Origin of the sequence: Pseudomonas sp. AA-38, from assembly GCF_029457475.1 — a bacterium.
Classification (GTDB): domain Bacteria; phylum Pseudomonadota; class Gammaproteobacteria; order Pseudomonadales; family Pseudomonadaceae; genus Aquipseudomonas.
The window spans coordinates 57,672-173,014 of the sequence record NZ_CP120359.1 but is presented as its reverse complement, the minus strand read 5'-3'; the positions used below and the strand labels follow the sequence as shown (position 1 = coordinate 173,014).

The 115,343-nt window shown below is 63.2% G+C and carries 99 protein-coding genes and 4 pseudogenes (2 of these 103 cut by a window edge); 60 read left to right on the top strand and 43 right to left on the bottom strand.

From position 1 onward, the window contains the following. The 6 genes from pstB to PVE35_RS00765 all read right to left on the bottom strand — a co-directional run. Window positions 1-744, bottom strand: the 5' portion of a protein-coding gene (pstB, locus tag PVE35_RS00790; RefSeq protein ID WP_268180389.1) for a phosphate ABC transporter ATP-binding protein PstB. 90 nt of this gene lie to the left of the window's left edge; only the first 744 of its 834 coding nucleotides appear in the window; it begins with the start codon at window positions 742-744; its stop codon lies off the left edge, out of view. Window positions 745-845: 101 nt separating this feature from the next. Further along, window positions 846-2,522 (bottom strand): phosphate ABC transporter permease PstA, encoded by a 1,677-nt coding sequence (pstA, locus tag PVE35_RS00785; RefSeq protein WP_268184434.1) that lies wholly within the window; start codon window positions 2,520-2,522, stop codon window positions 846-848. Between the two features lie 22 nt (window positions 2,523-2,544). After that, window positions 2,545-4,824 carry an ABC transporter permease subunit gene (locus tag PVE35_RS00780; protein ID WP_268180387.1) on the bottom strand — a complete coding sequence of 760 codons (2,280 nt, stop codon included), beginning with the start codon at window positions 4,822-4,824 and terminating at the stop codon, window positions 2,545-2,547. 175 nt (window positions 4,825-4,999) lie between these two features. Next, window positions 5,000-5,968 carry a phosphate ABC transporter substrate-binding protein PstS gene (locus PVE35_RS00775; RefSeq protein WP_268180385.1) on the bottom strand — a complete coding sequence of 323 codons (969 nt, stop codon included), beginning with the start codon at window positions 5,966-5,968 and terminating at the stop codon, window positions 5,000-5,002. 317 nt (window positions 5,969-6,285) lie between these two features. After that, entirely contained in the window at window positions 6,286-6,720 is a 435-nt protein-coding gene (locus tag PVE35_RS00770) for a PA2169 family four-helix-bundle protein (RefSeq protein ID WP_268180383.1), read from the bottom strand. 62 nt (window positions 6,721-6,782) lie between these two features. Continuing rightward, window positions 6,783-7,613, bottom strand: a complete 831-nt coding sequence (locus PVE35_RS00765) for a BON domain-containing protein (RefSeq protein ID WP_277373461.1) — start codon at window positions 7,611-7,613, stop codon at window positions 6,783-6,785. A 209-nt stretch (window positions 7,614-7,822) separates the two neighbouring features. Between PVE35_RS00765 and algB the strand changes: the two genes are divergently transcribed. After that, window positions 7,823-9,175: a sigma-54-dependent response regulator transcription factor AlgB gene (gene algB / locus PVE35_RS00760; protein ID WP_277373460.1), complete on the top strand. Its 1,353-nt coding sequence runs from the start codon at window positions 7,823-7,825 to the stop codon at window positions 9,173-9,175. A gap of 13 nt (window positions 9,176-9,188) precedes the next feature. Further along, window positions 9,189-10,988 carry an ATP-binding protein gene (locus tag PVE35_RS00755; protein WP_268180376.1) on the top strand — a complete coding sequence of 600 codons (1,800 nt, stop codon included), beginning with the start codon at window positions 9,189-9,191 and terminating at the stop codon, window positions 10,986-10,988. A gap of 59 nt (window positions 10,989-11,047) precedes the next feature. Here the strand turns inward: PVE35_RS00755 and PVE35_RS00750 are convergent, their stop codons facing one another. The 6 genes from PVE35_RS00750 to PVE35_RS00725 all read right to left on the bottom strand — a co-directional run bounded on the left by PVE35_RS00750 (window position 11,048) and on the right by PVE35_RS00725 (window position 17,828). After that, the gene (locus PVE35_RS00750; protein WP_277373459.1) at window positions 11,048-11,233 is read right to left on the bottom strand and encodes a PA3371 family protein; all 186 of its coding nucleotides are present in this window, start codon (window positions 11,231-11,233) and stop codon (window positions 11,048-11,050) included. Window positions 11,234-11,250: 17 nt separating this feature from the next. Then, window positions 11,251-11,553, bottom strand: a complete 303-nt coding sequence (locus tag PVE35_RS00745; protein ID WP_268180372.1) for a hypothetical protein — start codon at window positions 11,551-11,553, stop codon at window positions 11,251-11,253. 176 nt (window positions 11,554-11,729) lie between these two features. Further along, on the bottom strand, window positions 11,730-12,917 hold the full coding sequence (locus tag PVE35_RS00740) for a hybrid sensor histidine kinase/response regulator (RefSeq protein WP_268180371.1): 1,188 nt from the start codon (window positions 12,915-12,917) through the stop codon (window positions 11,730-11,732). Continuing rightward, window positions 12,911-13,522 (bottom strand): chemotaxis protein CheB, encoded by a 612-nt coding sequence (locus PVE35_RS00735; protein ID WP_268180369.1) that lies wholly within the window; start codon window positions 13,520-13,522, stop codon window positions 12,911-12,913. Before PVE35_RS00735 ends, PVE35_RS00740 begins: the two co-directional genes overlap by 7 nt. Beyond that, a complete protein-coding gene (locus PVE35_RS00730; RefSeq protein WP_268180367.1) occupies window positions 13,519-14,328 on the bottom strand; it encodes a CheR family methyltransferase in 810 nt (269 codons plus the stop codon). Before PVE35_RS00730 ends, PVE35_RS00735 begins: the two co-directional genes overlap by 4 nt. Beyond that, complete coding sequence (locus tag PVE35_RS00725; protein ID WP_277373458.1) at window positions 14,328-17,828, bottom strand: response regulator; 3,501 nt, start codon at window positions 17,826-17,828, stop codon at window positions 14,328-14,330. Before PVE35_RS00725 ends, PVE35_RS00730 begins: the two co-directional genes overlap by 1 nt. Before the next feature lie 130 nt (window positions 17,829-17,958). On the opposite strand from PVE35_RS00725, the gene PVE35_RS00720 reads away from it, so the two are divergent. Beyond that, a complete protein-coding gene (locus tag PVE35_RS00720) occupies window positions 17,959-18,354 on the top strand; it encodes a response regulator (protein ID WP_268180363.1) in 396 nt (131 codons plus the stop codon). On the opposite strand, the gene PVE35_RS00715 is transcribed toward PVE35_RS00720, so the two are convergent. From PVE35_RS00715 to betC, 5 genes are all read right to left on the bottom strand, one after another. After that, window positions 18,351-19,133: an N-acetylmuramoyl-L-alanine amidase gene (locus tag PVE35_RS00715; protein ID WP_277373457.1), complete on the bottom strand. Its 783-nt coding sequence runs from the start codon at window positions 19,131-19,133 to the stop codon at window positions 18,351-18,353. The genes PVE35_RS00720 and PVE35_RS00715 overlap by 4 nt on opposite strands. Beyond that, window positions 19,130-19,720 carry a MarC family protein gene (locus PVE35_RS00710; protein ID WP_268180360.1) on the bottom strand — a complete coding sequence of 197 codons (591 nt, stop codon included), beginning with the start codon at window positions 19,718-19,720 and terminating at the stop codon, window positions 19,130-19,132. The genes PVE35_RS00715 and PVE35_RS00710 overlap by 4 nt, the downstream gene beginning before the upstream one ends. 249 nt (window positions 19,721-19,969) lie before the next feature. Next, the gene (locus PVE35_RS00705) at window positions 19,970-21,541 is read right to left on the bottom strand and encodes a SulP family inorganic anion transporter (protein WP_268180359.1); all 1,572 of its coding nucleotides are present in this window, start codon (window positions 21,539-21,541) and stop codon (window positions 19,970-19,972) included. A 197-nt stretch (window positions 21,542-21,738) separates the two neighbouring features. Continuing rightward, window positions 21,739-22,659: a choline ABC transporter substrate-binding protein gene (locus tag PVE35_RS00700; protein WP_268180358.1), complete on the bottom strand. Its 921-nt coding sequence runs from the start codon at window positions 22,657-22,659 to the stop codon at window positions 21,739-21,741. Window positions 22,660-22,852: 193 nt separating this feature from the next. After that, entirely contained in the window at window positions 22,853-24,361 is a 1,509-nt protein-coding gene (gene betC / locus PVE35_RS00695) for a choline-sulfatase (protein ID WP_277373456.1), read from the bottom strand. A gap of 113 nt (window positions 24,362-24,474) precedes the next feature. Between betC and PVE35_RS00690 the strand changes: the two genes are divergently transcribed. Then, complete coding sequence (locus tag PVE35_RS00690; RefSeq protein WP_277373455.1) at window positions 24,475-25,395, top strand: LysR family transcriptional regulator; 921 nt, start codon at window positions 24,475-24,477, stop codon at window positions 25,393-25,395. A gap of 134 nt (window positions 25,396-25,529) precedes the next feature. Beyond that, window positions 25,530-26,411 carry a D-alanyl-D-alanine endopeptidase gene (gene pbpG / locus PVE35_RS00685; RefSeq protein ID WP_346772068.1) on the top strand — a complete coding sequence of 294 codons (882 nt, stop codon included), beginning with the start codon at window positions 25,530-25,532 and terminating at the stop codon, window positions 26,409-26,411. Between the two features lie 113 nt (window positions 26,412-26,524). Here pbpG and PVE35_RS00680 read toward each other — a convergent pair whose 3' ends face one another. Both PVE35_RS00680 and PVE35_RS00675 read right to left on the bottom strand, forming a co-directional pair. Then, window positions 26,525-27,448 carry a LysR substrate-binding domain-containing protein gene (locus PVE35_RS00680; RefSeq protein WP_277373453.1) on the bottom strand — a complete coding sequence of 308 codons (924 nt, stop codon included), beginning with the start codon at window positions 27,446-27,448 and terminating at the stop codon, window positions 26,525-26,527. Between the two features lie 84 nt (window positions 27,449-27,532). Then, window positions 27,533-28,276, bottom strand: coding sequence for an SDR family oxidoreductase (locus PVE35_RS00675; protein ID WP_277373452.1), 744 nt, complete (start codon window positions 28,274-28,276; stop codon window positions 27,533-27,535). 206 nt (window positions 28,277-28,482) lie between these two features. On the opposite strand from PVE35_RS00675, the gene PVE35_RS00670 reads away from it, so the two are divergent. Further along, complete coding sequence (locus PVE35_RS00670) at window positions 28,483-29,925, top strand: SulP family inorganic anion transporter (protein ID WP_277373451.1); 1,443 nt, start codon at window positions 28,483-28,485, stop codon at window positions 29,923-29,925. A 140-nt stretch (window positions 29,926-30,065) separates the two neighbouring features. Here PVE35_RS00670 and trpA read toward each other — a convergent pair whose 3' ends face one another. Beyond that, entirely contained in the window at window positions 30,066-30,875 is an 810-nt protein-coding gene (gene trpA, locus PVE35_RS00665) for a tryptophan synthase subunit alpha (protein ID WP_268180344.1), read from the bottom strand. Next, window positions 30,872-32,098 (bottom strand): tryptophan synthase subunit beta, encoded by a 1,227-nt coding sequence (trpB, locus tag PVE35_RS00660; protein ID WP_277373450.1) that lies wholly within the window; start codon window positions 32,096-32,098, stop codon window positions 30,872-30,874. The genes trpA and trpB overlap by 4 nt, the downstream gene beginning before the upstream one ends. 122 nt (window positions 32,099-32,220) lie before the next feature. Here trpB and PVE35_RS00655 point away from each other — a divergent pair, with 122 nt between their 5' ends. From PVE35_RS00655 to PVE35_RS00640, 4 genes are all read left to right on the top strand, one after another. After that, window positions 32,221-32,889: a DUF3592 domain-containing protein gene (locus PVE35_RS00655; RefSeq protein WP_277373449.1), complete on the top strand. Its 669-nt coding sequence runs from the start codon at window positions 32,221-32,223 to the stop codon at window positions 32,887-32,889. Between the two features lie 3 nt (window positions 32,890-32,892). Further along, entirely contained in the window at window positions 32,893-33,783 is an 891-nt protein-coding gene (locus PVE35_RS00650; RefSeq protein ID WP_277373448.1) for a LysR family transcriptional regulator, read from the top strand. A gap of 123 nt (window positions 33,784-33,906) precedes the next feature. Beyond that, window positions 33,907-34,818 carry a methylenetetrahydrofolate reductase gene (locus tag PVE35_RS00645; protein WP_277373447.1) on the top strand — a complete coding sequence of 304 codons (912 nt, stop codon included), beginning with the start codon at window positions 33,907-33,909 and terminating at the stop codon, window positions 34,816-34,818. A 43-nt stretch (window positions 34,819-34,861) separates the two neighbouring features. Further along, window positions 34,862-35,077 carry a dodecin gene (locus PVE35_RS00640; RefSeq protein ID WP_268180335.1) on the top strand — a complete coding sequence of 72 codons (216 nt, stop codon included), beginning with the start codon at window positions 34,862-34,864 and terminating at the stop codon, window positions 35,075-35,077. Between the two features lie 86 nt (window positions 35,078-35,163). Here the strand turns inward: PVE35_RS00640 and PVE35_RS00635 are convergent, their stop codons facing one another. The 3 genes from PVE35_RS00635 to PVE35_RS00625 form a co-directional block, all read right to left on the bottom strand. Continuing rightward, on the bottom strand, window positions 35,164-36,393 hold the full coding sequence (locus PVE35_RS00635; RefSeq protein WP_268180333.1) for a spore maturation protein: 1,230 nt from the start codon (window positions 36,391-36,393) through the stop codon (window positions 35,164-35,166). A gap of 124 nt (window positions 36,394-36,517) precedes the next feature. Continuing rightward, window positions 36,518-36,979: an inhibitor of vertebrate lysozyme family protein gene (locus tag PVE35_RS00630; protein ID WP_268180331.1), complete on the bottom strand. Its 462-nt coding sequence runs from the start codon at window positions 36,977-36,979 to the stop codon at window positions 36,518-36,520. Between the two features lie 10 nt (window positions 36,980-36,989). Then, on the bottom strand, window positions 36,990-37,154 hold the full coding sequence (locus tag PVE35_RS00625; protein WP_268180329.1) for a DUF1328 domain-containing protein: 165 nt from the start codon (window positions 37,152-37,154) through the stop codon (window positions 36,990-36,992). Window positions 37,155-37,513: 359 nt separating this feature from the next. Here PVE35_RS00625 and PVE35_RS00620 point away from each other — a divergent pair, with 359 nt between their 5' ends. Further along, window positions 37,514-37,918 carry an acyl-CoA thioesterase gene (locus PVE35_RS00620; RefSeq protein WP_268180327.1) on the top strand — a complete coding sequence of 135 codons (405 nt, stop codon included), beginning with the start codon at window positions 37,514-37,516 and terminating at the stop codon, window positions 37,916-37,918. Window positions 37,919-37,992: 74 nt separating this feature from the next. Here the strand turns inward: PVE35_RS00620 and PVE35_RS00615 are convergent, their stop codons facing one another. Next, complete coding sequence (locus tag PVE35_RS00615) at window positions 37,993-39,090, bottom strand: TRAP transporter substrate-binding protein (RefSeq protein ID WP_268180325.1); 1,098 nt, start codon at window positions 39,088-39,090, stop codon at window positions 37,993-37,995. Window positions 39,091-39,325: 235 nt separating this feature from the next. Here PVE35_RS00615 and PVE35_RS00610 point away from each other — a divergent pair, with 235 nt between their 5' ends. From PVE35_RS00610 to PVE35_RS00460, 31 genes and pseudogenes are all read left to right on the top strand, one after another. Continuing rightward, window positions 39,326-39,871 carry a TRAP transporter small permease subunit gene (locus PVE35_RS00610; RefSeq protein ID WP_277373446.1) on the top strand — a complete coding sequence of 182 codons (546 nt, stop codon included), beginning with the start codon at window positions 39,326-39,328 and terminating at the stop codon, window positions 39,869-39,871. Then, entirely contained in the window at window positions 39,864-41,240 is a 1,377-nt protein-coding gene (locus PVE35_RS00605) for a TRAP transporter large permease subunit (protein WP_268180322.1), read from the top strand. Before PVE35_RS00610 ends, PVE35_RS00605 begins: the two co-directional genes overlap by 8 nt. Window positions 41,241-41,330: 90 nt before the next feature. Next, a complete protein-coding gene (locus tag PVE35_RS00600) occupies window positions 41,331-42,233 on the top strand; it encodes a D-hexose-6-phosphate mutarotase (RefSeq protein ID WP_268180320.1) in 903 nt (300 codons plus the stop codon). Window positions 42,234-42,668: 435 nt separating this feature from the next. Beyond that, a complete protein-coding gene (gene tssA / locus PVE35_RS00595) occupies window positions 42,669-44,231 on the top strand; it encodes a type VI secretion system protein TssA (protein ID WP_268180319.1) in 1,563 nt (520 codons plus the stop codon). Window positions 44,232-44,287: 56 nt separating this feature from the next. Further along, the gene (tssB, locus tag PVE35_RS00590; RefSeq protein ID WP_159971587.1) at window positions 44,288-44,794 is read left to right on the top strand and encodes a type VI secretion system contractile sheath small subunit; all 507 of its coding nucleotides are present in this window, start codon (window positions 44,288-44,290) and stop codon (window positions 44,792-44,794) included. Between the two features lie 26 nt (window positions 44,795-44,820). Then, a complete protein-coding gene (gene tssC / locus PVE35_RS00585; RefSeq protein ID WP_268180316.1) occupies window positions 44,821-46,299 on the top strand; it encodes a type VI secretion system contractile sheath large subunit in 1,479 nt (492 codons plus the stop codon). A gap of 6 nt (window positions 46,300-46,305) precedes the next feature. Further along, window positions 46,306-46,734, top strand: a complete 429-nt coding sequence (gene tssE, locus PVE35_RS00580; RefSeq protein ID WP_037002139.1) for a type VI secretion system baseplate subunit TssE — start codon at window positions 46,306-46,308, stop codon at window positions 46,732-46,734. After that, entirely contained in the window at window positions 46,724-47,248 is a 525-nt protein-coding gene (locus PVE35_RS00575; protein ID WP_277373445.1) for a PAAR domain-containing protein, read from the top strand. The genes tssE and PVE35_RS00575 overlap by 11 nt, the downstream gene beginning before the upstream one ends. Before the next feature lie 8 nt (window positions 47,249-47,256). Further along, window positions 47,257-48,231, top strand: a complete 975-nt coding sequence (locus tag PVE35_RS00570) for a DUF6402 family protein (protein ID WP_277373444.1) — start codon at window positions 47,257-47,259, stop codon at window positions 48,229-48,231. Window positions 48,232-48,238: 7 nt separating this feature from the next. Further along, window positions 48,239-48,628, top strand: coding sequence for a hypothetical protein (locus PVE35_RS00565; RefSeq protein WP_277373443.1), 390 nt, complete (start codon window positions 48,239-48,241; stop codon window positions 48,626-48,628). 320 nt (window positions 48,629-48,948) lie between these two features. Then, complete coding sequence (locus PVE35_RS00560) at window positions 48,949-49,467, top strand: hypothetical protein (protein ID WP_277373442.1); 519 nt, start codon at window positions 48,949-48,951, stop codon at window positions 49,465-49,467. A gap of 14 nt (window positions 49,468-49,481) precedes the next feature. Beyond that, window positions 49,482-51,272, top strand: coding sequence for a type VI secretion system baseplate subunit TssF (tssF, locus tag PVE35_RS00555; protein WP_277373441.1), 1,791 nt, complete (start codon window positions 49,482-49,484; stop codon window positions 51,270-51,272). Beyond that, complete coding sequence (gene tssG, locus PVE35_RS00550) at window positions 51,236-52,243, top strand: type VI secretion system baseplate subunit TssG (RefSeq protein WP_277373440.1); 1,008 nt, start codon at window positions 51,236-51,238, stop codon at window positions 52,241-52,243. Before tssF ends, tssG begins: the two co-directional genes overlap by 37 nt. A gap of 10 nt (window positions 52,244-52,253) precedes the next feature. After that, a complete protein-coding gene (gene tssH / locus PVE35_RS00545; RefSeq protein WP_277373439.1) occupies window positions 52,254-54,854 on the top strand; it encodes a type VI secretion system ATPase TssH in 2,601 nt (866 codons plus the stop codon). 10 nt (window positions 54,855-54,864) lie between these two features. After that, window positions 54,865-56,376 (top strand): sigma 54-interacting transcriptional regulator, encoded by a 1,512-nt coding sequence (locus PVE35_RS00540; RefSeq protein ID WP_277373438.1) that lies wholly within the window; start codon window positions 54,865-54,867, stop codon window positions 56,374-56,376. A gap of 11 nt (window positions 56,377-56,387) precedes the next feature. Beyond that, entirely contained in the window at window positions 56,388-56,777 is a 390-nt protein-coding gene (locus PVE35_RS00535) for a DUF805 domain-containing protein (protein WP_277373437.1), read from the top strand. A 37-nt stretch (window positions 56,778-56,814) separates the two neighbouring features. Further along, complete coding sequence (locus tag PVE35_RS00530; RefSeq protein ID WP_268180296.1) at window positions 56,815-56,949, top strand: type VI secretion protein; 135 nt, start codon at window positions 56,815-56,817, stop codon at window positions 56,947-56,949. 20 nt (window positions 56,950-56,969) lie between these two features. Further along, entirely contained in the window at window positions 56,970-58,166 is a 1,197-nt protein-coding gene (gene tagH, locus PVE35_RS00525) for a type VI secretion system-associated FHA domain protein TagH (protein ID WP_277373436.1), read from the top strand. Between the two features lie 5 nt (window positions 58,167-58,171). Then, window positions 58,172-58,654 carry a type VI secretion system lipoprotein TssJ gene (tssJ, locus tag PVE35_RS00520; protein ID WP_277373435.1) on the top strand — a complete coding sequence of 161 codons (483 nt, stop codon included), beginning with the start codon at window positions 58,172-58,174 and terminating at the stop codon, window positions 58,652-58,654. Next, window positions 58,651-59,982 (top strand): type VI secretion system baseplate subunit TssK, encoded by a 1,332-nt coding sequence (gene tssK, locus PVE35_RS00515; RefSeq protein WP_268180291.1) that lies wholly within the window; start codon window positions 58,651-58,653, stop codon window positions 59,980-59,982. Before tssJ ends, tssK begins: the two co-directional genes overlap by 4 nt. 2 nt (window positions 59,983-59,984) lie before the next feature. Continuing rightward, on the top strand, window positions 59,985-60,866 hold the full coding sequence (icmH, locus tag PVE35_RS00510) for a type IVB secretion system protein IcmH/DotU (RefSeq protein ID WP_268180289.1): 882 nt from the start codon (window positions 59,985-59,987) through the stop codon (window positions 60,864-60,866). Further along, entirely contained in the window at window positions 60,863-64,402 is a 3,540-nt protein-coding gene (gene tssM / locus PVE35_RS00505) for a type VI secretion system membrane subunit TssM (RefSeq protein WP_277373434.1), read from the top strand. Before icmH ends, tssM begins: the two co-directional genes overlap by 4 nt. Then, window positions 64,402-65,133: a PP2C family serine/threonine-protein phosphatase gene (locus tag PVE35_RS00500; RefSeq protein WP_268180285.1), complete on the top strand. Its 732-nt coding sequence runs from the start codon at window positions 64,402-64,404 to the stop codon at window positions 65,131-65,133. The genes tssM and PVE35_RS00500 overlap by 1 nt, the downstream gene beginning before the upstream one ends. Then, on the top strand, window positions 65,130-66,104 hold the full coding sequence (locus PVE35_RS00495; RefSeq protein WP_277373433.1) for a serine/threonine-protein kinase: 975 nt from the start codon (window positions 65,130-65,132) through the stop codon (window positions 66,102-66,104). Before PVE35_RS00500 ends, PVE35_RS00495 begins: the two co-directional genes overlap by 4 nt. Window positions 66,105-66,143: 39 nt before the next feature. Further along, window positions 66,144-68,227, top strand: a pseudogene (gene tssI, locus PVE35_RS00490) (type VI secretion system tip protein TssI/VgrG). Window positions 68,228-68,277: 50 nt separating this feature from the next. Continuing rightward, complete coding sequence (locus PVE35_RS00485) at window positions 68,278-71,463, top strand: glycoside hydrolase family 19 protein (protein WP_277373432.1); 3,186 nt, start codon at window positions 68,278-68,280, stop codon at window positions 71,461-71,463. Further along, complete coding sequence (locus tag PVE35_RS00480; RefSeq protein WP_277373431.1) at window positions 71,460-72,239, top strand: hypothetical protein; 780 nt, start codon at window positions 71,460-71,462, stop codon at window positions 72,237-72,239. Before PVE35_RS00485 ends, PVE35_RS00480 begins: the two co-directional genes overlap by 4 nt. A gap of 151 nt (window positions 72,240-72,390) precedes the next feature. Beyond that, window positions 72,391-72,663: a contractile injection system protein, VgrG/Pvc8 family gene (locus PVE35_RS00475; protein WP_277373430.1), complete on the top strand. Its 273-nt coding sequence runs from the start codon at window positions 72,391-72,393 to the stop codon at window positions 72,661-72,663. Window positions 72,664-72,971: 308 nt separating this feature from the next. Further along, entirely contained in the window at window positions 72,972-74,360 is a 1,389-nt protein-coding gene (locus tag PVE35_RS00470) for an IS4 family transposase (RefSeq protein WP_277373429.1), read from the top strand. 39 nt (window positions 74,361-74,399) lie between these two features. After that, entirely contained in the window at window positions 74,400-75,263 is an 864-nt protein-coding gene (locus PVE35_RS00465; RefSeq protein ID WP_277373428.1) for a hypothetical protein, read from the top strand. Window positions 75,264-75,416: 153 nt separating this feature from the next. Then, the gene (locus PVE35_RS00460) at window positions 75,417-76,193 is read left to right on the top strand and encodes a hypothetical protein (RefSeq protein WP_277373427.1); all 777 of its coding nucleotides are present in this window, start codon (window positions 75,417-75,419) and stop codon (window positions 76,191-76,193) included. Window positions 76,194-76,328: 135 nt separating this feature from the next. Here the strand turns inward: PVE35_RS00460 and PVE35_RS00455 are convergent. After that, a pseudogene (locus tag PVE35_RS00455) lies at window positions 76,329-76,496 on the bottom strand (transposase); the annotation flags it as partial. Between the two features lie 202 nt (window positions 76,497-76,698). On the opposite strand from PVE35_RS00455, the pseudogene istA reads away from it, so the two are divergent. Both istA and istB read left to right on the top strand, forming a co-directional pair. Beyond that, window positions 76,699-78,212, top strand: a pseudogene (gene istA / locus PVE35_RS00450) (IS21-like element IS1491 family transposase). A gap of 17 nt (window positions 78,213-78,229) precedes the next feature. Beyond that, window positions 78,230-78,985: an IS21-like element ISPpu7 family helper ATPase IstB gene (gene istB, locus PVE35_RS00445; protein ID WP_230927319.1), complete on the top strand. Its 756-nt coding sequence runs from the start codon at window positions 78,230-78,232 to the stop codon at window positions 78,983-78,985. 128 nt (window positions 78,986-79,113) lie between these two features. Here the strand turns inward: istB and PVE35_RS00440 are convergent. Then, window positions 79,114-79,935, bottom strand: a pseudogene (locus PVE35_RS00440) (IS5 family transposase); the annotation flags it as partial. Window positions 79,936-80,012: 77 nt separating this feature from the next. Here PVE35_RS00440 and PVE35_RS00435 point away from each other — a divergent pair. Next, entirely contained in the window at window positions 80,013-80,438 is a 426-nt protein-coding gene (locus PVE35_RS00435) for a hypothetical protein (RefSeq protein ID WP_277373426.1), read from the top strand. A 41-nt stretch (window positions 80,439-80,479) separates the two neighbouring features. Further along, the gene (locus PVE35_RS00430; RefSeq protein ID WP_277373425.1) at window positions 80,480-80,719 is read left to right on the top strand and encodes a hypothetical protein; all 240 of its coding nucleotides are present in this window, start codon (window positions 80,480-80,482) and stop codon (window positions 80,717-80,719) included. Window positions 80,720-81,285: 566 nt separating this feature from the next. On the opposite strand, the gene PVE35_RS00425 is transcribed toward PVE35_RS00430, so the two are convergent. The 6 genes from PVE35_RS00425 to purE form a co-directional block, all read right to left on the bottom strand. Continuing rightward, entirely contained in the window at window positions 81,286-81,753 is a 468-nt protein-coding gene (locus PVE35_RS00425; RefSeq protein ID WP_277373424.1) for an FAD/FMN-containing dehydrogenase, read from the bottom strand. A gap of 171 nt (window positions 81,754-81,924) precedes the next feature. Continuing rightward, window positions 81,925-82,458, bottom strand: coding sequence for a DUF3299 domain-containing protein (locus tag PVE35_RS00420; protein WP_277373423.1), 534 nt, complete (start codon window positions 82,456-82,458; stop codon window positions 81,925-81,927). Window positions 82,459-82,525: 67 nt separating this feature from the next. Then, entirely contained in the window at window positions 82,526-82,771 is a 246-nt protein-coding gene (locus PVE35_RS00415; protein ID WP_277373422.1) for a GlsB/YeaQ/YmgE family stress response membrane protein, read from the bottom strand. A gap of 62 nt (window positions 82,772-82,833) precedes the next feature. Further along, the gene (locus PVE35_RS00410; RefSeq protein WP_277373421.1) at window positions 82,834-83,598 is read right to left on the bottom strand and encodes an ABC transporter substrate-binding protein; all 765 of its coding nucleotides are present in this window, start codon (window positions 83,596-83,598) and stop codon (window positions 82,834-82,836) included. Window positions 83,599-83,653: 55 nt separating this feature from the next. Next, window positions 83,654-84,739, bottom strand: coding sequence for a 5-(carboxyamino)imidazole ribonucleotide synthase (locus PVE35_RS00405; protein ID WP_277373420.1), 1,086 nt, complete (start codon window positions 84,737-84,739; stop codon window positions 83,654-83,656). 4 nt (window positions 84,740-84,743) lie between these two features. Continuing rightward, the gene (gene purE, locus PVE35_RS00400; protein ID WP_277373419.1) at window positions 84,744-85,235 is read right to left on the bottom strand and encodes a 5-(carboxyamino)imidazole ribonucleotide mutase; all 492 of its coding nucleotides are present in this window, start codon (window positions 85,233-85,235) and stop codon (window positions 84,744-84,746) included. Between the two features lie 302 nt (window positions 85,236-85,537). Here purE and adhP point away from each other — a divergent pair, with 302 nt between their 5' ends. The 3 genes from adhP (at window position 85,538) to PVE35_RS00385 (ending at window position 88,555) form a co-directional block, all read left to right on the top strand. Then, on the top strand, window positions 85,538-86,560 hold the full coding sequence (gene adhP / locus PVE35_RS00395) for an alcohol dehydrogenase AdhP (protein WP_268180265.1): 1,023 nt from the start codon (window positions 85,538-85,540) through the stop codon (window positions 86,558-86,560). A 126-nt stretch (window positions 86,561-86,686) separates the two neighbouring features. Further along, the gene (locus PVE35_RS00390) at window positions 86,687-87,481 is read left to right on the top strand and encodes a hypothetical protein (protein WP_268180263.1); all 795 of its coding nucleotides are present in this window, start codon (window positions 86,687-86,689) and stop codon (window positions 87,479-87,481) included. A gap of 81 nt (window positions 87,482-87,562) precedes the next feature. Beyond that, window positions 87,563-88,555 carry an AraC family transcriptional regulator gene (locus PVE35_RS00385; protein ID WP_268180262.1) on the top strand — a complete coding sequence of 331 codons (993 nt, stop codon included), beginning with the start codon at window positions 87,563-87,565 and terminating at the stop codon, window positions 88,553-88,555. Between the two features lie 75 nt (window positions 88,556-88,630). On the opposite strand, the gene PVE35_RS00380 is transcribed toward PVE35_RS00385, so the two are convergent. The 5 genes from PVE35_RS00380 to PVE35_RS00360 are packed head-to-tail and all read right to left on the bottom strand — an operon-like array spanning window position 88,631 to window position 93,164. Beyond that, complete coding sequence (locus PVE35_RS00380; protein WP_277373418.1) at window positions 88,631-90,667, bottom strand: LTA synthase family protein; 2,037 nt, start codon at window positions 90,665-90,667, stop codon at window positions 88,631-88,633. Continuing rightward, window positions 90,664-91,254, bottom strand: a complete 591-nt coding sequence (locus tag PVE35_RS00375; RefSeq protein WP_277373417.1) for a hypothetical protein — start codon at window positions 91,252-91,254, stop codon at window positions 90,664-90,666. Before PVE35_RS00375 ends, PVE35_RS00380 begins: the two co-directional genes overlap by 4 nt. Next, complete coding sequence (locus PVE35_RS00370; protein ID WP_277373416.1) at window positions 91,247-92,527, bottom strand: sialidase family protein; 1,281 nt, start codon at window positions 92,525-92,527, stop codon at window positions 91,247-91,249. Before PVE35_RS00370 ends, PVE35_RS00375 begins: the two co-directional genes overlap by 8 nt. A 10-nt stretch (window positions 92,528-92,537) precedes the next feature. After that, window positions 92,538-92,840: a PepSY domain-containing protein gene (locus PVE35_RS00365; RefSeq protein WP_268180254.1), complete on the bottom strand. Its 303-nt coding sequence runs from the start codon at window positions 92,838-92,840 to the stop codon at window positions 92,538-92,540. Window positions 92,841-92,894: 54 nt separating this feature from the next. Continuing rightward, entirely contained in the window at window positions 92,895-93,164 is a 270-nt protein-coding gene (locus PVE35_RS00360) for a PepSY domain-containing protein (RefSeq protein ID WP_268180252.1), read from the bottom strand. A gap of 211 nt (window positions 93,165-93,375) precedes the next feature. Here PVE35_RS00360 and PVE35_RS00355 point away from each other — a divergent pair, with 211 nt between their 5' ends. The 3 genes from PVE35_RS00355 (at window position 93,376) to PVE35_RS00345 (ending at window position 98,838) form a co-directional block, all read left to right on the top strand. Then, window positions 93,376-94,404 carry a histone deacetylase family protein gene (locus PVE35_RS00355; protein ID WP_277373415.1) on the top strand — a complete coding sequence of 343 codons (1,029 nt, stop codon included), beginning with the start codon at window positions 93,376-93,378 and terminating at the stop codon, window positions 94,402-94,404. A gap of 124 nt (window positions 94,405-94,528) precedes the next feature. Beyond that, entirely contained in the window at window positions 94,529-95,623 is a 1,095-nt protein-coding gene (locus PVE35_RS00350; protein WP_277373414.1) for a polyamine ABC transporter substrate-binding protein, read from the top strand. Between the two features lie 359 nt (window positions 95,624-95,982). Further along, entirely contained in the window at window positions 95,983-98,838 is a 2,856-nt protein-coding gene (locus PVE35_RS00345) for a M48 family metallopeptidase (protein WP_277373413.1), read from the top strand. 224 nt (window positions 98,839-99,062) lie between these two features. On the opposite strand, the gene PVE35_RS00340 is transcribed toward PVE35_RS00345, so the two are convergent. Together PVE35_RS00340 and PVE35_RS00330 are read right to left on the bottom strand one after the other, a co-directional pair. Beyond that, window positions 99,063-99,566 (bottom strand): DUF2127 domain-containing protein, encoded by a 504-nt coding sequence (locus PVE35_RS00340; protein ID WP_277373412.1) that lies wholly within the window; start codon window positions 99,564-99,566, stop codon window positions 99,063-99,065. A 314-nt stretch (window positions 99,567-99,880) separates the two neighbouring features. Next, window positions 99,881-100,786 carry a LysR substrate-binding domain-containing protein gene (locus PVE35_RS00330; RefSeq protein WP_277373411.1) on the bottom strand — a complete coding sequence of 302 codons (906 nt, stop codon included), beginning with the start codon at window positions 100,784-100,786 and terminating at the stop codon, window positions 99,881-99,883. A gap of 208 nt (window positions 100,787-100,994) precedes the next feature. On the opposite strand from PVE35_RS00330, the gene aspA reads away from it, so the two are divergent. Both aspA and PVE35_RS00320 read left to right on the top strand, forming a co-directional pair. Then, entirely contained in the window at window positions 100,995-102,419 is a 1,425-nt protein-coding gene (gene aspA, locus PVE35_RS00325; protein ID WP_268180239.1) for an aspartate ammonia-lyase, read from the top strand. Window positions 102,420-102,529: 110 nt separating this feature from the next. Further along, the gene (locus PVE35_RS00320) at window positions 102,530-103,780 is read left to right on the top strand and encodes a dicarboxylate/amino acid:cation symporter (protein ID WP_268180237.1); all 1,251 of its coding nucleotides are present in this window, start codon (window positions 102,530-102,532) and stop codon (window positions 103,778-103,780) included. A gap of 131 nt (window positions 103,781-103,911) precedes the next feature. On the opposite strand, the gene PVE35_RS00315 is transcribed toward PVE35_RS00320, so the two are convergent. Continuing rightward, window positions 103,912-105,378 (bottom strand): PLP-dependent aminotransferase family protein, encoded by a 1,467-nt coding sequence (locus PVE35_RS00315; RefSeq protein ID WP_277374941.1) that lies wholly within the window; start codon window positions 105,376-105,378, stop codon window positions 103,912-103,914. Between the two features lie 98 nt (window positions 105,379-105,476). Here PVE35_RS00315 and PVE35_RS00310 point away from each other — a divergent pair, with 98 nt between their 5' ends. Both PVE35_RS00310 and PVE35_RS00305 read left to right on the top strand, forming a co-directional pair. Continuing rightward, a complete protein-coding gene (locus PVE35_RS00310; RefSeq protein ID WP_277373410.1) occupies window positions 105,477-106,109 on the top strand; it encodes an FMN-binding negative transcriptional regulator in 633 nt (210 codons plus the stop codon). Between the two features lie 18 nt (window positions 106,110-106,127). Further along, on the top strand, window positions 106,128-106,568 hold the full coding sequence (locus PVE35_RS00305) for a GNAT family N-acetyltransferase (protein ID WP_277373409.1): 441 nt from the start codon (window positions 106,128-106,130) through the stop codon (window positions 106,566-106,568). 8 nt (window positions 106,569-106,576) lie between these two features. On the opposite strand, the gene PVE35_RS00300 is transcribed toward PVE35_RS00305, so the two are convergent. Then, on the bottom strand, window positions 106,577-107,389 hold the full coding sequence (locus PVE35_RS00300; protein WP_268180231.1) for a helix-turn-helix transcriptional regulator: 813 nt from the start codon (window positions 107,387-107,389) through the stop codon (window positions 106,577-106,579). A 161-nt stretch (window positions 107,390-107,550) separates the two neighbouring features. On the opposite strand from PVE35_RS00300, the gene PVE35_RS00295 reads away from it, so the two are divergent. The 3 genes from PVE35_RS00295 (at window position 107,551) to PVE35_RS00285 (ending at window position 113,398) form a co-directional block, all read left to right on the top strand. After that, window positions 107,551-108,990 carry an alanine/glycine:cation symporter family protein gene (locus PVE35_RS00295; protein WP_277373408.1) on the top strand — a complete coding sequence of 480 codons (1,440 nt, stop codon included), beginning with the start codon at window positions 107,551-107,553 and terminating at the stop codon, window positions 108,988-108,990. Between the two features lie 66 nt (window positions 108,991-109,056). Then, window positions 109,057-110,049: an asparaginase gene (locus tag PVE35_RS00290; RefSeq protein ID WP_268180228.1), complete on the top strand. Its 993-nt coding sequence runs from the start codon at window positions 109,057-109,059 to the stop codon at window positions 110,047-110,049. A 106-nt stretch (window positions 110,050-110,155) separates the two neighbouring features. After that, window positions 110,156-113,398 (top strand): autotransporter outer membrane beta-barrel domain-containing protein, encoded by a 3,243-nt coding sequence (locus tag PVE35_RS00285; protein WP_277373407.1) that lies wholly within the window; start codon window positions 110,156-110,158, stop codon window positions 113,396-113,398. Between the two features lie 13 nt (window positions 113,399-113,411). On the opposite strand, the gene glsB is transcribed toward PVE35_RS00285, so the two are convergent. Further along, window positions 113,412-114,320, bottom strand: a complete 909-nt coding sequence (gene glsB / locus PVE35_RS00280; protein ID WP_277373406.1) for a glutaminase B — start codon at window positions 114,318-114,320, stop codon at window positions 113,412-113,414. Between the two features lie 154 nt (window positions 114,321-114,474). Here glsB and PVE35_RS00275 point away from each other — a divergent pair, with 154 nt between their 5' ends. Next, window positions 114,475-115,343, top strand: partial view of an AEC family transporter gene (locus PVE35_RS00275; RefSeq protein ID WP_277373405.1) — the 5' portion only. 61 nt of this gene lie beyond the right edge of the window; 869 of the gene's 930 nt are visible here — the first part of the coding sequence; it begins with the start codon at window positions 114,475-114,477; its stop codon lies off the right edge, out of view.

The window sequence follows — 115,343 nt, the reverse complement described above, 5'->3', positions numbered from 1 at the left end:
GCCCATGTACATGAACGCGGTGTAGTCGGAGACGCGCGCCGCCTGCTGCATGTTGTGGGTGACGATGACGATGGTGTACTTGCTCTTGAGCTCGTAGATCAACTCCTCGACCTTGAGGGTGGAGATCGGGTCCAGCGCCGAGCAGGGTTCGTCGAGCAACAGCACTTCCGGCTGCACGGCCACGGTACGGGCGATCACCAGACGCTGTTGCTGACCACCGGACAGGCCCAGTGCCGAGTCATGCAGGCGATCCTTCACTTCATCCCACAGGGCGGCACTCTTCAGTGCCCATTCCACGGTCTCGTCGAGCACGCGCTTCTGGTTCACGCCCTGGATGCGCAGGCCGTAGACCACGTTCTCGTAGATGCTCTTGGGAAAGGGGTTGGGCTTCTGGAACACCATGCCGACGCGGCGACGCAGCTCGGCGACGTCCACGCCCTTCTGGTAGATGTTCTGCCCGTCGAGCAGAATCTCGCCCTCTACACGGCAACCGTCGACCAGGTCATTCATGCGGTTGAAGGTGCGCAGCAGTGTGGATTTGCCGCAACCGGACGGGCCGATGAAGGCGGTCACGCGCTGCTTGGGGATGTTCATCGACACATCGAACAGCGCCTGTTTGTCGCCATAGAACAGGTTGAGGCCCGGCACTTCCAGGGCGACGGTCTCGTCGGCCAGGCTCAGGCTCTGCTTCTCGCGGCCGAGGGCGGCCATGTCGATACCGTGGGTGTGTACTTCGTGTTGCATGAGTTCACTCCGTTCACAGCTACAAGCTGCAAGCTACAAGCGGCAAGTCAGCAGCCGCTCGCTTCCACATGAAGCTTGCGGCGTGAGGCTTGCGGCTGCGGTTAATGATCCAGCGCCTTGTACTTCTCGCGCAGGTGGTTCCGAATGAAGATCGCACTCATGTTGAGCAGTACGATCACCAGTACCAGCAACAAAGCGGTGGCGTAGACCAGCGGGCGGGCAGCCTCGACGTTGGGGCTCTGGAAGCCGACGTCGTAGATGTGGAAGCCCAGGTGCATGATCTTCTGATCCAGGTGCAGATAAGGGTAGTTGCCATCCACCGGCAGGCTCGGCGCCAGCTTGACCACCCCTACCAGCATCAGCGGCGCCACTTCGCCTGCGGCGCGGGCTACGGCGAGGATCATGCCGGTCATCATCGCCGGGCTGGCCATCGGCAGCACCACCTTCCACAGCGTCTCGGCCTTGGTCGCACCGAGCGCCAGCGAACCTTCACGCAGGGCACGCGGAATGCGCGCCAGGCCTTCCTCGGTGGCGACGATCACCACTGGCACGGCGAGAATCGCCAGGGTCAGCGAGGCCCAGAGCAGGCCGGGGGTGCCGAAGGTCGGCGCCGGTGCGGCCTCGGGGAAGAACAGGCGGTCGATCGAGCCACCCAGCACGTAGACGAAGAAGCCCAGGCCGAACACGCCATAGACGATCGCCGGCACGCCCGCCAGGTTGTTCACCGCGATACGGATGATGCGGGTCAGGGTGCCCTGCTTGGCGTACTCGCGCAGGTAGATGGCAGCCAGCACGCCGAACGGGGTGACGATCACGGCCATGATCAGGGTCATCATCACGGTGCCGAAGATGGCCGGGAAGATACCACCTTCGGTGTTGGCCTCACGCGGTTCGTCGCTGACGAATTCCCACATCTTGGCGAAATAGAAGGCGAGCTTGCTGCCGGTGCTCATGGCGTTGGGCTGGTAGGCCCGTACCACCTTGCTCAGGGCGATTTCCTGCTCACGACCATCGGCGGTCTTCACCGTCACGCTGTCACGCGCCAATTGCTGGTTGAGGTCGATCAGCTTGGCTTCGAGCGTCTTGTAGCGGGCATCGAGCTCGGCGCGCTGGGCAGCGAGATCGGCCTGGGCAGCGGCATCCAGCTTGCCATCCAGCTCCAGCCTGCGACTTTGCAGGCGCAGTTGCTCGAGGCCGTGGTTGATGCTGCCGATGTCGCGCTTCTGCAAGCGGCCCAGCTCGGCCTGCAATTCGTCGACACGGTCAATGCGCTGCTGCAGGTCGTGCCAGGCAGCGTCACCCTCGGCGACCACCTGACCGCTCTGCTTGACGTTCACCAGGTAGCCGTAGAAGTTGCCCCACTCGCGGCGCTCCATCACCATCAACGCGTCCGGGGTGTGCTGGCCACTCATCCACTCGGCCACGGTCCAGCTGAAGTCGGCACCGAACACGTCGCGGTTACCCACCTTGAACAGCTCACGGGTGAGGAACTCGCCACCCTCGACATCCACCGGCAGGCCGGCAGCGGCCAGGCGTGCACGCGGCACCTGCTCTTCCTGCACCAGTTCACCGGCTACCACGCGCGGCGCCTCGCCAGGAATCTGGTAGGTGGCCTGGATCACGTCAGCCGGCCAGAAGTGGGCCAGGCCGCGCATGGCGATCACGGCAAGCAGGCCGAGAGTCACGATCACGGCGATGGACACGCCGCTTGCCGTCATCCACACCCAGGGTGAGCCACCCTTGAACCAGGTGCCGAAGTTTTGCTCTTTTCTTTTCAAGGACATCTGTCTTCCCCAGTTCTCAGAGCGACGCGTATTTCTTGCGCAGGCGGTTACGTATCAACTCTGCCAAGGTGTTCATCACGAAGGTGAAGGACAACAGCACCAGCGCCGAGAGGAACAGCACGCGATAGTGGGTGCTGCCCACTTCGGATTCCGGCATCTCCACCGCAACGTTGGCGGCGAGGGTGCGCAGGCCCTGGAAGATGTTCATGTCCATGATCGGCGTGTTGCCGGTGGCCATCAGTACGATCATGGTTTCACCGACGGCACGGCCCAGGCCGATCATCAGTGCCGAGAAGATGCCCGGACTGGCGGTGAGGATCACCACGCGGGTCATGGTCTGCCAGGGCGTGGCACCGAGGGCCAGGGAGCCCTGGGTCAGGCTCTTGGGCACGCTGAACACGGCGTCTTCGGCGATCGAGTAGATGTTCGGGATCACCGCGAAGCCCATGGCCAGACCGACCACCAGGGCGTTGCGCTGGTCGAAGGTGATGCCCAGATCGTTGCTGATCCACATGCGCATGTCGCCACCGAAGAACCAGTTCTCCAGATGGCCGCTCATGCTCAGCGAAACGGTGCCGACCAGCAGGATCACCGGGATCAGCAGCGCCGCTTCCCAGCCATCCGGGATCAGCAGACGCACGCGCTCCGGCAGGCGACTCCAGGCGTAGGCGGCCAGCAGCACGCCGATCGGCGTCAGCAGCAACAGGCTGAAGATGCCGGGCAGATGCCCCTCGACATAGGGCGCCAGGAACAGACCGGCGAAGAAACCGAGGATCACCGTCGGCAGCGCTTCCATCAGTTCGATCACCGGCTTGACCTTGCGGCGCATCGCCGGGGCCATGAAGTAGGCGGTGTAGATGGCCGCACAGATAGCCAGCGGGGCGGCCAGCAGCATGGCGTAGAAGGCGGCCTTGAGGGTCCCGAAGGTCAGCGGCGCCAGGCTCAGCTTGGGCTCGAAGTCGGTGTTGGCAGAAGTGGACTGCCAGACCTGCTTGGGTTCGTCATAGCTCTCGTACCAGACCTTGCCCCACAGCGCGCTCCAGGAAATTTCCGGGTGCGGGTTGTCGATGTAGAAGCGCTGCAACTTGCCATCGGACTCCACCAGCAGGCGGTTGGCACGCGGCGACAGGGCGCCGATGGCGCTACCGTCGGCGATTTTCTCGACGAGCAGGGTGCGGTGTGCGGTGCTGTGGAAGATGCCCAGGTCGCCGGTGGCGTCCAGTGCCAGGAAGCCCTTGCGGCGCTCCTCGGGGATGATCTGAGTGATCGCCGATTGGCCCAGCTTGAAGTCACGGATGCGGGTCAGCTCGGACTTGCCATCGTGGTCACGCACCATGAACCACTGGGCGATGCCACCCTGGCTGTCGCCGATCATCAGCGAGATGCCACCGAGCAGAGACTGCACCGTGGTGACCTCGGCGTCGTCCTGCAGCAGGGTATAGCGGCCATTGAGGGCCTTGCTGCGCAGATCGAAGACATCGGCAGTGGCCTTGCCATGGATCACGAACAGCCAGTGCTGGCGCGGATCGATGACCATGGCCTTGACCGGCTCGGCGATCTGCGGCAGCTCGATACGGGTTTCGTCGAGGCTGACCTCGCCGGTCATCATGTTCTCTTCGCGGCTGATATTCAGCACATGCAGCTCGGCGCCGCTGGAGCCGCTGAGCATCAGGCTGCGGTCGTTCTCGCTCATCGCCACGTGCTCGAGTGCACGGCCCTGCGGATCCAGGGTGATCGGCGTGTCACCGAAGGGATAGACGATCTGCGGGCTGATGGTCTTGACGTTGTTCGGGTAGGTCACCTTGTAGGCCGTCTGGAACACCAGGGCCTGACCGTTGGACAGGCCCAGCACAGCACGATGGCTACCGGGCTGGTCCTCGGCATGGGAAACGATGCTGACACCCTCGGGCAGCGCGATCTGCTCTGTCTTGAGTGGCGCGGAATCCTTGAGGGTAAAGAACTGCACCAGACCGCTGCGCGACAGGCGCATGGCCACCTTGTTCTGCTCCTCGAGGCCAAGCATCAGCGGCTCGCCCTGCTCGGCCAGCCAAGCCGGCTGCTGCGCCTTGCGCGCCTCCAGCTCGGCGCCGGCGAACATCGGCGCGACCACATAGGCCAGATAGAAGAAGATCAGGGTGATACAGGCCAACACGGCCAGACCACCGATGGAAACGTACCAGCGCGCGGCGCGATCTTTCAGAGCACGAATACGGCGCTTGCGCAGCAGGACTGGGGTATCGAAATCGATTCGATGAGTATCGGAAGCGCTCATGCGGTTATTGGCCAGGTCATTCATGAGGAGGTCTCGGGCACGGCGGACACAGCCCGCATAATGTGAGGTGCTTCAATCTATAGGGCTTGTATGACAGAAAAATTACAGCATGGTGACGTGACGACGCCCACGAATCGCAAGATTCGCGGGCGTGTCGTGCGGAGCGCATGGTGCAGAGACCTGCGCTCCAACGGGGCTATTAGAGGCCCAGTTCCTTCTTGGTCTTCTCAGCCACTTTGGCCGGCAGCGGGATGTAGCCGTCCTTGACCACGACTTCCTGACCCTGCTTGGACAGCACCAGCTTCACGAACTCCGCTTCCAGCGGATCCAGCGGCTTGTTCGGCGCCTTGTTGACGTAGACGTACAGGAAGCGCGACAGCGGGTACTTGCCAGCCAGGGCGTTGGCTTCGCTGGCTTCCTCGACCTCACCCTTCTTGTTCACCAGAGGTACGGCGCGGACGCTGGCAGTACGGTAACCGATGCCCGAGTAGCCGATGGCGTTGACGGTGCTGGAGATCGACTGTACGACGGAAGCCGAACCCGGCTGCTCGTTGACGTTGGACTTGAAGTCACCTTTGCACAGGGCTTCTTCCTTGAAGTAACCGTAGGTGCCGGATACCGAGTTACGACCGAACAGCTGGATCGGCTTGCTCGTCCACTCGCCAGTCAGGCCAGCGTCACCCCAGGTCTTGATTTCCTTGGCTTCACCGCACAGACGGGTGCTGGAGAAGATGGCATCGACCTGCTGCATGGTCAGTTGCTTGATCGGGTTGTCCTTGTGCACGAACACGGCCAGGGCGTCGATGGCGACCGGGATGGCGGTCGGCTTGTAGCCGTATTTTTCCTCGAAGGCCTGCAGCTCGTTGTCCTTCATCATGCGGCTCATCGGGCCGAGGTTGGAGGTACCTTCGGTCAGAGCGGGTGGCGCGGTGGAGGAGCCAGCGGCCTGAATCTGGATGTTCACGTTGGGGTAGAGCTTCTTGTAATCCTCTGCCCACAGGGTCATCAGGTTGGCCAGGGTATCGGAACCGACGCTGGACAGGTTGCCCGATACACCGGAAGTCTTTTCATAGGTCGGCAGAGCCGGGTCGATGGCAGCCATTGCGGTTACGGCGCCTACGCCGGTAGCGGCGAACGTCAGGGCCGCCATCAAACGCTTCAGTTTCATGCCTTGCTCCTAGCAGGATTAGTGTTGGATGGAACGGGCCCAAGTATCAGCAGGCCGCGTGAACACTCTATGAAAGGAATGTGACAGTTAGATGAACGACGTCGGTTTCGTGCGCTGATACAGGGAAAGGTTCGTTCGTGGCGTCGTGGGGGCAGTATTGATAGCGGACAGCCTTGTGCGGATTTTCGGGGGGCTGTTCAGAATTGCCGCGTTTTTGCTGATGTTTTTGGTTTCGCCAATCAAGCATCCCCCTAAACGAAGCAAGCCCCCAACGCATTGCGCAGGGGGCTCGAAGGCAGGGCTGGCTCAGAAAGAAGTCAGGACATCTCGTCCTTCAGCGCCCGCATCCGGTCATGGCAGGCCCGTACCTTGGGCATTTCCACGGCCAGCAGCACGCGCACATCCTCCTCGGCGCTTTCCAGGGCGTCCTCGAAGGCATGCAGGATGCGATCCTCGGCTTCTTCCAGTTGGGCGACGTAGGCGGCGTCTTCATCCTTGGCCAGGGTCGCGCGGGTATCGGCGTAGACCTGGCGCAGCTTGCCCATCAGGGTGCCGCCGCTGGCCGGCTCGCTCTGGTTGGCGGCCACCTTGACCGCCAGCGCATCGATCACCTGGGTCTTGGCGCGCACCATGTCACGGAACAGGGCCTGCAGGCGAATATCCTTCACCTCGTCGTGGGCATGCTCGTAGAAGCGCTTGCCGTCACGGGTGATCTCGATCAGTTCGTTCAGTTGTGCGGTCTTGCTGCTCATGGAGGTTCTCCTTGGCGATGGGACTCATGTGAATGTAGGGCCGCGAAGACGGCCCACCGGGCTCAGCCACTCACCAGCAGGGCATCGGCATCCACACCGCGGACGCCACGAATGTTGCGGGCGATGTCCATTGCCATGCGCTTCTCGGCGTTGCTCAGCACCTTGCCGCGCAGGGTGACCAGGCCGTCCTGGGTGTTGACCTCGATGTTCAGGCCGTCGAGGTTGCGGCTATAGAGGAAGCTGGCCTTGACCTTGCTGGTGATCCAGGCGTCGCTGATGTCTTCGCGGGCCTCCTGCACCGCCGTCTGCACTTCGCTGCTGGTGCTGTCGGCGGTGCTGATGCTGAGGTGGTTGAACACCTCGCGCACGCCATCGGTATTGGCCGCCAGTTCACCGGCCAGCTCCTTGGCCGCTGCGGTCTGGGCCTGGCCGCTGAGGGTGATGGCGCCATTCTCGCTGCGCACCTGGATGTCCAGGCCACGCGTGTTGCTGTTCCACAGCAACTTGGACTTCACCGTCGCCGCCAGGGTGGCGTCTTCCAGGCGTTGCACCATGCCGGGTGGATTACCCTCGGCGACCTTGGGGTCGACCTCGATGCGATTGTCCACCGATTTGACACCTTCGACGCTCATTGCCACCTGCTCGGCCAGTTCCTTCTGCACCTCGCTCTCCACCCGCCCACTGAGCGTGACCCGACCATCGTCGACTTCGATGTCGAGCTTGAACGGATTGAGATGGCGGTTGAGGGCGAAAGCCGTCCAGATCGAGCCTTCCTGGCGGGCGGCGACCAATTGCTGCTCCAGCCCGGCTTCGGCAGCATGACCAGCCAATGGCAGGGTGCCGAGCACCAGGGCCAGGGTCACGGTTGGCAGCAGCGGTTTGAAGCGGGGCATGAACTGACTCCTGTGCGAAAAAGATATTTTCTCCGTCGCAACTGCCATGCCAGCCCTTTCAAACAATGAAAACCCTTATAAAACAGCAAGATAACGAAAAAAGTGGCGCTATGATGGCGTGCACCCTGCAGGATCTATTTATACCCGCCTTGCAACTTGCACGGTTTTTCCCTAACTAAGCTGCAACATACCCGCATATGGAGCATGACATGGCAGATTCAGGACAGATCGGTGGACGCATCCTGTTGGTGGATGACGAAGCCGCGATCCTGCGCACCTTCCGCTACTGCCTGGAGGATGAAGGCTACGAAGTGGCGGGGGCCAGCAGCACCGCGCAAGCCGAGGCCCTGCTGCAACGCCAGGTGTTCGACCTGTGCTTCCTCGACCTGCGCCTGGGCGAGGACAGCGGCCTGGAGCTGTTGGCGCAGATGCGTGTGCAGGCGCCCTGGATGCGCGTGGTGATCGTCACCGCGCATTCGGCAGTGGACACCGCCGTCGATGCCATCCAGGCCGGTGCCGCCGATTACCTGGTCAAACCCTGCTCGCCCGACCAACTGCGCCTGGCCGCCGCCAAGCAACTGGAAGCCCGCGCCCTGGCGGCGCGCCTGGAAGCGCTGGAAGGCGAGGTACGCCAGCCCAAGGACGGACTCGATTCGCACAGCCCGGCGATGATGGCGATTCTGGAAACCGCCCGGCAGGTCGCCAGCACCGATGCCAACATTCTCATCCTCGGCGAATCCGGCACCGGCAAGGGCGAACTGGCCCGCGCCATCCACGGCTGGAGCCGCCGCGCCAAACGCACCTGCGTGACCATCAACTGCCCGTCGCTGACCGCCGAGCTGATGGAAAGCGAGTTGTTCGGCCATGCCAAGGGCTCCTTCACCGGCGCCAGCGAGAGCACCCAGGGCCGGGTCAGCCAGGCCGATGGCGGCACCCTGTTCCTCGACGAGATCGGTGACTTTCCCCTGGCGCTGCAACCCAAGCTGCTGCGCTTCATCCAGGACAAGGAGTACGAGCGCGTCGGCGACCCGGTGACACGACGCGCCGACGTGCGCATCGTCGCCGCCACCAATCTGGATCTCGACGAGATGGTACGTGCGGGGCGCTTCCGCGAGGATCTGCTCTACCGCCTCAACGTCATCACCCTCAAGCTGCCGCCACTGCGTGAACGCCACGAGGACGTGTTGTCCTTGGCCGAGCGCTTTCTCGCCCGCTTCGTCAGCGATTACGGCCGTCCGGCCTGTGCCTTCAGCCCCGAGGCGGTAGCGGCGCTGCAGGCCTATCACTGGCCGGGCAACATCCGCGAACTGCGCAACGTCATCGAGCGCGCCAGCATCATCTGCCAACAGGAGTCGGTGGAGGTCGCCCACCTGGGCCTGGGTGGTAGCCCGGAAGCCCCAGCAGGTGCCGTGCGAATAGGCGCACCGATGAGCCTCGAGGAGCTGGAGAAGGCGCATATCGCCGCGGTACTGGCCAGCAGCAATACCCTCGACATGGCGGCCAAGACCCTGGGTATCGATGCCTCGACCCTCTATCGCAAACGCAAGCAATACAACCTGTGAGCGCGAAAACCCCATGAAGCTGTCGATGAAGCTTCGCACCCGTCTGTTCCTGAGCATCTCCGCGCTGATCACCGTGGCATTGCTCGGGCTGCTGCTGGGGCTGTACAGCGTGACCCAGGTCGCCAGCAGCCAGAGCACCCTGATCCAGTACAGCTTCAAGGCTGCGCAGATCGGCCAGAAACTGCGCCAGTACCTGGGCGACGAGCTGGTCATTCTGATCGATCAGAAACCCGATCCGCAGGCGCTGGCAAACATCCGCCGAACCTTTCGCGAGACTCTCGCCGAAGGGCTTGCCGGCAAGAACCTGCAAGAGGATTACGTGCACGGGCTGGAAGAAAGCGCCAGGCTCTATGCGCTGATGGAACAGGCCGCCGAGGCCGGTACCCCCGCCGGGCAGACACCGCACAACCTGGCCGGTTACCAGCCCTTCATCGAGGCCTTCCAGCACCTGCGCAACCACCTTCTGCAGGAGCAGAACAAGGTCGTCCTGCAGGTCAGCGAAGCCGAACGGCAGGGCCGCGAGAGTTCGCAACTGCTCGCCGCGCTGCTCACCTTCATGGGGCTGTCGGTATTGGTGATCGGCGTGCTCACCGCCAACGGCATCGCTCGCCGTTTCGGTGCACCGATCGACCTGCTGGTACGCGCCGCCGATAGGGTCGGCAAGGGTCAGTACGACGTGGTGCTGCCGGTGTCGCCTGTGTTCGAGCTGGCCCTGCTGAGCCGACGCTTCGGCCTGATGACCGAGGCCCTGCGCCAATACCATTCCAGCAACCTGTACCAGCTACGCAACAGCGAAGGCCGCCTCAAGGCCGTGCTCGACAGCATCGATGACGGTCTGATCATCCTCGATGCCAAGGGCCGCATCGAGCACGCCAATCCGGTGGCGCTGCGTCAGTTGTCGTGGCACGCCGACATTCAGCACCAACCCATCGGCCCCTTGTTGCCCGGCCATGCAGTGGACGAAGCGCTACAGCAGGTACTGGCTGGCGAGCTGCTACGCGAAGCGCCCGCCGATCTGCAGATCGACCGCAACGGCGAGGCGCGCCTGCTGGCCTGGTCGCTGACGCCGGTACAACTACCCGAGGGTGGCAGCGTGGGGGCGGTGATGGTGCTGCGCGACGTCACCAAGCAACGCGCCTTCGAGCGGGTGCGCAACGAGTTCGTCCTGCGCGCCTCGCATGAGCTGCGCACGCCGATCACTGGCATGCACATGGCCTTCAGCCTGTTACGCGAACGCCTGCCGCTGCCAGCGGGCGGGCGTGAACAGGAGCTGATGCGCACCGTCGACGAGGAAATGCATCGCCTGGTGCAACTGATCGACGATCTGCTCAACTTCTCGCGCTATCAGAATGGTCTGCAGACCTTGCAGCGCCACCCCTGCGACCTGGCCGCGATGATCGAGCAGAGCTGCGAACGCTTCAGCGAAAAGGCCAGCGAACGTGGCGTGGATCTGAGCTGTTCCCTGCAGGATGGGCTACCGCACCTCTGCCTGGATGCCGGGCAGATTCAACGCGTGCTCGACAACCTGCTGAGCAATGCACTGCGCCACAGCAACTCGGGCGACAAGGTGCAGTTGCTGGCGCAACGCAGCGGTGAGCAGGTGGTCGTCAGCGTCAAGGACGAAGGGGAAGGCATTCCCTTCGAGCAGCAGGGGCGGGTCTTCGAGCCCTTCGTACAGGTTGGTCGGCGCAAGGGCGGCGCCGGCCTGGGGCTGGCGCTGTCGCGGGAGATCGTGCAGTTGCACAAGGGCCGCCTCGAGGTGCGCTCACGCCCCGGCGAAGGCGCCACCTTCAGCTTCAGCCTGCCGATCTGACATTTGTCACACACAGCAAAACGCCGCGAATCTTCGCGGCGTTTTTCGTCTGAATCAGTTCAGCGCAGAACCGGGTCGAACTTGATCCGCCGGCCAGCCATCAGGGCGACGAGGAAGGCCAGGCCGAAGACGCCGCTGGCACACTTGAGCAGCAAGGCCAGATTGGCATCCAGCTCGGGGCTCAGCCACAGGGCTGAGAGGCTTGCCAGGGTCATGATCAGCAGAACGACAGCACTACGAGACATGAGGGGCTCCTTGTCGCTCAGAACACCCAGCGCGGGCCGCTGGAAACCGGACGGGGCTCGCGCTTGACGACGGCGCTGCCACGCTGATCGGAAATGCGCAGCCAGCGGGCGTCGTCGCCGATACCTTGCGCTGCCTGTCGCTTCAACTCAGCGGTATCGCCCTGCATCGCGCCGACGCGATAGTCGCGTACCTGCGGGGTAGCCACGGTAAATTCGGCCGTCTTGGCACTGGCACCCAAGGCATCCGAGAAATCTTTGGCGTAAGCCCCGTTGATCAGGCATGCAGCGGCGCAGAACAGGCTCAGTCGGACGAGGTACATGACGCTTCTCCATCAGCAGATCAGTCGGGGCTTACACGACTGTCAGTTGCAGCGCTCATGCCAATCCAAAAATGCAGATAAAATCCTTACAAATCAAAGAATTACATCATGACCCAGGGCATCTGAACCATGCACTTTGCAAGATGCATGAATCAGATCACGTGCATTTTGCACGATCAATCATGACGGGGTAGCACGACGCTGAAACAGGAGCCCTCGCCCAGGCGGCTGCTCAGTTCGATGCGCCCGCCATGGGCCTGGACGATCTGTTCGCTGATGAACAGGCCCAGTCCCAGCCCCTGAGGCACGTTGCTCTCCGATACACGCTCGAATTGCTCGAACACCCGGCGCTGATCGGCCTCGGAAATGCCCAGGCCCTGATCCCGCACCTCGGCCCGGACGACCTCCTGCTCCCCCCTCACCCGCACCGACACCGGCTTGCCAGCGCCGTAGCGCAGGGCATTGGTGAGCAGGTTGGCCAGCACCTGCTCGATGCGGAATTCGTCCATCAGCACCGGTGCCGGGCCGTCCACCTGCAGTTCAACCTGGCTGCCCTGGCTGGCGAACTGCGCGGCCAGGCTCTCTACCACGCTGCCGGCCAGCACACCGAGATCACCCGGCTGCGGGCGCACGGAAAGCTTGCCGGTGCGGATGCGCGACACATCCAGCATGTCGTCGATCAGACGGGTCAGGCTGCGTAGCTGGCGCTCGTCACGGGCGATCATTTCCTTGAGCTTGTCTGGGCTGAAGGCGTCCTCGCGCCCCTGTTCCAGACGCATCTTGCGCAGTTGCACATCGAGGATCAGGCCGTTGAGCGGGGTGCGCAGCTCGTGCGAGGCGATGGACATGAAGGCGTCACGCATCTGCACCGCCTTCTGCAGCTCGGCCTGGGTCTCGCGCAGCTCGGCGAGCAGTGCCTCCTGCTCGCGCCGTGCCGCCTCGACCACCTCCAGTTGCAGGCTCAGGGCCTTACGGTGGCGATACAGCTCGACGAACATGGTCACCTTGCTGCGTACCTCGAAGGCCGACAGCGGCTTGTGCAGGAAGTCCACCGCGCCACTCTCGTAGCCACGGAAGGCGTAATCCATGTCGCGGCCAGCGGCACTGACGAAGATGATCGGGATGCGCTTGGTCTTCTCCGTGCCGCGCATCAGCTCGGCCAGCTCGAAACCGTTCATGCCCGGCATCTTCACATCGAGGATGGCCAGGGCGAACTCGTGCTCGAGCAACAGTGCCAGTGCCTCGTCGGCGCTGCTGGCCTGGTACACGCTGCATTGGTCGCTGTGGATCAGCGAGCGCAGCGCCAGCAGGTTCTCTGGCAGGTCGTCGACGATCAACACCTTGGCTTCGATCTTTCTCAGCATGGCGGGGTATCCAGTTCGGTCAGCAGTACGCGCATGGCGGCTAGGGGCAGGAGAAAGTCCGGTTGCAGCAGCGCCAGCGCGGCTTCCGGCATGGTCGGTACCTGAGCGTCGGCGGGCTCCTGTACCAGGGTCAGGCCACCGGCCTGCTGAATGGCCAACAGGCCGGCGGCGCCGTCCTCGTTGGCTCCGGTGAGCAAGGCGCCGGCCAGGTGCTCGCCATAGGCGTCGGCGGCGGACTCGAAGAGAATGTCGATCGATGGCCGGGAGAAATGCCGGGGCTCTTCGCGGCTGAGGGAAAAGCTGTGATCGCTCTCGATGGACAGGTGATAACCGGCCGGCGCCACGTAAACCACGCCGCCGCGCAGGTACTCCTTGTCCTCGGCCTCCTTGGCCGGCAGTTGCAAGCTACGGGCGAACAGTTCGGCCAGCAGGCTGTCGTTGCGATCCGGTACGTGCAGCAGGCACACCACCGGCAGCCGATAGCTCGGCGGCAGGCCCCGCAGGAGCTGCAACAGCGCTTCCACGCCGCCGGCCGAGGCGCCGATCACCAGCGCTTGTAGCGGCGCGCGAACCTGCCCTCGCAGGTTGATCGGTTGCCCGCTCATCGTTTGCGGAAGATCCGCTCGGGGCGCGACAGCGCCTCGAACTGCTGGGCATAGGCGGAGAAGTCCAGGCTCTCCTTGCTGCCCAGGCCGAGAAAGCCGCGATGACAGAGGGAGTCGTGGAACAGGCCCAGGGCGCGATCCTGCAGGTCGCGGTTGAAGTAGATCAGCACGTTGCGGCACGACACCAGATGGGTTTCGGCGAACACGCTGTCGGTGGCCAGGCTGTGGTCGGCGAAGGTCACGTTGGCCCGTAGCGACTTGTCGAACAGCACGCGGTCATAGGCCGCCGAGTAGTAGTCGGAGAACGCCCGTTTGCCACCGGAGAGCTGGTAGTTCTGGGTGTAGGTACGCAGGTGGTCGAGAGCGAAGATGCCTTGCTCAGCCTTCTCCAGCGAGTAGGGATTGATGTCGGTGGCGTAGATCATGCTGCGTTCCAGCAGGCCTTCCTCGTGCAGCAGGATGGCCAGGGAGTAGACCTCCTCGCCCGTGCTGCAACCGGCCACCCAGATCTTCAGCGACGGGTAGGTGTGCAGCAGCGGTACCACCTGTTCGCGCAGGGTGAGGAAGTAACTGGGGTCGCGGAACATTTCGCTGACCGGGATGGTGAGGTACTGCAAGAGCTGCATGAAGGCCTGCGGCTCGTGCAGGATGCGCTCCTGCAAGGCCGAGATGGTCGGGCAGTCCAGTTGCGCTTGAGCCTGGCGCACGCGGCGCTTGAGCGAAGCCTTGGAGTAGTCGCGAAAGTCATAGCTGTAGCGCAGATAGATGGCCTCGATCAGCAGGCGCAGCTCGATCTCGTCGGGCATCACAGCCGCTCCAGTTTGGGCATCCATACGCGGATCAAGGAGAACAGCCGATCCAGGTCGATGGGTTTGGCCAGATAGTCGTTGGCCCCGGCCTCGCGGCAGCGCTCCTGGTCATCCTTCATCGCCTTGGCGGTGACCGCGATGATCGGCAGGTGCTTCCACTGCGGCTGCAGGCGAATCTGCCGGGTGGCTTCGTAACCGTCCATCTCCGGCATCATCACGTCCATCAGCACCAGATCGATGTCGTCGTACTGGCGCAGCTTGGCCAGTGCCTCGACGCCGTTGCGGGCGAACTCCACCGTGGCGCCCTTCTGTTCCAGGGCGCTGGACAGGGCGAAGATGTTGCGCACGTCGTCGTCCACCAGCAGCAGGCGCCGGCCCTCGAACAGCTTGTCGCGGCTGCGCGCGGTCTTGAGCATGCGCTGGTGCTCGCTGGACAGCTCGGCCTCGACCTTGTGCAGGAACAGGGTGACCTCGTCCAGTAGGCGCTCCGGCGAACGCGCGCCCTTGATGATGATCGAGCGCGAGTACTTGAGCAGCTCGGCCTCTTCGTCGCGGGTCAGGTTGCGCCCGGTGTAGACGATCACCGGCGGGAAGGAGCAGATGTCTTCCTCGGCCATGCGCCGCAGCAGCTCGTTGCCGAGCATGTCGGGCAGCTTGAGGTCGATGATCATGCAGTCGAATACCGTGTCGCGCAGCTTCTCCAGCGCCTCGCCAGCCAGGGCCACGGCGATGATCTCGATATCCTCGTCGCCGATCAGGCGGGCGATGCTGTCACGTTGCAGCGGGTCGTCCTCCACCAGCAGCACGCGCTTGACCTGCTGGTTGAGCTTGGCCTCCAGCTTGCCGAACACGGCCTTGAGCTGGTCGCGGCTGGTGGGCTTGAGCGCATAGCCCACTGCTCCCAGGTGCAACGCGGCCTCGCTGTGGTCGTCCACCGAGACGACATGCACTGGGATGTGGCGGGTCTGCGCGTCGTCCTTCAAACGCTGCAGCACGCCGAGGCCGGAGCCGTCGGGCAGGTGCATGTCGAGCAGGATGGCGTCCGGGCGGTACCGGCGCGCCAGCTCCAGACCCTCGTCGGCGCAGGTAGCCACCAGGCAGGCGTACCCCAGCTCGTGGGCCAGGTCGAAGAGAATCCGGGCGAAGCGCACTTCATCCTCGACCACCAGCACGCGCCGCCCGCCATGCTCGGCCAGGTGCGCGCGGTCATCCTCGAAGGCGAGGGGTGCACGCGGCACCTGGGCGGGCGCCGGCACCGGCGGCGTCACGGTAGCGACTGGCGCTGGTGCTGGCAACGCAGCCGGCACGACGACCTGATTCTCAGCACCCTCGGCCGCCATCTGCTCGGGCAGCAACAGCGTGAAGGTGCTGCCCTCACCCAGCGCGCTGCTGACCACGATGCTGCCGCCGAGCATGCCGGCCAGGTCACGCGAAATGGACAGGCCCAGGCCGGTACCGCCATAGCGGCGGTTGGTGGTGCCGTCGGCCTGGCGGAAGGCCTCGAAGATCACTTCCTGCTGATCCGGGGCGATGCCAATGCCGCTGTCACGCACGGCGAAGGCCAGGGTCTGCGCATCGTAACGCGACACGCTGAGGGTCACCCCACCATGCTCGGTGAACTTGAAGGCGTTGGACAGCAGGTTGCGCAGGATCTGCTCGGCGCGCTGGCGGTCGGTGAACAGCACGGCGGGCAAGTCGTCCTGCTCGTCGATCACGAAGCTCAGACCGCGCTCGCCAGCCAAGGGTACAAATACGTCGCGCAGGGCTTCGAGCATGCTCGCCAAGGGCGTGCGCTCGGGGCGCACCTCCAGCTTGCCGGCCTCGACCTTGGCGATGTCGAGAATGTCGTTGATCAGGTTGAGCAGATCGTTGCCGGCCGAGTAGATGGATTCGGCGAACTTGACCTGCTCGTCGTCGAGGTTGCCCTTGGCGTTTTCCGCCAACAGCTTGGCCAGGATCAGCGAGCTGTTGAGCGGCGTGCGCAGCTCATGGCTCATGTTGGCGAGAAATTCCGACTTGTAGCGACTGGCACGCTGCAGTTCCTCGGCGCGCTCTTCCAGTTGCGCCTGAATGCGACCCAGGGTGGTATTGCGCTGATCCAGCTCATCACGCTGGTCGGCGAGAATCTGCGCTTGCTCGGAGAGTTTCTCGTTGCTCTGTTCCAGCTCGGCCTGCTGGGTTTCCAGATGGGCCTGGGACTCCTTGAGTACCCGCGCCTGTTGTTCCAGCTCCTCGTTGGCCGCACGCAGCTCTTCCTGCTGGGTCTGTAGCTCTTCGTTGAGCTGCTGGGTCGCCATCAGCATTTCCTGCAGACGCTGACGATAACGCGCGGCCTCCAGCGCGGTGCCGACGCTGCCGGCGATGGCTTCGAGGAATTCGCGCTCGCGCGGCTCCAGGGTGCGCATGAAGGCCAGCTCGACCACGCCGTTGACACGATCCTCCGATTGCAGCGGCACCAGGGCGACACTGACCGGCTGCCCCTCGCCGAGACTGGAGGTGACCTTGATGTAGTCGGTCGGCAGGTCATCCAGGCAGACCAGACGCCGCCCCCGCGCCGCCTGCCCGACCAGGCCTTCACCGTTGTAGAACTGCTCCTTCGACTGGGCATCGGCACTGAAGCCGTAGCCGGCGATACGCCGCAGATCGCCGCTCTGAGGGTCGCGCAGGTACAACGCGGCCACCACGCAGTCGAGGTATTCGGCAAGGAATTCCAGCGAACGATCCGCCAGTTCCTGCACCTGCGGCTGGCCGAGCAGGCGCTGCGTCAACCGGGTCTGGCCATCCCCCATCCAGGCCCGCTGGCTCTGTTCCTGAGTGTACTCGGCCTGTTTGGACATGGCCTGGGAATAGAGGTGCGAGAGGTTGAGCAACTCGCGGCGACCGAACAGGGCCAGCAGGGCGCTGAACAGAATGCTGACGGCCAGGTAGATACCGGCCCCCCACGTGGTGGTGCCACGCACCTCGTCATTGCGCCCCTGGCGCAACTCGCGCTCGCTGTTGATGAAGCTGTCCAGCTCCCGGCGCATGCCGTCCACCAGACTCTTGCCACGGCCACGACCGATCTCGGCCCTGAAGCTTTCACCACTTCGGCGACTGCCGATGACCTCCTCGGCGAAGCTGTCCCACTGCTCCTGCAAGGCCTGTACACGCTGCAGATGCTGCACCTGTGACGGGTTGTCGGCGACCAGTGCGATGAGCTGATCAGTCAGCGGCCTGAACTTGCTGCGCGCCTGTTCATAGGGCGCCAGATAGTCGTCCTCGCCACTGAGCAGGAAACCCCGCATGCCGGTTTCCATGTCCAGGGTCAGCTTGTACACCTCGCTGGCTCGGTTGAGCACCTCATCGGAGTGATCGACCCAACGGATCGCATTGAGCAGGTAACCGACCATGAAGGCGAAGAACAACGCACCAGCCAGACCCAGACCGAGCGGCAGGCTGACATTGCGATTGAGGATTCGACGAAAGGCTGCGTCGTCCATGGCGGACTGGTTCGACACTGGGACGTCCATTCGATGCTTGTCTCGCTGCTGCTTATTCTAGGGGAGAGGCCTGTGGCACACTGACCACGAGCAGACACCGCAGTTTGCCAAACATTCGCGCATTCTGCGCGCCGAAACCGAGAACTTCATGACCTATACCGATTCCGCCACCATCAAGACCATCGTGCTGGTCGAGGACGATGACGTGGTGCGCCAACTCACCACGCAAGTGCTGGAGGAGTTCGGCTACCAGGTTCACGCCCTGCGCGACGGCGCCAGCGCTCTGGAGCTGCTGCGCAGCGAGCAGCCGGTCGACCTGCTGATGAGCGACATTGGCCTGCCGGGCATGGACGGGCGCGAGCTGGTGCAAGCCGCGCGGCGGCTAAGGCCGACCTTACCGGTACTGTTCGCCAGCGGTTACGACGAGCGCGAATTGCTCGCAGAAGTGCGTGCCCGCGACACTACTGCCGCCACCGACAGCATCGTCAAACCTTACGACCTCCAGGTGCTGGCCCGTCGGCTGAGCGAGCTGAGCGGCGCCTAGCCTGCCGCCTGCTGGTTGAGCACCAACAGGCGCGCGGCGGTTTCGGCGTCCGGCTGGCCGTCGTAGTTGGCCGGCCGGTATTTCATCTGGAAGGCGGCGATGACGTTGCGCGTGGCCTCGTCCAGCTCGCCGCTGCGCGGCACCGTGTAGCCCTGGCGGGCCAGTTGCTCCTGGAACCACTCGACGCTGGGCAGGCTGGCGGCGAACAGTGCCTGCTGGCGCGCCACCTGGGCTTCGTCCGGCCAGGGGACAAGGCCCTCGTCGGCCAGACGCTTCCAGGGGAACAACGGCCCCGGGTCGACCTTGCGCTGCGGCGCGATATCGCTGTGACCGATGATCGAGCCCAGCGGCAGTTGGTGACGACGCACGATGTCCTTGAGCAGGGCCACCAGCACATCGATCTGCTGCGGCGCGAAGGGCTGCCAGTAGCGGCCCTTGGGCGTGTCGTAGTAACCCTGATTGACCAGCTCGATGCCGATGGTCGAGGCATTCAGCCAGGTGCGCCCCTGCCACTCGCTGACGCCAGCGTGCCAGGCGCGGCGGTTTTCATCGACCAGGCGATAGAGCGTCGCTGGTCGGTCGCCGATCAGGTAGTGGCTGCTGACGTCGGTGCTGGTCAGCAGTTCCAGCGAGCGTGCCAGGTCGGCCGAGGTGTAGTGCAGCACGACGTATTGCACGCGGCTGTTCTGGCCGACCGCGGTGTGGCTGTCGTCGATGCGCAGACCGCCAGTGCAACCGGCAAGCACGACGAGGATGAGGGCAAGGCAGAAAGATTTCATAGGTGACTGAATACGCTTTGCAGGTTGTCCAGCAGCATGTCGACGCTGAGCATGATCAGCAGCATGCCCATCAGCCGCTCCACCGCCATCAACCCGCGGTTACCGAGAAAACGCTGCAGGAACGAGGCCTGCAACAGGATGAATGCCGTCGCCGCCCAGGCCAGGATCAGCGCCAGGTACAGCTCCCAGAGCGGCCCGGTGTGGGTGTTGCGCAAGGTCATCAGCACCGCGAGGGCCGAGGGCCCGGCCACGGCCGGCGTGGCCAGCGGCACCAGCATCGGCTCGCCGTCGGGCACGTCGCCGAGCAGGCCCTGCGGGCTGGGGAAGATCAGGCGCATGGCGATGACGAAGAGGATGATACCGCCGGCGATGGCGGTCGCCTCCCGCGACAGGCCGAGCCCGGTGAGGAATTTGTCACCAAAGGTGAGAAACAGCAGCAACAAGGCCAGGGCGAACAGCAACTCGCGGGCGGCGACCCACAGGCGACGGCGCGGCTCGACGTTCTTCAGCGCAGCGATGTAGATGGCGATATTGCCGAACGGGTCGGTGACCAGAAAGATCAGTACGGCGATGCTGAAGATGTCCATGGCGGCCTCCGGTGAACGAGGCTGCGTAGTCTAGAGATGGCCAAGGCTTGAAGCGAGAGGCTTAGAACCTGTTCACGATCTGCTGCGCGTCGGCCATGCTGCGTTGAAACCAGCCTCGCGTGCGAGCCCAGACGAGGCGTCCCCGTCAAAAATGCTCATTTACAACTCGTAAAGTCGAACGCGACTCCGAGCGTTTTTCGCCTGATTTCGCCTTGCCTGGCTCTAGCTCGCGAGATCGTGAACAGGCTCTCAGTCCTCGAAGACCAGCGGGCAGTGCTCGGCGCCTTCGAGCTTGCGAATTTCCTCCACCACCTGCGGCCGCGCCTGGCGCAGCACCAGGCTGCGCTGCAGCACCTGCAGGCGGCGGGCCTCCTGGTGCAGCATCTCGACACCGGCATAGTCGATGAAGTTGATGTGCCGGGCGTCGATCACCACGCGCGGCGCGTGGCTGTTCTGCAGCAGTTGCTGGATGTAGTGACAGGCGCCGAAGAAGATCGAGCCCTCGATGCGCAGCACATCTTCGTCGTCATTGCGCCACAGGCGCACGCGTGGCTGCGAGGTGCGCTTGAGGTAGAAGAACAGCGACGCCAGCACGCCGGCATAGATCGCCGTCTGCAGCTCCAGCACCAGGGTGGCGGCGAAGGTCAGCAGCATCACCACGAATTCGGCCTGGCTGACCCGGCGCAGCGCGCGAATCGCTGGCAGATCCACCAGCCCCCAGCAGATCAGCAGGATCCCCGCAGCCATCACCGGCAGCGGGATATGCGCCAGCAGGGCAGCGCCGAACAGGGCGAACAGCGCCACCAGCAGTGCCGAGAATATTCCCGCCAGCGGCGTGCGTGCGCCGGCTTGCAGGTTCAGCGCCGAACGGGTGAAGGAGCCGGCCGACAGCGAGCCGGAGAACCAGGGACCGACGATATTGGACAGGCCCTGGGCGCGCACTTCCTGGTTGGCGTCGAGGAACTGGTGCGACTTCACCGCCAGGGCGCGGGCGATGGACAGGCTGGTGACCAACCCGAGCATGCCGCAGGCCACGGCCGCCGGCAGCAGGCGCAGCACGTCGTCGAGGTCGAAACGCAGCGCGGTTACAGGCGGCAGGTTGCCGGCGAAGGGCGCCACCAGGGCGATCTGTTCGGCGTAGCGCGCCGGCAGCAACCAGGCCAGCAGGCTGCCGACTACCAGGCCGATCAGCAACGCCGGCGCCTTGGGCCAGAGACGGCGCACGCCCAGGCTCAGCAAAAAGGTGAACAGGGCCAGCGCCAGGCTCGGCCAGTGCGTCTCGGGCAGGTGCTGGCCGATCTGCAGCAGGCTGCTCAGCGCCGTGGCCTGGCTCGGCACCTCGACACCGAGCAGATTGGGCACCTGGCCGATGGCGATGACCAGCGCTGCGCCCAGGGTGAAGCCGAGCACCACCGACTGCGAGACGAAGTTCACCAGGGCGCCGAAGCGCAGCAGGCCAAGCAGCCACTGGAACAGCCCGGCCAGGAAGGTCAGCAGCAGCACCAGGGCGATGAAATCCTCGCTGCCGGCCTTGGCCATGGGGCTGACGCTGGTGAACAGGACGATGGAAATCGCCGCCGTCGGCCCGCAGATCAGGTGCCAGGACGAGCCCCACAGGCAGGCGATGATCACCGGCACGATGGCCGCGTACAGGCCGTATTCGGCCGGCAGCCCGGCGATCAGGGCGTAGGCCAGCGATTGCGGCAGCGCCAGGATGGCGCCGGTCAGGCCCACCAGCAGGTCGTTGCCGAGGGTGCTGCGGCGAATACCGGGCAGCCAGCGCAGGAAGGGCAACAGGGTCTGGAGGTCGGGTAGCGGCATCGTCTACGGGTTTGAGATGAACCAAAGGGTGAAGTGTAAACGACGTGGCCCGGCAGCCGCTGCCAGAACGATCCGGCTCAAGCGTGACCACGGTCGGTAGGAGCGAATTCATTCGCGATCAGAGTCGGCACACTGTGCCACATCCTATCGCGAATGAAGGGGAACGCCGCCCGTTCGCTCCTACCGGTTGAGAGCCGTTACAGCCGCGCCTTCACCGCCGCCAGGCCGTCGCCGCCATCGCGGGTGGTGACGCCCTGCAACCAGCCATCGAGCACCTGCGGGTTGGCCTTGAGCCAGGCCTTGATCGCCGCGTCGTTGCTGGCCTGCTTGCTCAGTACCTGATCCATGATGCTGTTCTCCATGTCCTGGGTGAAGCGCAGGTTGGTGAGCAGCTTGCCGACGTTCGGGCACTGCGCGGCATAGCCCTTGCGCGCCAGGGTGTTGACCTGGCCGCTGTCGCCGAAATACTTCTCGCCGCCCTTGAGGTATTTCATGTCGTACTGCACGTTCATCGGATGCGGTGTCCAGCCGAGGAATACCACGAACTGATCGCGCTTCACCGCGCGACCGACCTGCACCAGCATCGCCTGCTCGCTGGACTCCACCAGTTTCCAGTCGCCGAGGCCGAACTCGTCGGCGGCGATCATCTGCTTGATCGACTCGTTAGCCGGCGAACCGGAAGCGATGCCGTAGAGCTTCTTGCCGAATTTGTCGGCGTGCTTGTCGAGGTCGGCGAAGGTCTTCACCCCGGCTTCATAGGCATAGGTCGGCACGGCCAGGGTGTACTCGGTACCCTCGAGGTTCTGCGCCAGCTTGTCCACCTCGCCGCTGGCGACGAATTTGTCGTAGTTGCTCTGCTGCGCCGGCATCCAGTTACCGAGGAAGACGTCTATCTGCCCCTTCTGCAGGCCGGCGAAGATGATCGGCACCGCCAGGGTCTGGCTCTGCGTCTGGTAGCCCAGGCCGTCGAGCAGGAAGCTGGCGATGCCGTTGGTCACGGCGATATCGCTCCAGCCCGGATCACCCAGTTTGACCGTGCTGCAGGCTGCATCCTCGGCCCAGACATTGCCGGCGCTGCTGAGCGCGGTGGCGAGTAACAGCGCATTGAATCGGTTCATGGCGTCTCTCCTTTTTTCTTCTGTGTTGGGCGCCTCTGAAAACGTAGGCGAGGCAGCCAGCGCAAGGCAAAAACAGGCGAAAAAACGGAGTTTACGAGCTGTAAATGAGCATTTTGAGCCTGTTTTTAACGCAGTGATGGCAACGCAGGTAGTTTTTAGAGGTGTCCTTTTGGGGGCGGCAGTGGGTAAAGGTTCATACCTGAGGAAAACGGGCGCGGCGCTCCAGATCGTCGAGGTCGATGTGGTTGCGCATGTATTGCTGGCTGGCGTCGACCCAGGGCTGGTGATCCCAACTGGTCAGCTTGCCCTGGCTCAGCGCTTCGGCCACCAGGCGGCGGCGGCGCTGGCTGGCCAGGGTGGCGGCGTGGATGGTCGGGACATCCCAGCGCTCGCGGGCCTCGGCGAGGAAACCGGCGAGGATGCCCTTGTGCTCACTGGATTCGGCCAGGTTGCGGCGCTCCTGCGGGTCGCTTTCGAGGTTGAACAGCAGCAGCGGATCCTGCTCGGAATAGACGAACTTCCATGGCCCGCGGCGGATCATCATCAGCGGGCTGGTGGTGCCCTCGGCCATGTATTCACCAAGCACTTCGTCGTGGCCGCTTTCGCCGCTTAGGTGCGGCAGCAGCGAGCGACCTTCCAGCTCCAGGCCCGGGTCGACCTGGCCGCCGGCCAGTTCCACCAGCGTTGGCAGCAGATCGAGAGTGGAGACGGACTGGCTGACGCGATGCGCGGCGAAGCGCTGCGGCGCATGCACCAGCAGTGGCACGCGGGCGGACATCTCGAACCAGTGCATCTTGTACCAGAGGCCGCGCTCGCCAAGCATGTCACCGTGGTCGCCGGAGAAGACGATCAGGGTGTACTCGGCCAGGCCGCATTCTTCCAGCGTCTTCAGCAGCTTGCCGATGTTGTCGTCGATATAGCTGCAGGCGCCGAAGTAGGCGCGGCGGGCGTCGCGGATCTTGTCCTCGGGCAGCGGTTTGTCCCACAGGTCGATGACCTTGAGCAGACGCTGTGAGTGCGGATCCTGCTCGCTTTGCTCGATGTGCTGGCGCGGCAGAGGAATGTCCACGCCCTCGTAGCGATCCCAGTATTCGCGGGGAATGGTGTAGGGGTCGTGCGGGTGGGTCATCGACACGGTCAGGCAGAATGGCTGCTCGGGCGTCAGGCGCACGTGGTCATAGAGGTACTGGCGGGCCTTGAATACCACCTCCTCGTCGAAGTCGAGCTGGTTGCTGCGCACGCAGGGGCCGGCCTGCAGCACCGAGGACATGTTGTGGTACCAGCTAGCACGTACGTCCGGCTCGTCCCAGTTCACTGCCCAGCCATAATCGGCGGGGTAGATGTCGCTGGTCAGGCGTTCCTCGTAGCCGTGTAGCTGATCCGGGCCACAGAAGTGCATCTTGCCCGACAGCGCCGTGCGATAGCCGAGGCGGCGCAGGTAGTGGGCATAGGTCGGCACGTCGGCGGGAAATTCCGCGGCATTGTCGTAGGCGCCGATCTTCGACGGCAAGCGGCCGCTGACCAGGGTGAAGCGCGACGGCGCGCACAGCGGGCTGTTGCAGTAGGCCGAATCGAACACCACGGCCTGCTCGGCCAGCTTCATCAGGTGGGGCATCTGCACCGGCGAAGCGGCATCGTGCAGCGGCAGGATTGGCGCGGCCATCTGGTCGGCCATGATGAAGAGGATGTTCGGGCGCTTCATGGTGGCGGGTATTCCATACTGTTGGTTTATGCGACAGTGCGGGAGCCATGATTCCGGTAGAACGGCAGCAGGGTAAACCCGGCTGTGAAACATGCCTTGGATAAGCAGAGCTTATGTTTAAAGCCATTGATGGACTGTCGCTCGACGCGCTGCGGGTGTTCGAGTCGGCGGCGCGCCAGCTCAGTTTCACCGCCGCCGCCAGTGAATTGGGTAGCAGCCAGCCGGCCATCAGCCAGCAGATCAAGCGCCTCGAGCAGCAACTGGCCACACGCCTGTTCGACCGCGTCTATCGCGGCATCGTCCTGACCGAGGCCGGCGAGTTGCTGCTGAGCCATGTGCAGGAAGGGCTGGCCAGTCTCGATGCCGGGCTCGTCGCCGTCACCGCGCGCCAGCAGCACGAGGTGCTGCAGGTGGCCACCGACTTCGCCTTCGCCGCCTACTGGCTGATGCCGCGTCTGCAGCGCTTCAACCGCCTGTACCCGGAGGTGGACGTCAGCCTGATCACCAGCGAGCGTGACCCGGCCACGGTGCCCAGTGACATCGACGTGGCGATTCGCTTCGGTGATGGCCGCTTCAAGCACGGCGAGGCCCATCTGCTGTTCCGCGAAGAGGTGTTCCCGGTGTGCAGCCCGCGCCTGCTCGGCGCACGCCAGCCACCGCTGCCGGTAGCGGCGCTGACTGACCTGCCGTTGCTGCACCTGCGCCCTGAACATCGCTCGCGCTGGTTCGACTGGGATAGCCTGTTCCGTGCCCTTGGCATCGCCAGCATGCCGACGCCCGGTGCGCTGCGCTTCGACAACTACACCCTGCTGATCCAGGCCGCCATTGCCGGGCAAGGCGTGGCCATCGGCTGGCGTCATCTGGTGGATGAACTGCTCGCTCAGGGGCTGCTCTGTCGCCTGGGTGACGCCGAGGCGCACTCGGCACTTGGCTATTACCTGGTACTGCCCGAGCGCAAGCGTCGCCAGCGCCTGACCGAGCGTTTCGTCGACTGGTTGCAGGCGGAGCTGGATTCGTCGGCAGCGAGCGTTTGATCGGGCCATACTGCAATAGCCAAGCGTGATCCTTATACTGAGCACCGCCGCTCTAGCCGGTCGTTTTCCATCACCCGCCAGCGGCTCCCACACTCCAACCGGTGAAGTGAACCGTGAAACTCCGTCATTCGATTTTGGGCCTGCTGCTGTGCAGCAGCCTTGCTGTCTCGAACCTCCAGGCCGCTGTGGCCCAACCCAAGCAGGAACTGGCCGCCGGCAGTGCACTGCTGGTCGACCTGAAGACCGGCAAGGAGCTGTATTCCAGCAACCCTGACCTGCGCCTGCCGATCGCCTCGGTCACCAAGCTGATGACCGCCATGGTGGTGCTCGACGCCAAGCTGCCGCTGGATGAGGTGCTGCCCGTCAACATCCGCGACACCAAGGAAATGCAGGGCGTGTTCTCCCGCGTTCGCGTGGGCAGTGAACTGAGCCGCCGCGACATGCTGCACCTGGCGCTGATGTCCTCGGAAAACCGCGCGGCGGCCAGCCTCGCCCACCATTATCCGGGCGGCCAGACGGCCTTCATCAAGGCGATGAACGCCAAGGCCAAGGCGCTGGGCATGACCCACAGCCACTTCGTCGAACCCACCGGCCTGTCGGAAGACAATGTCTCCACCGCCCGTGACCTGGCGCTGATGGTCAAGGCCGCCCGCCAATATCCGCTGATCCACCAGTTCACCACCGATTCGGAAACCACCATGGCCTTCCGCAAGCCCAACTACACCCTGGGCTTTCGCAACACCAATGCCCTGGTGCGCAAGGCCGACTGGAATATCTATCTGAGCAAGACCGGCTTCACCAACGCCGCCGGCCGCTGCCTGGTGATGGCCACCACCATGGCCAACCGTCCGGTGGCCTTCGTGGTGCTCGGTGCCTTCGGCAAATACACCCACATGGCCGACGCCAACCGCCTCAAGCGCTGGCTGGAAACCGGCAAGGTGTCGCCGGTGCCGGCTGCCGCGCTCAGCTACAAGCAACAGAAGCTGGCCGAGTGGAGCCTGCAGGCCAAGCAGTGACCTGGCGCTGATGCAAAAAGGGCGACTCGATGAGTCGCCCTTTTTCATGGTGCCTCGGCGTAGCCCGGATGCAATCCGGGGAAACGGTCACAAGGCCCCGGATTGCATCCGGGCTACGGTCGATGCTGGTCAGCCGTAGTAACTCGATCCGCGCCAGCCAGTCGCTCGCTGAGGAAATCGAGAAAGCAGGTGATGCGCGAAGCCAGCGCGGTGTTGCGGTAGTACACCGCATGAACCGGCTGACGCACCTCGACGCGCTGCTCGGCCAGCACCTCCACCAGCGCGCCGCTGGCGCGGGCGGCATCGGTCATGAAGTCCGACAGGCACACCAGGCCTTCGCCGGCCAGCGCCAGTGCCAACAGGGTGTCGCCGCTGGAGGCACACAGGCTTGGCGTGATGCGCCAGCGCTCACCGAGGGCGTGACGCAGCGGCCACTCGTTGAGGCCGTCGGGCTCGGTGAAGCCCAGCAGGCTATGCCCGGCCAATTCCTCGGTGCGTGCCGGGGTGCCATGTCGGCGCAGGTACTCGGGGCTGGCCAGCACGCGCCGGCGACTGTGGCACAGCGGCCGTGCATGCAGGCTGGAGTCCGGTAGGTGGCCGATGCGGATGGCCAGATCGGTGCGCCGCTCCAGCAAATCGATGATGCGGTCGTCGCTGTTGAGCTCCAGTTCGATCTGCGGATAAAGCGCGCGAAACTCGCCGATCAACGGCACGATCACATGCAGCATGAAGGGCGAGGCAGTGTTGATGCGCAGACGCCCGGCCGGAGCCTGACGGCGCAGGGCCATCTGCTCCTCGGCTTCCTCGACGCTGGTCAGGATGCGCCGCGCCTGAGCCAGGAACAGTTCGCCCTCCTCGGTCAGCTCCAGGCGCCGGGTGGTACGCCGCAGCAGGGTGACGGCGAGCTTCTCCTCCAGGCGACTCAGCGCCCGGCTCACCCCTGACGCGGTTTGCTCGAGCTGTTCGGCGGCGGCGCTGATCGAGCCGCTGTCGACCACGCTGACGAAGGCGAGCATTTCTTCCAGGCTGGTCTTCATTGTTGCGCTTCGGTCACGGACGCCTGCGGGTTGCTGGCGTTTCGTGCAAGAGTCTGCCGATCCGGCCGGCTGCCAGCAACTCGCTCAACGCCCGCCGGCAATATCGATCAGTGCGCCAGTGGTGTAGCTGGCCTTGTCATCGAGCAGCCAGAGGATGGCCTCGGCGACCTCTTCGGCACGCCCGGCACGGCCCAGCGGCGTGGCTTTGCCCAGGCGCTCGGCGCGATCCGGCTGGCCGCCGCTGGCGTGGATCTCGGTATCGATCAGCCCCGGGCGCACGGCATTGACCCGCACGCCCTCGCCGCCCAGCTCCTTGGCCAGGCCGCGGGTCAGCACGTCCATGGCGCCCTTGGCCCCAGCGTAGTCGACATACTCGAAGGGCGAGCCGAGGCTGGCGGCCACCGACGACACCAGCACCATCGCACCACCCTCGCCGCCGCGACTACGGGCCATGCGCCGGGCGCCTTCACGGGCGGTCAGATAGCTGCCCAGCACGTTGACCTCGAACATGCGCCGCAGGCGCTCGCCACTCATGTCCAGCAACGGCATGGGTGGGGCGACGATACCGGCATTGATCACCAGGCCATGCAGCGGGCCGAGCGCGTCCATGGCCGCGAACAGGCGTTGAACGTCCTCTTCGACCGCCACATCGCCAGGTATGGCGACAGCCTTGCCGCCCATGGCGGCTATCCGCGCCACCACCTCATCGGCGGCGGCGCGGTCGCTGCGGTAGTTCACCCCGACCGTCCAGCCTTGCGCTGCGGCCAGCAGGGCGGTGGCGCGACCGATGCCGCGGCTGGCGCCGGTAATCAGCAGGTTTTTGCTCATCAGGCGTCTCCTGTTCATTGTGGTCATCATGCGTAGGGTGGACGACGCTTCACCCGTCCACCACCTAACGATCCCGATGGTGGACAAAAAAGCGTTGTCCACCCTACGGGAGGTGATTGTCGAGAGCCAGAGGCATGACGGGTGGCCGCCAGTGGCTTCGGGGGTTACCATGCGCGCCCTTTTTGCTCGACCACACGTTGTTGCTCATGAAACCCGCACGCTTGCGCGCCGACCTGCTGGCCGGCCTGACCTCCTCCTTCGCCCTGGTGCCCGAGTGCATTGCCTTCGCCCTGGTGGCTCAGCTCAACCCGCTGATGGGCCTGTACGGCGCCTTCATCATCTGCACCCTCACCGCCCTGTTCGGCGGCCGGCCGGGGATGATTTCCGGCGCGGCCGGTTCGATGGCGGTGGTGATCGTCGCCCTGGTGGTGCAGCACGGCGTGCAGTACCTGCTGGCCACGGTGCTGCTCGGCGGCCTGATCATGCTGGCGTTCGGCCTGTTGCGCCTGGGCAAGCTGATCCGCATGGTGCCGCACCCGGTGATGCTGGGCTTCGTCAACGGCCTGGCGATCGTCATCGCGATGTCGCAACTGGAGCACTTCCATACCGACGGTGGCTGGCTGCAGGGCGCTGCGCTGTCCTGGATGCTAGGGCTGGTGGCGCTGACCATGGCGGTGGTCTATCTGCTACCGAAGCTGACCCGCGCGGTACCGCCGGCGCTGGTGGCGATTCTCGGCGTCGGCTTGCTGGTGTACCTGCTCGATCTACCCACGCGCACCCTTGGCGATATGGCGCACATAGCCGGCGGCTTGCCGCAGTTCGCCCTGCCGGACATTCCCTGGAATCTGGAAACGCTGCAAATCATCGCGCCCTACGCGGTATTGATGGCGTTGGTCGGCCTGCTGGAAACCCTGCTGACCCTCAACCTCACCGACGAGATTACCCAGAGCCGCGGCATGACCAACCGTGAGTGCGTGGCGCTCGGTGCGGCCAACATGGTCTCCGGTGCGTTCGGCGGCATGGGCGGCTGCGCGATGATCGGCCAGACCGTGATCAACCTCAGCTCGGGCGGGCGTGGGCGGCTGTCCGGCGTGGTCGCCGGGGTGATGATCCTGCTCTTCGTGCTGTTCCTCTCGCCGCTGATCGAACGCATCCCGCTGGCCGCGCTGGTGGGGGTGATGTTCGTGGTGGCGCAGCAGACCTTCGCCTGGGGCTCGCTGCGCGTGGCCGGCAAGGTGCCGGCCAATGACGTGCTGGTGATAGTTGCCGTGACCGCAATCACCGTGGCCACCGACCTGGCCACCGCCGTGCTCTGCGGCATCGTCATCGCCGCGCTCAACTTCGCCTGGCAGCACGCCCGCGAACTGTACGCCGACAGCGATATGCAGGCCGACGGCAGCAAGCTGTACCGCGTGCACGGCACCTTGTTCTTCGCCTCCTGCACCACCTTCCTGGCGCAGTTCGAGCCGGCCGACGACCCGCAGCAGGTGACCCTGGACTGCCGCCACCTGAGCTTCGTCGACTACTCGGCCATCGCCGCGCTGAAAACCCTGCGCGAACGCTACGAACGCGCCGGCAAGCACCTGCGTGTGGTGCACCTGTCCGAGCGTTGCAAGCAGTTGCTCAAGCGGGCGGGCTCGGAACACTGATCGCGTAGGATGGGTAGAGCCTCGCGAAACCCATCAACCAATTCCCGGGTATCGCTACGCTCGACCCAGGCTACAAAGCCATGAAAAAAGCCGCTGATGGATCGCTCCGTCAGCGGCTTTTTCGTATGCCAGAGCGGGTATCAGCGTCGGGCGCCGCGTACCCCTTCGGCCAGTTCGCGGCACAGGCCGAGCACGCCGTCGATGGCCTGCTGCGGGCTTTTCGCCTCGGCGATCTTGTCGATCAGCGCCGAGCCGACCACCGCGCCCTCGGCGCGCTTGGCCACTTCGGCGGCGTGCTGCGGGGTGCGGATGCCGAAGCCGATGCATACGGGCAGGTCGGTGTGGCGGCGCAGGCGCGTCACAGCTTCCTCGACGTGATCCATGGTCGCCGCGCCGGCACCGGTCACGCCGGCCACCGACACGTAGTAGACGAACCCGGAGCTACCAGCCAGCACGGTGGGCAGGCGGTCGTCGTCGGTGGTCGGGGTGGTCAGGCGGATGAAGTCCATGCCTGCACTCTGCGCCGGTTCGCACAGCTCGTCGTTGTGCTCAGGCGGCAGGTCGACCACGATCAGGCCGTCGACGCCGGCCTCTTTGGCGTCACTGATGAAGCGCTCGACGCCGTAGACGAAGATCGGGTTGTAGTAGCCCATCAGCACCAGCGGCGTGCTCTGGTTGCCTTGGCGGAATTCGCGAACCATCTGCAGCGTCTGCTGCATGCCCTGCTTGCCGGCCAGCGCACGAATGTTGGCGAGCTGGATGGCCGGGCCGTCGGCCATCGGGTCGGTAAAGGGCATGCCCAGTTCGATCACGTCGGCGCCGGCGTCCGGCAGGCCCTTGAGGATGCTCAGCGAGGTGGCGTAGTCGGGGTCGCCGGCGGTGATGAAGGTCACCAGCGCGGCGCGGTTTTCCGCTTTCAGTTCGGCGAAACGGCTTTGCAGGCGGCTCATGCGTGCTTCTCCTGGTTGTCCTGCATGTGGTGCATCACGGTCTGCATGTCCTTGTCGCCACGACCGGACAGGTTGATCACCATCAGGTGATCCTTGGGCAGCTTGGGGGCACGTTTGAAGGCTTCGGCCAGCGCGTGGGCGCTTTCCAGGGCCGGGATGATGCCTTCCAGGCGGCAGCACTGGTGGAAGGCTTCGAGGGCTTCGTCATCGCTGATCGGCACGTATTCGACGCGCTTGATCTCATGCAACCAGGCGTGTTCCGGGCCGACGCCGGGGTAGTCGAGGCCGGCGGAAATCGAGTGGGCATCGGTGATCTGGCCGTCGTCATCCTGCAGCAGGAAGGTACGATTGCCGTGCAGCACGCCCGGCGCACCACCGGCCATGCTCGCCGCATGCTTGCCGGTGTCGATACCGTGGCCGGCCGCCTCGACGCCGACGATCTGCACGCCAGCATCGTCGAGGAAGGGGTGGAACAGGCCGATGGCGTTGGAGCCACCGCCGATGCAGGCCACCAGCGAGTCGGGAAGACGCCCTTCTTTCTCCATGATCTGCTCACGCACTTCGTTGCCGATCACCGACTGGAAGTCGCGCACCATGGCCGGGTACGGGTGGGGACCTGCGGCAGTGCCGATCAGGTAGAAGGTGTTGTGGACGTTGGTCACCCAGTCGCGCAGGGCTTCGTTCATGGCGTCCTTGAGAGTGCCGGTGCCGGCAGTGACCGGGATCACCTCGGCGCCGAGCAGCTTCATGCGGAAGACGTTGGCCTGCTGGCGGTCGATGTCGGTGGTGCCCATGTACACCACGCACTGCATGCCGAAGCGCGCAGCCACGGTGGCGGTGGCCACGCCGTGCATGCCAGCGCCGGTCTCGGCGATGATGCGCTGTTTGCCCATGCGCTTGGCCAGGAGGATCTGGCCGATGCAGTTGTTGATCTTGTGCGCGCCGGTGTGGTTCAGGTCTTCGCGCTTGAGGTAGATCTTCGCCCCGCCGAAATGTTCGGAGAGCCGCTCGGCGTAGTACAGCGGGCTGGCGCGGCCGATGTAGTCGCGCTGGAAGTAGGCGAGTTCTTCGAGGAAGGCCGGATCGTTCTTGGCCTTCTCGTATTCGGCAGCCAGCGAGTTGATCAGCGGCATCAGGGTTTCGGCGACGAACTGACCGCCGAAGCGGCCGAACAGGCCGCGAGCGTCGGGGCCGGTGCGGAAGGAATTCTGTGAACCAGACATGGCAGTCATCCATTGGTTAGTCAGACAATGGCACCAGTGTAAGGCTCGAAAGCACGCCTAAAAACCGATTTATTTGCCTTGAAACGTGATATTTTCTCACATATCAATCATGGAAGACTTATATGAATGATCGCTGGTTATGGGCGTTCCCTGTGCTGGGTGGAATTTTCATTCTGCTTGCTCTGCTGCTCCAGATTCACAGATGGAATGCAGAGGAGCAGATGCTACGAACGACCGGAGAGGTGGTTGCAGTGATGGGAAGAGGCTGCCCAGTGGTCGAATTTTTCCCACACCAGGGTGAGCTCACCCGCTTCACCGGCGAGGTCTGCAGCCGCCCCGGTTATGCCATGGGTGAAGTGGTCGACTTGTTCTATGACCCGCTGGAGCCGGAGAACGCGCATATCGATAGCTTCGTGCAGAACTGGTTCATCAGCCTGATACTGGGCGCAGTCGGCCTCTTCTTCTGCCTGGTCGGATCCTTCCTGCTGATGCCTGACTCCTTTTCCAACAGGCGAGTCAAGCGCCTTGAAAGCAGGGCCCAGGCTGTCCAGGCGAAATTCGTCGACGTCCGTCGCAATCCTTTTTCCACACTCAACGATGTACCGGCCTGGCAATTGGTCTGTCAGTGGCACAACCCGGAGAGCGGAGCCATGCACGTGTTCTACAGCGAAGATCTCTGGTTCGACCCACGGCCGTTCATCAAGGACGAGTGCCTACAGGTCATGATCGATCCGGAAGATCCTCGACATTACAGTGTGGACACCAGCTTTCTTCCGCGCCTGGCGGTATGAGCCATGAGCCGAGAACTGCCCCCGCTCAACGCCCTGCGCGCCTTCGAGGCCGCCGCACGCCTGCAAAGCATCAGCAAGGCGGGTGAGGAGCTGCACGTCACCCATGGCGCCATCAGCCGGCAGATTCGTGCGCTGGAAGAACAGCTCGGCCTGAGCCTGTTCGACAAGGACGGGCGCGGCGTGAAACTCACCGATGCCGGGCTGCGCCTGCGTGATGTCAGCACCGAGTGCTTCGAGCGCCTGAGTAGCGTCTGCGCCGAGCTACGCCGCGAAACCGAGCAGCGCCCCTTCGTGCTCGGTTGCTCGGGCAGCCTGCTGGCACGCTGGTTCATCCCACGTCTGGATCGCCTGCAGCGTGAGCTGCCGGATTTGCGCCTGCAGCTATCGGCCAGCCAGGGCGAGCTGGATCCGCGCAGCGCCGAGGTGGATGCCACCCTGCTGTTCGCCGACCCGCCCTGGCCCGCTGACATGCAGGTGTTCGAGCTGGCGCCCGAGCGCATCGGCCCGGTGCTCAGCCCGCGCTATGCCGATCATGCGCAACTGGCCACGGCCAATGCCGACGCGCTGTACGCCGAGCCGCTGCTGCACACCACCTCGCGCCCGCAGGCCTGGCCACAGTGGGCGCATGCCCAAGGGCTGGCACCCGAGCGGCTGCAACTGGGCCAGGGTTTCGAGCATCTTTACTACCTGCTGGAGGCCGCCGCGGCTGGGCTCGGCGTGGCCATCGCGCCGCAGACCCTGGTCGCCGACGACCTGCGCGCTGGGCGCCTGGTCGCGCCCTGGGGCTTCGTCGAAACCAGTGGCTACCTGGCGCTGTGGACGCGCCGCGCCGATCCGCGCAGCGAGCGGCTGGCGCACTGGCTGACGAAAGAGTTGGCGGCAACTCCGGATTGACCACCCTGGTCGCCTCTGCAGCACGGCGTGACGCTACCAGCGACGCGGCGCACGCGGTCGGTTGCTAGCATCGCCCGGACTTTCCTCCCGCTCAGCGGCCTGGCCGGTTCAGACGAGGCATCGATGTCCAACCCGTGCAGCAATTTCACCCCCTATACGCTGGAAGTGACCGGCAAGGGCATCCACGAAGTCGAGCAGGCGAAGGCGGCGATACCGGCTGGCACGCCGATCAACATTGCCTTTCTCGGCAACGAAGACCATGCCCAGCGTATCCATGCGGCGAAGGTCATCCGTGCCTGCGGCGCCGAGCCGGTGCCGATCATTTCCTCACGCCGGTTACGCTCCGAGGCGGATCGCGACGAATTGATCGGCGCGCTGATCGCCCAGGCCGCGCCGAAACGCTTCATGTTCGTTGGTGGTGACCCGAGCACGCCAGCCGGGCCCTATCAGGACTCTCTGGCGCTGCTGGCCAGCGGCGTGCTGGAGCGCCACGGCATCGAGCAGGTGGTGATCACCGGTTACCCGGAAGGGCACCCGAAGATCGCCAGGGACGAACTCATGCGCGCCCTGAAATGGAAGCTGGATTTTCTCCGTGAAGCCGGCTGCGCCGTGGAGATCACCACTCAGTTCGGCTTCGACGCCGAGGCAGTGGTGCGCTGGATCGAGCAATTGCGCCAGCAGGGCATCGCAACCCCCGTGCGCATCGGCGTGCCCGGCCCGGCCGATGTCGGCAAGCTGCTGCGCTTCGCCCGCCAGTTCGGTGTGGCAACCTCTGCCTCCATCCTGCGCCGCTATGGCTTGTCGATGACCAACCTGATGCAGCGCGTGGGTGCCGAGCGTTACTGGGATCAGTTGCAGGCGGGGCTCGTCGGCAGGCAACTGGGCCGCATCGGCTGGCACCTGTACCCCTTTGGCGGGATCGAGGATGGCGTCAGTTGGATCAATGCCCGGCTGGGTGACATGAGCGCCCCTTCACCCCAGCCTATCGAGTGCAGTTCTGAGGTCGAGGTAGCGGTCGATGACACTTATGCGTAGCGGGCTAGTCTGAAGAAGACACCCCAAGACGCAGGAGTCCATCATGACCGACCACCACACCTACAAGATGATCGAGCTCGTCGGTTCGTCCCGCAGCAGTATCGAAGACGCCATCGACAACGCGCTGGCCGAATGCGCCAAGAGCGTACGCAACATGGACTGGTTCGAGGTGGTGAGCACCCGTGGCCATATCGAGGGCGGCAAGGTCGGCCACTATCAGGTCACCCTCAAGGTCGGCTTCCGCCTCGGCGACAGTTGACCGGCATGGCCGGGCGAGCGCTGGCAGCAGCGGGCCCGCCCGGCATCCCTCCTTCCGCATGCGGTCGCACGAAAGCGAGCGCCGCCTCAGCCGAAGAACCAGTAGGTCACCGAGATCGCCGCGATCACTCCGGCCAGTTCGGCCAGCAGGGCGCAGCCCACGGCGTGGCGTGCACGCTGGATGCCCACCGCACCGAAGTACACGGCCAGCACGTAGAAGGTGGTTTCCGTGCTGCCCTGAATGGTCGCCGCTGCCAGCGCGGCGAAGCTGTCTACGCCCTGCGCCTGCATGGTCTCGATCAGCATCGCGCGCGCCGCGCTACCGGAGAAGGGCTTGACCAGTGCGGTGGGCAGGGCGTCGACGAAGCGCGTGTCCCAGCCCAGCAGATCCACCAGCCAGCGGATGCCGTCGAGGCCGAATTCCAGCGCACCGGAAGCACGCAGCACGCCGATGGCGCAGAGCATGGCCACCAGATAGGGCAGCAGGCTCTTGGCAATGTCGAAGCCTTCGCGCGCGCCTTCGATGAACTGCTCGTAGACCGCGACACGGCGTAGCGCGCCAACCAGCACGAAGGCGAGGATCACGCAGAACAGGGTCAGATTGCCCAGCAGCGATGACAGCGCCGCCAGCGCCGTGGCGCTGAGCCCGGCCAACAGCGCCATGAAGCTGCCGAGCAGCAAGGCACCCGGCACCAGGTAAGCCAGCACCACCGGATCCCACAGACGCAGGCGCTGCATGAACGCAACCGACAGCAGGCCGACCAGGCTGGAGGCGCTGGTGGCCAGCAGGATCGGCAGGAATACCAGGGTCGGATCCTGCGCGCCCTGTTGCACCCGGTACATGAAGATCGACACCGGCAGCAGGGTCAGCGACGAGGCATTGAGCACCAGAAAGAGAATCTGCGCGTTACTCGCCACCAGCTTGTTCGGATTCAGCTCCTGCAGGCTGCGCATGGCCTTGAGGCCGATGGGGGTGGCGGCATTATCCAGGCCCAGGCCATTGGCGGCGAAGTTCATGGTGATCAGCCCCAGCGCCGGATGGCCGCGCGGCACCTCCGGCATCAGACGGGCGAACAGCGGGCCGAGCAGGCGCGCCAGCATATCGACCAGGCCGGCCTGTTCGGCGATGCGCAGCAGGCCGAGCCATAGCGTCATGGTGCCGAACAGCAGCACCATGACCTCGACCGACAGCTTGGCCATGGCGAACAGGGCCTCGACCATGGCGGCGAATACGCTCGGATCGTCGCCGATCAGCCAGCGGGAAAACCCCGCCACCGCGGCTATCAGGAAAAAGCTCAGCCACAGGCCATTGAGCATGCCTCACCCCCTCGTTGCACTGGCCGGGGATGATAGCGCGACAGCCGTGGCGATGGGGCGCAAGCAGCGCCACCGCCACGGCTCATTGATCAATGAGTTCGCGGCTGCGGGTGATCCGGCGGGCTCAGAACCAGTTGGGGTCGCTGCGTAGCTGCTCCTGCAACAGCTTGCGTACTTCCTCGTCCGGCTCACCCAGCCAACGCAGGCTGGCATGCTCGCTCGGCGCGCGATCCTCTGGCAGGCCATCAGGCACTTGCACGTAGAGCGCGTAGGCATCGTCCTTGTCCCAGTCGAAGGCCACGTAGACGCGCTGGTTGAAACAGTTGTGCGCCTCGCAGACCTGGCCGACGAGGAAACGCCCCTCTTCGCTGTCCACAGCCTGCATGGGCGTGGCAGTACCGCTGAGGTTCATCACCCACTCCGGCAGGCGTTTTTCATCTTCGACCATGTCCTGCCAGGCTTCGCGGTACTCGCTGTCGCTGCCGAGCAGCTCGCTGGGCTGGAACATGGCGTCACGGTCGGCGGCATGAGCCGCCACGGCGCCGCCCAGAAGCAGGGCGGCGGCCAAGGCGTGAAGTGTCTGCATCGCGTCCTCCTTACATGCGCGGGCGACGGCCTATGAAGAAGGAGATGACGAACAGCACCAGGAAGACCACGAACAGGATCTTGGCGATACCCGCAGCGGTGCCGGCGATACCCCCGAAGCCCAGTACGGCAGCGACGATGGCGATGATCAGAAAGGTCAGTGCCCAGCTCAGCATGGCAGTTCTCCTCAAGTATTGCGGTTCAAGGCGGCCCGCGAGGGCCATGAGTCTTGTGTTTGACGCTCTACGCCCCGTTCTGGAGGCGTTTGACAGAAAGGTTGCACTGCCCGTGCCAGACTTGGTTTTTACACAAAGCCTTTAAAATCAAATAGATAAAAAACAACGCCGAGCAAGCCTCAAGGCATCCTGCCCGATGGCCGCATTCAGGGTCGTGCGTTTTACCCGAGCGCTGCGCTTCAGCCAAGCGCCTCTACGCCGCAATGGTCGCTCACCGCCCGCTCAGCCGTTATACTCGCCAGGCCTTCTACCGCCAGGGTTCGCGCCCAGACCAACAACCGCGCCGTGAGTCTCGAGCCATGAACGACTACGAACAGGAAGATCCGATCCCTCAGGGCGACCTGGCCCTGCAGATCACCGCGCTGCCGCGCGAGACCAATGGTTTCGGTGACATTTACGGCGGTTGGCTGGTGTCGCAGATGGATCTCGCCGGCACGGCCATGGCCAGCAAGGTCGCCGGCGGCCGCGTAGCCACGGTGGCCATCGACCGCATGGCCTTTCTGGTGCCGGTGGCGGTGGGCGCGCAGCTTTCGTTCTATACCCAGACGCTGGAAGTGGGGCGCAGCTCGATCCAGATGATGGTCGAGGTGTGGAGCGACGACCCGCTGTCCAACGAGTGGCGCAAGGTTACCGAAGCGGTGTTCGTCTTCGTCGCCATCGATGGCAGCGGCCGCACCCGCCCGGTGCCGCCGCGTCGCGGCTGACAGCCGGGGCGCAACCCGGGAATGCTAATGAAAACGCCGGCTGAAAAGCCGGCGTTTTGCTGTGCAGCGAAGGCTTAGCCGCGGATGTTGTAGATATCCTTGTCTGCCACTTCCGCATAGTCGTATAGACGCTGGAGGTAGGCCTTCTGCTGCGCCCAGACCTTGGCGGCCGCCGGATCGGCAGCGGCACTGGTCTCGACCACTTCGGCAGCCACTTCCTTGAGGCGCGCCAGCACGGCGTCCGGTAGGCGGCGAACTTCCACGCCATCGGCCTTGAGCTGCTCCAGGGCTTCCATGTTCTTGGCGTTGTAGTCGTCGAGCATGTCGCCGTTGACGTCACGTGCGGCTGCACGAACGATGGCTTTCAGGTCAGCCGGCAGGGTTTCCCAGGCCTTGAGGTTGACGTCCAGCTCGAACTGCACGCTCGGCTCCTGCCAGCCCGGGGTGTAGTAGTACTTGGCAGCCTTGTGCAGACCCAGTGCCAGATCGTTGTACGGGCCGATCCATTCGGTAGCGTCGATGGCGCCGGTCTGCAGGGCGGTGAAGATCTCGCCGGCCGGCATGTTGACCACGGTGCCGCCCATCTTGGTCAGCACCTCGCCGCCCAGGCCTGGGGTGCGCATCTTCAGGCCCTTGAAGTCGTCGACCGAGTTGATTTCCTTGTTGAACCAGCCGGCGGTCTGTACGCCGGTGTTGCCACAGGCCATCGGCAGTACGCCGAACGGCTTGTATACCTCCTCCCAGAGCTGCTGGCCGCCGCCGTAATGCAGCCAGGCGTTCATTTCCTGGGCGTTGGGGCCGAACGGCAGGGCGCAGAAGAACTGCGCGGCCGGCACCTTGCCTTTCCAGTAGTAAGGCGCGCCATGGCCCATTTCAGCGGTGCCGCGGGAGACGGCGTCGAACACTTCCAGCGCCGGCACCAGTTCACCAGCGGCGTAGACCTTGACCTTCAGGCGGCCATTGCTCATTTCATCGACCAGCTTGGCGAAGCGCTCGGCCCCCACGCCGACGCCCGGGAAGTTCTTCGGCCAGGAGGTGACCATCTTCCAGGTGAAGGTCTGCGAGCTGGAACCCTCTTGGGGTGCGCCACTCTTCGCTTCTTCTTTGCAGCCCACCAGCGCGGTGGCCGCAAGGCCCACACCTGCTGCGGCGAGTATGTCGCGACGTTTCATGCAATGCTCCTTGTTGTTGTATTGGTCTGACCACGGGATCGCCGACGGCAGACCGGGCTTGATTAACATAGGGCCAGGTGACTCTCAAGCCTAGTCGCTACGACTAAAGTTGCATGGGCATTGCTGCCGGGCCGGCAGCCTGCCTAGAATCGCCGGCCGGCGCCTCACAAGGGCGTGCGTGTCATGGCGTGCGACCTACGCCCTGCCTCCTTCCAATAACGATAAAGGACTCACTATGTCCGACAAGCCATCACTTCCCCTCGCTCTTGCATCCCTGATCGACAGCCTCAACGCCGGGTTCGGCAAGGCCTGCGCCTGGCTGACCCTGTTCCTGGTGATCGGTACGGCAATCGTCGTGGTGCTGCGCTACGGTTTCGGCATTGGCGCCACCGCCCTGCAGGAGTCGGTGCTGTACGCCCACGCCCTGGTTTTCATGGGCGCGGCTTCCTGGGTGCTGCAACGCAACGGCCACGTGCGCGTGGACATCTTCTATCAGAAATTCAGCGGCCGCCGGCAGGCCCTGGTGGATCTGCTCGGTACCCTCTTGTTCCTGCTGCCGGTAAGCCTGTTCCTCGGCTGGGCCAGTTGGGACTATGTCGCCAACTCCTGGGCCACCCACGAGGCCTCCAGCGAGTCCGGCGGCCTGCACTTCGTCTACCTGCAGAAGAGCATCATCCTGGTGCTGGTGGTCAGCCTGGTGCTGCAAGGGCTGTCCAACGCCATCAAGGCGCTCTATGTCATCAGCGGTCGCCTGCCGGCTGTGGAGGTGAAGCATGGCTGAGTTGATGGCGATTCTGCTGTTCGTCAGCATCTGTGCGGCCCTGATGGCCGGCTTCCCGGTGGCCTTCACCCTGGCCGGTGTTTCCCTGCTGTTCGCCGGCATCGGTGCGCTTACCGGCACCTTCGATGCCGGTTACCTCAGTGCCCTGCCGAACCGCTTGTTCGGCATCATGAACAACCAGACCATGCTCGCGGTGCCACTGTTCGTGTTCATGGGGGTGATGCTGGAACGCTCACGAGTGGCCGAGGATCTGCTCGAATCCATGTCGCGCCTGTTCGGCACCCTGCGCGGCGGCCTGGCGATCTCGGTGTGCGTGGTCGGCGCCCTGCTCGCTGCCAGCACCGGTATCGTCGGCGCCACCGTGGTGACCATGGGCCTGCTGGCGCTGCCGACCATGCTGCGCCGCGGCTACGACCCGGCGATTTCCACCGGTACCCTGGCCGCCACCGGCACCCTGGGGCAGATCATTCCGCCATCGATCGTGCTGGTGCTGCTAGGTGACGTGATGTCCAGCGCCTATCAGCAGGCGCAGCTAAAGATGGGCATCTTCTCGCCGAAGACCGTCTCGGTCGGCGATCTGTTCGTCGGTGCCCTGCTGCCGGGCCTGCTGCTGGTCGGCCTGTACATCGTTTACATCATCTTCGTGGCGATCTTTCAGCCGAAGAAACTGCCGGCATTGCCACAAGAGGAGCTGGGCGCGATCGAGTGGGGCAAGCTGGGCAAGGCGCTGATTCCGCCGCTGATCCTGATCGGCGCGGTATTGGGGTCGATCCTCGCCGGTTACGCCACGCCGACCGAAGCGGCGGCTCTGGGCGCCGTCGGTGCCATGCTGCTGGCCCTGAGCAAGAGCAAGCTGAATTTCAGCCAGCTCAAGGAAGTGGCCTACGGCACCACCGAAATCAGCGCCATGGTCTTCCTGATCCTGATCGGCGCCTCGCTGTTCTCTCTGGTGTTCCGCGGCTTTGGCGGCGAAGTGCTGATCGAGGACGTGTTCGCCCAGTTGCCCGGCGGCGTGCTCGGCGCCTTCTTCGTGGTGATGCTGGTGATCTTCCTGCTCGGCTTCATCCTCGATTTCATCGAGATCACCTTCGTGGTGGTACCGATCGTCGGCCCGGTGCTGCTGGCCATGGGCCTGGATCCGATCTGGCTGGGGGTGATGATCGCGCTGAACCTGCAGACTTCCTTCCTCACCCCGCCCTTCGGCTTCGCCCTGTTCTACCTGCGCGGGGTGACCCCGGCCAGTGTGGCGACCAGCACCATCTACAAAGGCGTGGTGCCGTTCATCCTGATCCAGATTCTGCTGCTGGTAATTGCCTATATCTTCCCGGGGCTGATCACCTGGCTGCCGGAACAGGTCTACGGCCAGTAGGTCATACAGGTTTGCAAGCCGCTCGAAACGCCCGTCTTCGCGACGGGCGTTTCATTTCCCCATACCTCATTCAGCAAAGCGAGACGCGTCATGAGCAGCCCTCAAGTCGAATGCCTGGAACTGGATCAACTGACCTGCTGGCGCATCCGTTGCGCAGGCAGCGAATTGCTGCTGGCGCAGCAGGGCGCGCAAATCCTCAGCTATGCCCAGGACGGGCAGCCGCCACTGATCTGGCTCAGTCCCGAGGCCGCCTATCAGCGAGGGCAGAGCGTGCGCGGCGGCGTGCCCATCTGCTGGCCCTGGTTCGGTGACCTGCGGCGCAACCCGCAGGCGGTGCAGGCGCACTATCACCATGACCAACCGCCGGCCCACGGCCTGGTGCGTGCGCGAGACTGGGAGCTGCTGGGTATCAACGAAGAGGCTGACGCGGTAACCCTGCGCTTCGCCTACGACACACGCGAGGCGCCCCTGCCTGGCTGGCCCCGCGATGTCGGCCTGACCTTCATCGTGCGCCTCGGTGAAGATCTGAGCATGAGCCTGGAAACCCACAATCGCAGCGACACGCTCCTGGCCCTGAGCCAGGCACTGCATAGCTACTTCGCCGTCAGCGACATCCGCCAGGTGCACGTCGAAGGGCTGCAGGGCTGCCGCTACATCGATACGCTGCAGGATTGGCGCGAACTGCAACAGGACGGGCCTGCGACCTTCAGCAGTGAGGTGGATCGCATCTACCTCGGTACACCTGAGCGCCTGAGCATCGTCGACCCGCTCTGGAAGCGGCGCATCCACCTCGACGCCCGGGGTTCGCACTCGGCCGTGCTGTGGAACCCCTGGATCGACAAGGCCAGACGCCTGTCGCAATTCGCCGATGACGCCTGGCAGGGCATGCTGTGCATCGAGACGGCGAACCTGCTCGAAGACATGTTGCAGCTACAACCCGACGAACGGCACCGCCTGGAATTACGCCTTCACAGCACAGCGCTCGATGCCTGAAACCTGCTCACCCTCGCCGGCCGCCCTGACATAAAGCCCGCATGAAAACAGCGGCCGGCATCACAAACGGCAATATCAGAAAGCCATCAAATGTGATGCGCCACTAATTTGCCAGTAAGTTATTTCCTACATACATCCGATATGTTTTCTGAAAGGCAAAACATCGATAACGGATTGCCCCAAGTGCATGTGCAACATGCCTGAACGAGTCGCCTGCAATAATTTGATAGATATCCCTGAATGTTAGGCATATCACACTTTGGATGGTTGCCCACCTCCGCTCATGGGGCTAGGATGCCCAACCTATAAGGATCTTGCGCAAGTTGTTGCACAAACGACTGCGCAAAAAGTTGCGCAAAACGGCGCACTGCCATCATTTTGATGGCAGCTTGTGATTCCGTTTAAGTTGGCCACTTTTAATAATCGAGTCATGGAATGACATACTCCAGCAAGCTGACCGCTCATTATCTCAACCTCGCCAAGACGCCTATTATCGAGGGCAACTTTGCAGGTGAGGACGTGCGTTATTCCAGCGAATACGAAATGCTGGAAACCGAACTGGGCAAAGCCTCATCCCTGCATGACACTGGCGGCATCGACTGGCAGAAGGTGCGCGAGGGCAGCGAGAACCTGCTGACCACCCAGTCCAAGGATCTGCGCGCCGCCACCTGGCTGACCTGGGGCCTGTTCCAGCGCGAATCCTTCGCCGGCCTGCAGGCCGGTCTGAACCTTTTGCACTACCTCTGCGAACACCACTGGCACGAACTGCACCCCCGCAAGGCGCGTACCCGCGCCGCCGCCATCAACTGGCTGCTGCCGCGCCTGGAGCAGGCATTGGCCGACCACGTGCCGATCAGCGAGCAATTGCCACTGTTCCGTCGCCTGGCCGAACACCTGCACGGCCTCGAAGCCAGCCTCTCGGTTCATCTCGGCGAAGAATCGCCGCTGCTGCTGCCGCTGTGCCGTCGTCTCGATGAGCAGATCAAGCGTGCCAGCCAGGGCCAGGCCGAGCCCGGCGCAGTAGGCGCCGCCATCGCCCAGGTCAAGCAGGTCGCCACCCAGATCATCACCGGCAGCGGCCCCATCGAGAACGAGAAGGACGCACACAAGGCCCTGCGCACCCAGCAGGACGCCGCCCGGCCGCTGTGCGCCTGGTGGCTGAAGAACAAGGCCACCGACCTCAAGCCGCTGCGTCTGGCGCGCACCCTGCTGTGGCTGCCCATCGAGTCGCTGCCCGAGCGTAACGCCGAGCACATCACCGCCCTGCGCGGCCTGCCGGCCGACAAGCTGGCCTCCTATAAAGAGCGTTTTGCCCAGGGCGCCTACGCCGACCTGCTCGCCGACCTGGAAGCCAGCATCGCCCGTGCGCCGTTCTGGCTCGATGGCCAGCGCCTGGTCTGGGAATGCCTGCAGGAGCTCAAGGCCGAGCAGGCCATGCGCGAGGTGGAAATCCAGCTCGCCCTGTTCCTGCAGCGCGTGCCCGGCCTGGACGAGCTGCGTTTCCACGACGGCGTACCTTTCGCCGATGCCGAAACCCGTGCCTGGATCGGCGCCCACGTGCTGCCGCACCTGCAGACACCGGAAGTGGAGAAGAAGCCCGCCGCCAACGAGCAGGGCGCCACGCCGCCTTGGGAAGAGGCGCTGCAGCAGGTACTGCCCGGCCTGCGCAAGGACGGCCTGAAAGCCGCCGTGCAACAGCTCAAGCAAGGCATGTCGCGCGCCCGTGGTGGCCGCGAACGCTTCTTCTGGCAACTGACCCTGGCCCGTCTGTGCTTCGCCGCGAAGAAGTACGACCTGGCCAAGACCCAACTCGAATCACTCGACCAGACGCTGCAGGCCTCCGGCCTCGGCGAGTGGGAACCCGATCTCGCCCTCGATGTGCTGCGTCTGCTGCACAACTGCTGCGAGCTATTGCCGCAAAACCATGCAGTGCGCGACAGCAAGGACGAGATCTATCGCAGGTTGTGCCACCTCGACCTCGAGGTGGTGCTGGACTAAGGCGCCAACACGCCCAACCAAAGGCCTCCGGGCCATAAACGCAAAGGAGAACACCCATGGCCAAAGAAGGCTCGGTAGCCCCCAAGGAACGCATCAACGTCACTTTCAAACCCGCCACTGGCGGTGCCCAGGAAGAAATCGAACTGCCCCTGAAGCTCATGGTGCTCGGCGATTTCACCCAGCGTGCCGACGATCGCAAGATCGAAGACCGCAAGCCCATCAGCATCGACAAGAACAGCTTCGATGAAGTACTGGCCAAGCAGGAGCTGAACCTGACCTTCGCCGTGCCGAACCGTCTGCAGGACGAAGAGACCGACGACGAGCTGGCCGTGCAACTGAAGATCAACTCCATGAAGGACTTCAACCCGGCCAACCTGGTCGAGCAGGTACCGGAGCTGAAGAAACTGATGGAGCTGCGCGACGCCCTGGTCGCACTGAAAGGCCCGCTGGGCAACGCGCCGGCCTTCCGCAAGGCCATCGAGAGCGTGCTCTCCGACGACGACTCGCGTGACCGCGTGCTCGGCGAACTGGGCCTGGCCGCTCAAGACAAGCTCGACTCCTGATACTCAACTGACAAGGACGCATATCCATGAGCACGACTAGCGCAGCCGTAGAAAGCAGCCAAAGCGCCGCCGACCTCGGCATCCTCGACCGCATCATCGCGGAAACCAAGCTGACCCCCGACGACGAAGCCTACGACATCGCCAAACGCGGCGTGTCGGCCTTCATCGAAGAGCTGCTCAAGCCGCAGAACGAAAACGAGCCGGTGAAGAAGGCCATGGTCGACCGCATGATCGCGGAGATCGACGCCAAGCTCAGCCGGCAGATGGACGAAATCCTCCACCACGAGCAGTTCCAGGCCCTGGAATCCGCCTGGCGCGGCCTCAAGCTGCTGGTGGATCGCACCAACTTCCGCGAGAACATCAAGCTGGAGATCCTCAACGCCTCCAAGCAGGATCTGCTCGATGACTTCGAGGACAGCCCGGAAATCGTTCAGTCCGGCCTGTACAAGCACATCTACACCGCCGAGTACGGCCAGTTCGGTGGCCAGCCGGTCGGCGCCCTGATCGCCAACTACTACTTCGATCCGAGCGCCCCCGACGTCAAGACCCTGCAGTACGTCGCCTCGGTGGCCTGCATGTCCCACGCCCCGTTCATCGCCTCGGCCGGCCCGAAATTCTTCGGCCTGGAGACCTTCACCGGCCTGCCGGATCTGAAGGATCTGAAAGACCACTTCGAGGGCCCGCAATTCACCAAGTGGCAGAGCTTCCGCGAGCAGGAAGACGCCCGCTACGTCGGCCTGACCGTACCGCGCTTCCTCCTGCGCAACCCGTACGACCCGGAAGACAACCCGGTGAAGACCTTCGTCTACAAGGAAAACGTGGCTAACAGCCACGAGCACTACCTGTGGGGCAACACCGCCTACGCCTTCGCCAGCCGCCTGACCGACAGCTTCGCCAAGTTCCGCTGGTGCCCGAACATCATCGGCCCGCAGAGCGGTGGCGCGGTGGAAGACCTGCCGCTGCACCACTTCGAGAGCATGGGCGAGATCGAAACCAAGATCCCGACCGAAGTGCTGGTCTCCGACCGCCGCGAGTACGAACTGGCCGAAGAAGGCTTCATCGCCCTGACCATGCGCAAGGGCAGCGACAACGCCGCGTTCTTCTCCGCCAACTCCGCGCAGAAGCCGAAGTTCTTCGGCATCAGTGAAGAAGGCAAGACCGCCGAGCTGAACTACAAGCTGGGCACCCAGCTGCCCTACATGTTCATCGTCAACCGCCTGGCCCACTACCTGAAAGTGCTGCAGCGCGAGCAGATCGGTGCCTGGAAGGAACGTACCGACCTCGAGCTGGAACTCAACAAGTGGATCCGCCAGTACGTGGCCGACCAGGAGAACCCCAGCTCCGAAGTGCGTAGCCGTCGTCCGCTGCGCGCCGCTCAGGTCATCGTCAGCGATGTCGAAGGCGAGCCGGGCTGGTACCGCGTCAGCCTGAACGTGCGCCCGCACTTCAAGTACATGGGTGCCGACTTCACCCTGTCGCTGGTTGGCAAGCTGGACAAGGAATAAGCATCGATGAACGGATACGGCAGCCTGTTCGAGCGCCTCGGTGGCGAGGCCGGCCAACGTGCCGGCTGGAGCCGCGAGGTCGCCGCCATGGCCTCGGTGGCTGCCCATCTGGCCAAGATGCTCAGCACCCGTGCGGGCAGCGTGCAAACGCTGCCCGACTACGGGTTGCCCGATTTGAACGATATGCGCCTGTCGCTGCACGACTCGCTGCAGCAGGCGCGTATCGCCATCGAACGCTTCATCGAAGCGTACGAACCCAGGCTGACCCAGGTGCGGGTGATTTCCCTGCCGCGCACCCATGACCCATTGCGCCAGGCCTTCGCCATCGACGCGATGCTGGAAATGGACGGCATCAAGCGCCAGGTCAGTTTCTCCGCAAGCCTGGATGGCAGCGGTCAGGTCAACGTCAACCCAGGAGCCTCACATGTCCGGTAAACCCGCCGCCCGCCTGAGCGACCCCACCGCCTGCCCGATTCCCGGCCACGGCACCAACCCGATCGCCGCCGGCTCGCCCGACGTGCTGTTCGACAGCCTGCCGGCTGCGCGCATGGGTGACCCTTCCGCCTGTGGCGGCGCCATGGCCGGCGCGGTGATTCCTACCGTACTGATCAACGGCAAGCCGGCGGCAGTGGTAGGTAGTGTGGGGAGCCATGGCAATGTGGTGGTGAGTGGCTCCGGCACCGTACTGATTGGCACTAGTGGTGGTGGGGCGGCGTTTACCGCGCCTGCGCCACTTGTGATGGCCGGCGTTTTTAATGAGCACTTCGTTATTCGAGATGCGGTGAGCGGCGTTCCTGTTGCAGGGCGTGCATATCGTCTTGAGACTGAATCAGGGAAGGTCATCAACGGCGTCACGGATGAGAGCGGTAAGACCCAACTGATCGCTGCTGGCAAGGCCGAAGGCGTCAGATTGACGCTGGAACCACAAACAGCTCTCGTGATTGCTTAGGAGTCAGCATGTTTATCGCACCCATCCTTTCCAGGCTGTCTCCTGCTAGCGAAGTAGCTGGTAAAGAAGCTGCTGTAGAGACATTCAAGATCACTGATATTCCTCAAGCGATGGATACGCTCGGTTGGTCAGAGGGTGCGCGTGTAATGCGCAAGTGGTTCGACAATCCGGCGTATGAGTTGCCTATGGACGTAAAGCGCGGCAACGTCTCTCCCAGTAACCTAGCCCCGGCTCAATTGCTCACAGATATCCCTTTCGACTGGCTTTTCAGCAGCTCGACCAGAGTTCAAAGCCATGTCGAAGAATTGATCTCCACACTAAGTAATGTCACTGAATTCAACGCCACAGTTGGTCGCCTTAAGTCGCCGTTTGATCAACTCTCCAGAGGACTGATGGTTCTGATGACTCGCTTGCAGCGCATCGGTCATCTCAACGAGAAGACTTGTACCCTGCAGAATGCGTATGAGGATTTCAGCAACCTGTCCGCCATTCAACTGGAAGATACCTCTCAGTTCAATCTGATACGCATCGGAGCTAGTACGTGGGAAAAGGCTACCGATGCCCTTGACGATGTCTACGGAGCACTGGGTAGTTTCGCCATTAAAATTGCCGCCACCAAGATTAGAACCATAGCCAACGACCACGGCTTCCCTGCTATTGAAATTGAGGAAGTAGGTCTGTATGTCCGAGATACCTATGACTTCCTGAATACTGATGGGGATCAGCTTCTGGGTTATTGGAATAAACAAGGTGTCATCCGACCGGGCCCCATAGACTATTTTGCCGAACCGGACTTCATCGATAAAGCCGATCTCCGATATTTCAAGGTTACTAACGATAGCTTCAATAACTATCGCAAGAGATGGAACAAAGGCGGCGACTTTCTTGTGTTTTCGACAGTCAAGCACTACCCAGCGTCTATTGTTGTGCACTTGAGCAATACCGACTTTGAAGAATTTAAAGCGCGTGCATCGAGTATCTGAGACCACCATGCCTAGCAGACTTAGATACAAAGTTATTTTGATTGTGACGGCTGTCTTTGTACTGATGCCGTTAACCACCTGGCTGTACGTCAAGCTCAGCCTAAGCAGAAGCACCGAGCCATATGCAACTACATGGAGCACATCTCGCGCCTGCTATATCAACGCTTACATCCCAAAATTCTCTTCCCTTGGCGTACCCGGGAAGCTCGTCAAGCTCTTTAGCAGCGACGCATTTTTCCGTGTGTACCGTAAGGATGGGACTCTGCTTAAAAGCTCTGAATGGTTGCTATGGCAGCGTGAGTTTGCCGATAGTGAAAGTGAAAAATGGATTAACGGCAATGCGATCTATCCCACTAATGACGGCTATGCCGGCTGGACTCTGCGAGAGTGTGGTTAATCTCGACCTCTAATGGATATGGTGGTTGTCCGCTGCCTGAGAAAAATTAACTTCTTCCGGCATGGTGATAAGTAATTCGCAGTACATTGATAGAGAGGTCAGTATATGCCAAGCACGAGTATTGCCGGTTACCTAGCCACTGTTGCTGACAGTGATCTGTTTGGACTATTGGCCGTCTACTGCTTTGTGACTGCAATCCTTGGGTTTTCTGAGAATGTGCGTAATACAACGTCCTATCAATATATGGCGTTCCTTGGGCTCTTGGTTGTTCCGGCACTGCACGTTGCAGGTACTTATTTCCTTAACCAGGTGCCTGCCTGATGACCATGTCACCTGAATTGAAAACGTCGTTGGCGGCCTATCCACGCAAGGTCTTCATCGGTGAACAAGCCTCTGCAACGCACTACTGTGTACTGATGATCACTGAAGCTGAGATCCACGTGCTTCGTGATCTGATCGCAGAGCGATTTGGCCACACGAACATCGAATTGGAGCAGGTTGCTGAGCTGGTGAATAAAGACGGAGAGTTGTTGAAGCTCTCTGCACGCGAAGAATTCAACGGCTTGATCATCGAGCTGATCACCAACTCACAGATGTTTCTCGAAAGGCTCGACGCGACCTTCAAGGCGCCTCCGGCACCTTGGTTTGCCTTTCCAGACATGGCACCCATCGAGGCGATCATGAGCAAGCAGGGCAGCCTCGAATACTGGTGGGACAATATCTGGAATCCCTTTTGGCAACACGCCTCCGATGAAGTCCGCATGGCCTACCTGAAACAACACGAGGCCAGCGATGAATGGATCGAGTATTTGGTTGAACCCGCCAATGGCTCCGACTGATCAAGGATAGATAGATGTCTTTCAACCACTACTACCAAAGCGAACTCACCGCCCTGCGCCAACTGGGCAAGCGCTTCGCCGAGCGCAGCCCGGCGCTGGCGCCGTTTCTCGGCCAGGCCGGGCGTGATCCGGATGTCGAGCGCCTGCTCGAAGGCTTCGCCTTCCTTTCCGGGCGCCTGCGGCAAAAGCTCGATGACGAGCTGCCGGAGCTGACCCATTCGCTGATGCACCTGCTGTGGCCGAACTACATGCGCCCGCTGCCGGCCTTCAGCATGCTCCAGTTCGACCCGCTGACCCGGCCCGGCCCGGCACTGCCGGTGGCACGAGGTACGCCGGTAGAGGCCAAGCCGGTCGAGGACGTCACCTGCCGTTTTCGCACCTGCTTCCCCACCGAGGTGCTGCCGCTGGCACTGAACGGTCTGGATTATTCGGTCAAGGGCGACGGTGCACTGCTCAGCCTGCGCCTGGCGATGACGGCCGACGGCCATATCGGCGAGATCGGCCTGAACAAGCTGCGCCTGCACCTGGCCGGCGAGCGTTATATCGGCCAGATGCTCTACCTGGCGCTGCTGCGTAACCTCGGCGGCATCCAGGTGGTGCTGCTCGATGCCGCCGGCAAGCCGATGCAGGATGCCTTCGGCCAGACCCTCGGCACCCTGCAGCTCAAGCCCGAGCAGGTGCAGCCGGTGGGCTTCGCCGAAGACGAGGCGCTGATCCCCTACCCGCTGAACACCTTCCGTGGCTACCGCTACCTGCAGGAGTATTTCGCCTTCCAGGAGAAATTCCTCTTCGTCGACCTGCTCGGCCTGGATGCCGTCAACGGCCTGCCCGAGGATCTGCTCAAGCAGGCGCGTGGCCTGGAGCTGCGTTTCGATATCCACAAGGCTGGCGTGCAACGCATCCGCCCGACCCTGGAAAACGTGCGCCTGTACTGCACGCCGGTGGTCAACCTGTTCAAGCACGACGCCATCCCGATCCGCCTCGATGGCAAACAGGATCAGTACCTGCTGCTGCCCGCCGAATACGACTCGCAGCACTGCGGGGTGTTCTCGGTGGACTGCGTGACCGGCTGGAAGCCAGGTGGCATGGGCTACGAGGAGTACGTGCCGTTCGAGTCGTTCGAGCACGACCCCAGCTTCGACGTGCCGGTGGCGCGCCCACACTACAGCGTGCGCCAGCAGCCGTCGATGCTCGGCGAAGGCCTGGAAACCTGGCTCAGCTTCGGCCTGTACAACCTCGAACAACACGAGACGCTGTCCATCGAGCTGACCTGCACCAACCAGAATCTGCCACGCCAGTTGCGCCTGGGCGATATCTGCCTGCCCAGCGAAGACACCCCAGACTTTCTCAGCTTTCGCAACATCAGCGCGGTCACCCCGAGCTATGCACCGCCGCTGCACCGCGACTTCCTGTGGAAGCTGATTTCCAACATGTCGCTGAACTACCTGTCGCTGGCCAACGTCGAGGCGCTCAAGGTGATCCTCGAGACCTACGACCTGCCGCGCTACTACGACCAGCATGCCGAGCGCGTCAGCAAACGCCTGCTCGGCGGCCTCAAGAGCATCGGCCACCGCCATGTCGACCGCCTGCATCGTGGTCTGCCAGTGCGTGGCGTGCGTACCGAGCTGGTCATGAACCCCGAAGGCTACCTGGGCGAGGGCGATCTGTTCCTCTTCGCTTCGGTGCTCAATGAATTTTTCGCCCTCTACGCCAGTCTCAACAGCTACCACGAGCTGCACGTACAGAGTACACAGGGAGAGTCGTACAAATGGACGCCACGCATGGGGCAACAGCCCCTGCTCTGAATCGGCTCAGCCGGGGTATCCGCGAGTACAGCCTGTTCCAGGCCGTACAACTGGTGCTCGAGCGCCTTGCAGCGGCCCATCCGCATCTGGATGAGGAGCGCCTCTACGAGCATCTGGAGTTCCAGGCCAACCCGAGCCTGGGCTTCCCGGGTAGCGACATCGACCGCGTGCAGTTCTTCGAGGAACACGGCGAGCTGCGCGCGCGCATGCGCGTCAACCTGGTCGGCCTGTTCGGTGGTGGCTCGCCGCTACCGGCGTTCTACAGCGAACAGGCCCTAGGCGACAGCGAAGACGGCAACCCGACCCGCGATTTCCTCGACCTGTTCAACAACCGCCTGCAACGCCTGCTGCTGCCGATCTGGAAGAAGTACCGCTACCGCGCCTGCTTCCAGAGCGGTGCAGTGGACGCCTTCTCGGCACACCTGTTCGCCCTGATCGGCCTCGGCAGCGAGCAGATCCGCCAGGCCCAGGAGCTGAACTGGAAGCGCCTGCTGCCCTACCTCGGCCTGCTCAGCCTGCGTGCCCACTCGGCGGCGCTGATCGAGTCGGTGCTGCGTTACTACTTCAAGCATGCCGAGCTGTTCATCGAGCAGTGCCTGGAGCGCCAGGTCACCGTGCTGGAGGAACAGCGCAATCGCCTCGGCCTTGCCAACAGCCGCCTCGGTGAGGACACCGTGCTCGGTGAGCATGTGCGCGACCGCGGCGGCAAATTCCGCATTCACGTGCGCCAGCTCGGCTGGACACGCTTTCACGAGTTCCTGCCGATCGGCACGGGTTACCAGCCGCTGTGTGCGCTGGTGCGCTTCACCCTGCGCGATCCGCTGGACTACGACATCCGCCTGGAACTGCGCCAAGACGAAATTCGTGACCTGCGCATCGGCGAAGAAAATCCCTGCCTGTTAGGGTGGACGACCTGGCTTGGCCGTGAAAACGCCGACGGCCTGGTCACGCTCGGCAGCAAAACACATTAAGGAAGATGAAATGATCAACGTCGATCTGCAACAACTGGTTCAAGCCCTGGACGCCGCGAGCAAACGCGATCTGGAGATGGCCGCCGAGCGCTGCGTGGTACGCGGCGGCAACAAGATTCTCGTCGAAGACCTGCTGCTGGGCCTGCTGGAGCGCCCGGAAAGCCTGCTGGCGCGCGCGCTGCAGGATGCCGAACTGGACGCTGGCGAGCTGGCCCAGGCCCTGCAACCGCGCGGCGAACACAGCGAGTCGCGCAACCCGGTGTTTTCCGCCGAGCTGGTGCAGTGGCTGCAGGATGCCCTGCTGGTGGCCAACCTGGAGCTGGGTGCCAGCCAGATCGACCAGGCTGCGCTGATCCTCGCCCTGCTGCGCAACCCCATGCGCTACGCCGGCAGCCGCTACCAGGCGCTGCTGGGCAAGCTCAACGCCGAACGCCTGCGCGACTTCGCCCTCAGCCAGCAGCCGCAGGCCGCAGGTGGCAAGCCGGCAGCGGGTGGTGAATCCAACCTGGCGCGCTTCACCCACAACTTCACCCAGCAGGCCCGCGACGGCAAGCTCGACCCGGTGCTGTGCCGCGATGGCGCGATCCGCCAGATGGTCGACATCCTCGCCCGCCGACGCAAGAACAACCCCATCGTGGTCGGCGAGGCCGGCGTCGGCAAGACCGCCATCGTCGAAGGCCTGGCCCTGCGCATCGCCAATGGCGAGGTGCCGCAGGTGCTCAAGGGCGTCGAACTGCTGTGCCTGGATCTCGGCCTGCTGCAGGCCGGCGCCAGCGTCAAAGGCGAGTTCGAGCGTCGCCTGCAAGGGGTGATCGACGAGGTGAAAGCCTCGCCCAAGCCGATCATCCTGTTCATCGACGAAGCCCACACCCTGATCGGCGCTGGTGGCCAGGCCGGCAGCGGCGACGCCGCCAACCTGCTCAAGCCGGCGCTGGCCCGTGGCGAGCTGCGCACCATCGCTGCCACCACCTGGAGTGAATACAAGAAGTACTTCGAGAAGGACCCGGCCCTGGCCCGTCGCTTCCAGCCGGTGCAACTGCACGAGCCCACCGTCGACGAGGCGGTGACCATTCTGCGTGGTCTGGCGCCGGTGTACGAGAAGAGCCACGGCATCTACCTGCGTGACGACGCGGTGGTCGCCGCCGCCGAACTGTCGGCGCGCTACCTGGCCGGTCGGCAACTGCCGGACAAGGCCGTGGACGTGCTCGACACCGCCTGCGCCCGCGTACGTATCAGCCTGGCTGCTGCCCCCGAGGCGCTGGAGCGCCTGCGCGGCGAGATCGCCGAGGGCGAGCGCCAGGGTGAAGCCATGCGCCGCGACCTGGAAGCCGGTCTGAATATCGACCATGAAACCCTGGATGCCCTGGAAGAGCGCCTGGTCGTCGCCCGCGCCGAGTTGGAACAATTGGAAACCCGCTGGGCCATACAGCGTGAGCTGGCCGAACATCTGCTGGAACAGCGCAAGCAATGCGCCGCCGCGCGTCTGCCGGGCGAAGAAGAAACCAGCGACGAACCGCGCCCGAGCCTGGAAGAGCTGGAAGCCGAGCTGCGCACCATCCAGGCCGAGCTGGCCGCTGCCCAGGCCAGCGAGCGCCTGGTCAGCTTCGAGGTCTGTCCGCGCCTGGTGGCCGAGGTGATCAGCCACTGGACCGGCGTGCCGCTGAGCCAGTTGGCCCGCGAGCACAACACCAAGGTCATCACCTTCGCCGAGGATCTGCGCCAGCGCGTGCGTGGTCAGGAGCAGGCGATCCAGGCGCTAGACAAGGCCATGCGCGCTACCGCCGCCGGCCTCAACAAACCCGATGCACCAGTCGGCGTGTTCCTCCTGGTCGGCCCCAGCGGCGTCGGCAAGACCGAAACCGCCCTTGCCTTGGCCGACCTGCTGTACGGCGGCGAGCGCTTCCTCACCGTGATCAACATGTCCGAGTTCCAGGAGAAGCACACCGTCTCGCGCCTGATCGGCGCGCCGCCCGGCTACGTCGGCTATGGCGAAGGCGGCATGCTCACCGAGGCGGTGCGGCAGAAGCCCTACTCGGTGATCCTCCTCGACGAGGTGGAAAAGGCCGATCCGGACGTGATGAACGTCTTCTACCAGATCTTCGACAAGGGCGTGGCCAACGATGGCGAAGGGCGTGAGATCAACTTCCGCAACACCCTGATCCTGATGACCAGCAACCTGGCCAGCGATCGCATCGCCAGCCTCTGCGCCGGCGGCGAACGCCCGGCTGCCGAGGATCTGGAGCTGGCCATCCGTCCGCAACTGTCGCAGCACTTCAAGCCGGCCCTGCTCGGGCGCATGCGCGTGGTGCCGTACTACCCCATGGACGCTGACCTGCTGCGCCAGTTGGTGGGCCTCAAGCTGGCCCGTTTCGGCGAGCGCCTGGCCCGTCGTCAGTTGGCCTTCAGCCACTGCGACGGCCTGGTCGAGCACCTGGCCGAGCGCTGCACCCATGGCGACAGCGGCGCGCGCCTGATCGATCACCTGATCGACCAGCACCTGCAACCGCTGGTGGTCGACCGCCTGCTCGACGCCATGGCCGCTGGCGAAAGCCTGCAGCGCGTGCACGCCACGCTGGATGCCGATTCCACTGTGATCTGCGAGTTCGCCTGAGATGACGCCGATGTTCGCCGCAATCCCGCAGCCGCTGCGCTACGCCGAGGCCCTGCTGCAGCGCTACGCCGAACTGGCCGGCGCGGCCAGCAGCGAGCGTCTGCTCGCCGAGCTGGTGCGCGCCGCGGCCGAGCTGGCCGACTGCGAGCTGGGTCAGCTCTACCTGCTGGATCACACCAACACCCGCCTGACCCTCAGCGCCGAGTGGCTGGACGGCACACTGCAAGCGCGCACTGCCGCCAGCCTGCCCAGCGACTACGATGGCGAGCACTTGCTGCAGTACTGCCTGTGCCAGAACCAGCCGCTGTGCATCGAGGAACTCGACAGCAGCCTGCACGCCATCGCCTGCCTGCCCGAGGGCACCGCCTGGCGTAGCCTGCTGTGCCTGCCGCTGAGCAACGCCGAAGGCCACTGCCGTGGCCTGCTGCTGGTGGCCAGCCATGGCCCGCGCGAGCTGCAGGGTTTCGTTGCCTCGTTCGCTCATCTGGGCAGTTTCGCCTTGGCGCAACTGCAACTGCTGCAACGCCTGCGTGCCCCGGCGAACGACGAGCTCCCCACGCCGAATGTGGCCACGCCCTGCGCTAGCGGCTACGGCCTGCTGGGCCAGAGCCAGGCCATCCAGCAGGTCTATCAACTGATCGGCAAAGTGCTGCACAGCACGGTCAGCGTGCTGGTCACCGGCGAAACCGGCACCGGCAAGGAGCTGGTCGCCCGCGCCATTCACGACTGTGGTTCGCGGCGCAGCAAGGCCTTCGTCGTGCAGAACTGCGCGGCCCTGCCGGAGAACCTGCTGGAAAGCGAGCTGTTCGGTTACCGCAAGGGGGCCTTCACCGGCGCCGATAGCGACAAACCCGGCCTGTTCGACATCGCCAACGGCGGCACCCTGTTCCTCGACGAGATCGGCGACATGCCGCTGACCCTGCAGGCCAAGCTGCTGCGCGTGCTGCAGGAGGGCGAAGTGCGCCCACTGGGCAGCAACGAGACGCACAAGGTGGACGTGCGCATCATCGCCGCCACCCACCAGGAACTGCGCAAGCATGTCGAGGACGGGCGCTTCCGCGAAGACCTGTTCTATCGCCTGTCCAACTTCCCCATCGAGCTACCGCCGCTGCGCCAGCGTGGCGAAGACATCCTGCTGCTCGCCCGCCATTTCGCCAGCACCGCCAGCAGCCTGCTGCAACGCGACGCCTGCCGCTGGAGCGACGCCGCGCTTGAGCACCTGGCCGGTTATGCCTTCCCCGGCAACGTGCGCGAACTCAAGGGCCTGGTGGAACGTGCGGTGCTGCTGTGTGAAGGCGGCGAACTGCTGCCCGAGCACTTCAACCTGGAGCAGAGCCCCTACGTCGAAACCACGCCGCTGAGCCTGCGTGAGCGCATGGATCGTCTCGAGCGAAACCTGCTGCTCGACTGCCTGCGCAAGAACCGTGGCAACCAGACCAACGCCGCCAACGAGCTGGGGCTGCCCCGACGCACCCTGCTGTACCGCATGCAGCGGCTGAAGATCAGCCCGAGTGAAGTGTGATGGGAGAGATCATGAGGCATTTCCTGGGCCGTATTTCGTGGTTCGTGCTGGAACCAATGATTTCCAGCGGAAGAATTGGGCGACTCAAGTATCTGTTGCTCCATGTGTGGAGTGCCTGGCCGATCTTCCTGCTCGTTGCCATCAGTGGCGAGAGCTATCCGATGTGGCTGCAGTACGTGCTCTCTTCCTTTGCTCTTTTCGCCTTCCTTTACTGGTGGGTTGCCACGCTAACTGCTGGCGTTCGTCGCCTGCATGATCTGGGTCGAAGCGGCTACTGGGTGCTACTGATCAATCTGATCTGGCCGCTACTGCTGATCTGGCCCGGTCAACGCCAGAGCAATCGCTATGGTTCTCCCACACCTGAACGTTTTGCTGCCAAACAGTTAAACGGGGCCATCTGACATGTTCATTTCCACATCTCTCAAAGGAGCGCATTCCATGCAGCATCGCTACCGAACCGCCGTCCTGCTGGCCCTGGCCATTGCCCTGGCCGGCTGCGCTGGCAACTACAAGTTCAGCGACGATCAATACCGCCCGCTGGGCGACCCTCAAGCAGAGAAACGCGGCCACTGACCGCAAGGAGTAGGTTCACCATGGAACTGGTATTCGATGTGGTCAGCGCGCAGCAGTTCGTGCCAGGTCTGATGACCACCAAGACCTTCAAGCAGGCCGGTGGCGTGATCGGCCGTGCCGAGGAATGCGACTGGGTGATCCCCGACCGCAAGCGGGTCATCTCCAGCCGGCACGCGGAAGTGAGCTATCGCGATGGCGCCTTCTACCTGACCGATACCAGCAGCAATGGCATATCCCTCAAGGACAGCGGTGCCAGCCTGGCCAAGGGCCGCCCGCAGCGTATCGAGCACGGCAGCGTGTACTGCCTGGGCGACTTCGAGATACGCGCGCGGCTGATCCGCGACCCGGCCATGTTCGAGGGCGATATCGGCCTGCCACAGGCGGCCGGCAGCATCATCCCCGATGATGCCTTCCTAGATCTCGACCCGATCACCGCCCTGGAGCAACAGGAGCGCGTCTACGCCGAAGTGGACGACCTGACCGCCGTGCTGCGCCCCAGCAACGCCCAGGCGCAGCAACGCGACTATGCGCAGATCGACGAGGAAAACCTGCTGGTGCCCGAGCTGGTGATGCCGACTCCCGCGCCGCAAGCCAAGCCTGCCCCGGAACCCGAGCGCCTGCCGCCGACCTTCTGGGAGAAATTCGCCGACGCCCTCGGCGTGCGCCTCGACGACCTAGACGAAGAAGCCCGCCAAGCCCTGGCGCTCAATGCCGCGAAACTGCTCAAGCAAAGCGTCGGCAGCCTGCAACAGGCCCTGCGCACCCGCAGCGAGCTGAAGAACGAACTGCGCCTGGCCCTAACCACCGTGCAGAGCGCCGGCAACAACCCGCTCAAGCATGGCCTGGATACCAGTGAAACCCTCAGCGTCCTGCTGCGTGGCGGCAAGGCCGGGCAACTACCCGCCGAGCAGGCCATCAGCCGCAGCTTTCGCGATCTGCAGGCGCATCAGGTGGCGCTGCTCGCCGCCAGCCGCGCAGCGGTCAAGGGCATGTTCGAGCAACTGGCCCCCGAGCAACTGACCCTGCGCTTCGAGCGCGAAGGCCGCAAACCCCTGATCGCCACCGATGGCAGCCGCTGGCGCGCCTATCGTCGCCTGCACACCTCGCTGGAAAAGAACGACGACTGGAGCGACCGCCTGTTCGCCCGCGATTTCGCCAGCGCCTACGAAGAGCAGGTTCGCCTGATCGCCACCCTCAATACCGACCTTCAAGGATGATACCCATGCCTCGCTTGCTTACCCTGGCGCTCACCGCTGCGCTGCTGACCCTCGCCGGTTGCTCCGCGCTGTCGCCCTACTCCAAGCTGACCAAACTGGATCTGAGCCTGGCCGGTAGCGACCAGCTCAACCCGGATCTCAACGGCCGCCCCTCGCCCATCGTGGTACGCCTGATGGAGCTCAAGCACCCGGTGGCCTTCGAGAACGCCGATTTCTTCTCCCTCTACCAGCGCCCCAAGGAAGCCCTGGCGCCTGACCTGGTGGCCTACGAGGAACTGGAGCTGCGCCCAGGTGAAACCCGCGACCTCAAGCTCACGGTGCAGGAAGGCAGCCGCTACGTCGGCGTGCTCGCCGCCTACCGCGACCTGCCGGAAGCCGACTGGCGCTACGTCATCCCGGTGGAGGCACTGGAGCGCAACCAGGCCAATCTGAGCCTGGACGAGCGCGGCATCCGTAACCTCGATGACGAGCAGGAGCAGGCACAATGAGCCAGCACAAAGTCATCTGGCAGGAAGGCATGCTGCTGCGCCCGCAGCACTTCCAGCAGAACGATCGCTATCTCGATCACCAGCTCAAGGTGCGTACGCAGAAGCTGGCCAGCTATGCCTGGGGCTTCTTCGAGCTGGAGATCGACCGGCAATTCCTCAACATGGGCAAGCTGGTGGTGAGCAAGGCCAGCGGTGTGCTGCCCGACGGCAGCCTCTTCGACCTCGGCGTCGAGCGCGAGCCGCTGGGCCTGGACGTGCCGCCGAACACCGGCAATACCCCGGTGTACCTGGCGCTGCCGCTGGTCACCGGCAACCACATCGAGAGCCGTCGCCCGGAGCAGAAGGACGTACTGGCCCGCTATGTCGCCTTCGACGAAGAGGTTGCCGACTGCAACGCCGGCGACAGCAGCGTCAGCCAGGTCAGCACCGGCCGCCCGGATTTCCGCCTGCTGCTCGGCGAGCAGCAGAACGACCAGGCCTACGTCAAACTCAAGCTGTGCGACGTGCTCGACACCACCCCGGATGGGGTGATCAGCCTCGACCCGGAATTCAGCCCCACCTACGTCAACTTCCAGGCCTCCGGCTACCTGCTGAGCTGCCTCAAGGAAGTGATCAGCATGCTCGCCCACCGTGGCGACATCCTCGCCGAGCGTATCCGCGCCACCGGCAAGGTGGGCGGCGCCGAGGTCGGCGACTTCATGATGCTGCAGTTGATCAACCGCTACGAGCCGATCCTGCGTCACCACCTGGGCGTCGAGCAGGTGCACCCGGAGCAGATCTACCGCGAGCTGGTCGGCCTGCTTGGCGAGCTGGCCACCTTCTCCAGCGAAAGCAAGCGTCCGCGCCTGGAGGGCCGCTACCTGCACAGCGACCAGGGTCTGAGCTTCCGCAAGCTGATGGACGCCATCCGCCAGGTGCTGTCGATGGTGCTCGAACAGCACGCCATCGAGATGCTCCTGCAGCAACGCCAGTACGGCATCCAGGTGGCGCCGCTGCACGACCACAAGCTGCTCGGCACCTCCAGCTTCGTGCTCGCCGCCAGCGCCCAGTGCGACTCCGAGGAGCTGCGCCAGCGCCTGCCGGCGCACCTCAAGGTCGGCCCGGTGGAGCGCATCCGCCAACTGGTCAACCTGCACCTGCCGGGGATCAAGGTCAAACCGCTGCCGGTGGCACCACGGCAAATCCCCTTCCACTCGGGCAAGACCTACTTCGCCTTGGAGCTCAGCTCCGAAGAGCTGGCGCAGTTGGAACGCTCCGGCGGCTTTGCCTTCCACGTGTCCGGCGAGTTCTCCGGGCTTGAGCTGAAATTCTGGGCGATCAGGAACTGACCATGACAACCAAGGAAATGGAATACGGCCAGGATGACAAGACCGTCATCCTCAACCGCAAGGGCGAAGCCCGTGCCGAAAGTCCGCTGACCGACTTCAGCGCGCCGCCGAAATTCGAGCAGCTCGAAGAGCGCATGATCTTCGCCGCACGCCTGCGCCCGGCAGAGAGCTTCAACATCAGCCTCAACCCGTTGGTGGCCGCGGCCTCCTCGCTGCTCTCGGAAGTGGTGCGCCTCAAGCACAGCTTCGAGAGCGAGGATCTGGACGCCCTCAACCAGCGCCTGACCCGCGAGATCAAGGTGTTCGAGCACCGCGCCCTGCAGGATGGCGCCGAGAGCAGCCAGGTGATGGCGGCGCGCTACGTGCTGTGCACCGTGGTCGACGAGGCGGTGGTGACCACCCCCTGGGGCAACGAGAGCCAGTGGTCGCAGATGAGCCTGCTGTCCTCCTTCCACAACGAAACCTTCGGCGGCGAGAAGTTCTTCCAGTTGCTCGAACGCCTGTCGCGCAACCCGGTCAAGCACCTGCCGATGCTGGAGCTGATGTACCTATGCCTGTCACTCGGTTTCGAGGGCAAGTACCGCGTGTTGCAGCGCGGCATGCTTGAACTGGAAGCGGTGCGCGACAGCCTCTACCGGCAGATTCGCCAGTTGCGTGGCGACGTGCCGCGCGAGGTGTCGCCGCACTGGCAGGGCCTCAAGGACACCCGTCGACGCCTGGTGCGCATCGTGCCCTGGTGGCTGGTGGCCCTGTTCACCCTGATGTGCCTGGTGATGATGTATGCCGGCTTCGCCTGGGTACTGGGCGAGCAGCGCGACACCGTCCTCAAGCCGTATCAGCAACTCGACCCGGCCTCGGGTGTCAGCATGGATGACGTGAAATGAAGAGCTTTTTCGCCAAATTAGGCGCCTTTTTCCGCAAGACCTGGGTCTGGAGCCTGTGCCTGGTGCTGGTGCTCGCCCTGCTGGTGTGGTTCGTCGGCCCGCTGCTGGCGGTCAACGACTACAAGTTCTGGGAGTCGGCCACCAGCCGCCTGCTGACCATCAGCCTGATCTTCCTGCTCTGGGGCCTGGCCATGGTCTTCGCCAGTTGGCGTGCCACCGCGCGCAAGAAGGCCGCCGAGAACGACGCCGATGCCCAGGAGCGCCTGCGCCGCGAGGAGCAGGTCAACGAGGAGCAGGCCGAGCTGCGCCACCGCTTCAAGGACGCCCTGCGCACCCTCAAACGCTCCAGCCTGTACCGTGGCCGTAGCGAGAAATGGCGCAATGACCTGCCCTGGTACCTGCTGCTCGGCCCGCAAGGCAGCGGCAAGACCAGCCTACTGGACTTCTCCGGCCTGGACTTCCCGCTCAACCGTGGCGAGAGCCAGCGCCTGACCAAGGACGTCTCCGGCACCCGTTACGCCGACTGGTACTTCGCCGACCACGCGGTGCTGATCGACACCGCCGGGCGTTATCTCACCCAACCCGACGCGCAGATCGACAGCAGCGGCTGGAATACCCTGCTCGGCCTGCTCCGCCAGCGCCGGGCGCGCCCGCTCAATGGCGTACTGGTGAACATCCCGGTCGAGTATCTGCAGGGCGGCAGCGAAGTGGAGCTGGAAACCCTGGCACGCCAGACCCGCCAACGCCTGCATGAAATCCATCAACGCCTCGGTGCCGACGTGCCGGTCTACCTGGTGCTGAGCAAGGCCGACAAGGTGCTGGGCTTCGACGAGTTCTTCGATCAGCTCTCGCGTGAGGAAAGCGAGCAGGTGCTCGGCGCCAGCTTCCGCAAGGAGCAGAACCCCAGCGACGTCGGCGTGGTGCGCCAGGAGTTCGAGGAACTGCTGCGCCGCCTCAACAGCCAGGTGATCCTGCGCATGCACCAGGAGCGCGACACCCAGCGCCGTGGCCGCATTCTCGATTTCCCGCACCAGCTCGGCCTGATTGGTGAGCGCCTGTGCCTGTTCATCGAGCTGGCCTTCTCCGGCAACCGCTACCAGCGCGCCAGCAAGCTGCGCGGCTTCTACCTGACCAGCGCGCCGCAACTGAACGAACAGCTCGACCCGCTGACCGCCGGCATCGGCCGCAACATCGGCCTGACCGACAGCGCCCTGCCCACCTTCCGCACGGGCCGTGCGCGCTTCATCAACCACCTGCTCAGCCGGGTGATCTTCCCCGAGTCGGAACTGGCCGGCCTGGATCAGAAGGAAGTACGCCGTATCGACTGGGGCCAGCGCGCCATGTACGCCACCGCCTTCGTCGTCCTGGCCGTGTTCGGCGTGCTCTGGGCCACCGGCTTCTCAGCCAACCACGGGCGCCTGGAAGAGCTGCGTGACATCGCCCAGACGCTCACCCAGGAGCATGAGTCGATCAACCCGCAGGACGATGCCCTGCAAGTGCTCAAGGCGCTGGACAGCAGCTACGCCGCCACCCAGGTGTTCCCGCCCAAGGGCGATGTGTCCTACCTGCAACGCACCGGCCTGTTCCAGGGCGAGGCGGTCAACCCGCCGGTGTACTCGACCTACCGTGCCGAGCTGGAAAACCTCCTGCTGCCGCGCGTGGCGCGGCAACTGGAGGCGCAGATCCGCGCCAACCTGGGTGATCGCGAGCGCCTGCTCGGCAGCCTGCGCGCCTATCTGATGCTCAATCTGGAAGAACGTCGCGACCCCGACTTCCTCAAGGAATGGGTGGCCGCCGACTGGTCGGTGCGTTACACCGGCAACAGCCTGGCGCAGCATGGCCTCAACACCCACTTCGCCCGTCTGCTGAGCGAGCCGTTCGCGCCCTATGCGCTCAATGCGCAACTGGTGGCCCAGGCACGCCAGGTGCTGCGCAGCGAGTCGCTGGCCAACGTGGTCTATCGCATGCTCCGCGAGCAGGCGCGCAGCCTGCCGGACTACCGCCTGAGCCAGAAGCTCGGCCCGCAAGCCGGGCTGATCAATGGCAGCGACTACGCCATCCCCGGCTTCTACACCCAGAGCGGCTACAGCAAGACCTTCACCGCTCAGGGTGGCAGCCTGGTGCGCGAGATCCTGCGCGACAACTGGGTGCTGGGCGAAGGCGAGACCCTCAGCGCCGGCGACCTCAGCCGCCTGATGGTGGAGCTGGAGCAACTGTACTTCCGCGACTACGGCAACTACTGGGGCGAAGCCATCGCCCAGCTCAGCCTGGAGCCCATCGGCAGTGCCGGTCGCGGTGCCGCCATGCTCAATGGCCTGACCGCTGCCAACTCGCCGTTGCTGCAACTGCTGGTGGAGATTCGCGACAACACCCGCTTCAAGGGCCTGGCCGAAGCCGCCGATGATGCCGGTGCCGCCGCTGATGCCCTGGAAGGCGCCAAGGGCAAGCTGGGCAAGGCTGCCAAGCTGGCCAGCGCCGCCGCCGAACAGGCTCAGCAAGCCCTGGCCAAGAACACCCCGGACACCGCGCGCAAGACCCTGGAGCGCCGCTTCGAGAGCCTGCACAAGCTGCTCGACGACAACGGCGGTGCCGGTGTCGACCTGGCGGCCGGCATGCAGGCGCTGGACGAGCTGCAACGACAACTGGCCAGCCTGGCCAATGCCGGTGCCAGCGACCAGGCCGCGTTCGAGATGGCCAAGGCGCGCATGGCTGGCAAGCGTGACGCGATCAACCAGGTGCGCAGCGCCGCCGCACGCCTGCCGCAGCCGGTGGGCAACTGGCTGGCACTGCTGGCCGAGGATAGCTGGACACTGGTGCTCAACGACGCCTACCACTTCCTCAACCAGCGCTACCAGAGCGAGCTGTACGCGGCCTACGACAACTCGCTGAAGCAGCGTTACCCGTTCAGTGCGCACAGCGAGAGCGACGTGGCGGTGGCCGACTTCCGCGAGTTCTTCAAGGCCCAGGGCATCGCCGAGCGCTTCTTCGACCAGTACCTGCGCGCCTTCGTTAGCGGCAGTGCCGACGAATACCGCCTGCGTCGCGTCGATGGCCGTGGTCTGCCGCTGTCGCGCGAGTTCCTCCTGCAGATGAGCCGCGCCCAGGTGATCCGCCGCAGCTTCTTCGCCGAGAACCCGGCCGAGCCGCAGGTGCTGTTCAAGCTCGAGCCTTACTCGCTGGACTCCAGCCTGAGCCGCGCCGACTTCCGCTTCGGCAATCAGGGGCTGGAATACCGCCACGGCCCGATCGTCGCCACCGCCTTCCGTTGGCCGGCGACGAGCGGCGAGGATCGCACCAGCCTGGTGGTCGAGGAACTGGGTGGGCGCCGCGTCGGCATCGAGAAGAACACCGGCCCCTGGTCGCTGTTCCGCCTGCTCGACCTGATGGACGTGGACTACCACAGCGGCCGTGACGTGCTGATCCTCAAGGCCAACCTTGGGGGCTTGCATGCCAACTACCTGCTGCACAGCCAGCGCTCGCCGAATCCATTCGACATCGGCCTGCTGCGCAGCTTCAAGTTGCCGGCGACGCTCTGATGAGCGCTGTTGCCAACGCCTGGCGCAGCGCCGCGCGCACCGACACCGGCAAGGTGCGCGCGCGCAACGAGGACGCCTTCCTGGCCCTGCCCGAGCAGGGCCTGTGGGTGGTGGCCGATGGCATGGGCGGGCACCAGAACGGTGCCCTGGCCAGCCGCCTGGTGGTCGAGCATTTGGCCGAGTTGCCACGCGATGGTGGCCTGGCAGAACGCCTGGTGAACCTGCGCCAGTGCCTGCATCGCCTCAACCATCGCCTCGGCCAGGAACTGACGGTAACCGCCGAACGCACCGACACGGTGATCGGCACCACCGTGGTCGCCCTGCTGCTGGAAGACGACCGTGCCGCCTGTGTCTGGGCCGGCGACAGCCGCTGCTACCTCTGGCGTGGCGCGCGGCTGTACCAACTGAGCCGCGACCATTCCCTGGTGCAGCAACTGATCGACGAACAGGGCCTGGCGCCGCAGGAGGCCGCGCGCCACCCGGCGGCCCATGCCCTGACCCGCGCCATTGGCGCCAGCGAAACCCTGCAACTGGACATCCTCGAACTCGACGTGCTGCCCGGCGATGTCTTTTTGCTGTGCAGCGACGGGCTCTACCAGGGCGTTTCCGCCGACACGCTGGGCGCCTGCCTCAACCTGCCTTCGCCGCACCTGGCCGTGGAGCGCCTGTTCCAGCACGCGCTCGACGGCCCGGCCCGTGACAACATCAGCGCCGTGGTGATCCGCCGATGACCGAATCCGCCGAAGCCAGCAACCTCACCTACTTCGCCCTGGCCGCCACCGCTGCCAAGCCCGCCGAGCGCGCAACCCCGCGCCAGGCGCCGGGCGAGCTGCCGGACGTGCTCGGCGGGCGCTACAAGATCGAGCGCCTGCTCGGCGTCGGCGGCATGGGCGCGGTGTACCGTGCCCGCGACCTGCTGCGCGAACAGTTCGGCGACCCCGAACCCTACGTGGCGCTGAAGACCCTCAGCGACGACTTCGCCGAGTACCCGGACGCCAACGCCCTGCTCTACAGCGAGTTCGCCCTCACCTCGCGGCTCAACCATCGCCACGTGGTGCGCCTGTTCGGCTTCGAGGTGGACACGGCCTGCGAACGCGCCTTCATCACCCTGGAGCTGATGCGTGGCCTGACCCTGGATCAACTGCTCTGCGAGCGCCCCGAAGGCCTGAGCTGGGAAGAGCTGCGCGATATCGCCATTCCCCTGCTCGACGCACTGGCCTACTCCCACGAACTGGGCGTACTGCACGGTGATCTGAAACCCAGCAATGTGATGCTGGCCGACGACGGCCTGCGCCTGTTCGATTATGGTCTGGGCCAGCCGGTGGAAGGCCTGCTGCCCGGCCTGCCACGTCTGTGCCGCAATCGCATCGCCGCCTGGACGCCCCGCTACGCCGCACTGGAATTGCTCGAAGGCGCCGCGCTGTCGGCCGCCGCCGATGTCTATGCAGTGGCCTGCGTGCTGGTGGAACTGGCCAGCGGGCAACACCCGTTCCGCCGCCTGAGTGCCAAGCAAGCCAGGAGCATGGAACTGGACAAGCATCTGCAACGCCCGGCGCAGGTGCCCCAGCACTGCTGGCAGGCCCTGCGCACCGCGCTGGCCTTCGAGGAAAGCCAGCGGCAAATCGATTGCAACGCGCTGCTCGAGGCCTTTCGCCGGCCACCAGCTTCGCGTCTGCAACGCTGGCTGGGCAAAAAAGCGTAGCAGGCAGTTGAAAACGGACTCACTCGAAAGGATACGCACATGTTCAACCCGGCCAACGAAACCCATTTCAGCCTGAACATCGAGGGTGTCGAGCACGACCTGCAGGTGCTCGAATTCAACGGGCGAGAGGCCGTCAGCCAGCTCTACCGCTTCGACGTGGAACTGATCAGCGAGCGCCCCGACCTCGACCTCAAGGCCCTGCTGCAACAGCGTGCCTTTCTCGCCTTCAGCCCCAATGGCGATGGCATCCACGGCATCATCCACCGCGCCGAGCAGGGCGAGTCCGGCAAACGCCTGACCCGCTACCGCCTGAGCCTCGTGCCGCAGCTCAAGCTGCTCGAATACCGCATCAACCAGCGCATCTTCCAGCATCTGAGCGTGCCGCAGATCGTCGCCCAGGTGCTCGAGGAACACGGCATCGTCCAGGGTGGCTACGAATTCCAGCTCGGCCCCACCGTCTACCCCGAACGCGACTACTGCGTGCAGTACGACGAGAGCGACCTGCACTTCGTCCAGCGCCTGTGCGAAGAGGAAGGCATCCACTACCACTTCCGCCACAGCGAAAGCGGCCATGTGCTGGTGTTCGGCGACGACCAGAGCGCCTTCGCCAAGCTTGGCCGGCCCACGCCCTACGTTCAGGACAGCGGCATGACCGCCGATGACCCGGTGCTCAAGCGCCTGGCCCTGCGCCTGGAAACCCGTACCCGGCGCACCACGCGCCGCGACTACGACTTCGAGCAACCGCGCCTGTTGCTGGAAGCCACCTACCAGGGCGATAAGGCCGGCGAGCTCGACCACCTGCCCGCCCTCGAAGACTACGACTATCCTGGCCGCTACACCGACCGCACGCGCGGCAAGCACCTGGCCAAACGTGCCCTGGAACGCCACCGCAGCGACTACCAGCAACTGCAAGGCAAGAGCGACCAACCGCGCCTGGTCAGCGGCCACCTGCTGGAGATCTCCGAACACCCGCAGCGCGAATGGAACGCCCTGTGGCTGCTCACCGAAGTGCAGCACCAAGGCAAGCAACCGCAAGTCTTGGAAGAGTCGATACTCGATCTCCCCTCTCCCATTCATGGGAGAGGGGCCGGGGAGAGGGTGTATCAGGCGACACCGACTTTACCCAGGGCTACCGCAACCGCTTCCTCGCCACCCCCTGGGACGTGCCCTTCCGCCCACCGCTGAAACACCCCAAACCCAAGGTACTGGGCAGCCAGACCGCCGTGGTCACCGGCCCTGTCGGCGAAGAAATCCACTGCGACCAGTATGGCCGGGTGAAGGTGCAGTTCTTCTGGGATCGCGAAGGCCAGGCCGACGACAAGACAAGCTGCTGGCTGCGCGTCAGTTCGAGCTGGGCGGGTGATCGCTACGGCGCCATCACCATCCCCCGTATCGGCATGGAGGTACTGGTCACCTTCCTCGAAGGCGACCCCGACCAACCGCTGGTCACCGGCTGCCTGTACCACGCCGAACACGTCGTGCCCTACGACCTGCCGGCGAACAAGACCCGCAGCGTGTTCAAGACCCTCAGCAGCCCGGGTGGTGGCGGCTATAACGAACTGCGCATCGAAGACCGCAAGGGCGCCGAGCAGATCTACCTGCACGCCCAGCGCGACTGGGACGAAAACATCGAGCACGACCAGAAGATCCGCGTCGGCAACGAGCGCCACGACACCGTGGAGAAGAACAGCTACACCGAGCTGCTGGCCGAGGAACACCTCACCGTCACCGCCGAGCGCAAGGTGGAAGTCAAACCGCAGGATCACTTGACGGTAGGCACCGACCAGCACATCAAACTGGGCACCGCGCAACTGACCAAGGCAGGCCGCGAGATTCATCTGAAGGCCGGGCAGAAAATGGTCATCGAAGCCGGCATCGAACTGACCATCAAGGCCGGCGGCAGCTTTATCAAGCTCGACCCTGGCGGCATCACCATCAGCGGCCCGCTGGCAAGACTCAATGCCGGCGGCTCACCGGGCAAGGGCTCAGGGCTCAAGATCAAACCGCCCGTGCTGCCAGACGCGGCGGATAGTGACAAGGCGGGGAGTTTGTTGGAGCAGGCGTTGGCCAATGAGCTGATGCCCAAGGCAAAACCCAAACGCACGCTGAATTTCTCCGGTTAACAGGGATCAAGCGCGGGCTCTATTCACGCCCGTGAACAAGGACTATCACCATGGCAGATAACAAACCGATCAACTGGGCCTATCCGTTCAAGACCGCCGGGGAAGACAGTAAAGAAGTCAGCGACCCGCAGATCTATCTCGATGCCTTGGCCAAAGCCAAAGATGGCTTCTACCCCATGGGCGCCAATGGCCTCTGGCACGGTGGCGTGCATTTCGATGACAACACCGCTGGGAGCCTTGACCAGTCCTCGATTCGTTGCATCGCGGATGGCGAGGTGATTGCTTACCGGATCGACCAGCGCTGTCCCACCACCCAATACGGTGACGGCCCCACGGTCGTGCATCTGCCGTTCTCAACAGGGTTCGTATTGGTCAGGCATCGATTGGAACTGCCGTCTTTACCTGCACCCACCACTCCTGCCGGTGAGACAGGCGACACCACAGCAGCCACAACGCCTACAGATACAGCCACGCCAGCCGCTACGGACACCGAAAGCGCACCAGCCAGTGAAGGGCTGACTTTTTACAGCCTGTATATGCACCTGCTCGACTGGGACAGCTATAAATCAGCCACTGCCCCTGAGCCCGCGGAGTTCCTCGCGCCGACCTGCTATGTGGTCAAGTCCACCACCGATGATCCACTCGTGGGCTTGCGAGTCCGCGCATTCAATGACGACGGAACAAGCAAGGTACTCGCCTTGCTCCCCAAGGGCTGTAAGGTCACGCTCGGTGAAGCGCACAGCATCAAGACGAAATATAAAAAGCTACTCAGCATCGATGAAGGCGTGGCCATACCCGCCCTACCGGCAGGTACTGAAGGCTGGGTGTATGAGGATGAATTGACCGACAACACCGTAGCGGATAAGGCCACGGATACCGAGCCCACACTTACCCTCAGCCATCAGGGCTTGAATGTACGCAAGGAGGGTACACGAACCGGCACCATCATCGGCGTATTGCCGCGTGGTGCCACACTCAAGGTGGCGAAGGGGAAAAAGGGCTATTGCAAGGTGCTGGAGGTCATGGACTATCGCGGCGTACCCGCACTGCCCAACGGGCCGGATGATAAACCGCTGGGTTACGTTTTCTTCGACGCACTCGAAACACAGAAAACCAAGCCCGGTGCGCTGGATAGCGTTTATATCTTGCCTGAGCCTTATTCGATCAAGGCCGGTGAACTGGTAGGGCATATCGGTAAGTACCAGAACCAAGACGAAGGCACGGCCAAGAAACGCCTGCACCTGGAAGTGTTCACCAGTGAGGACGTCCCGGCCTTTATCGAGAAAAGCCGTGCTATCGGGGAAAAACTGCCGGATGAACAGAAGACCCTGATCAAGGTGGAAAAGGGCTCGAAGATCGCCCAGCCCGCCGCCGCCGATGCCCAAGTCGAAGCGAACGTGGATGTGCGTCTCTGCAGCGACTCACCCAAGGCCGGCTGCTGGGCCAAGGTGCAGAAGTACGTCATCTGCAACGCCGACAAGAACAGCGAGCTAGGCAGTTACAGCTCGACAACGCTTACCTATCCGCTAAGTGCTACGCAGAAGACAACCCTGGCAACCCGAATGGGCGTCGATGCTGCGGATATGCCGAATCAGGTCGACTTTCTCAAGGTGTATTCCAACTCGGTCGAGGGGGGCGACCCTCATGATTACGAAGGAGGCAATATCCCCAAGACCCATCCATGGCGCAAAGTCGGCGCTGTAATAGGCAAGCCCTTCTGGGTCAAGCGATCGGCACTGAACGCTCAGGGCCGGCGCAGCAGCACGGCCGGCTCGCTCGATGCCTGGACGGAGTTCCCCCTGCACAGTGGCCTGGAAGGTAAAGCCAGCGGTTACGTACGCATACTGCCCGCCAGCTCCTGGGACGCTTTGCCCGATGAGCGTAAAGCCATCGACGCTGAGAAGGTGCGCTGGTGGTACGTCACAGTCGGTGACATGGAAGGCAACGACATCTCCGGTTGGGCAGCAGAAAAAGACCTTATCGTCACACGTCACTCGCCCTGGGAATGGCCTGGCTTCAGCACCCTCCAAGACAAAGTATCTCTGGACGCCCACCTGGCACGAACCCTCGACGCCACCGGGCGTGCTACAGAAGAGGAAACCGCAAGCTACGCGGCAATGATCGAAGAAGCCGAACGCGGCCCCGTTCTCAGCAAGCTGTACGAGATCATCGACCAGCCGGACGAAAAGGGCGTACGCGACAAGAAACTCACCCCGGCGGAATTTCAGGCTGCACTCGCCAAACCCTGGCTGGCACAACAACTATCCTTGCTGATCAGCCAGCATGAAAGCGAGTGGTTCTGGAACGAAAGCAAATGGAACCAGCTAGACAAGCTGATGGAGCACACACCGGAAGATCCGAATCCTCAGTGGGTAAAAGAGAAAGAGCGGATTAAAACGCTTAGCTGGTGGAAGGAATTGGCAGGGCAGCCAGGGATAGCGGCGGATGGGGTGGCTTGGCATTTTCAGCCCATATCACTACCGGAAGCATTCTCCAAATCAGGTGCAGTTATATGCAGCAGGTGCAAAAAGAACATCGCTATTTCCTATGAGTTCTTGAGAGGTATAGCTTATAGTGCCGCGCAAGATGAAAGAATAAAAGAGATTGTCGAACAGCTGAATTCTTATATTGCAAAGTATGAGGCAAATACCTGCTCACAAGTAAAGCACCTTCTCGCTCAAGCCAAGCACGAAACCGAAGGCTTTACCAAATTCAGAGAGCCACTAAACTATGTTAGTTATACAGGCGAGGGGTTATACGCCATGGCCCCTACAGCAATAAACAATGGGTTTGATAGAAAGGGAATAACATTTTCAAGCAGAGAAGAAAAAATTCAATGGATACAAGACAATCTCATAAATAACGATGCGGCATATGGGGAGCATGCATTTGGCTCAGAGGAGCAGCCTGGTAAAGACTATCGAGGTCGCGGGCTTTTGCACCTAACACACTATGGTGCATATAAGCGCTGTGCCGCCGCTATAGGCGTAGAGATTCATAAAAATCCAGAGTTAGTAGAAAGCGATTCAAGGGTTATAGTGGAGACGGGACTTTGGTTCTGGAAGGATAATAATTTAAAGCGAATAGCGGAAGACAGAAGCATCACCACGGATGTTGCAGTGGAAAGAGTAACCAAGATAATAAATACTGGGCTTAAGGGGCTTGATGAGCGGAAGCGCTTTATGATTGAAATCTCTCAAGAATTTTCCAGGGCATATGGGGAGGGCTGCTCATGAGAATTAGCCAAATATTATTTTTACTGATGCTCTTTTTTACTGCAGCCTGTAAAGCTGAATGTAATTTCATCAACGAAAAAAATATACATGAAGCAGTCAAGATATCAGACTCTATCTATGTTGTTTTTGGAAAGGTGCGTGCTCCAGGCGAGATAATATCTGACGACAATTATCAGATATCCCTTGCAGCCTTTAATTGCGACACGCAAGCCTATAAAGAGTTCGAGCGATTGCAGTATCTAGCTTCGCCCGGTCGAGTCGCCGGAGTCTTACTTACTGACGCACCAGCTAAAAATACTGGGCTGCTATTTATCATTCATGCTACAGAAGTAAGCAACTCTGCCACGGGGGTGAACTATTCAAGTGACTACTATAGTGTTCGAGTATATCGCGTACGCAACGGAGTTTTTGAGATTGAAGAAAACTTAACTAGTTTCTTCGGTGCGGGAGGGGATATCTTTGAAGGGCGCGCAGATAATATTGTGTATCGCTACCCTTATAAAACCACATCAGATATAGAGAGTACAATTTCAAAAGCGGACTATGTTGATCTTGCGTCTGGAAAAATTCTCAAAAAAGAAATTAGCCAAAAAGTTTATCTGCATGACGAACCCCTAGAAAGCTTGAGAACAAAAAAATACTTGATTAAAGGCGATCATGTTGAGTTAAGTCGTCAAACAGCCGGATGGTGTTATGTGGGATACGACAATCCCAAGCACGGGATGATTAATGGATGGATTGATTGTCAGGCCATAAAAGATTTCCTCAGAAAATGATGGGCGGTATTTTGTGGTTGTATCAACTCGTCCATTGATAAATCTGATAGCCATTTAGCTGTCCATTACGCTTCCTATGGATGCAAATTCCAATTTCTCAACATTCTTCGAATCCGTTCTTTAAAAACAGATCGAACGCACTTGGCGTCAGATGACGCCAAGTGAGGCCATCAGTCAGCCTTACCGTTTCGATGTGGAATTGATCAGCGAATGCGCGGATCTCGATCTGGCCAGCCTGCTGCACCAGCGCGCCTTCCTCGCCTTCAGCCCCAACGGTGACGGCATCCACGGCATCGTTCACCGCGCCGAGCAGGGCGAGTCCGGCAAGCGCATGACCCTCTACCGCCTGGCCATCGTGCCGCAGACCGTTGCCCCAGGCGGTGGAAGAACACGGCATCGTCCAGGGCGGCCTCCGTTAGCATGAGCTCCCCCTCGACAAGCTATTCTTCAATATGGGAAGACCAAGCAAGGTTTATGGCATTTTGCTAATGCACAAGTGATTCTAATGGACAGGTTATGTGTTACACACGCATACAGTATGAGCCACCCTATGCCGCAAGATTTTGTATATCGCCGGGCGCATGAATAATGAAGTTCAAGATATTATCAAGAAATATATTTCAGGCTTGAATGGCACTTACTTAGCGCTAAGTAATTGATTGGAAAAAGAAAGGCTGCTCTTGGTCTACGGTGATAGTTGCGAACACACACCGAGTCCAAGGAGCAGCCCACGTGAATCCTAGGCGCCAAGCCGTCATTCATCAACAGCAGCGTGTCCGCCGAGAAGCTTCAAATACTGATGCCTACGCCTTCTTCAACCTGCTGACCAGCCCCGAATTGTTCGACTGCGTCGAGTCATTGCTGCCGGATCATCGGGAGCGTCTGTTCCCGCCTACGGAGACGCTTTCCATGTTCATGGCTCAGGCGTTAAATGCCGATCGCTCCTGTCAGAAGGCTGTTAATGACATGGCCGTCAAGCAATTGCTCGGCGGCTTGAAGCCTTGCAGCACACATACTGGTGGTTACTGTCGAGCCCGCCAGCGGTTACCTGTAGAGATGGTTTCCACCTTGGTACGAAGTACCGGCAACATGGTCAGTGCTTACTCAGCCAAGACCTGGCAATGGATGGGGAGACCGGTGCGACTCGTGGATGGAACGACGGTGTCGATGCCGGATACGGCAGCCAATCAGGCGGCTTATCCGCAATCGCGTGGGCAAAAACCTGGCCTAGGTTTTCCGATCTGCCGGCTGGTTGGAATTGTCTGCCTGTCCAGTGGTGCGGTGCTGAATGCGGCACTGGGGCGTTTTCGGGGTAAGGGTGGCGATGAGCAAACATTGCTGCGGTCAATGCTCGATACGTTGAACACCGGCGATGTTCTGGTGGGGGATGCCTACTACGCGACCTACTTTCTGCTATGCGAATTGCAGCGTAGAGGCATTGATGGCGTGTTCGAGCAGTATGGCGCGCGTCGACGCAGTACCGACTTTCGGCGCGGTAGACGCTTGGGTACGCGCGATCACCTGATTGGCCTGGACAAACCCCAGAAGCGCCCGGCATGGATGAGCTTGGAGCACTATGAACAAGTTCCCGAGAGACTGGAGATTCGAGAATTGAAAGTCGGGGGCAAGATACTGGTAACGACCTTGTGCTGCGCCAACCACACGTCCAAGGCAGAGCTGAAAAGCCTGTTCAAAAACCGTTGGCATGTCGAGCTGGATCTGCGCAACCTCAAGACCACGATGGGGCTTGAGATGCTGAGTTGCAAAACACCCTCGATGGCCATCAAGGAACTCTGGGTTTACCTGCTGGCGCACAACCTGATCCGGTTGATCATGGCGCAATCGGCATCACTGGTTGATTGCTTGCCACGTGAGCTGAGCTTCAAGCACAGCCTCCAGTTATGGCTGGCCTGGAGACAATTTGCTGATGACCTGGAACGGGGTGAACACCTGGCTGGCCTGTTGCTCCTGATCGCTCAACAACGCGTTGGAAACCGTGCTGGACGGGCAGAACCTCGGGCTCTCAAACGAAGGCCGAAACCCTATCCATTACTGACTCGAACACGACAGTCTGCCCGCGCGGAAATCAAGAGAAGCGGTCATCACAAGAGGGCTAAGTAAGTGCCATTCGAATCTGCCCCCTTTTCCCGGAGTAAGTCCATGAAGACAACTATTCTCTTGTTAGCGTTTATCCTACCACTAAGCTGTCTGGCAGATTACCCAGAAATAAGTGAAACAATTGCTTATAGCGGGAATATCGGCAAGCAAGATGTTTTTATGACATTAAGCACTATGAATGAGAGAGTAATTGGAAGTTACTTTTACAAAAAATACAAAGTGCCAATTCCTCTGAGCGGCCATGTTTTAGGTTCAAATCTGATGCTGATAGAGGTAACCGATAAAGGTGATGCACATATAGAGGCAGAGTTAAAAGATGGCGTAATTGAGGGAGAATGGACTCTCAATGGCAAAGCTCACACGATTGCCTACAAGGCCTTGAGCAAGTCATATTCAACTATAATTAATAAGATCGAAGTTCTGTATGGTGATAACAGTAGAGCACTGCTTGTCACTTTTATTAATGGTGTTAGTCAGAAAATAAATATACCGGTAATCGAGGAGCGAACGCTAGTGATCTTTGAGGACTTTACATTTGACGGTTATCCTGATATGAGGGTTCTTGAACTTGAGGCGGGTGGGAATAGCTCATTCATTTATTTTGACTATGATTCAGAAAGTAAAAAATTCAAGCCATCTTCAAGTGAAATAAGTCGCTTAGTAAACCCCCAAGTATTTCATGGCGAGAAAGTCATTGTCTCGGTATCGAAAGATGGGTGCTGCATTTACCATGCAGTCAAGATATTGCCGACAGAGATTCGCTTTGCCAATTACGACTTCAAATTAAAGAATGGAACTGAAACAACAAAAGACAAAATTGTGCAGGGTGAGTCGAGACGCTCAATAGATAAGAAATACTTTGAAGAAAATTATTTGAACTTCAAAAGCGAGTCCGATAAAAAATAAATCTGAAAAATCATCTTGCCGATCTTGGGCGGGGTATTTTTATTTTGCGGCTATGCCAGCTTACCCATTGACAAACCTGAGAACCATCTGGCCGACCTTTACACTTCCGAGTAGGTGCAAAGCGCTGCCCAGAAGACCATCCTGGCATCTCGAATGGGCGTCGATGCTGCGGATATGCCGAATCAGGTCGACTTTCTCAAGGTGTATTTCAACTCGGTCGAAGGGGGCGACCCTCATGATTACGAAGGAGGCAACATCCCCACGACCCATCCATGGCGCAAAGTCGGCGCTGTAGTAGGCAAGCCCTTCTGGGTCAAGCGATCGGCACTGAACGCTCAGGGCCGGCGCAGCAGCACGGCCGGCTCGCTCGATGCCTGGACGGAGTTCCCCCTGCACAGTGGCCTGGAAGGTAAAGCCAGCGGTTACGTACGCATACTGCCATCCAGTTCCTGGGACGCCTTGCCCGATGAACGCAAAGCCATAGACGCCGAGCAGGTGCGCTGGTGGTACGTCACAGTTGGTGACATGGAAGGCAACAACATCTCCGGTTGGGCACCAGAAAAAGACCTGATCGTCACACGTCACTCGCCCTGGGAATGGCCGGGCTTCAGCACCCTGCAAGACAAACTTCCACTGGACGCCCACCTGGCAAGAACCCTCGACGCCACCGGGCGTGCTACAGAAGAGGAAACCGCAAGCTACGCGGCAATGATCGAAGAAGCCGAGCGCGGCCCCGTTCTCAGCAAGCTGTACGAGATCATCGACCAGCCGGACGAAAAGGGCGTGCGCGACAAGAAACTCACCCCGGCGGAATTTCAGGCTGCCCTCGGCAAGCCCTGGTTGGCACAGCAACTTTCCCTGCTGATCAGCCAGCATGAAAGCGAGTGGTTCTGGAAAGAGAGCAAATGGAATCAGCTAGGGAAGGTCTGAAATAGGCCGCTATTTCTGGCCGACTTCGGCCACTGCCGATTTTGAAAGAGTCCATCTGATCGAAAATGCTCAGATAACCCGCTTGTTTCTCCGTTTCTGACCTCCGCAATCAACCTGCGGAGGCCATTTTCCACATTACAGACGCACCTCTCCTGCACCCACCAACAAATATCGGCGTGCCATCCACAGGTTCGACAGAGCGAATAACGTCACCATCTGGACGGTGTTCTTCGCCAAGCCACGAAACCGCACCTTGGTGTAACCAAACTGGCGTTTGATCACCCGGAACGGGTGCTCAACCTGCGGATTCCACGGTCATCTGGCCACCCATTCCATGAACATCTGACCACCGATTCCACGCTGATCCGGCCACCCATTCCACGCGCATCCGGCCACTGATTCCACGGCCATCCGGCCACTCAACCGGGCAGGCAGCTACGCAGGATTTCTTCACTACCATCGACCTCTTTTTCGAAGCAGAGAGGTCGTCGTGGAGCGTTTATCCATGCGTAAGATTCGCGAAGTACTACGTCTCAAGTTCGAGGTCGGACTATCAGCTCGCCAGATTGCGGTCAGCGTGCAGGTCGGTCGTGTCACCGTCGGCGACTACCTCAATCGTTTTGCCGCCAGTGGTCTCAGTTGGCCCTGTTCGTTGTCCGATGCCGAGTTGGAGCAGCAACTGTTCCCGCCGGCCCCGGCGGTTGCCAGCGAGAAGCGGCCTTTACCCGATTGGGCATGGGTGCATGCCGAACTGCGCCGCCCCGGGGTGACCCTGGCGCTGCTCTGGCAGGAGTACCGCCTGAGCCAGCCGCAGGGCTTTCAGTACAGCTGGTTCTGTGAGCATTACCGAGCCTGGCAGGGCAAGTTGGACGTGGTGATGCGTCAGGAGCACCGCGTCGGCGAGAAGCTGTTCGTCGACTATGCCGGCCAGACGGTGCCGGTTATCGATCGCCACAGCGGCGAGATCCGCCAGGCGCAGGTGTTCATCGCAGTGCTCGGCGCGTCCAGCTACACCTTCGCCGAAGCCACCTGGTCGCAGCAGCTGCCGGACTGGCTAGGCTCCCATGCCCGCTGCTTTGCCTTCCTCGGCGGCGTGCCGGAGATCGTGGTGCCGGACAACCTGCGCAGCGCGGTAAGCAAGGCCCATCGTTACGAGCCGGACATCAACCCCAGCTACCGCGACCTGGCCGAGCACTACGGAGTGGCGGTGGTGCCGGCGCGGGCACGCAAACCGCGCGACAAGGCCAAGGCCGAAGTCGGCGTGCAGGTGGTCGAGCGTTGGATCCTCGCGGCCCTGCGCAACCGTCAGTTCTTCTCCTTGGACGAACTCAACAGCGCCATCTCCGTGTTGCTGGAGCGGCTCAACCAACGCCCGTTCAAGAAGCTGCCGGGCTCGCGCCAGACGGCCTTCGACAGCCTGGATCGTCCGGCGCTGCGCCCCCTGCCGGTGCAACCCTACGTCTACGCCGAGTGGAAGAAGGCGCGGGTGCACATCGACTACCACGTCGAGGTCGATGGGCATTACTACTCGGTGCCGTATCAACTGGTGAAGAAGCAGTGGAGGTGCGCCTGACGGCGCGCACCGTCGAGTGTTTCCACGCCAACCAGCGAGTGGCCAGCCACCTGCGCTCAATGCACAAGGGCAGGCACAGCACGCAGGCCGAGCACATGCCCAAGAGCCATCGCGAGCATGCCGAGTGGACGCCGCAGCGGCTGATCCGCTGGGCCGAGCAGACCGGGCCGAACACCGCCGGCGTGATCCGGCACATCCTCGAACGGCGCATCCATCCGCAGCAGGGCTACCGGGCCTGCCTGGGCATCCTGCGCCTGGGCAAGACTCATGGCGAAGTGCGCTTGGAGCTGGCCTGCCGACGCGCCCTCAGCCTCGGCGCGTGCAGCTACAAGAGCCTCGAATCGATCCTGTGCCAGGGCCTGGAAAGCCTGCCGCTGGCTCAAGCCAACCTGCCGCTGCTGCCGGACGACCACGCCAACCTGCGCGGCCCCGGCTACTACCACTGAACCCAAGGAAACTCACCATGCTGCCCCATCCGACCCTGGACAAGCTGCAAACCCTGCGCCTGCACGGCATGCTCAAGGCGCTGAACGAACAACTGAAAACCCCGGACATCGACAGCCTGAGCTTCGAGGAACGCCTCGGCCTGCTGGTCGACCGCGAGCTGACTGAACGCGACGATAAGCGCCTGAGCAGCCGCCTGCGCCAGGCCCGGCTCAAGCACAACGCCTGCCTCGAAGACATCGACTACCGCAGCCCGCGCGGGCTGGATAAGGCGCTGATCCTGCAACTGAGCGGCGGCCAGTGGCTACGCGACGGCCTCAACCTGATCATCGGCGGCCCCACCGGCGTGGGCAAAACCTGGCTGGCCTGCGCCCTGGCCCACCAGGCCTGCCGGGACGGCTACAGCGTGCGCTACCTGCGTCTGCCGCGCCTACTGGAAGAGTTGGGCTTGGCCCATGGCGACGGGCGCTTCGCCAAGCTGATGAGCAGCTACGCCAAGACCGACCTGCTGATCCTCGACGACTGGGGCCTGGCGCCGTTCACCGCCGAACAGCGCCGCGACATGCTGGAGCTACTGGACGACCGCTACGGCCAGCGCTCGACCCTCGTGACCAGCCAAATGCCCGTGGACAACTGGCACGAACTGATCGGCGATCCAACCCTGGCCGATGCCATCCTCGACCGCCTGGTGCACAACGCTTATCGGATCAATCTGAAGGGTGAATCAATGCGCAAACGGACGCAGAAATTGACGACGCCAGCCAACCCAGACTAACAATGCCACCCCTGCGTCGCTGCGCTCCGACTGCCCGGCCGGATGGCCGTGGAACAGGTGGCCAGATGGCCCTGGAATGCCTGGCCAGATGAGAGCGGACTGGGTGGCCGGATGGCGTGGAATCCGCACTCAACCTTCGAGCGGGTCTGCGCTTTGGCTTTCTCGAGGCTGCGGTATGCCTTGTACAGTGCACTTTTCTTGCCGTGCTTTTCGTACGTGCTGCGCCGAGCCGCGATCTGCCAGATGACCTGGCGCCCCTCATGCTCCTCGCGCTTCTCGACGCCCGTATAACCGGCGTCAGCCGCCACCATGTTCTCTTCGCCATGCAGCAGCTTGTCCACCTGGGTGACGTCCGCAACATTGGCGGCTGTGACATGGATGTGGTGCACCAACCCCGACTCCACATCGACCCCGATATGTGCCTTGGCACCGAAGTAGTACTGGTTGCCTTTCTTGGTCTGGTGCATGTCGGGATCGCGTTTGCCTTCCTTGTTCTTGGTCGAACTGGGTGCATGAATCAGCGTGGCATCGACGATGGTGCCTTGACGCAAGGACAGGCCACGGTCGCCCAGGTAGCCATTGATGACACCGAGAATGCCGACAGCCAGGTCATGCTTCTCCAGCAGTCGACGGAAATTGAGGATGGTCGTTTCGTCCGGGATACGCTCCAGGCTCAAGCCTGCGAATTGGCGCAGAATGGTCGTTTCATACAGGGCCTCTTCCATTGCAGGATCGCTGTAGCCGAACCAGTTCTGCATCAGGTGTACCCGCAGCATAGCCATCAACGGGTAGGCCGGCCGACCGCCTTCACCTTTGGGATAATGCGGCTCGATCAGTGCCACCAACCCCTTCCAGGGCACAACCTGATCCATCTCGATCAGGAACAGCTCCTTGCGGGTCTGCTTACGTTTACCGGCGTATTCGGCGTCGGCGAAAGTCATTTGCTTCATTGAGAAACTCGGGCAACGGGATTGGCCTATTTCACCAGAAACGGGAGGTCTTCTTCAGACTTTCCCTAGACAAGCTGATGGAGCACACCTCGGAAGACCCGAACCCTCAATGGGTGCGAGAGAAGGAACGGATTAAAACGCTGAGTTGGTGGAAGGAATTGGCAGGGCAACCGGGGATAGCGGCGGATGGGGTGGCTTGGCATTTTCAGCCGCATGGTCTATTACAAAATTTCCATAGTAAAGTGAGTAAGTTGATTTGGCTGGGAAGGGTTAGAGAACTTTATGGAATGCGAGTATCCGAAGGATTCAGGGAAAGGATGTTAGCGCTAGGAGAGAATTTGAGTTTAGACCCCAATTATGTTATGGCGTGTATCGCCCTAGAAACAGGCAGAACTTTCAATCCGGCGATCAAAAATCCTAACTCCTCTGCCACAGGATTGATACAGTTTATGAGTTCAACAGCGGCTGACCTTGGCACAACAACTGCTCTCCTAGCAAAATGACGCATGTAGAGCAATTAGAATATGTTGAGAGGTACTTTCTGATGACTGCACGGAACGTCGGAGTGCCAACCTCGGAGTGGTCCTTAGGGGATGTTTATTTTTCCATTTTCACTCCAAGCATAATAAAGAAGAAGCCAGAAGATACGATTTACGCTAATGGGCAAGCTGCATATACTGTGAATACATTTCATGATCGCAATAGCGATGGCTTTATAACGAAGCATGAAATTGCAGAAAATATTGCTGACTATTACAAAGCAGGCTTCAAATATGAAGAGTAAGTTTTTTATTCTTATTGCTGTGGCGTTATTCTCGACCGCTGCACGATGCGCCCCCCCTTTAATGCTTGTAACCACCGAGCAGATAGCAAGAGAGACAAGTGACCTGTTCTATGATGGCAGCATTAACGTCGACATCACCGGCGGCGGAAAAGCTGATAGTTCTTTGAACTTCTCATATTCAAAAATTGGGCCTACCTCCACATGTCCAGATACAGAAGATTGCAAGCCTATAACTAAGTCTGTTCTCACAGCTTATCTGGATCTCGGAAAATCTAGAATTCATATAAATTTCATGTGCGACTCGATAGGTTTATATGACGAGATATCTCACGGCATGAGAGATATTTTTTGCGGGCCAAATACTCGCCTAACGTGGAATGGCAAAAACTACGTCCAATCCGAGAGCAAACCATAAACGCGAAGGAAAACGGAAAGAGTAGCAAAATAGAAAAGGGGACACCCATTAGCCGGCATGGCGCAACCACGACCCGGCAAAGCCTGTATTTTTACGATAGTGTGAAGAAGCTTTTGGAGGAACAATAGTTGCTCCATCTCTTCGGTAAACGCTATTTACCTCCTGCCTCCAGCGCACTCTTCAGCGCCCCCGCCTCCTTGAACACCTTCTGCTCCACCAACTTCCCATCCTCCAACTGCAACCACAGCACTTCGCCCTCGCCAGCCGGGTAGCGCGAGGCGATGCGGGCGTCGCGGTCGAGGAGGATGCGGTAGTTGTAGCCGCGCATCTTCGGCAGGGCGAAGAGGTTGGCGATGACGCCCGGCATACGGCTGATATCGGCGAGGAAGACCGCCTGGCGCTGCTCCAGATAGCCCTTGGGCTTGTCTTCAAGCGCGGCGTTGACCAGCTTGGCGCCGTCCATGTCGCGGGCCACCAGCAGGATGTGGGTCTTGTCGTTCAGGGTGTAGGGCACCTCGAACTGATCCAGTAGCGTCCAGGGCGCCAGGCGTTCGCCGGGCTCCAGGGCCAGTGCAGCGGTGGACAGCAGGCACAGCAACATCAAGAAAACAGCTTTCATGCTGGAACTCCTAGGCTTTGTACGAAAAGTGCCTGCGCTCGGTGATGCTTCGTTAAAAACGGGTTCGGAATGCTCATTTACAGCTCGTAAACTCCGCTTCCTCACCCGTTTTTGCCTCGCCTGACCTTCGCTCGACGACTTTTCGTTCAGAGCCGCGCAGGGATAGCAGAGTTAGAGGTCTTCGTCGGTTACCAGGCGCACTTCGCTGGCATCCAGGGCGTATGCAGCGTCGGCCAGGTCATTGCTGATCTTTTCCACCTTGAGCGTGCCGCTGACCCAGATGGGCGCGTAGATGTCGTCGAGCACGATGCCCTTGGGGTAGCGCACCAGCACCAGTTGGTTGGGCGGCGGTGGCGGCACGTGGATGCAGGCGCCGGGGTAGGGCACGAGGAAGAACAGGGTGCTGTTGCCTTTCTCGTCGTTTTCCAGCGGCACTGGGTAGCCGCCCAGGCGGATGGCTTTGCCATCCAGCGCGGCGACGGTCTTGGCCGAGTACATCACCGCCGGCAGGTTCTTGTCTTGCTGGCGCAGGCCGCCCTTGCTGTAGAAGGTGCTGTCCCCTTCGGGGGTATCATGGCTGATCTCGGGCATCTCTTCGAGGGCCTTGCGGTCATCCGAGGGCATGAGGTCGAGCCAGTCGGTTTCCGGCAGTTCGGCGCGGGCCAGGCCGGTGAATAGCAGTAGAACGAGCAACAGGTGGCGCATGGTGTGAGGGATCTCGTGGCGGCGGTAAGCGAGAGCCGGCGTACCGGCTCCTGCGCAGGAGGGCAGGTCAGCCCTTCTTGATCGCGCCGTAGATTACCAGCAGAACGATGGCGCCGATCACCGCGCCGATGAAACCAGCAGCCTGCCCGGCCTGGTAGATGCCCAGTGCCTGGCCGCCATAGGTGGCGGCGATGGAACCGCCGATGCCGAGCAGGATGGTCATGATCCAGCCCATGCTGTCATCGCCGGGTTTAAGAAAGCGTGCGACCAGACCGACGATCAGGCCGATGAAAATGGTGCCGATGATGCTCATTAGCATGTCTCCTATAAGGCCGCTCAAGCGGCAGGCCCTGTATGGGACAGGCCAACGGCAGGTCAGTTCGCTTCGCCGGGTGGCGCAACGCCATGACGGCGATAGATCAGCGCCACTTCGCCCTGCTCGCGCATATGCTCGAGCTCCGCACTTAGGCGATCGTAGAGTTCGCGTCGGTCACTGCGATAACGCTTGAGCGAGGCGCCGAAGTGGTTGCCCAGTACCTGCCGGTGAGCGTAATGGGCATAGCTGTAGTCGTGAAATTCCAAGGCCTCGAACTGCGCTTCCATGGGGATGCGGTCGAGCACGGCGATGGCGTCGAGGCGACCGGCGCGGAACATGGCCGCCAGTTGCGTATCGTCGCTGGCGTAGATGCGCCCGAGCTGGTCGTCGCTGTCGAATGGCTCGAAATAGGCGGTGCCACGTTTGACCCCCAGGGCCAGCTCGTAGAGATCTTCGTAGCCACTCAGGCGGGCTTCCTGGCCGGGGCGCACGACGAAGCGAATGTGCAGCGGCTGATTGCCGATGCTGGGGAGGTAATGAACATAAGCGCGACGCTGTTCGGTGACCAATACCCGTGGCACCAGGTCGATGCGCCCGGAGCGCAGATCTTCGAGGCTGCGCAGGAAAGGGGCCTGGCGCCAATGCAGCTCGACACCAACACGCTGGGCCGCGGTTTCCAGCACGCTGATCAGCGGGCCGCTGGGCATGCCGTCAACCACGCGCATTTCCGGCGTACGCTCGCGAAAGTCGACGCGCAGCACGTCCTGCGCAGCGCCGCAGGTCAGGGCGAACAGTAGAGGAAAGAACGCGACTAGACGCTTCATGGAGGAGCTCTTGAACGACCATGGTCATTCAAGAGCGTAGTCGCAAAACGCCAGCTCAGCCTTTTGCGATCAGGGCCTGCACGGCTTCGATGGCGACATCGAGGCCGGCACGGTCAGCGCTGCGCAGCGTGGCATGGCCGACCTTGCGCCCGGCCTTGAAGGCCTTGCCGTAGTGATGCAGGTGGCAGTCGGCAATGGCGACGACCTGCTCCACCGGTGGCACTGCGCCGATGAAGTTGAGCATGGCGCTTTCGCCCAGCTTGGCGGTGGAGCCCAGCGGCAAGCCGGCGACAGCGCGCAGGTGGTTCTCGAACTGGCTGCACTCGGCACCTTCGATGGTCCAGTGCCCGGAGTTGTGCACGCGCGGGGCGATCTCGTTGGCCTTGAGGCCGCCATCCACCTCGAAGAACTCGAAGGCCAGCACGCCGACGTAATCGAGCCTGTCCAGCACACGGCCGACGTAATCCTCGGCCAGCGCCTGCAGCGGGTGCTCGGTGCTGGCGATGGACAGGGCGAGGATGCCGCTATCGTGGGTGTTGTGCACCAGTGGGTAGAAACGCGTTTCGCCATCGCGGGCACGCACGGCGATCAGCGACACCTCGCCGCTGAAGGGTACGAAGCCTTCGAGGATGCACGGCACGCTGCCCAGTTCAGCGAAGGCGCCAGTGACGTCTTCCAGCTTGCGCAGCACTTTCTGGCCCTTGCCGTCATAGCCCAGGGTGCGGGTCTTCATCACCGCCGGCAGGCCGATGCTGGCGACTGCCGCGTCGAGGTCGGCCTGCGACTGGATATCGGCGAACTCCGGCGTGGGGATGCCCAGCTCGCGGAACATGGACTTCTCGAACCAGCGATCGCGGGCGATACGCAGCGCCTCGGCGCTCGGATAGACCGGCACGAACTGCGAGAGGAAGGCCACGGTTTCGGCCGGCACGCTCTCGAACTCGAAGGTGACCAGATCCACCTCGTCGGCCGGCTGGCGCAGGTGATCCTGGTCGCCGTAGTCGGCGCGGATATGCTCGCCGAGTGCCTGGGCGCAGGCGTCCGGCGCCGGGTCGAGGAAGGCGAAGCTCATGCCCAGCGGGGTGCCCGCCAGGGCCATCATGCGGCCCAACTGGCCGCCACCGATCACACCGATCTTCATTGCTTCAGGCCTCGCGCGGATCCGGATTGTTCAGCACGGTCTCGGTCTGTTCCTGGCGGAACTGCTTGAGCGCGGCATGGAACTGCGGGTACTGATGGCCGAGGATGCTGGCGGCGAGTAGGGCGGCGTTGGCCGCGCCGGCCTTGCCGATGGCCAGGGTGGCGACCGGCACGCCAGCGGGCATCTGCACGATCGACAGCAGCGAGTCGACGCCCGAGAGCATGGACGACTGCACCGGCACGCCGAGTACCGGCAGATGAGTCTTGGCCGCACACATGCCCGGCAGGTGGGCCGCGCCACCGGCACCGGCGATGATCACCTGAATGCCACGGGCCTCGGCCTCTTCGGCGTACTGGAACAGCAAATCCGGGGTGCGGTGGGCGGACACCACCTTGACCTCGTGGGGGATGCCCAGCCGGTCCAGCATTTCGGCGGTGTGGCTAAGGGTGGACCAATCGGACTTGGAGCCCATGATCACGCCAACCAGTGCGCTCATCGTCGTGCCTCTTCATCTCGGGCGCCATGCGGCGCGTCATAGGTGTGCCCAGCAGGGCGCGTCAAAAACCAACAAGCCACGCGGGCAGGCCAGCGTGGCTTGTGATGATTCGGTTGGCCGGGCGTTGCCGGCCGAAGGCCGCGCAGTATAACGCAAAGGCGCGATGGGCGGGCATTGCCCATGACCGTTTGTCACGCCAACGGCAGCGCGCCGGGAAATCACTCAAACCTTGCTCTGGAGCAATGTCGACGAGTACCAGGCGCGCACACTGGCCAGACACTCGCATGCAAGAGGAACAGCGCATGAACCAGACCATGAAAGCCGCCGTCGTCCACGCCTTCGGGCAGCCGCTGCGTATCGAGGAGGTGAAGACGCCGCTGCCAGGCCCAGGGCAGATTCTGGTGAAGATCGAAGCGTCAGGCGTGTGCCATACCGACCTGCACGCCGCCGAGGGCGACTGGCCGGTGAAACCCAGCTTGCCATTCATTCCCGGCCATGAGGGGGTCGGCTACGTGGCGGCGGTCGGCAGCGGCGTGACCCGTGTGAAGGAAGGCGACCGGGTCGGCGTGCCCTGGCTGTACAGCGCCTGCGGCTGCTGCGAACACTGCCTGACCGGCTGGGAAACACTTTGCGAAAGCCAGCAGAACACTGGCTATTCGATCAACGGCGGCTATGCCGAATACGTGCTGGCCGACCCCAACTATGTCGGCATTCTGCCGAAGAACGTCGAGTTCCTGGAAATCGCGCCGATTCTTTGCGCCGGGGTGACGGTGTACAAAGGGCTCAAGGAAACCAAGGCCCGACCCGGCCAGTGGGTGGCGATCTCCGGTATCGGCGGCCTCGGCCACGTGGCCGTGCAGTACGCCCGCGCCATGGGCCTGCATGTCATCGCAGTGGATGTCGATGACGCCAAGCTGGAGCTGGCACGCAAGCTCGGCGCCAGCCTGACCATCAATGCGCGCAAGGAGAACCCGGCCGAGGTGGTGCAACGGGATATCGGCGGTGCTCATGGCGTGCTGGTCACCGCGGTATCCAACGCGGCCTTCGGCCAGGCCATCGGCATGGCGCGTCGCCACGGCACGGTGGCCCTGGTCGGCCTGCCGCCGGGTGACTTCCCCACGCCGATCTTCGATGTGGTGCTCAAGGCCATCCACATCACCGGCTCCATCGTCGGTACCCGTGCCGACCTGCAGGAAGCACTGGATTTCGCCGATGAGGGTCTGGTCAAGGCCACGGTGCACAGCGACAGCCTGGACAACATCAACGGCATCTTCGATCAGATGCGCCAAGGCCAGATCGAAGGGCGCGTGGTGTTGAGCTTCTGACGCTTGCGGGGAAAGCGCCAAGGATTGGCACTTCTCCTACAAACCGGACGAGGACGAGCGCACAGAATGCCGGCAGACGGTTGCCTATACTGAGTGCCCCCTCATCCGTACAAGGACGTGCCACTCATGAAACATGCGTTACCGTTTTTCGCCCTTGCGCTGCTCTCCCTCCAGGTAAGCGCTCTCGAACTGGCCAAACATCCGCAGGTATTCGATGCCGGCAAGGGCGTCAGCCTGGCCCTGGCCCCCACCGCCGACGGCAAGCAGGCCCTAGTGCAGGTGCGTGGTATCAACCATCCGCTCGATGAAGTGGTGTTCCTCACCGAGGTGCAGGAGCTGGGTAACGAGCAACGCGATTACGGTATCCGCCTCGACGGTCGCGACTACAACCTGCTGAACAAGCGTCGCGCCTGGGGCGGCGAAAGCTACCAGCTCAACCTGCCCGATACCCAGGGCTTCGAGCTCAGCTATGACGAGGAAAAGTCCAAGGCGCTCAAGCCTGCCGACCTGCTCGCCCTCTATGAAAAACAGGAAAAGGACGGCGTACAGGCTCGCCTGGCGGCCTTTGACCGCAAGCAGCGTGTGGCCGATTACAGTGCCCGCCTGCAAGAGATGGACAGCGAAGCGTCCAAGGCCTGCGGCACCCCATTAGCGACCCAGGTTGACTGGAGCGCGCTCAGCGACGAACAACTGATCGGCCTCAGCGTACCGAGCTTCTGCGGCGAGGTGGTCAATCAGATGGCCTACCTGTGCGAAAAGGACGATCGCTACAAGGCCGAAGCCAAGACTCTGAAGGGTGTCGACTGCCGCTTCGGCGAACGGCTGAAGCTTCACGAGAAGGACGGCCGGCTGCAGCTCACCACCCATGCCGATGAAGCCAACCAGGGCGACTTCATCAACGCCATTCTGCGTAACCGCTGAGCAGTTGCTGACAGCCTGAAGCCCATAAGTGGCGGCATGTTTCTTGCGTTCTTTTGCTGACCCACGCAAACGGAACGCATCATGTTGCATGCCCCGCTGACGACCCTGCATGTGGTTTTTCTGATCCTGCAACGTTTCGCCGACCAGCCCGAGCTGCGCCCGCAGTTGCTGGCCGGGAGCGGAATTGGTGCGGCCGATCTGGACAATGCCGACGCACGCATCACCCGAGTGCAGGAGCTGCAGGTATGTGCCAACGCCCTGGCCCTGCGCGCCGATCTGGGGCTGGAGCTGGGACGCAGCCTGCACGTTTCCTCCTATGGGCTGCTGGGTTACGCCGCGCTGTCGGCTGATACCCTTGGTGACGCCTTGCGCCTGCTGCTGCAATACCCGGCATTGCTCGGTACCTACTTCCGCCTGGAGCTGTTGGTGGACGACGATCTGGCCTGGATACGCGCCAGCGACTATCGCGACCGTGCGGCGCTGGAAGCTTTCAACGTAGAGATGTGCCTGGCGTCGATGAAGCTCACCTGCGATGAGTTGCTCGGCCAGCCCTTGCCCGTCAGCCAGGCGTGCTTTCGCCACCCGCGCCCAGGCTATGCCGCGCGCTACGCCGATAGCTTTCCCTGTACGCTGGTCTTCGCCGCCAGCGCCAACGCCTTCGCCTTCCCCGCGGCGCTTCTGGAACGCCGCCTGCCGCTGGCCGACAGCGTCACCCATGGCGCCATGATCGAGCGTTGCCGTCGCCAGAACGCCGAGTTCAGCAGTCGCCAGGCCTGGCTGGAGCGAGTGCGCCAGTTGCTCGCCGCACAACTGGCTGAGCCACCGGGGCTGGAGAACCTGGCGCAGCAGATGCACTGCTCGCCGCGCACCCTGCGCCGCCATCTGCAGGAGCTGGACACCAGCTACCAGGGCCTGCTCGACGAGCTGCGCTTCGAGCGCGCCAAGGCATTGCTCAGCGAAGAGCAATGGCCGGTGTACCGCATCGCCGAGGTACTCGGCTTCAGCGAGACGGCCAGCTTCCGCCATGCCTTTCAGCGCTGGAGTGGCGTAGCGCCGAGTCGCTTTCGCGCGTAGGGCTGGTGCGCATGGCGCACCCTACGAGCCGGCACGGCGCATGCCTTTGTAGGGTGCGCCGCGCGCACCGGCCCCTTACTCCTCCACCTGCACGTTGCGATACATCTGCAAGCGCGCCGCTTCGTGCAAACCGCGGCTGAGTCCCAACAAACGGTTGAATTCCTCGGGGTGGCGTTCGGCGACGTTGTCGCGCGGTGTTGGCGAGCGCAGGTCGTGCAGGGTCGGCGAGCTGCCGTCGTGCTGCATCTGCACGAGAAAATCTCGGGTCACCGCGCCGATCACCGGGAAAGTGCCTTCCTGCAGCACCAGCGGTACCACGCGCTCGCCTTCCGGCGCTGGCAGTTGCAGGTCGCGGCCGAGACCGCCGTTGTCGAAGGGCACGCCGACCAGGCCGGCCACCGTCGGCAGCAGATCGGCCAGGCCCACGGCTTCGTCGAATTCGCGCGGCGCCAGCCATTTCGGCGCGTGGATCAGCAGCGGCACGTTGTTGCTCTCCAGCCCCAGTTGCTCGAAGGCCGGCGCCATGTGCGGGATCTGGCTGATGCGGGTGTTGTGGTCGCCGAAGAAGACGAAAATGCTGTCGTCGTAAAAACCCTGCTCCTTGGCCAGCTCCATCAGACGGCCGATGTTGAAGTCCAGCAGGCGCACCGCGTTGTACTGCTCGACGCTGCGCGAGCCGGCCTGCTGCACCTGTTCCAGCGGCAGGTCGAGTGGCTCGAAACCGTCGTTGTCCTTGGGGATGGTGAAAGGGCGGTGGTTGCCAGAGGTCTGCAGGTAGGCGAAGAACGGCTTGTCCTTGGGCAGGGCGCCGAGGATGCGCGTGCTTTCCTTGAAGAAATCCAGGTCGGAGATACCCCACACATCCACCTGCGGCGACTGCCAGTGGCGCTCCTCGTAGAGCTGCACGCCGTCGATGCTCTGGCGGATCAGCGCGTTGATGTTGGCCCAGCCGGCGTTGCCGCCGATCATGTAGAACTTCTCATAGCCGTCGAGCGCATTGATCAGCGTGCGCTGGCGGGCGATCAGCGGATTGCGCGTGGCGGTCTCCTGGCGCGATACGTCGGGGATGCCGGTGATGCTCGCCCACACCGTCTTGGCGGTGCCGGTGACCGGCACGTAGAAGTGACGGAAGAACCAGCTTTGCTGGGCCAGGCGATCCAGATTCGGCGTCGGGTTCAGCGGGTTGCCGTAGGCGCCCACGGCGCTGGTGCCGAGGGATTCGAGCATGACGAAAATCACGTTGGGCGGGCGCTCGGCCTGGATGCGGTGTGCCTGCACCGGCTGGTGACGGAAGAAGTTCAGCCCCTGCGCATCGCGTTCGCTGACGCCCAGGTAATCGGCAACCACCGCGTAGTGTTCGCGCGTGGCGGCCTCGTCGAAGGCGGCGGGTTCGAGCTTGAGGGTGTCGAAGAGAAACAGCGCCGGGTTGAGGCCGAGCGCGCCGATCTGGCTGTTGCCGCTGTAGAAGGCGTCGCTCCAGCGCAGCGGCACCGGGTTTTCCAGGTTCAGCGCGCTGGCGCGGCCGAGCAGACCGAAGAACACCAGCACGCCCACCACTGCCGCACCACCGATTGCCGGCAATACGCCGACTCGCTGCGCTTGCGGGCGATCCAGAGTGATGTGTTCCAGACGCAGCAACGCCCAGGCCCACAGCGCCACACCGGCCAGCCAGGCCAGGGTTATCCACAGCACGGGGTAGGTCTGCCAGAGCATGCCGGCGGAGATCTGCGCATCGCCGGCAAAGCGCAGCACCGTGGCGTTGAGGCGCACGCCCAGATAGGCGTAGTGGCCGAAATCGATGATGTACAACAGGCCCAGCGCCGCCACGGCCAACACCAGGTAACCACGCAGCAGCCAGCGCACGGCGCGAAAACGCGCCAGGCGCAGCCTGGGCAAGGCCAGCAGAAGCCCTGCCGGCAGCATCAACAGCAGGGCCAGGCGCAGATCGAAGCGCAGGCCGATGCCGAGGGTGGGCAGCACGTCCGGGTCGCTGACGCTGTCGACGGCAGAAAAGCCCAGTACAAACAGCCCGCGCAGGGCGGCAAAGAGGACGAACAGCAGCGCCGTCAGGCCTGCCAGGTAATGCAGGCGGCGGGATTTCAGCCAGCTCATGCGAGGTTCCTTGTCGGACGGGCCAACAGCCAGCGTCCGCCTGCGATCAGCAGCGCGCCGAGGCTGTAGAGGGCCAGGTAGGGGTCGATCAGGTAGTCCCAATAGTTTGCCGAGGCACCCAGGCGCAGGGCGAAGGCCAGGGTCGCCAGTACCAGTGCCACGGCGCCGAACCAACTGCGCTGGACGATCAGCACCGCGCACAGCAGGCCCAGCACCAGCAGCATCGGCCGCGGCTCGAAGCCTAGCTGGTAGGGGTCGGCATAACTCAGGCCCAGCGCCGCCGGGTAGAGCAGCACGGCCAGGCCGGCGAACAGTGCCAGGCTGGCCAGGCGATCACGGGCGCCGGCAGGAGGCACGCCGAAGCGGCACAGGGTCGTCCAGCCGAGCAGCACCAGGCTGGCCACCGACAGGTCACCGATATAGGTGCGCAGGTGCAGCGCCAGACTGATGCCCTGCAGCGGCACCAGGCTGAGCAGCAGACAGCCCGTCAGCAGGATGCCGCGTTGTGTCGTATTGCGCGTCAGTCGCGTGAAGATCAGGAAAGCCAGCAGCGCAAAGGCCAGGTGCGGCAGCCAGAAGTCAGTCATGCGGGCGGCGCTCCGACAGCCAGGCCTCGTTGAAGGCCAGGTGCTTGATGAACATGTCGTTCCACGAATAGACCAGGTGGTAGGTACCCTCGCGGTCGCGGGTGAAGTAGGGGTACTCGTAGTCGAAGGTGCAGCCCTCGGCGCTGCACATGCGCGCGCTCACCCGCTCGAGGAACTGCGCCTGCTGCTCGGGCCTGCCGCCGCTGGCACGGAATTTCTCGCCGACCACGGCGGGAAATTCGTCGCGCGGGATCGGCTCGCCCCAGGGGTTGGGCGTCTCGTCCAGTTCGCCCAGGGTGCGCCAGTTGCCCAGCTTGGCGTCGGTGGCGTAGAGGGTCAGGCGGAAACGCCCGTCCTCCAGATCGTTCATCGCCACCAGCAGGCTGCCGTCGGGGCGACCGACCGCCGCCAGGGACGAGTTGGGGTTGCTCGGCTCGACCAGCTGCGGCCGGCTCCAGCTACGCCCGGCGTCCTCGCTGTAGCTGGCCAGCACACGGTGATGCGCTTCGCCGGCATAGCGCAGCAAGGCCACGGCGCGGCGCTCGTCCAGCGGCACCACGGTGGGTTGCAAGGAGTAGCGACCCTTGCCGATGCGGTACTTGCCCAGCACCTCACCCTTCGCGCTCAGGTGCAGATACTCGGGAAACTTGCCGAGGAACTCGTGGTACACCGGCAGGCCGATGCTGCCGTCGGCATGGAACACCGGCGCGGCGCGCACCAGGGTGCTGATGTTGAGAAAGGGGCTGGTGACCAGTTGGCGGGGCGCCGACCAGGTTTCACCGAGGTCATCGGAGACCATGGCGTTGACCGCACTGCCAGCCCAGCCGCCGAGCGACACCGAGACGTAGAACAGCCACAGGCGGTTGTCCGGTGCCAGACTGATCACCGGATTGCCCAGCTTGCGAATGTGCTTGCCGACCGCGCGTTGGGTGGCTTCACGGGTGGCCAGCACGCGCTCGGCGCTCCACTGGCCGCTGGTGGCATCGAAGCGCGCGGCGCGGATTTGCACGTCCGCGGCGCCTTCACGTGTGCCGGCGAACCAGGCCGCCATCAGGTCGCCGCCGGGCAGACCGGTGATCGAGGCGGAGTGGACGAAATCTTCCAGATCGGAGGAGGCGAAGTGCGCGGCCAGAGCCGGAGCTGTGTCGGTCGTCGGCTGCGCCGGCTGGCTGGCGAAGGGTGCCAGCACATGGGGCGCGGCGCTGAGCCAGGCGCAGACGAACACCGTGGCTGCACCCAGTAGCAGGGTGCAGGTCTTGAAGGTCGAGATCATGGTCGGTGGCTCAGGGATGTCTTGGCGATTCCAGGGATGACCTGGCGACTTCTTCTACTGGGCGGGCGTCGACCGGGTCGTAGTAGATCTCCAGCTTGCGGCCGTCACGGTCGAAGCCATAGATCTCGTAGCAGTGGCCGGGGGTAATGCGGAACTTGGTGATCTGCACGCCCTGGCGTTTCATCTGCTCGCGAAACTGCGACTCGGGCATCCAGGCGCTGCGGTCGGGGCGGGCGCAGTCGGCATCTGCCAGTAGCGGCGTGGCACCCAGCAGGAGCAGGCTGCCCAGAGTGGCTCGGGCTAAAAGAGGCATGGCAGGTTCTCTTCAGGGAAGCGCCAGCCCTCAGGGCTGGCACCAGGATTGAGATCAGTCTTCGATCTCGGTCTTCACCGCCTTGCCGCTGACCGGGTCGTGGTAGATCTCAACCTTGCGGCCTTCCTTGTCGAAACCGTAGATCTCGTAGCAGTTGCCTTCGGTAACCTTGAACTTGTTGATCTTGTAGCCATCGGCCACGAGCTTGGCCTGGAACTGCTCGGGGTCTTGCCAGGTGGAGCGGTCGGCTGTGGTGCATTCGGTCTTGGCGAAGGCCGGGGCGGCGCAGGCCAGCAGGGCGGAAACGAGCAATAGGCGACGCATGGTGAGCTCCTGAGAGGTGTCGGAGCCGCCACCTTCGGCGCGCTGGCTTAACGAAAACTTAAGGCTCACACCCCGTTACATCTTGCCGGCGAGCATCCCTGTGCCCGTGCAACTTGGCCATTTCGATCCCCTTTTGGCCATTAGCAGCGTTCTCCAGCACGGCGCGACGAACGAACAATGCAGGCATAACAACGAGCCTGGAGCGCTTTGCATGCTCACTTACTACAGTGACGACCACCACCTGCACCACGGCAAATGCGAGCTGATCGACGGGCAACTGCTGCCCTGCTTCGAGATGCCGCAACGCGCCGACCATATCCTCGCCCGCGTCAAGCAGCGCCAACTCGGCGAAGTGCGCGCGCCCAAGGATTTCGGCCTGGCGCCCATCGAGCGCATCCACAGCAAGGCTTACCTGGAGTTCTTCCAGGGTGCCTGGGCGCGCTGGCAGGCGCAGGGCGGCAAGGGTGACCTGCTGCCCTTCACTTGGCCGGCGCGCACCCTGCGACGGATGATCCCCAACGACCTGCACGGCCAGCTCGGCTACTACAGCTTCGACGGCGGCGCCCCGATCACCGCCGGCACCTGGCAGGCCGCCTACAGCGCTGCGCAGGTGGCGCTCAGCGCCCAGGCCGAGATCGCCCACGGCGTCCACAGCACCTTCGCCCTGTGCCGGCCGCCAGGCCACCACGCCGCTGGCGACGTGATGGGCGGCTATTGCTACCTGAACAATGCCGCCATCGCCGCCCAGGCCTTCCTCGATCAGGGCCGCAAAAAGGTGGCCATCCTCGATGTCGACTACCACCACGGCAACGGCACCCAGGACATCTTCTACCAGCGCAGCGACGTGCTGTTCGCCTCGATCCACGGCGACCCGGCCGAGGAGTTCCCATTCTTCCTCGGCTACGCCGACGAACTGGGCGAAGGCGCCGGCGAGGGCTACAACTTCAATTACCCACTGCCCATGGGCAGCACCTGGGAAACTTGGAGCGCGGCACTGGAGCAGGCCTGCCAGCGCATCGCCGACTACGGCGCCGAGGTGCTGGTGGTATCGCTGGGCGTGGACACCTACATGGAAGACCCGATCTCGCAGTTCAAGCTCGACAGCCCGGACTATCTGGCCATGGGCAAGCGCATCGCCGCGCTGGGCCTGCCGACGCTATTCATCATGGAAGGCGGCTATGCGGTTGAGGCCATCGGGGTCAACGCGGTGAACGTGCTGGAAGGGTTCGAGGGCGCGTAATTGGCGCTTTTCCATGCACCGGGCGTCAGACCTGGCATTGCAACAGTGGACGGATAAAGCGTCAGCTACGCGCCCGGTCCACCCTACCAAAAGACCAACAACGACACTTCAGGGGTGAGAAACGATGAAAGCCATCCAACAGATGCTCGGCGCCGCCTTGTGCGGCGCCACCCTGCTCAGCGGTGCGGTGCAGGCCAAGGAGCTGCGCGTGTACAACTGGGCGGACTACATCTTGCCATCCGTGCCCAAGGACTTTCAGAAGGAAACCGGTACCCAGATCACCTGGGACACCTTCGAGACCAACGAGGCGCTGGAGGCCAAGCTGCTCACCGGCAACTCCGGCTACGACCTGGTGATCCCCTCCAACCAGTTCCTCGAAACCCAGATCAAGGCCGGTGTGTTCGCCCCGCTGGACAAGTCGAAGATCCCCAACTGGAAGAACCTCGACCCAGCGCTGCTCAAGCTGCTGGAGAAGAACGACCCGGGCAACCAGTACGGCGTGCCCTACATGTACGGCACCGTACTGATCGGCTACAACCCGGACAAGGTCAAGGCGGCGCTGGGCGATGATGCCCCGGTCAATAGCTGGGATCTGGTGTTCAAGCCCGAGTACATGGAGAAGCTGAAATCCTGCGGCGTGGCCATGCTCGACTCGCCCACCGAGATCATTCCCATCGCCCTGCACTACCTGGGACTCGACCCCAACAGCACCAACCCGGCCGACTATGAGAAGGTCACCGAGCTGCTGCTCAAGGTGCGCCCCTACGTCACCTACTTCCATTCCGCCAAGTACATGACCGATATCGCCAACGGCGACATCTGCGTGGCCATCGGTTACTCCGGCAGCTTCTACCAGTTCGCCAACCGCGCCAAGGAAGCTGGCAACGGGGTGAAGATCAACTGGCGCCTGCCCAAGGAGGGCGCGCCGATCTGGTTCGACACCTGGGCCATCCCCAAGAGCGCGCAGAACGTCGACGAGGCCCATGCCTTCATCAACTACCTGCTCGACCCGAAAGTGATCGCGCCGATCAGCGATTTTCTCGGCTACCCCAACCCCAACGTGCCAGGCATGAAGCTGGTGAGCAAGGAGATCGCCGCCGACCCTGATCTGACCCCAACGCCGGAGATGCAGAAATCACTGTACGTGGTGCAGCCTCTGCCACAGAAGATCGAACGCGTACGCACACGGGCGTGGACCTCGATCAAGTCGGGCAAATAACGACCCTATAACGATGGAGCCCACGCTTTGCGTGGGCTCCATCGGTTGCGAGGCGCCGCGTCGTGCCTGGTGCTGCTGGCTGCTGGCTGCTGGCTGCTGGCTGCTGTGACAATCGTGATGGACGCGGAGCGTCCTGGGCTGCGTTACCACGCGGAGCGTGGGAGCAATCATGTGCCTTCGCGGGTGCGTTGGTCTTGACGACCGCACCCCAACCAACGAATAGACGCTGCAGAAATAGTGGCCATGTCACATTACTGCCCTGGACTGGCGTCTCCAACTGATCGACACTCTGGCCCAGCGTTACCCCTGTGCAATGGAAGCCCTTGAAAGCTGTTAAAGCTTCGAGACGAGGACACGATATGGACAATCTCTATCCCGCCGGGCCCAGCGATGTGCCGGCAAACCTGACCCGCCCCAGCTCCCTCTACAAACGCCAGGCCTGGCTCGCCGTCGGCAGCCTGGCATTGTTCGTCACACTGTACTTCGCCTTGGCCGGCTGGTTCGGCTGGACCGCCTGGCGCTTGATCAACAGCGGCCTGGCCGGTAGCGAAGAAGCCTTCGTGCATTTCCTGGTGGGTGGCTGCTCCGCCTTCCTCTGCGTGTTCATGCTCAAGGCCCTGCTCTTCGTCGAACGCGGCGGTGCGCCGAACCATGTCGAGCTGCGCCCTGAAGAACAGCCACAGCTATTCGCCTTTATCTACCGACTGGCCGACGAGGCCGGTGCACCACGGCCTCACCGCGTGTATCTCTCGGCGCGGGTCAATGCGGCGGTGTTCTATGACCTGTCGGTGGTCAACCTCCTGTTTCCCTCGTGCAAGAACCTGGAAATAGGCCTGCCCCTGGTCAACATCCTCACCCTGAGCGAATTCAAGGCCGTGCTGGCCCACGAGTTCGGCCATTTCGCCCAGCGCTCCATGGCCATCGGCAGTTGGGTCTATATCGCCCAGCAGATCGCCTCGCACATCATCAGCAAGCGTGACGCCCTGGACAAGTTGCTGCGCGTGCTGTCGAAGTTCGACCTGCGCATCGCCTGGATCGGCTGGCTGCTGTCGTTGATCGTCTGGTCGATCCGCTCGCTGCTCGACACCCTGTTCCGCCTGGTGGTGCTGGCGCAACGCGCGCTGTCGCGGCAGATGGAGTTCCAGGCCGACCTGGTGGCGGTCTCCCTGACCGGCAGCGACGAGCTAGTGCATGCCCTGCACAAGCTGCAAGCCGCCGACGAGGCCTGGGATCGCACCCTGGCGTTCGCCAACGCCGAATACCAGCAAGGCCGCTCGGTGCAGGATCTGTTCAGCATCCAGACCCAGGTGCTGGAAAGGGTCACGCAGATTCTCAATGACCCCAGCTACGGCAAGGTTCCGCCTCGCACCAGCAACGCGCCCGAGCAGCACCGCGTGTTCGTTTCCGGTTTCGCCCAACCGCCGCAGATGTGGTCGACCCACCCGGCCAACAGCGACCGCGAAGAAAATGCCAAGCGCCTGTACCTGCCCGCTCCGCACGACGAGCGCAGCGCCTGGGTGCTGTTCGACGAGCCGACGGCGCTGCGCCAGCGCCTGACCAGTGACTTCTTCCACGGCGCGCAGCTCGAGCCCGTCACCCTGGAAGAATCCCTGCGCAACCTGGCCGACCGCTACGACATGCTGCAATACGCCCCCGACTACCAGGGCGCCTACCTGGGCCGCAGCCTGACGCGCCATGCCGAACAGGCCGCCGAGCTCTATCAGGACTCGACGCCCATCACCGATCTGTACGGCGCGTTGCAGGCCCTCTATCCGCCCAGCCTCAGCCAGCAGCTCCACCAACTGCGCGCTCTGGAAGAAGAGCGCGGCATGCTGCAAGCGCTGCGCGACAAGGTCTACAAGGCCGCTGGTGGCAGCATCGTGTTTCGTGGCAGCAGCGTTGCCCGTCGCGACCTGCCGCGCCTGATCGAGCAGGTCAGCGAGGAGGCCGAAGCCCTGCGCCAGGAGATCCTAGGCCATGATCGACGCTGCCGGGCCACCCACCTGGCTATCGCCGAACGGTTCGGCAGCGGTTGGCCGGCCTACCTGATCGGCCTGATCGAAGTGCTGCACTATGCCGAACACAGCCTGGCCGACCTGCGCGATGCGCAGGGCCTGCTCGCCAATGTCACCGCCGTGGTGCTGGCCGACGGCAAGGTCAGCTCCCGCGAGCTCAAGCGCCTGTTGCAGACGGCCAATGCGCTGCATCGGGTGATGGCGGCCATCCACGAAGACAAACAGCTCGTGGTGCTCGATGAGCCGCTGCTGAAGCGGCTGGGCATCGACTCCTGGGCGGCCTCGCTCGAGGACTTCACCCTGCCGCAGGCGAGCACCGACAACGTCAACGAATGGATGCAGGTGATCGATGGCTGGGGCAATAGCCTCGCCGCCCAGCTATCCGGCCTGTGCAGCGCCACCCTGGAGCAGTTGCTGCACAGCGAAGCCGAACTGGCTCGCCACCTGCGGCAGAACAGCCAGCCCGAGGCGGCACCGACACCGGCTCGCCACCCACAACGCTACGCCGTGCTCCTGCCCGGCCAGGAGCGCAAGCGCCAGTTGAAGCTGGACTGGTGGGATCGCTTCCAAATTGCCGATGGTGCCTTCGCCACCAGCATGCGCCTGCTGGTGGCAGCGCTGATCGTCGGTGCTGTGCTCGGCTTCGGCAGCCTGACCGGCGTAGACACCAAAGTCGCGGTGTACAACGGCCTGGGCACCAGCGTGCAGGTACGTATTGGCAAGCAGAGCGCGGTGGTCGGGCCCTACTCGTCCACCGAGTTCAAGACCGAGTTCACCCCCAACACCCAGGTGAGCGCTCGTACCCTCGATGGTCAGTTGATCGAAACTTTCAAGCCCAGCCTGGGCAACCCGGGGCTGCATTACGTCTACAACGTCGCCGGCGCCAGCCCGTTGGTTGCCTGGACGGCCTCATACGGCAATGCCGCCGAGGAAGAACCGCGCTTTCTCGGTGCGCCGCGCTGGCTCGACGCCCGTGCCGACTTCTTCTTCACCGACCCGCCCGAGTCCATCAGCAGCAAGAGCGGTGGTGCCACACGCCATATCCTTAGTGGCATGGGCGACAGCACACCCGAGGAGGTTCTCAAGCTGGTCGGCAACGAAGCACAAGCGCAACAGATCATCCAGGCCCATGTACGCTGGGATGCACCGGACGCGACCCATGCCAACCTCTGGAAAGCCTATGCCGGCAAGACGCCTTGATTGCGAAGCCGACGGAGCGCTGTAGGAGCGAAGAAGGCGCCTAGCCTAATGCCAGTCAGTTAAGGCTGTACGCGTTTGGCTCCCCTCTCCCGTTTACGGGAGAGGGGCTGGGGGAGAGGGGACTGATCGTAGCCAGTCGGCGCTTAACTGATCGGCATTAGGCACCTAACCTTCATTCGCGATCACGGTCGCCCACGTTGCCCCCTGTCGCGAATGAATTTCTCCTACAGGATCTTGCGCGGCTCGTTGGCCTGGGCTCCAGATGCCTTTGCCGCGCCATACTGCACCAGCAGTACGCGGGCCATATAGCCGACCACGATGACATTGAGCACGAAGACGGCAACGCTCAGCAGGCTGGTATGAGCAACCATTTCATAGATCTCGAATGGCAAATAGATCGCCCCGCTGCCCAGGGCGAACCACTCGATCCAGACCAGCCCCCTCCACAGGCCATAGGCTTCGATCAGGCGAACGGCGGAATACGCCAGAGCGCCGAAGGCCAGCAGCGTCAGATCGACATTGGGCAGCACGCCCACGGCCTGAATGAAAATGCCGGGCAGGTGACTGGCAGGGTTCAGATGCGCATGGCTGACCAGCGCCTCAGCCAACTGCTGCAGATTCCGCCCCGCCAGCTCATGCAGCCCAAGCGCGACCAGAAGTGAAGCAAGGCCCTTGCAGGCCTCTATCGCGGCAATGACCCGAAGGCCGCTTCTCGTGGATGTCATCATTGACTCTTCAGTGTGTGCGCATCATTCATTACAGACCTTGTCTCGCCCTTTTGATAGCGGACTCCACTGCCGCCAGGGCCTGAGGGCTATTCTTCCAGCAGGTAGTTCTGAGCACGGAAGCCACCCTTTGGGCTATTTCCTTTGGCTCATGGCTCGCCAGTTCAGAGAATGAATCTATACCTATCTCCTCGAAGCGCTTGATGACCGTAGGCCCAACACCTTTCACGGCCAGTAGAGCGGCCTTTTCCGATTCACTGAATGCCATAACGATAACGCTCCAATAATCAGGATTAACCACAGGCGTAATCCACCACTTATCCCCCGACTTCCCCCGCCCCCAACTTGCGCCACAGCAAGCGCACCGCCGCCTTGCGCACCAGTGCGCAGCGGTAGAGGCGGATTTCCAGGGGGATCTGCCAGTGCTCGCCGCCACATATGGCCAGTTCGCCACGGGCCAGTTCGGCGGTGACCGACAGGCGCGGCACCCAGGCCACGCCCATGCCCTGCAGGGCCATGCTCTTGAGGCTGTCGGCCATGGCGGTTTCGTACACGGTGGTGGAGCGCAACACGCGCTGGCGCAGCAGCAGGTTCACCGAGCGACCGAGGAAGGCGCCAGCCGTGTAGGCCAGCAGCGGGATGGCCTGGCCGCTGTCGAGGTCGAACAGCGGCGCGCCACTCTTGTCGGTGGCGCAGACCGGCAGCATGGCGGTGGTGCCCAGGTGCAGGGAGGGGAAGATCTTCGGATCCATCTGCAAGGCGGCGTCGGGATCGTAGTAGGCGAGGATCAGGTCGCAGGCGCCTTCGCGCAGCGAGTGCACCGCCTCGCCGACGTTGGTCGCTACCAGGCGGGTGTTGAGTGGCAGGCCGTCGCGGCGCAGGTCGGCGATCCATTGCGGGAAGAAGCCCAGAGTCAGCGAGTGCGCCGCAGCGATCTGCAGCACTTCGCCCTGCTGGCCTTCCAGGTTATGCAGATGGCGCACCACCTCGCCGAGCTGCTCCACCAGGCTGCGCGCGGTGACCAGGAACAGCCGCCCGGCCTCGGTCAGTTCGACGGGGGTGCAGGAGCGATCCACCAGGGTCAGCCCGAGCATGGCTTCGAGGCTGCGGATGCGCCGACTGAATGCGGGCTGGGTGACGAAGCGCTTCTCGGCGGCCTGGGAGAAGCTGCGGGTGGCGGCCAGGGTGACGAAGTCTTCCAGCCATTTGGTTTCCAGATTCATTGCCGGCTCCGGGGCATGACACTGTGCGGCACGTAGCCCGGATGCAATCCGGGCTACGCGGTACGTCCGAAGTCGGACGGGCGTCACACACACATTATGCCGATTGCGCATAGGGCAGCAAGTAACGGCATTGGCCGGCCAAGCGCCAGAAACCTTACTCTATGGGCATCGCGGCACTTGCCGTATCTCCCAGAGAGCCTGTCTCATCATGTCCGCTGCTGCATCCTTCCGCGTCGAAAAAGACCTGCTTGGCACCCTCGAAGTCCCCGCCGATGCCTACTACGGCATCCAGACCCTGCGTGCGGTGCAGAACTTCCGACTGTCCGGTGTGACCCTGTCGCACTACCCCAAGCTGGTGATCGCGCTGGCCATGGTCAAGCAGGCTGCAGCCGACGCCAACCGTGAGCTGGGCCACCTCTCCGCTGCCAAACACACGGCGATCAGCACCGCTTGTGCACGCATCATCCAGGGTGAGTTCCACGATCAGTTCGTGGTGGACATGATCCAGGGCGGTGCCGGCACCTCGACCAACATGAACGCCAACGAGGTGATCGCCAACGTCGCCCTGGAAGCCATGGGTCATGAGAAGGGCGAGTACCAGTACCTGCACCCGAACAATGACGTGAACATGGCGCAGTCGACCAACGACGCCTACCCGACCGCCATCCGCCTGGGCCTGCTGCTGGGCCACGACAGCCTGCTCACCGCGCTGGACAAGCTGATCCAGTCGCTGGCGGCCAAGGGCCTGGAGTTCGGCCACGTGCTGAAGATGGGCCGCACCCAGCTTCAGGATGCGGTACCGATGACCCTCGGTCAGGAATTCCACGCCTTCGCCACCACCCTCGGCGAAGACCTGCAGCACCTGAAGATGCTCGCCCCGACCCTGCTGCACGAAGTCAACCTGGGCGGCACCGCCATCGGTACCGGCATCAATGCCGATCCGAAATACCAGGCCCTGGCGGTCAAGCGCCTGGGCGTGATCAGCGGCCATCCGGTCAAGCCGGCTGCCGACCTGGTCGAGGCCACCAGCGACATGGGCGCCTTCGTGCTGTTCTCCGGCATGCTCAAGCGCACCGCGGTGAAGCTGTCGAAGATCTGCAACGACCTGCGCCTGCTGTCCAGCGGCCCGCGCACCGGCATCAACGAGATCAACCTGCCGGCGCGTCAGCCGGGCAGTTCGATCATGCCGGGCAAGGTCAACCCGGTAATCCCCGAGGCGGTCAACCAGGTGGCCTTCGAGGTGATCGGCAACGACCTGGCGCTGACCATCGCCGCCGAGGGTGGCCAGTTGCAGTTGAACGTGATGGAGCCGCTGATCGCCTACAAGATCTTCGACTCGATCCGCCTGCTGACCCGCGCCATGGACATGCTGCGCGAGCTCTGCATCGACGGTATCACCGCCAACGAAGCGCACTGCCGCGCGCTGATGGAGAACTCCATCGGTCTGGTCACCGCGCTCAACCCCTACATCGGCTACGAGAACGCCACCCGTATCGCCAAGGTCGCGCTGGAAAGCGGTCGCGGCGTGCTGGAACTGGTGCGCGAGGAAAAACTGCTGGATGACGCCACCCTTGATGACATCCTGCGCCCCGAGAACATGATCGCACCGCGCCTGGTTCCACTGCAGGGCTGAACATGCGCATGACACACGCCGCCGCCAGGGCGGCGTGTTCGTTTCCACGGCAATAGCACCAAGGCCGCACAGACGGCATCACAACAACGACAATCCAGGTGACAACCCATATGAGTCAGAACACCGCTGCACAGTCTTTCCTTGCCCGCGTACCGCTGTGGCAGCAGATTCTCGTCGGCCTGCTGCTCGGCGTGGCCGTCGGCATGCTGTTCAAGAGTGGCGCCCAGGCGCTGGCGCCAATCGGCACACTGTTTCTCAATGCGATCAAGATGCTCATCGTGCCGCTGGTCTTCGTTTCCCTGGTGGCCGGCATCACCTCGATGAGCGACAGCGCCAAGCTCGGCCGCATCAGCGTCAAGACCATCGCCATCTACCTGATCACCACCGCCTTCGCGGTGAGCATCGGCCTGCTGTTCGGCACCCTGTTCAGCCCCGGCGAGGGCATGCAGATGGTCGCCAACGGCACTATGGAGGCCAAGCAGGCACCTTCGCTGGTAGAGATACTGGTGGGCCTGGTACCGACCAACCCGGTGACCGCCTTCGCCGAAGGCAACATCCTGCAGATCATCGTCTTCGCCATCGCCCTGGGCCTGAGCATGAACCTGGTCGGCGAGAAGGCGGCGCCGGCGATTCGCCTGTTCGACAGCCTGGCCGAGGTGCTCTACAAGCTCACCGACCTGGTGATGCGCTTCGCCCCCATCGGCGTGTTCGCACTGATCGCCGGGGTGGTTTCGTCCCACGGTATCGAGGTACTGCTGCCGCTGGCCGGGGTGATCGGGGTGATCTACCTGGCCAGCATCGCCCATATGCTGGTGGTCTATGGTGGCCTGATCGGCGGCCTGGCGCGCCTCAGCCCGCTGCGCTTCTTCCGTGGCATCGCCCCGGCACTGGCGGTGGCCTTCAGTACCTCGAGCAGTTCCGGCACCCTGCCGGTGTCCATCGAGTGCGCGCGCAAGAACCTTGGCGTGTCGCAAGGCGTGGCCGGTTTCGTGCTGCCGGTGGGCGCCACCATCAACATGGACGGTACCGCCATCTACCAGGGCGTGCTGGCACTGTTCATCGCCCAGGGCTTCGGCATCGACCTGAACGCCGGCCAGTACCTGATGATCATCCTCACCGCCACCCTGGCTTCGATCGGCACCGCCGGCATCCCTGGCGCCGGCCTGATCATGCTCGGCCTGGTGCTGAGCTCGGTCGGCCTGCCGCTGGAAGGCGTGGCGCTGATCGCCGGTATCGACCGCATCCTCGACATGGCGCGCACCACGGTGAATGTCGCCGGCGACCTGATGACCACCACCCTGGTCGGCCGCAGTGAAAATGAGCTGGATCGGGATATCTACAACAGCGACAACGCGGCCTGAACAACGATTTTCATAGGAGGCCTCACCAGCCTCACCACTCTGGGATGGCCTCGGCCATCCTTTTTTTTGTGGCCTGCCATTCAAGAGTGGCTGCCGTAGGGTGCGCTGCGCGCACAGCCGGTTGGCCAGCATTAAAGCCTCCAGACCCTGCGTAGCGTCTGCACCGCCTCGACGATCTGCGCCTCAGGCACCGCAGCAAAACCCAGCACCAGCCCGGCGCGGGCGCCCTCAGCCGTTTCGCTGTCGGGCAGCCAGTAACCGCTCAGCGGGTTCATCTCCACCCCGGCAGCACGCGCCGCGCTGATCAGCTCGTGCTCACGCGCCAGGCTCTCGACCCTGATGCTCAGGTGCAGGCCGGCCTCCACCGCCGGCAACGGCGCACAACCCGGGATCGCCTGCGGCCATTCACGCAGCAAGATGTCGCGCCGCGACCGCGCGGCCTGGCGCATGCGCCGCACATGCCGCTGGAAGTGCCCGGCCGCGATAAATTCGGCCATCACCGCCTGGGTGCCGATCTCCAGATGGCGCATGTCCAGCGCCAGACGGCGACTGAAGCCCTCGACCAAAGCCATGGGCAGCACCAGATAGCCAAGGCGCAGGGCGGGGAAGGCGAGCTTGCCGAAGGTGCCGACATAGATCACCCGCTGCAGGGCATCCAGCGCGGCCAGGGGTGCCAGCGGCGTGCCGCTGTAGCGATATTCGCCATCGTAGTCGTCCTCGATGATCCAGCCACCCTCGCGCTTGGCCCACTCCAGCAGTGCCAGGCGCCGGGGCAGTGACAGGGTCACGCCGGTCGGGTACTGGTGTGAAGGCGTCAGGTAGGCCAGCCGGCAGCCGCCGATGCCTTGCAGGGCCTCGACCTGCAAGCCTTCACCATCCACCGGCACGCCCCGCACCTGCGCCCCGGCCACGGCGAAGGCATGCCCGGCGGCGCGATAACCGGGGTTTTCCACCGCCACCCGCTCACCGGGCTGCACCAGCAATTGGGCGCACAGGCTGATGGCCTGCTGTGCCCCCGTGGTGAGCACGATCTGCCTGGGGTCGCAGTCCAGACCACGGCCATTGCGTAGGTAGGCGGCGATCAACTCACGCAATTCCAGCAGGCCGGCGGGGTCGCCGTAGCCCAGGCGCGCCAGCGAAGGTTTGCGCCAGAAGCGCGCCTGCAGGCGTGCCCAGGTGGTGAAGGGGAACAGGTCGAAGGCTGGCACACCGATGCGAAACGCCCGCGGCGCACCCTCGACCGGCACCGGCAGATGATGCGCCTGCAAGCGCTGCAGCGCCGGGGTATCGACGGCCGTGGCGGCAACGGCGGACGAGGCTGGACGCGGCCGCGCCAGCTCGACGACATAGGTGCCATCGCCGACGCGCCCAGCCACATAGCCCTCGGCATAGAGCTGGTCGAGGGCGCGGGTCACGGTATTGCGCGAGATACCGAGCAAAGCGGCCAGCTCGCGACTGGCCGGCAAACGGGTACCACCGACCAGACGACCGTCGAGGATACGCTCGCGCAGCGCCTGGTAGAGCTGGCGCGCCAGACCATGGCCTGGCTGCAGGTGAATGCCGGAAAGATCGAAGGGCAGGGCAGGTGACTTGGCCATGGCAGCGTAAATTGGCTCCATCGAAGTGATCCGGAATGGATCTTACGTCAGGCCAATATCCTGCCTAGCATGGGCTCATCACGCCAGGAGAAGCTGCCATGTACTGCCCCGCCGCCTTCCGCCAGGATGACCTGGCCAGCCTGCACGCACAGATTCACGCCTGCGGTCTGGCTCTGCTCAGCAGTGCCGGCGAACAGGGCTTACAAGCCAGCCATCTGCCGCTGCTGCTGGAGCCCGGCGAAGGCGAGTTCGGCACCCTCTACGGCCACTTCGCCCGCGCCAACCCACACTGGCGCGATCTGGCCGATGGCGCCGAGACCCTGGCGGTGTTTAGCGGCCCGGACGCATACGTGCATCCCGGTTGGTACTCGGCCAAGGCCGAGCACGGCAAGGTGGTACCGACCTGGAACTACATCTCCGTGCATGCCTGGGGTCAGGCCGAGGTGTTCGACGAGCCCGAGCGCCTGCTGGAGCTGGTCAGCCGTCTCAGCGAACGCCACGAACAGGGGCGCCCGCAGCCCTGGGCGGTCAGCGATGCACCGCGTGAGTACCTCGACACCATGCTGCGCGCCATCGTCGGCTTCGCCATGCCGATCCGCCGCCTCGAAGGCAAATGGAAACTCAGCCAGAACCGCTCGACGGCCGATCAGGCCGGCGTGCGCAATGGCCTGGCCGCTTCAGCCAACCCGCGCGAGCGGGAACTGCTAGCGCACATGCCCCTTAGCGACTGAAGACCAAAGGAAAACCCCATGCTCGACATCCGCCCCATCACCGCTGCCGATCACGCCGCCTGGCTACCGCTGTGGCAGGGCTACCAGCACTTCTACCAGGCCGAGATCCCGACCGAAACCAGCGCCCTCACCTGGCAGCGCTTTCTCGACCCGGCCGAGCCGATGCACGCCGCACTGGCCTGGCAGGACGGTGAAGCGGTCGGCCTGGTGCACTTCATCTACCACCGCAGTTGCTGGACGACCGGTGACTACTGCTACCTGCAGGATCTGTTCGTGGCCGAGCACATCCGTGGCGGCGGTGTGGGCCGTGCGCTGATCGAGCACGTCTACGCCGAGGCACGCGCCGCTGGCGCCAGCCGCGTGCATTGGCTGACGCAGGAAACCAACTACCAGGGCCGCATGCTCTACGACCGCATCGGCGACCGTTCCGGGTTCATTCAGTACCGCAAGTTGTTCTGAGCCGCGCCTCACTCGATCTCGAACAACCCATCGCGCAACTGCGCACCACCCAGGCGCTGGCGGATGTCGTCGTCGATGCGTGGGTCGTCCGGGGCGTAGAGCATCACCTGTCGGTAGGCGTTGACCCGATTGATCTCGCTGCCCAGGTATTGCCAGACCACGCGGGTGCAGGCCGGGGTGCGCCGGTCGCCGCTGGAGACGCCGGTCTTCAGGCCGTTGAGGCGGGTGATATGGCTCTTGAAGCTGGGGATGAGGATGGTCTGGCTCATCTCGTTGCCGGTCAGCGACTCGTAGTCGATGAGAAACAGTCGATCCTGCAGGTAGAAGGCGGCCCCCAGGTAACGGCAGCGCACCCAGTCCTCGGCGACGCCGCCGCGGGCGCGCTCCTGCCGTTCCTGGCGCTCGAACACGTAGCTGCCACGTTCCTCGCGCAGGTGCACCAGCGACAGCAGGATCTGCCCAGGCACCGACATGCAGTTGGAATACTCGAAGTAGTAACCGCAGTAACGCGCCAGCGAACTGGCATGGCCGCGCAATGGCTCGAACAGCTCCAGCAGTGGGTCTCTGCCATGGCTCGGCTGTGGCTCGCCATGGCGCGTGCCCATCAGCCGGGCGAAGGCCTCGCTCGGCAGTGCCAGTTCGTGGGCCTCGACGCCGAAGAAATCGCAGATGCGCTTGAGGTTGTGCGCGGTCGGTCGACTCTGCCCGGCCAGGTAGCGATTGAACTGCGCACGGTTGATGGCCAGCTTGCGACAGACCTCGGCAATCGAGCGGTAATGACTGCAAAGCAGTTTGAGATTGCTGCCGAGGGAATCGGACATATGGGCGGTCCAGGTGATGCGAGTGACGCGATTCTAGCATCAACTCGCGTCATTTCGCCGCGACCTGCGAAATTGCCCTATGAGGCCTCTATCACGAACCATTCCGCAATCCGCCCAGAGAGGCGTATTCCCCATTCAGAACAACAAGAGAGAAAGCCTCCATGCTCGATCTTCTCAATGACTTTATCTGGAGCAAGCTGCTGATCGTAATGCTGATCGGCCTTGGCTTGACCTTCACCATCACCTCACGCTTCGTCCAGTTCCGCTACCTGGGCAGCATGTTCAGCATTTTTGCCCAAGCCTTTGAACGCAAGCCCGGTCAACTCAGTTCGTTCCAGGCGCTGATGCTGTCGGTTGCCGGTCGCGTCGGCGCAGGCAATATCGCTGGCGTATCCGTGGCCATCATGCTTGGCGGCCCTGGCGCGGTGTTCTGGATGTGGGTCGTGGCTCTGATCGGCATGGCCACCAGCTACTTCGAGTGCTCGCTGGCCCAGCTATACAAGCGCCGTGAGCCCGATGGCACCTACCGTGGCGGCCCGGCGTTCTACATGCAGCACGGCCTCGGCCAGCGCTGGCTGGGCATCATCTTCTCGCTGCTGTTGCTGGCGACCTTCGGCTTCGGCTTCAACGCCGTGCAGTCCTTCACCGTGGCCAGCTCGCTGCATGACACCTTCGGTCTGCCGACCATCGCCAGCGGCATTGCGCTGACCGTAGTGATCGGCCTGATCATCTTCGGTGGCATCAAGCGTATCGCCAGCATGGCTGACGTACTGGTTCCGATCATGGCGTTCTCCTACATCGCCATGGCGCTGACCGTGATTGCCCTGAACGTTACGGAAGTCCCGGACGTGCTGACTCTTATCGTCAAGAGTGCTTTCGGCCTGGAACCGGCATTTGCCGGTGGCATGGGCGCCGCCATCATGATGGGCGTCAAGCGTGGCCTGTTCTCCAACGAAGCCGGTCTGGGTAGTGCGCCGAACGTGGCTGCCGTTGCCGAAGTGCAACACCCGGCCGCTCAGGGCATCGTGCAGTCGCTGAGTGTGTTCATCGACACCCTGCTGATCTGCACCAGCACCGCGCTGATCATCCTGCTGTCCGGCGTCTACCAGCCGGGTACCGAGATGGCCGGTGTTGTCCTGACGCAAAGCGCTCTGGCCGCTGTCGTCGGCGAGTGGGGCCGCGTGTTCGTCAGCATGGCGCTGCTGCTGTTCGTCTTCACCACCCTGGTTTACAACTACTACCTCGGCGAGAACGCCCTGGGCTTCTTCACCGAGAAGCGCGTACCGGTGATGGTCTACCGTGTACTGGTGGTCGTGCTGGTGCTGTGGGGTTCGGTGCAGGATCTGGGCACCGTGTTCGCCTTCGCCGACGTGACCATGGGCCTGCTGGCAATCTGCAACCTGATTGCCCTGGCACTGCTGTTCAAGGTCGGCCTGCGCCTGATGCGCGACTATGACGGCCAGATCAAAGCCGGTGTAAAAACCCCGGTACTCGATCCCAAGCAGTACGCCGATCTGGATCTCGACCCCAAGGCCTGGCACGCACCGGCAGATGCCCCGGCCGCGCATGCCGAAATTGGCGATCGCGTCTACCAGCGTTGACGCCCGCGTGAAACAAGGGGGGCGTTGCCCCCCTTTTTCTTGCCCAACGTTTACCGAGGAGAGCCCATGGCGACCCCAGCAAAACTCCTGGTGCTGTATACCGGCGGCACCATCGGCATGCAGATGAGCGAAGCCGGCCTGGCGCCGGCCTCCGGTTTCGAGGCACGCATGCGTGCCCGGCAGAGCGAAGAGAACCCGGCCGAGCTGCCCCACTGGGTCTTCCGCGAACTGCTGCCGTTGATCGATAGCGCCAACATGACCCAGCGCCACTGGCTGGCCATCCGCGATGCCATCGTCCAGGCAGTCGAAGCCGACGGCTGCGACGCCGTGCTCGTGCTGCATGGCACCGATACCCTGGCCTACAGCGCCGCGGCATTGAGCTTCCTGCTGCTTGGCCTGAACGTGCCAGTGGTGCTCACCGGCGCCATGCAGCCGGCTGGCGTGCCCAACGGCGACGCCTGGCCCAACCTGTTCGGTGCCCTGCGTACCCTGCATCGCGGCGTCGCGCCGGGGGTGCACCTGTATTTCAACGGCCAACTGATGCACGGCGCGCGTTGCGCCAAGTTGCGCAGCGATGCCTTCGACGCCTTCCAGGTGCTGGAGCGCACGCGTCAGGCCGAGCGGGCTGCCAGCATCGACGCGGCCACCGACTACCGCCAGCAGCGCCAGCCGGTCAGCCTGGCCGTGCTGCCGTTCTACCCGGGCGTGCAGGCTGCCCAGGTGCGCGCACTGGTGGCCAGCGGCGCCCGTGGCCTGCTGCTGGAATGCTATGGCAGCGGCACCGGCCCGGCCGGCGATGCCGAGTTCATGACTGCGCTGCGCGAAGCCCATGAGCAGGGCGTGGTGCTGGCCGCCATCAGCCAGTGCATGCAGGGCCATGTGCAGTTCGGCGTGTACGCGGCCGGCAGTCGGCTGGCCGAGGCCGGTTTGGTGTCCTGCGGCGGTATGACGCGCGAAGCGGCGCTGGGCAAGCTGTTCGCCCTGCTCGGCGCCGGCCTGGCGCAGGCCGAGGTGGAGCGCTGGCTGGGGCTGGATCTGTGCGGAGAAATGGCCGACTGAAGATAGCCATCCAAAAGCTCTCCCGGAGCTGGCCGTTGGACATCATTTCGTCATAACCCCCGGGCATCTTCGTTGGCCATTCTTATTCCAACGAAGGGTGCCCGCCATGAACCCGCTGCTGCGTCCACTTCCCCTTGCGCTGGCCTTGCAGGCCCTGATCGCCAGCCCGGCCCATGCTGACTTCACCATCGCCGCCGGCAGTACGGAAACCTCCGGGCAGAACCTCAGCGGCACTGGCACGGTCGAGCAGACAGCCAGCCTGGCCACCAGCGGCAGCACCGTGGCGGTCACGGTGGCCAGCGGCAGTTCGCTGCTGGCCAACGCCGGCAGCATCCGCCAGAACGGCACGGCCAGGGCCATCGATGCCAACAGCGGCACCCCCGATTTCACCCTGCGCAACGCCGTCGGCGCCCTGATCGACGCCACCGGCAACGTCGCCATCCGCCTCAACCGCGCCAATGGCCACTACCTCATCGACAACCAGGGCACCATCTCGCAAAGCGGCGCGAGCGTGGACGGTGAGCGGGCGATCAAGGCCGACGCCAACTACAGCAGCAGCGGCAACCAGATCATCAACGGCAGCACCAGCAACCGTGACGCGGTGATCAGCTCCAGCGGCAACGACGCCCTGCGCCTGGGCAGCAACTTCACCCTGAGCAACTACGGCCGCATCTTTTCCACGGGCCTGGTCAACACCAGTTGCCCGAGCTACGTGAACTGCGTGAACGATTACTCCGCCGCCGATGGCGTGGCCATCGAGAACGGTCGCAGCAACGTTGCCATACTCAACCATGGCAGCATCGAAGGCCCGCGCCATGGCATCGATGGCGGCGACCCTGTGGCATTCAATCCCGACGCCAACCTGCTGGGGCTGGAGCGCCTGATCATCACCTCCGCAGACGGCAACGGAGTGACCTTCGACAAGGTGGTCGGCGGCATCACCAGCAGCGGCGTGCGCATCGCCGACTCGGTGGTGATCAACTACGCAGACGGCACCATCATCGGTAACAACGGCTCCGGCGTCGGCCTCGACAGCCACGGTGTGGTGTTCAACTACGGCCTGATCAGCGGCCGTTACGCCGGCGCGGGCAATGTCTACGACCACGAGGGCGCGGGCCAGACCACCAGCAATGGCGACGGTGATGGCGTCGACATCGACGGCGTGGCCTATATCGAGAACCATGGCCGCATCGAAGGCCTCGGCGCCGGCGGTCTGGACTCCGGCGGTCGGCCCAACGGCGCGGATGGCATCGCCGCAGGTGGCGGCACCATCATCAACGCCAGCGGCGCGAGCATCTTCGGCCAGTCCAAGGGCATCCTCATCGACGACGGTGCCAACGGCACCGCGGCGGCCAGCGGCCGTGGCACCAGCAGCGTGGCCGCCACCCTGGCGCGCATCGACAACGCCGGCAGCATCATCGGTGAGGAGGAGGCGGCCATCGGCTTGGTGGGTGACTTCGACGATCTGCTGTTCAACCGCAGCGGCGGCGTCATCCAGGGCGGCAGCGCCACCACCCGGGTGGACGAGCTGGGCAGCACCACGGCGGGCGCCGCCGTGCAGATGGGGGCTGGCGACGACCTGCTCAGCAATGCCGGCCTGATCGAAGGCCGCAATGGCCTGGCGGTGGATCTGGGCGCCGGTGACGACCGCCTGGAGGTACTGGCTGGCGGGCGCTTCATCGGCCGCATCGACGGCGGCGCTGGCTACGACCGGGTGCAGTTGAACGGCGCCGAGGGTGGCAGCTTCGGCAACAGCACCGGCTTCGAGCGCCTCGAGGTGCTGGCGGGCGCCTGGACGCTCGACAGCAGCGACTTCAGTGACCGCGTGCAGGTACTCGGCGGCAGCCTGCACAACCTCGGGCGCATTCTCGGCGATGTCAGCGTCGCCAGCGGTGCCGGCTTCGGCGGCGGCCAGGTGGATGGCAACCTGACGCTGACCAGCGGCACCAATTTCGACTTCCACCTCACCCCCAGCAGCGCCGACGCCACCCAGGTGCGAGGCAGCGCCAGCCTGGCCGGCGCCAACCTGCGCATTCTCGCCGCGCCAGGTGAATATGCCCTGTCCCGGCAGTATCAGATCCTTGAGGCCGGTGCTGGCATCAGCGGTCAGTTCGCCACGGTCAGCAGCAACCTGGCCTTTTTTACCCCGACCCTGAGCTACGCCGCCGACAGCGTCACCCTGACCCTGCAGCGCAACGATCTGGGCCTGGTCGATTTCGCCGGCAATGCCAATACCCGCAGCCTGGCCAGGGCGCTGCAGAACCAGAATGCCAGCGCCTTGCAGCAACGTCTGTTGGGCGCCAGCGCGCAGGATGTGCAGCGTGGCCTGGAACAACTGGCCGGCAGCAGCAACGCCAGCAATGCCGGCGCCACCCTGGCCAGCAGCACGCAGGTGGGCACCAGCATGCTGGCGGCCATGCAGCAAGTAGCCGGCGGCGGCCTGCAAACCGCGCAACTGGAGGAAGACGGGCCATTGCTCGCCGCCCTCGGCGTGCCCCAGCAAGCGCGCGAACTGAACGACCCGAACGCCGCCGCCCGCCTGTGGATACAAGCGCTGGGCAGCCACGGCAAGCTCGACAGCGTGGCCGGCGACATTCGCCAGGACAACGGCGGCGCGGTGATCGGAGCCGACTGGCCGGTCGGCGGGCAATGGCGCCTGGGCGTGCTGGGCGGCTACGGCAAGACCCAGGTGGACGCCACCCAGAGCGCCGAGAACGACATCGGCAGCCTGCACCTGGGCCTGTACGCACAACGTCTCGACGGCCCCTGGGCCCTGCGCCTCGGCGCGGCCTACAGCCGCCACGATAACGACAGCCAGCGCCGCCTCGACTTCGCCGGGCTGCAGGAGAAACTCAAGGGCGACTTCGACGCCGACAGCCAGCAGGCCTTCGCCGAACTGGCCTACCGCACGGCCCATCAACGCCTGCTGGCCGAGCCCTTCGCCTCACTTGGCTACCAGCGTTACAGCAGCGAAGGCTACGACGAGCGCGGCGGCAGCGGTGCCCTGCATGTCGAGGGCAACGACCAGGACAACCTCAGCAGCAGCCTGGGCGTACGCCTCGCCCACCTCGGCACCCTGGAGAACGGCATGAGCCTGACCCCACGCCTGAGCCTGGGCTGGCGCCATACCTTCGGCGACCTCGAAAGCAGCGCACGGCAGTCCTTCCTAACTGGCGGCAATGCCTTCGAGGTGGAGGGCACGGCGCTGGATCGCGACAGTCTGCTAGTCGAAGCGGGACTGGATCTCGGCCTCAGCGTCGCGCAGAACCTGGCACTGAGTTACAACGGCGAACTGGGCGAGAAGGCGCAGAACCATGCGCTGATTCTGCGCTGGCAGGCTCGTTTCTGAGCCTCAGCGGGGCTCAGAACACCGACCAGCCAATGCGCTCGCTGAGCAGCTCCAGGGCCTTGATGCCGGCCAGCGAGTTGCCGGCGGCGTTGAGCTCCGGCGACCATACGCAGACACTGAAGCGCCCCGGCACCACCGCGACGATGCCGCCGCCGACGCCGCTCTTGCCGGGCAGGCCGACGCGATAAGCGAAGTTGCCGGCCTCGTCATACAGCCCGCTGGTGGCCATGATGGCGTTGACCTGCTTGCTCTGCCGGGGCGACAGCACCTGCTCGCCGCTGTGCTGGCAGAAGCCCTGGTTGGCCAGAAAGCCGAAGGCGCGGGCCAGGTCGACGCAGCTCATGCGCAGCGCGCAGCAACTGAAATAGCTGCGCAGCACCGCCTCGACATCGTTGTGGAAGTTGCCGAAGGCCTGCATCAGGTAGGCCATGGCAGCGTTGCGCGCACGGTGCTGGTATTCGGACTCGGCGACGTGGTTGTCCACCGTCACCTCCGGGTTGCCCGACAGGCGCCGGGCGAAATCGCGCATCGACAGCGCCGGGGCCGCATAGCGCGACTGGTTGATGTCGCAGATCACCAGCGCGCCGGCGTTGATGAAGGGGTTGCGCGGTTTGCCCCGCTCGAACTCCAGTTGCACCAGCGAGTTGAACGGCTGCCCGGACGGCTCATGGCCCAGGCGCTGCCAGATCGTTTCGCCGCTGTGACCGATGGCCTGCACCAGGCTGAACACCTTGGAAATGCTCTGAATGGAGAAGGGCGTGCGCGCGTCTCCGGCCACATGCAACTGGCCGTCGTTGCCGTACACGGCAATGCCTAGCTGATCGGGCACGACGCTGGCCAGCGCGGGGATGTAGTCGGCCACCTTGCCCTGGCCGATCAGCGGGCGGACTTCATCGAGGATTTCGTTCAACAACGCTTGCATGCATAAAGCCTGTTCAAAGTCTCGCGACAGCGCCGGAGCATCCCGGCAGGTCAGTGCTAGACGCCTGCGGGCGCAGCCGAATCACAGGCAATGGCTTGCGCCACAGCGGCGACAGCCCCTAGGCTCGGGCCTCTTTGCGCCGATGGCTGTGCCGATGTCCACCGTTCTCAATGTGCTGCTGCCGATCTTCGGCCTGATCCTGGTCGGCTTCGTCTGCCGCCGCAGCAACCGCCTGGGGCCGACCGCCGCCTCGGAGATGAACCGCTTCGTGGTCTGGCTCGGCCTGCCAGCGCTGCTGTTCAGCCTCACGGCCAAGGCCGACTGGGCGCATATCTGGCAGCCCGGTTTCCTGCTGGCTTTCAGCGGCGGCACCCTGGCGGTGTTCCTGGTCACCCTGGCGTACCGCTGGAAGACCACTGGCAGCCTGGTCGACGCCAGCATCGACGGGCTCAGCGCCGGCTATGCCAACACCGGCTATATCGGTATTCCACTGTGCGTGCTGGTGCTCGGCGAGGACGGCATGGCGCCAGCGCTGATCGCCTCGCTGATCGTGGTCTGCGTGCTGTTCGCCCTGGCCGTGGTGTGCATCGAGGTCGGCCTGCAAAGCCAGAAGGGGCTGGGCGGAGCGATTGCCCAGGTCAGCCTGGCACTGCTGAAGAATCCGCTGGTGGTCGCTCCTGCGCTCGGTGCCCTGTGGTCGCTCGGTGGGTGGCAACTGGCGCCAGCGCTGGACGAGTTCCTGCGCCTGCTGGGCGCGGCCACCGTGCCCTGCGCGCTGGTGTCGCTGGGGTTGTTCCTGGCGCAGCGGCAGAGCGGCCCGGCTCAGGGCGCCTGGCCACTGGTGGCCCTGAAGCTGCTGCTGCAGCCGCTGGTGACCTGGTTCATTGCCTTCGTCCTGCTCGACCTGCCGCCGTTCTGGGCACATGCCGCACTGCTGCTCAGCGCGCTGCCCACCGGCACCGGGCCGTTCATGCTCGCCGAGTATTACCAACGCCAGGCAGCGCTGGTGTCGCGGGCGATTCT

Coding starts and splice junctions, on each gene's coding strand:
- PVE35_RS00780 (WP_268180387.1), bottom strand. CDS start 4,824: ATGAATGACCTGGCCAATAACCGCATGAGCGCTTCCGATACTCATCGA.
- PVE35_RS00775 (WP_268180385.1), bottom strand. CDS start 5,968: ATGAAACTGAAGCGTTTGATGGCGGCCCTGACGTTCGCCGCTACCGGC.
- PVE35_RS00770 (WP_268180383.1), bottom strand. CDS start 6,720: ATGAGCAGCAAGACCGCACAACTGAACGAACTGATCGAGATCACCCGT.
- PVE35_RS00765 (WP_277373461.1), bottom strand. CDS start 7,613: ATGCCCCGCTTCAAACCGCTGCTGCCAACCGTGACCCTGGCCCTGGTG.
- algB (WP_277373460.1), top strand. CDS start 7,823: ATGGCAGATTCAGGACAGATCGGTGGACGCATCCTGTTGGTGGATGAC.
- PVE35_RS00755 (WP_268180376.1), top strand. CDS start 9,189: ATGAAGCTGTCGATGAAGCTTCGCACCCGTCTGTTCCTGAGCATCTCC.
- PVE35_RS00750 (WP_277373459.1), bottom strand. CDS start 11,233: ATGTCTCGTAGTGCTGTCGTTCTGCTGATCATGACCCTGGCAAGCCTC.
- PVE35_RS00745 (WP_268180372.1), bottom strand. CDS start 11,553: ATGTACCTCGTCCGACTGAGCCTGTTCTGCGCCGCTGCATGCCTGATC.
- PVE35_RS00740 (WP_268180371.1), bottom strand. CDS start 12,917: ATGCTGAGAAAGATCGAAGCCAAGGTGTTGATCGTCGACGACCTGCCA.
- PVE35_RS00735 (WP_268180369.1), bottom strand. CDS start 13,522: ATGAGCGGGCAACCGATCAACCTGCGAGGGCAGGTTCGCGCGCCGCTA.
- PVE35_RS00730 (WP_268180367.1), bottom strand. CDS start 14,328: ATGCCCGACGAGATCGAGCTGCGCCTGCTGATCGAGGCCATCTATCTG.
- PVE35_RS00720 (WP_268180363.1), top strand. CDS start 17,959: ATGACCTATACCGATTCCGCCACCATCAAGACCATCGTGCTGGTCGAG.
- PVE35_RS00715 (WP_277373457.1), bottom strand. CDS start 19,133: ATGAAATCTTTCTGCCTTGCCCTCATCCTCGTCGTGCTTGCCGGTTGC.
- PVE35_RS00710 (WP_268180360.1), bottom strand. CDS start 19,720: ATGGACATCTTCAGCATCGCCGTACTGATCTTTCTGGTCACCGACCCG.
- PVE35_RS00705 (WP_268180359.1), bottom strand. CDS start 21,541: ATGCCGCTACCCGACCTCCAGACCCTGTTGCCCTTCCTGCGCTGGCTG.
- PVE35_RS00700 (WP_268180358.1), bottom strand. CDS start 22,659: ATGAACCGATTCAATGCGCTGTTACTCGCCACCGCGCTCAGCAGCGCC.
- betC (WP_277373456.1), bottom strand. CDS start 24,361: ATGAAGCGCCCGAACATCCTCTTCATCATGGCCGACCAGATGGCCGCG.
- PVE35_RS00690 (WP_277373455.1), top strand. CDS start 24,475: ATGTTTAAAGCCATTGATGGACTGTCGCTCGACGCGCTGCGGGTGTTC.
- PVE35_RS00680 (WP_277373453.1), bottom strand. CDS start 27,448: ATGAAGACCAGCCTGGAAGAAATGCTCGCCTTCGTCAGCGTGGTCGAC.
- PVE35_RS00675 (WP_277373452.1), bottom strand. CDS start 28,276: ATGAGCAAAAACCTGCTGATTACCGGCGCCAGCCGCGGCATCGGTCGC.
- PVE35_RS00670 (WP_277373451.1), top strand. CDS start 28,483: ATGAAACCCGCACGCTTGCGCGCCGACCTGCTGGCCGGCCTGACCTCC.
- trpA (WP_268180344.1), bottom strand. CDS start 30,875: ATGAGCCGCCTGCAAAGCCGTTTCGCCGAACTGAAAGCGGAAAACCGC.
- trpB (WP_277373450.1), bottom strand. CDS start 32,098: ATGTCTGGTTCACAGAATTCCTTCCGCACCGGCCCCGACGCTCGCGGC.
- PVE35_RS00655 (WP_277373449.1), top strand. CDS start 32,221: ATGAATGATCGCTGGTTATGGGCGTTCCCTGTGCTGGGTGGAATTTTC.
- PVE35_RS00650 (WP_277373448.1), top strand. CDS start 32,893: ATGAGCCGAGAACTGCCCCCGCTCAACGCCCTGCGCGCCTTCGAGGCC.
- PVE35_RS00645 (WP_277373447.1), top strand. CDS start 33,907: ATGTCCAACCCGTGCAGCAATTTCACCCCCTATACGCTGGAAGTGACC.
- PVE35_RS00640 (WP_268180335.1), top strand. CDS start 34,862: ATGACCGACCACCACACCTACAAGATGATCGAGCTCGTCGGTTCGTCC.
- PVE35_RS00635 (WP_268180333.1), bottom strand. CDS start 36,393: ATGCTCAATGGCCTGTGGCTGAGCTTTTTCCTGATAGCCGCGGTGGCG.
- PVE35_RS00630 (WP_268180331.1), bottom strand. CDS start 36,979: ATGCAGACACTTCACGCCTTGGCCGCCGCCCTGCTTCTGGGCGGCGCC.
- PVE35_RS00625 (WP_268180329.1), bottom strand. CDS start 37,154: ATGCTGAGCTGGGCACTGACCTTTCTGATCATCGCCATCGTCGCTGCC.
- PVE35_RS00620 (WP_268180327.1), top strand. CDS start 37,514: ATGAACGACTACGAACAGGAAGATCCGATCCCTCAGGGCGACCTGGCC.
- PVE35_RS00615 (WP_268180325.1), bottom strand. CDS start 39,090: ATGAAACGTCGCGACATACTCGCCGCAGCAGGTGTGGGCCTTGCGGCC.
- PVE35_RS00610 (WP_277373446.1), top strand. CDS start 39,326: ATGTCCGACAAGCCATCACTTCCCCTCGCTCTTGCATCCCTGATCGAC.
- PVE35_RS00605 (WP_268180322.1), top strand. CDS start 39,864: ATGGCTGAGTTGATGGCGATTCTGCTGTTCGTCAGCATCTGTGCGGCC.
- PVE35_RS00600 (WP_268180320.1), top strand. CDS start 41,331: ATGAGCAGCCCTCAAGTCGAATGCCTGGAACTGGATCAACTGACCTGC.
- tssA (WP_268180319.1), top strand. CDS start 42,669: ATGACATACTCCAGCAAGCTGACCGCTCATTATCTCAACCTCGCCAAG.
- tssB (WP_159971587.1), top strand. CDS start 44,288: ATGGCCAAAGAAGGCTCGGTAGCCCCCAAGGAACGCATCAACGTCACT.
- tssC (WP_268180316.1), top strand. CDS start 44,821: ATGAGCACGACTAGCGCAGCCGTAGAAAGCAGCCAAAGCGCCGCCGAC.
- tssE (WP_037002139.1), top strand. CDS start 46,306: ATGAACGGATACGGCAGCCTGTTCGAGCGCCTCGGTGGCGAGGCCGGC.
- PVE35_RS00575 (WP_277373445.1), top strand. CDS start 46,724: ATGTCCGGTAAACCCGCCGCCCGCCTGAGCGACCCCACCGCCTGCCCG.
- PVE35_RS00570 (WP_277373444.1), top strand. CDS start 47,257: ATGTTTATCGCACCCATCCTTTCCAGGCTGTCTCCTGCTAGCGAAGTA.
- PVE35_RS00565 (WP_277373443.1), top strand. CDS start 48,239: ATGCCTAGCAGACTTAGATACAAAGTTATTTTGATTGTGACGGCTGTC.
- PVE35_RS00560 (WP_277373442.1), top strand. CDS start 48,949: ATGACCATGTCACCTGAATTGAAAACGTCGTTGGCGGCCTATCCACGC.
- tssF (WP_277373441.1), top strand. CDS start 49,482: ATGTCTTTCAACCACTACTACCAAAGCGAACTCACCGCCCTGCGCCAA.
- tssG (WP_277373440.1), top strand. CDS start 51,236: ATGGACGCCACGCATGGGGCAACAGCCCCTGCTCTGAATCGGCTCAGC.
- tssH (WP_277373439.1), top strand. CDS start 52,254: ATGATCAACGTCGATCTGCAACAACTGGTTCAAGCCCTGGACGCCGCG.
- PVE35_RS00540 (WP_277373438.1), top strand. CDS start 54,865: ATGTTCGCCGCAATCCCGCAGCCGCTGCGCTACGCCGAGGCCCTGCTG.
- PVE35_RS00535 (WP_277373437.1), top strand. CDS start 56,388: ATGAGGCATTTCCTGGGCCGTATTTCGTGGTTCGTGCTGGAACCAATG.
- PVE35_RS00530 (WP_268180296.1), top strand. CDS start 56,815: ATGCAGCATCGCTACCGAACCGCCGTCCTGCTGGCCCTGGCCATTGCC.
- tagH (WP_277373436.1), top strand. CDS start 56,970: ATGGAACTGGTATTCGATGTGGTCAGCGCGCAGCAGTTCGTGCCAGGT.
- tssJ (WP_277373435.1), top strand. CDS start 58,172: ATGCCTCGCTTGCTTACCCTGGCGCTCACCGCTGCGCTGCTGACCCTC.
- tssK (WP_268180291.1), top strand. CDS start 58,651: ATGAGCCAGCACAAAGTCATCTGGCAGGAAGGCATGCTGCTGCGCCCG.
- icmH (WP_268180289.1), top strand. CDS start 59,985: ATGACAACCAAGGAAATGGAATACGGCCAGGATGACAAGACCGTCATC.
- tssM (WP_277373434.1), top strand. CDS start 60,863: ATGAAGAGCTTTTTCGCCAAATTAGGCGCCTTTTTCCGCAAGACCTGG.
- PVE35_RS00500 (WP_268180285.1), top strand. CDS start 64,402: ATGAGCGCTGTTGCCAACGCCTGGCGCAGCGCCGCGCGCACCGACACC.
- PVE35_RS00495 (WP_277373433.1), top strand. CDS start 65,130: ATGACCGAATCCGCCGAAGCCAGCAACCTCACCTACTTCGCCCTGGCC.
- PVE35_RS00485 (WP_277373432.1), top strand. CDS start 68,278: ATGGCAGATAACAAACCGATCAACTGGGCCTATCCGTTCAAGACCGCC.
- PVE35_RS00480 (WP_277373431.1), top strand. CDS start 71,460: ATGAGAATTAGCCAAATATTATTTTTACTGATGCTCTTTTTTACTGCA.
- PVE35_RS00475 (WP_277373430.1), top strand. CDS start 72,391: ATGACGCCAAGTGAGGCCATCAGTCAGCCTTACCGTTTCGATGTGGAA.
- PVE35_RS00465 (WP_277373428.1), top strand. CDS start 74,400: ATGAAGACAACTATTCTCTTGTTAGCGTTTATCCTACCACTAAGCTGT.
- PVE35_RS00460 (WP_277373427.1), top strand. CDS start 75,417: ATGGGCGTCGATGCTGCGGATATGCCGAATCAGGTCGACTTTCTCAAG.
- istB (WP_230927319.1), top strand. CDS start 78,230: ATGCTGCCCCATCCGACCCTGGACAAGCTGCAAACCCTGCGCCTGCAC.
- PVE35_RS00435 (WP_277373426.1), top strand. CDS start 80,013: ATGGAGCACACCTCGGAAGACCCGAACCCTCAATGGGTGCGAGAGAAG.
- PVE35_RS00430 (WP_277373425.1), top strand. CDS start 80,480: ATGACTGCACGGAACGTCGGAGTGCCAACCTCGGAGTGGTCCTTAGGG.
- PVE35_RS00425 (WP_277373424.1), bottom strand. CDS start 81,753: ATGAAAGCTGTTTTCTTGATGTTGCTGTGCCTGCTGTCCACCGCTGCA.
- PVE35_RS00420 (WP_277373423.1), bottom strand. CDS start 82,458: ATGCGCCACCTGTTGCTCGTTCTACTGCTATTCACCGGCCTGGCCCGC.
- PVE35_RS00415 (WP_277373422.1), bottom strand. CDS start 82,771: ATGAGCATCATCGGCACCATTTTCATCGGCCTGATCGTCGGTCTGGTC.
- PVE35_RS00410 (WP_277373421.1), bottom strand. CDS start 83,598: ATGAAGCGTCTAGTCGCGTTCTTTCCTCTACTGTTCGCCCTGACCTGC.
- PVE35_RS00405 (WP_277373420.1), bottom strand. CDS start 84,739: ATGAAGATCGGTGTGATCGGTGGCGGCCAGTTGGGCCGCATGATGGCC.
- purE (WP_277373419.1), bottom strand. CDS start 85,235: ATGAGCGCACTGGTTGGCGTGATCATGGGCTCCAAGTCCGATTGGTCC.
- adhP (WP_268180265.1), top strand. CDS start 85,538: ATGAACCAGACCATGAAAGCCGCCGTCGTCCACGCCTTCGGGCAGCCG.
- PVE35_RS00390 (WP_268180263.1), top strand. CDS start 86,687: ATGAAACATGCGTTACCGTTTTTCGCCCTTGCGCTGCTCTCCCTCCAG.
- PVE35_RS00385 (WP_268180262.1), top strand. CDS start 87,563: ATGTTGCATGCCCCGCTGACGACCCTGCATGTGGTTTTTCTGATCCTG.
- PVE35_RS00380 (WP_277373418.1), bottom strand. CDS start 90,667: ATGAGCTGGCTGAAATCCCGCCGCCTGCATTACCTGGCAGGCCTGACG.
- PVE35_RS00375 (WP_277373417.1), bottom strand. CDS start 91,254: ATGACTGACTTCTGGCTGCCGCACCTGGCCTTTGCGCTGCTGGCTTTC.
- PVE35_RS00370 (WP_277373416.1), bottom strand. CDS start 92,527: ATGATCTCGACCTTCAAGACCTGCACCCTGCTACTGGGTGCAGCCACG.
- PVE35_RS00365 (WP_268180254.1), bottom strand. CDS start 92,840: ATGCCTCTTTTAGCCCGAGCCACTCTGGGCAGCCTGCTCCTGCTGGGT.
- PVE35_RS00360 (WP_268180252.1), bottom strand. CDS start 93,164: ATGCGTCGCCTATTGCTCGTTTCCGCCCTGCTGGCCTGCGCCGCCCCG.
- PVE35_RS00355 (WP_277373415.1), top strand. CDS start 93,376: ATGCTCACTTACTACAGTGACGACCACCACCTGCACCACGGCAAATGC.
- PVE35_RS00350 (WP_277373414.1), top strand. CDS start 94,529: ATGAAAGCCATCCAACAGATGCTCGGCGCCGCCTTGTGCGGCGCCACC.
- PVE35_RS00345 (WP_277373413.1), top strand. CDS start 95,983: ATGGACAATCTCTATCCCGCCGGGCCCAGCGATGTGCCGGCAAACCTG.
- PVE35_RS00340 (WP_277373412.1), bottom strand. CDS start 99,566: ATGATGACATCCACGAGAAGCGGCCTTCGGGTCATTGCCGCGATAGAG.
- PVE35_RS00330 (WP_277373411.1), bottom strand. CDS start 100,786: ATGAATCTGGAAACCAAATGGCTGGAAGACTTCGTCACCCTGGCCGCC.
- aspA (WP_268180239.1), top strand. CDS start 100,995: ATGTCCGCTGCTGCATCCTTCCGCGTCGAAAAAGACCTGCTTGGCACC.
- PVE35_RS00320 (WP_268180237.1), top strand. CDS start 102,530: ATGAGTCAGAACACCGCTGCACAGTCTTTCCTTGCCCGCGTACCGCTG.
- PVE35_RS00315 (WP_277374941.1), bottom strand. CDS start 105,378: ATGGCCAAGTCACCTGCCCTGCCCTTCGATCTTTCCGGCATTCACCTG.
- PVE35_RS00310 (WP_277373410.1), top strand. CDS start 105,477: ATGTACTGCCCCGCCGCCTTCCGCCAGGATGACCTGGCCAGCCTGCAC.
- PVE35_RS00305 (WP_277373409.1), top strand. CDS start 106,128: ATGCTCGACATCCGCCCCATCACCGCTGCCGATCACGCCGCCTGGCTA.
- PVE35_RS00300 (WP_268180231.1), bottom strand. CDS start 107,389: ATGTCCGATTCCCTCGGCAGCAATCTCAAACTGCTTTGCAGTCATTAC.
- PVE35_RS00295 (WP_277373408.1), top strand. CDS start 107,551: ATGCTCGATCTTCTCAATGACTTTATCTGGAGCAAGCTGCTGATCGTA.
- PVE35_RS00290 (WP_268180228.1), top strand. CDS start 109,057: ATGGCGACCCCAGCAAAACTCCTGGTGCTGTATACCGGCGGCACCATC.
- PVE35_RS00285 (WP_277373407.1), top strand. CDS start 110,156: ATGAACCCGCTGCTGCGTCCACTTCCCCTTGCGCTGGCCTTGCAGGCC.
- glsB (WP_277373406.1), bottom strand. CDS start 114,320: ATGCAAGCGTTGTTGAACGAAATCCTCGATGAAGTCCGCCCGCTGATC.